We start from the raw sequence: 115,343 nt of genomic DNA, 5'->3' as shown, positions 1-115,343 counted from the left end.
CGATTACCAGAAGGACTCCGATAAGTTTTACCTGACTACCGAGAACGGGGTTATTTTGGAAATCACTGTGATTCGAAACAGTGTGCTCAGATTCCGCTACGCCACGCAACATACCTTTGAACCGGATTTCTCTTACGCTATTGACCCGGACGCTTCCCGCGGATTCAATGAGCTCCTCGAAGAGGAAACGACCACCGACTACCGCATTTTTACCAGTAAGCTGCAGATTCTGGTAGACAAGAAAACCCTCAGGGTCCAGATTTCTGACCTGGAAGGGAATATCCTCAATGAAGACGAACTCGGCTTCCATTGGGAGGAAAACTACGAGCACGGCGGGAATACCGTTAAGATGAGCAAGATTACCCAACCCTCAGAAAGTTTCTATGGGATGGGGGATAAGGCTACGCATACCAACCTCAAGGGCCGTCGGGTACACAATTGGGTAACGGATCAGTACGCCTACGGAAAGGATCAGGAGCCCCTCTACAAGGCAGTCCCTTTTTTTATTGGATTGCACGACAATCGCGCCTATGGTATTTTCTTTGACAATACCTTCCGAACGCACTTTGACTTTTCCCACGAACGCCGCAACATTACTAGTTTCTGGGCCGATGGGGGAGAAATGAATTACTATTTCTTTTATGGTCCTGCTATTTCAAGGGTAGTACAGGCGTATACCGACCTTACCGGAACCCCGGAACTTCCGCCTTTGTGGTCCCTGGGGTACCACCAGTCCAAATGGAGCTATTATCCCGAAAAGCGGGTCAAGGAAATTGCCCGGAAATTCCGCAAGCTCAAAATACCTTGTGACGCCCTCTATCTGGATATCGACTATATGGACGGCTTCCGCTGTTTTACTTGGGATAAGAAACATTTTCCCGATCCCAAACGCATGATCTCCGAATTAGAGGAGGAGGGCTTTAAGACAGTGGTAATGATTGATCCCGGGATCAAGGTAGACCGGGAATACAGCGTCTATCAAGAGGGGATGGAGAATGATTATTTCTGCAAGCGTGCCGACGGACCGGTAATGACCGGTAAGGTTTGGCCCGGCCCCTGTGCATTCCCCGATTACACCGACCCTAAAGTCCGGGAGTGGTGGGCTGGTCTCTACGAATCTTTTATCAAGGATTCCGGGCTGCACGCGGTATGGAATGACATGAATGAACCTGCGGTCATGGAGGTGCCTACGAAGACAGCTCCTCTGGATACGCGTCACAACTATGACGGTAACCCCTGTTCACATCGAAAGGCGCACAACATCTACGGAATGCAGATGGTGCGGGCTACATACGACGGCGTCAAGAAATATGTTTTCCCAAAACGCCCCTTTGTCATTACCCGGGCCGCTTACGCCGGTACGCAACGTTTTGCCTGTACCTGGACCGGGGATAATGTGGCTACCTGGGAGCACCTTTGGATCGCAAACGTGCAGGTGCAACGCATGTGTATGAGCGGATACAGTTTTGTGGGATCCGATATCGGTGGGTTTGCCGAACAGCCCAATGGGGAACTGTTTGCGCGCTGGGTACAGCTCGGGGTTTTCCACCCGTTTTGCCGTGTCCACTCCAGTGGGGATCACGGGGATCAGGAACCCTGGTCTTTCGATGCCGAAGTAACCGGAATCGTGCGGAAATTTATAGAGCTGAGGTACCAGTTGCTTCCTTATTTGTACACCATGTTCTGGCGCTATGCCAAGGAAGGGGTCCCCATGTTAAAGTCCCTTGTTTATTACGATCAGGAGGATACACAAACGCATTTCCGCACCGACGAATTTGTTTTCGGAGACCATTTCCTGGTCTGTCCGATTCAAGAGCCCAATGCCAAAGGACGACGCATGTATATTCCGCGTGGAAATTGGTATAATTTCTGGACAGGGGAACTGGTAACTGGCGGCAGTGAGCGCTGGGTGGCCTCTGACATCGATAAAATCCCATTATTCATCAAGGAGGGAGCGATTATCCCTAAATATCCTGTTCAACAGTACGTTGGAGAGAAGACTATTGAGCAACTCACCCTGAGTGTCTATTACAAGGAAGGCGATGAGCAATCCACCATCTATGAAGACGCCGGGGAAGGATATGATTACAAGAAAGGGGGATACAGCGTTAGAAACTTCAGATTACGCGGAAAGCCCAAAGAACTCATCATCCAGCAATTCAAAGACGGCACCTACATTACTCCATATAAGTCCTTCAAAATCAATCTGAATGGCTTGCCCTTCAAGATTTCGAAAGTTGAGGTAGACAACGAAAAAGTGCCTTTGGAATCGGTGCGATTGAATGGGGACAACAGTATAGAGGTGGATAAAAATTTCAATGTACTGCACCTGATAGGGCGTTGATTTTTTTGTAAATTCCCCTACACACTAATCCTTGAAATTAACATCATGAAAAAGTTTTCAATGGTGCTCTTGCTGCTGGTGGCAGTGGTGGCCTGTAAGGTCAACCCCTTTACCGGTAAGAAGACACTGAATTTCTACCCCAACAGCCAGATCTTCCCCATGGCTTTTGCCCAATACGACCAATTCCTCGAGCAGAATAATGTGGTCGAAGGTACTTCCGAGGCTCAGACCATAGAAAAGGTCGGGAAGCGTATCTCCAATGCGGCAGAACGCTGGCTTACCGCTAACGGGTATCCAGGATACTTAAAAGACTACCAGTGGGAATACAACCTGGTTAATGACGAGACCGTAAACGCCTGGTGTATGCCAGGAGGTAAGATCGTTTTCTATACTGGAATCCTCCCGATCTGCCAGGGTGAAACCGGAATAGCCGTGGTCATGGGTCACGAAGTAGCCCATGCCCTTGCCGATCATGGCGCACAGCGCATGAGTGCAGGAACCTTGCAACAAATCGGTGCCGTAGCCGGAAATGTTGCTATTCAGGACCCTGAAAAACGAAATATGTTTAATCAAGCCTATGGAATAGGGAGTGCCGTAGGTGTAATGCTCCCTTTCAGCCGTAGTCATGAAACAGAAGCGGATCGTATCGGGCTGCAAATCATGGCCATTGCCGGTTATAATCCCGACGAAGCTGCGGAGCTCTGGAAACGCATGAAGGCCAATAGTGGTAATGCCGCCCCGCCGGAATTCCTGAGTACACACCCATCCAACGATACGCGGATTAATAACCTTACGCAATGGGCGCCTTTGGCTAAAGAGGAAGCCCGAAAGTTTGGGGTAACTACCTTTAACTAGTCCGCTGAATGGCCCGGCTTCCCCTTGAGAAAGGCAGCAAAAAACTGCTAAATGCCTGGGCCTTTTATGATTGGGCCAATTCCGTATACAGTCTTACAGTCGTATCCGCTGTATTTCCGATTTTCCTCGGTGCGATTTTTCGGCAGGCCAATGTAGAGCAGGTAGCCGTTTTTGGGGGCGCAATTGCGCGCACCCCTTTGATTAGTTATGTTACCGCAGCTGCATTTGTGGTCATTGCCCTGATTACTCCGCTGATTTCCGGAATTGCCGATTACCTCGGGAATAAGAAGGTTTTTATGAAATTCTTCTGCTACCTGGGAGGATTATCGTGCATTGGTCTTTACTGGTTCGACCTGCAAAGCATCTATGTGGGCCTTGTCTTCTATTTTCTGGGGGTTATTGGCTTCTGGGTGAGCTTTGCAATGAGCAATTCCTATTTACCTGATATCGCCTTTCCTGAACAACAAGACCGGATCAGTGCCTGGGGATTCTCCCTCGGGTATATCGGTAGTGTCCTGTTACTCCTGATTAACCTGGCGATGGTTTTGGCGCCCGACGTATTCGGGATTACCGACAGCCCGGAATCGCCTGCTGCGATCACTGCCATGAAATACTCCTTCGTAAGTGTGGGGATATGGTGGATTGGTTTCAGCCAGTATTCCTTCTATTATCTCCCAAAGGGGTACCGGCGCGACGGGGAGCGCCACCGCATTATCCTCAATGGATTCCGGGAATTACGAGGGGTTTGGAAACAACTTACGGGCCTTCCCCGGCTCAAGCGCTATCTGGGCGCCTTCTTTGTATACAGTATGGCGGTGCAAACCGTAATGCTCATTGCTGCATACTTCGGGGAATCCGAAATTGACTGGGGATCTGATGATCAGCGTACCATGGGCCTTATCGGCAGCATCCTGATCATTCAATTGGTTGCGGTGCTGGGGGCTACGCTCACCGCGCGACTTTCGAACCGCATTGGCAATATCACCACCCTGGTTATTATCAACGCGATCTGGGTTGCGATATGCATTTATGCCTATTTCGTAAAAAGCCCCATGGAGTTTTACATTGCGGCCGGCTTTGTGGGCATGGTCATGGGCGGTATCCAGGCCCTGTCGCGTTCCACTTACTCCAAGTTTTTACCGGAAACAACAGATACCACTTCCTTCTTTTCTTTTTACGATGTTACTGAAAAGATTGGGATCATCATCGGGATGTCCATATTCGGATTGGTGTCCCAGTGGAATAACAGCATGCGTCCCGCCACATTAATACTGGGGACCTTCTTCCTAATTGGAATTTTGTTGCTCATGCGCGTTCCAAAAGAAAACCCCGAAGCGGCATAATGCTGCTCCGGGGTCGACTGTTCGCTGATTGTAATTTCTTTATTGCTTGGTCACGTCTCCCGATCCGGAAGTTTTGGTGTCTACCTTGGATGGATTACCGCGATAACGGATATCCCCAGAACCCGATACGCGGGCCATTAATTCTTCTTTGGCGGTAACGTTAATATCGGCCGAACCGGAGACCGTTGCTTCTACACGGTCGGCATCCAGATCAAATGCCTCGATATCACCCGAGCCTGAAACCCGAACCTCAAAATAACGGGCCGAGCCACTCAGTTTAATATCCCCGGAACCGGAAAGGGTAGCTTCCACATCATCGGCTTCTACTTCCAGGACCACATCCCCACTACCGGATACGGCGGTGCGGAAGTTGTCGCTTTTCAAAACGGTCTTCCCGACAATATCTCCGGATCCTGAGAGCGTAACTTCCTCAATTTCTTCCACCGGTACTGTAATGGTAATTCCGCCGGACTTCCAGGAGGATGGCTGCAATTGATAACCCTTTTCGGTTTTGATAACAAGCTTTCCTGCTTTTACCTCGGTCTTAATATGCTCCAGAAGGTTTTCATCTCCCTCCAGGGTAATGTTTCCTTCAGATCCGGATACCAGTTCCAGGTCGAACCATCCCGAGAGGGCTACCTGGTCATAATCGCCTACCTGGCGATCTTCGGTAACGATATTTCCGTTTCCTTTTACTTTTTTACCCCACTGGCCATTGAGGTTACAGGCCACAAGCAGGCACATGCTTACTAATACTCCTAATCTTTTCATGGTTGATAGCTCTATTTAGTGTTATGATTTTTTTACGCTAGCGGCCCGGCTGGACTGCTTATTGATTTTTTCGGGATCGCCCTTGTATCGGATGTTTCCCGCGCCGGAGGCCTGTGCATTCAGGCTTTTGGAGGCATTCACACGGACATCGGCAGCACCGGAAACCTGAGCTTCAACATGATCTGCAATTAGTCCATAGGCGTGGAAGTTGGAGGCACCGGAACTGCGGACATCCAGGCGTCCGGTACTGCCTTCCAAATCCATTTCTGAGGCTCCTGAGGTCTGAACCCGGATTTCGCTGGCCGAGACGTCCAGGTGCAATTCAGAGGCTCCTGATGATTCTGCACGCAATTTGTCAAAAGAGAATTTCCCTTCCGAATAAATATCTGCTGCGCCACTAACGGTGATCTCATCCAGATCGGTAACCGGCACCCGAACCCGGATTCCGTCGGAGCCTTTGCTGGCTTGTAATTGAACACCTTTTTCTACAGTGATCTTTAATCGTCCGCCGCTTACATCTGTAATTACGTAGGGGAGGAGGTTCTCTTCGCCCTCAATGGTCAGGCGCCCTTCGGCTCCCTTAACCAGGGTAACTTTAAAAATATGCGACACGCTCAGGCGTTCGTAGGTGCCTACTTCGCGGGTTTCCGTAGTCTCGTCACCGTTTCCTTTGACGCGCTTACCCCATTGGGCCTGACTTACGGAAGTGCCCAGGATTAGGATTGCGAGAATGAGTAGTTTCTTTTTCATGATCGGTTTCTTTTGATTGCTAGTTATTGTCGTTTAAAGCTGATTCCTCCGTATTCACTGGAGATTCGAACCATATTGCCACTTCCGGACTTGCCGTGGTAGCCTTTGTAATAGCGCTCGCTATCTTTTTCCTTGCTGATATTGATAGTGAAATCGTCCTTGCCATTTACTCCGGCATATTCGGTGCTGATTTCGAAATCGAAATTATATCCGGGGTCGTACCCGATCTTGATTCCGGTGTAGTCTGTGCTCAGGTCTACGTTACCCGCGTCGGCTGCCAGGCGATCGATACGAATGGTTCCATAATCTGCTGAGATATCCACATTGCCGTGGATGGTTCCCAGTTTAATATTTACATAGTCTCCGGAGCCATCGACATTTCCAGCCTCACCTACCTCGATACTTCCATAATCGGCGGAGTATTCCAGGTTTTCCATGGCTTCGACCTTTGAATTGGTGTAATCGGCATTGATCTTAAGGTTACCAGCTTTTTCAATGGTAAAGCCCGAGTAATCCGCATCGATAGATCCTGAATTCATAAAGGCAATACGGGAATTTGAAGTGTAGTCGAAAGACAACTGATTCCCACGCCCCCTGAGTTCTCCCAGTTCCAGCCGGCCATAGTCACAACTGATCTTGGCATGGCCGTCTACCCGGTCCAGGGTTATATTTCCGTAATCATTACTGAGGTGGACGGAGTTCTTAACAGGAAGGCTGATCGTGTAGTTGATCTGCATATTCACGTTGTTGTTCTTGCCCCACCAATTCCACGAATCTTTATCGCCGAATTTGGTCTTTGCAGATACCATGGAGGCACTTGCTTCAAAATTCACGTCAATTTCGTCGAGCTTACGCTGAACTTTTTCCTCGTTATTACCATTGGTGGTAATGTGAACAACGATCAGGACTTTATCCTGGTCCCAGGAGTTCAACACCAGGTTCCCGTAGGAGTTGTTGATTTTCAGTAAGGCATCCGAATTAACGTTGAATTCTTTGCGGATGGTTTTCTCCTTAGTGTGTTTGCCCTTGAAGTCATTTGCGTGGCCCAGGGCCATACTACCTATAAAAGCGAGTAGTAAAAAGACAGGTTTAAAGGATATTAGCTTCATTGGATTCATTTTTAAACTGTTTGATTTCGTCTACTTGAGACATCACATCTTCCAACAGGTCAATGCGGGTTTGAAAATTGGTAATCATGGCACTGAGGATGAGTTTGGTATTACCCCCGGCTACCAGATCCTGTTCTAATTGCCGGTAATCGGCTCCCAGTTTCTGGAGTTGTTCCAGGGTATCCTCAATGAGCATCTCGGTTTCAGGGCTGGACGCCTCGCGCAAGGCCCTGATTTCCTGCTCCACGACATTGGCGAAATAGTCGGTTGTCTCAGATACCTCCGGAGCAATCTCGGCTACTTGTTGTGCGAGACTGGGTTCCGGCTTAAAGACTACTGCCGCAGCCAGGATCAATAGTGCAACGGAGGCTGCAATGGAAAGGGGTCTTCTCCAGATTGGAATCCGCTTGCCGCCGCTGGCATGCAAGGACCGGATATCGCCATCTTCAGGATTTGAATTATCCGTTGCTGCCCCGATCTGGGCCAGACGCTCGGCAAATCGTTCCCGGTGGCCGGCCTCCGGCTGTGCGAGATCTAAATTTCCCTGAAGCTCTTCGAATAATCCTTCCAGTGTATTTTTCCGTTTCATAAGCTTGGTGTTATTGCTAATTTCTTACGCAGGCTTGCCTTGGCTCGAGAAATCGTCGTTCGGCAGTTTGCGTAACTCATATCCAGGATCTGACTTATTTCTTCGTAGTCGTATCCTTCGATCAAGTGTAAGGTCAAAGAAATTCTGTAACTGTCTTTGAGCTCTTTCATGGTTTCCAGTACTTTTTGAGCCATCAGTTCTGTACTTCCGTGATCCGCTCCAGCGCCATCCTTATCTTCGACCTTGTACAGTACACTTTCCAATCCCACTTCCTGCTTCTTTTGTTGTTGCCGGTAGTGGTAAATACTGTTGTTAATTACGATGCGCTTGAGCCATGCTCCGAAGGTCACCTCACCTTTAAAGCTCGTCAGCTTTGTAAAAGCGCTCAAAAAGGACTCCTGCATGATATCTTCGGCCGTTGCGGTGTCCTTTACGATTCGTACTGCCGTGTTATACATGGCGTGATAGTAGCGATCGTAAATCTTCATTTGAGCGAGCTGATCGCCTTTCAGGCAGGATTCCAGCAACACATCAGTATGTACAACAGGTTGGCTCAAAAAGTTTGTTGTTTGCCTTATAGATGGTATAAAATACAGATTGTTACAGTTGGATCTAAATTTTTGTAACCGGCAGGAGGAAGGTGCCAGGGCTTCTTGGCACAGGAATTGTCCCTGAGAAGGAGATAAGGGGAAGGTGTTTAGTAATAAACCACTTTAAATCAGTAGTTTAATAAAATATAAAACCCATATTACCTCTTGAGCTGCCTGTCCGAATGTGACAGAATGACTGAAAAAAGAAACATGGCTACATCAAAATTTATATCTGTTGACAAACTGTCGCTTCAGGATCTCGATGCGGATTCCGAGTTAATCCCCCTGCTTACCCCAGAGGATGAACAGGAGATGAACGACGAGAAGCTTCCTGAAACACTTCCTATCCTGCCACTCAGGAATACCGTACTCTTTCCAGGGGTTGTGGTTCCGATCACCGCCGGCAGGGATAGTTCTATTCACCTGATTCGCGATGCCAATAACGGTTCTAAGGTAATCGGGGTGGTCAGTCAGAAGGATGAGGAAGTGGAGAATCCGGGTGTTCAGGACATACATACCCTGGGGACGGTTGCCCGTATCCTGCGTGTGCTGCAAATGCCAGATGGGAACACTACAGTGATCATCCAGGGGAAAAAGCGATTTGAAGTTGCTGAGGTCCTCACCGAGAAACCTTATTTAACGGCTACGATCCGAGAAGCCAGGGAAGTCCGACCCGATATGGAGAGTGAGGAATTCACCACTATCATTGATTCGGTTAAGGACCTGGCCCTGCAGATCATCAAGGATAACCCTAATATTCCCAGTGAGGCTTCCTTTGCGATAAAGAATATCCAGAGTCATTCCTTTCTGATCAATTTTGTTTCCTCCAATCTCAACCTGGAAGTCGCGGAGAAGCAAAAACTCCTGGAAATCGGAGACTTGCAGCAACGTGCCCTGGCTGTACTCAAGCATTTGAATACGGAGCTGCAGCGTTTGGAGTTGCGCAATGAACTCCAGTCCAAGGTGCGCAGCGACATGGATCAGCAGCAACGGGAGTATTTCCTGCACCAGCAAATGAAGACCATCCAGGAGGAACTCGGCGGGATGTCTTACGATGAGGAAGTCGATGAGATGGAGGCCCGGGGTAAAGAAAAGAAATGGTCCGAAAAAGTCGGGGAGCATTTTGAGAAGGAGCTGGCGAAATTACAGCGCATGAATCCTCAGGTAGCCGAATATTCTATTCAGCGAAACTACCTGGACCTGATGTTGGAATTACCCTGGAATGAATTTTCCGAGGACCAATTCGACCTCAAAAGGGCCGAACGCATTCTCGATCGGGACCACTATGGCCTGGAGGATGTCAAAAAGCGAATTATCGAGTATCTGGCTGTCCTGAAGTTGAGGAAGGACATGAAGTCGCCTATCCTGTGTTTATTTGGTCCTCCCGGGGTGGGGAAGACCTCCTTGGGGAAATCAGTAGCGGAAGCCCTTGGCAGGGAGTATGTGCGGATGTCACTAGGAGGGCTGCGGGACGAAGCCGAAATTCGGGGTCACCGGAAGACCTATATTGGAGCCATGCCAGGTCGGATTATCCAGAACGTCCGCAAGGCTGGAACATCGAATCCGGTTTTTATCCTGGATGAGATAGACAAACTGTCCAGTAGTTACCAGGGAGACCCGTCCTCTGCCATGCTGGAGGTGCTCGATCCTGAGCAGAACAGTGATTTCTATGACAACTTCCTGGAAGTGGGCTTTGATCTGTCCAAGATCATGTTTATCGCTACGGCCAATAACCTTTCTAATATCCAGCCGGCGCTTCGGGATCGCATGGAAATTATTCATGTCACCGGATATACCATTGAAGAGAAGGTGGAAATCGCCAAAAGGCATCTCCTGCCCAAACAGCTCAAGGAGCATGGGCTAACCCAAAAAGACCTTCGGATTGGCAAGCGGGAGTTGGAGAAGATAGTTGAAGGCTACACCCGCGAGTCCGGAGTACGGGGCCTTGAGAAGCAAATCGCCAAAATGGTGCGTTATGCTGCGCGCAATGTGGCCACCGAAACGGAATACACCGTAAAGGTAACTCCCCAGATCGTCGAAGAGGTCCTCGGCCCACCGAGACTTGAGCGGGATAAATACGAAAACAACGATGTGGCCGGTGTGGTTACCGGTCTGGCATGGACCAGCGTTGGCGGGGATATACTCTTTATAGAGTCCATCCTCTCCCGGGGTAAGGGCGCTCTGAACATTACCGGGAACCTGGGGAAAGTAATGAAGGAATCCGCCACGATTGCCCTGGAGTATATCAAGGCGAATGCCGACTTATTCGGGATTGATCCCAGCGTGTTTGAAAATTACAATGTGCATATCCATGTTCCGGAAGGCGCCACACCGAAAGACGGTCCCAGTGCGGGAATTGCTATGCTTACTTCCCTGGTGAGTTTATTCAGCCAACGCAAAGTCAAGAAAAGCCTCGCAATGACCGGGGAAATAACGCTGCGTGGAAAGGTTTTACCCGTAGGGGGAATCAAGGAGAAAATCCTGGCGGCGAAACGGGCCAGAATCAAGGAAATTATTCTGTGTGAGGATAACCGCAAGGATATTGCGGAGATCAAACCGGAATACCTGAAAGGCCTGACATTCCACTATGTACGGGATATGCAACAGGTAATTGATATTGCGGTAACTTCCCGGAAGGTAGCCCGACCAAAAAACCTGGTGGGCACCACAGGTAAACCCTAAATCCATACCTTTGAGTATGCCGCCGATTTCCATAGCCATAGATGGTTACTCTTCCACGGGGAAGAGTACCCTGGCTCGTCGCCTGGCTCGGGATCTCGGCTACATCTACATCGATTCCGGTGCCATGTATCGCGCCGTTACCTACTATGCACTCTCCAACGGATTGCTGGATGAAGAATCCGCTCACAAACCCCTGCTCGACTCCCTGGATCACATTGATCTGGAATTCCGAAAAGCAGCCGATGGGCAACAAGCCCATATTTTTCTGAATTGCAGGGACGTGGAACGGGAAATCCGAACCCTGGAGGTAAGCCGGTATGTAAGCCCGGTAGCAGCACTGGGTCCGGTGCGTAAGAAATTGGTTGCCCTGCAACGAGGGATGGGGCAACGCGGCGGGGTGGTTATGGACGGCCGTGATATCGGTACGGTGGTACTCCCTGATGCGGAGTTAAAAATATTCATGACGGCCAGTCCTGAAATCCGGGCCGAAAGGCGCTATGACGAGCTTCGGGCACGGGGAGACCAGGTGAGCTACGCCGAGGTCTTGGAGAATGTCCGGCAACGGGACCACCTGGATTCCACCCGCGAAATTTCCCCATTGCAACAGGCCGAGGATGCCCTTGTCGTAGATAATAGCCAGATGACCCTGGAGGAGCAATACGGGTATGTAAGGGAGTTGGTAAACCAGGTAATGGCAGGCATAAAAAAAGGACGCCACTAGGACGTCCTATTCGTTTTCCCTTGAAAAGAAATGTTCTTTTAACCTTTGATTTTAAAGGTTGGGGATAACCAGGACCTGGTCAGGGTGAATCATATCAGGGTTATTCAGGATGTTGGTATTTGCCTGAAAGATTTCCTTGTATTTCATAGGGTCACCGTAGTAATGCTTTGCAATTTTACTCAGGGATTCCCCGCTTTTGACTACATGACGGTGGTACACCGATTCGTCCTCAACGGTGATGTTGGCCTTAATATCTGAGGGAGACTGACCGCCGATCTCCTTGATTTTGTCCCAAAGCAGGTTCTTTTCGTACTGCGTCCCGGCTACGCCCTTAATCTTTAGCACACCGCCGTCTTCGCTAACGTTTCCGTCCTTAATTCCCAGTTGTTCACCCAGGGTCAGGACCGGTTGGTATTTTGATTTCACGCTCATCTTTTATAGAATTTAATGGTTAAATATTTTGAGCAATCAAGATACAAATTCCAGGGCTTTTGCCCAGTGTACTTCAGTATTAAAAATAAAGCTTTGAAAAGCGGCAGATTCGTCGTACTTTTGCAGACCTTTTTAGCTAAGAATCAGGAGGAAAAGGGAAGAAAACAAAAACGAAAAAACCCTTCCGAGGAAATTGCGAACTCCTGAAGTACCCCGGAATACAAACAGTATTCAGCACATGTCTGAAGAAATTATCAAGCCAGAGGTTGCTAAGGCAGCAGAAGCGGCTACAGCAGATGCCCCGGCTAAACAAGTAGATCCCCAGGAATTTCTCGAAAACTTTGATTGGGAAAAGTACGAAGAGGGGATTGAGCGGGTCGACGATTCAAAACTCAAGGAATTCGAAGACCTGGTAACCGAAAATTTTGTTGATACTGCCGATAACGAGGTTGTTGAAGGAAAGATTACTCACCTGACCGACCGCGAGGCAATTATCGATATCAATGCGAAAAGTGAAGGGGTTATCTCCCTGAATGAGTTTCGCTACAATCCTGACCTGAAAGTTGGGGACAAAGTAGATGTCCTTATCGATATCCGCGAGGATAAAAATGGACAACTGGTATTGTCGCACCGCAAGGCCCGCACCATCAAGGCCTGGGAACGCATCAACAATGCCTTCGACAAAGAGGAAGTGGTAACCGGATTCGTAAAGTGCCGCACCAAAGGAGGAATGATTGTCGATGTCTTTGGAATCGAAGCCTTCCTTCCAGGATCTCAGATCGATGTTAAGCCTATCCGCGACTACGACGCCTATGTAGGGAAGACCATGGAATTCAAAGTGGTTAAGATCAACCAGGAATTCAAAAACGTAGTAGTCTCTCACAAAGCGCTTATCGAAGCCGATATCGAAGAGCAGAAAAAAGAAATCATCAGCCAGCTGGAGAAAGGCCAGGTACTGGAAGGTATTGTCAAGAACATCACTTCTTACGGAGTCTTTATCGACCTCGGAGGTGTAGATGGTCTGGTACACATCACCGACCTGAGCTGGAGCCGTATCAACCACCCAAGCGAAGTGGTGGAGCTGGATCAGAAGCTCAATGTTGTAATCCTGGATTTCGACGACAACAAGTCCCGTATCCAATTAGGTCTCAAGCAGCTTGAGAAGCACCCATGGGATGCCCTGGGCGATGAGATTAAAGTAGGAGACAAGGTAGAAGGTAAGGTTGTTGTTATCGCCGATTACGGTGCATTCCTCGAAGTAGCCGAAGGTGTGGAAGGATTGATTCACGTAAGTGAGATGTCCTGGTCTACCCACCTGCGTTCTGCACAGGATTTCGTCAATGTAGGCGACAAACTGGAAGCGGTAGTCCTGACCCTGGATCGCGAAGATCGCAAGATGTCTCTCGGACTCAAGCAACTCACTCCGGACCCATGGACCGATATCACTTCTAAGTATCCTGTAGGTTCCCGTCATAAGGGGATTGTTCGCAACTACACCAACTTCGGAGTATTTGTAGAACTGGAAGAAGGAATCGACGGCCTGATCTACATTTCAGACCTGTCCTGGACCAAAAAGATCAAGCACCCATCCGAATTCTGCAGCGTAGGGGATACCCTGGAAGTAGAAGTTCTGGAACTGGACGTTGACGGACGTAAACTGAGCCTTGGACACAAGCAAACTCAGGAGAACCCATGGGATAAATACGAAGGTGAATTTGCCGAAGGAACTACGCACACGGCTTCGATCAGTGAGATCGTAGACAAAGGAGCGCTGGTAGAATTCAACGCGGATATCACAGCTTTCATCCCACAACGCCACCTCGAAAAAGAGGATGGGAAGAAATTGGTACGCGGAGAAGAAGCGGAATTCAAGATTATTGAATTCAACAAGGATTATAAGCGCGTAGTAGCTAGTCACACAGCTATCTTCCGTGAAGCCGAGCAACGCAATGTACGCCAGCAGGCGCGCAAAGCGGCCTCTGCTGCGGATGAAGCCAAGCCTACTCTTGGAGATGCCAACGAGCAGCTTCAAGCGCTTAAGGATAAGATGGAAGCAGCTAAGAAGAAATAATGTTGCGAAATCTAAAACAATTAAACCCCGGAATTTCCGGGGTTTTTTTTGGCCTGTTCCCGGGTAAGTGGGCCAGGCGATTCTATAGAAATACCTATTTTTGTTCCCGAACCTTCAGGGCCGAGTCTTTATGACGAAAAAACTGCTGCTCTCCGCGAAAGAAATCGACATTATCCTGCATCGATTGGCGTGCCAACTCCTGGAAAGCCACCTGGATTTCAGCGATAGCGTGCTGATTGGACTGCAACCCCGGGGAACTTTTCTTGCCAATCGCCTGCTTGAATTACTGCGTAAGGAGTACAAAGTAAAAGACATTCCCTTCGGACTTCTCGACATTACATTCTACCGCGATGATTTTCGACGGGGCGATAAAACCCTGGCAGCCAGCAGTACGGATATCACTTTTCTGGTAGAGGGAAAACGCGTGGTGCTGATCGACGATGTTTTATACACCGGGCGCAGCATCCGGGCAGCCTTAACGGCGATCCAGTCGTTTGGCAGGCCCAGAGAAATAGAATTACTTACCCTGATCGATCGACGCTTTAGCCGACACCTTCCGATCCAACCCAATTACAGGGGCAGGCAGGTCGACGCGATAAACGAAGAAAAAGTGAAGGTGAGTTGGGTGGAGAACGATGGTGAGGATGCCGTATATTTGATCAGTCAATAACCCATGAGCGAGTTAAGCGTACGCCACTTACTGGGAATTAAGTATCTCAATCGACGGGATATAGAGCTCATTTTTGAGACAGCAGACCATTTTAAAGAAGTCCTTTCCCGACCCATTAAGAAAGTCCCTTCCCTCCGGGATATTACCATTGCCAATATTTTCTTTGAAAACAGCACCCGGACCAAACTCTCTTTTGAGCTGGCCGAAAAGCGGCTTTCTGCAGATGTGGTCAATTTCTCCGCGGCCCAATCCTCCGTACGAAAAGGGGAGACCCTGATCGACACGGTAAACAATATCCTGTCTATGAAGGTAGATATGGTTGTGATGCGCCATCCCAATCCCGGTGCCGGGATCTTTCTTTCGAAGCATGTTAAGGCTTCGATTATCAATGCCGGGGACGGGGCACACGAACATCCTACGCAAGCCTTGCTCGATTCCTATTCCATACGGGAAAAACTTGGAGATGTAGGGGGAAAGAAGGTCGTTATCGTTGGGGATATTTTGCACTCCCGGGTAGCCCTTTCCAATATATTTGCCCTGCAGCTGCTGGGAGCCGAAGTAAAGGTGTGCGGTCCGAAGACCCTGATGCCCAAGCATGTGGAATCCCTCGGGGTTACCGTGGAACCCAATCTGCGCAACGCCCTGGAGTGGTGTGATGTAGCCAATATGCTGCGCATCCAGAATGAGCGGATGGATATGAGTTATTTCCCGAGTACCCGGGAATACACGCGGCAATTTGGTATCAACCGCAAATTGCTGGAAAGTCTGAGTAAGGAAATTGTAATCATGCACCCTGGACCTATAAACCGAGGGGTGGAAATTACAAGTGATGTTGCGGATTCAGGACAAAGTATTATCTTGAATCAGGTGGAAAATGGGGTGGCCATACGAATGGCAGTGATCTATCTGCTGGCCTCCCAGATAAAACAATAAGCTCATGATATTCGACCGCGACGGGGATACTACCCTGGTGCATCAGGAAAGTCCTTCCGTGAGCACCTTTCTAAGCAAATTAGCCGAAGCCTATCCGGGCCTGAAGAACGATCACCTGATTATGAATTTATTTAGCCTGGAGGCGCTCACCGCTGACCGGGTCCTGGAGTTCCTGCCTTTATCCCGGGAACACAAGGAACTGGGAAAGTCTTTTGTACTGGTCAGCGACTCCCTGGGGTATGACGAGGTCCCTGAAGAAATCAGTTTGGTGCCAACCATTCAGGAAGCTCGCGACCTTATTGAGATGGAGGAAATCGAACGCGACCTGGAGCTCTGATGGCGGGAATGCGCCTGCAGATTATCGGTTGTCATTCGGCAACGCCACGATTACTGGCGCGACCCAGTGCGCAGGTGCTTGAAATTGGGAATTCACCGGTTCTTATAGACTGCGGGGAGGGAACCCAAATGGAATTGCGCCGGCTCCGTCTCAAATTCACCCGTATTGAACATATATTCATCTCCCATCTGCATGGGGACCATTTCTTTGGCCTGCCCGGATTGATATCCACTTTTCGCCTGTTAGGCAGGGAACGACCGCTTCATATCTATGGTCCCAAGGGTATCAAAGAGGCGATTACTCTGCTTTTAAAATTAGGGGAATCCTGGATCAATTATCCGCTTCATTTCCACGAACTTGAACAAGGTACCTCCGATACCTTACTGGAAGCCAAAGGATTCACCGTTAAGACATTTCCACTTAAACATCGCGTGCCCACTCAGGGCTTCCTATTCCGGGAACTTCCCGGTCTTCGTAAATTAAAGCCCGAAGTCGCCGAATCCCACGGAATATCGCGGGCCTATTATTTGAAGATTAAACAGGGTGCAGATGCAATAGCTGCAGATGGCAGGACCATACCCAATGCGGTACTCACGGAGCCACCCGCTGCCACGGGAAGCTATGCGTACTGTTCGGATACGGCATTTGATCCCGAGCTTCCAGGGCATATTCGCGGAGTCCATACGTTGTATCACGAAGCGACATTTCTGCATACGGAAGCAGCCCTGGCCGCCAAGACCGGCCATTCCACGGCACTGGAGGCAGGTAAAATTGCTCGTGCCGCTGAGGTTAATCGCTTGATCCTGGGACACTTTTCCTCCCGATACAATTCCCTGGATTCCTTCCGCAAGGAGGCACAACAGGAATTCCTGAATACCGAGCTGGCAGCGGATGGAAAGGTTTTTGACTGGGCCGAACTTTGATTATCTTTCCAATAGATTAGCTAACGTATAAAAGGTAGCTGAAAGCTCATGAATAAGGATCTTGGAAATCTGAGGAAATCATACGAGAAGGATAGTCTGAACGAGGTTAACGTCCCGTCCAATCCAATGGAATTGTTTCAATCCTGGTTCTCCGAAGCGGAGGAACATCCCGGGGTTGAAGAAGCGAATGCCATGAGTCTGGCAACGGTTGGTACTGATGGCTTCCCTAGGACACGAATTGTGTTACTCAAGCAATTCTCCTACGAAGGATTCCAGTTTTTTACGAATTACGAGAGCGATAAAGGGAAGGCCATTGCTGCAAATCCTGGAGTTTGCCTGTCGTTTTTCTGGCCGGCCCTGGAACGACAAATAATCATCAGCGGAGAGGCCCGGCCCATTTCCGGAGAGGAGTCGGATCGCTATTTCCATTCCAGACCGCGAGGGAGTCGGCTAGGGGCTATAGCCTCTGACCAAAGTTCGGTTATCCCCAACCGGGAATTCCTCGAAACTAAGATTACCGAATTGGAGCGCAATTATGAAGGCAAGGAAATTCCCCGTCCGAACCATTGGGGTGGCTATCAGGTAACCCCTAGGGAATTTGAATTCTGGCAAGGGCGAATGAATCGGTTACACGACAGGATCAGATACCGAACGGAACAGGAATCCAAATGGACTATAGAGCGGCTTTCGCCATAACTCTAAATGAAGGAACTACTAATCATAAGACATGCAAAATCCTCGTGGGAATACGAGGTAAGCGATCGGGATCGCCCATTGCAGGAGCGGGGTATTCGCGATGCTCATCGTATTGGGGCAGCGCTTAGCGCGGAACTCGCCCCTCCAGAGGCTGTATTTTCCAGTCCTGCGAATCGGGCACTTCATACCTGTATGATAATCATGCGGCAGCTTGAACTCCCCTTAAACCTCCTGGAAGTTACAGAATCCCTGTACGATTTTGGTGGAGTCGGGCTTCGCACCTTTGTAAAGGGGTTGGACAACAGTCTGGACCGGGTTATGCTTTTCGGGCACAATCACGCCATTACCGACACGGCCAATGCATGGGGGAATAGTTATTTTGACAATATTCCCACAGCCGGATTTGTCCACCTGAAATTTGAAACGAATACCTGGAGCAGCATTACCGAAGGTCTGACCGATCGGACCCTGTTTCCAAAAGCATTGCGATAATTATGGAGAAGTACCAATACATCAACCGGGAAATCAGCTGGTTGCGATTTAATGAAAGGGTGTTGCAGGAAAGTGAGGATCAACGGGTCCCCCTGATCGAGCGGCTGCGATTCCTGGGTATATTTTCCAATAACCTGGATGAATTCTTCAAGGTGCGATATGCGACTGTAAAGCGCATTGTGCAGGCCGGAAAATCCGGTAAGAGCGTGTTGGGGGGAGAAAAAGCCAAGGACCTCCTGGAGGAGATCACGAAGATCGTGATTGAGCAACAGGAAAAAAGTGTCCGTATCCTGGATCAGGTCCAGGACGAACTGGAGAAGGAAAATATCTTCATCATTACCGAAGACGAAATTCAGGAGCATCAGGAGGATTTCCTCAAGCGCTATTTCATGGAAAATGTCAGCCCACAGCTGATGACCATAATCCTGGATGATCATACCAAATTCCCGACACTAAAAGATACTGCGGCTTACCTGGCGGTCAAGATGGTACTCATCGATACCGGAAATGGCAAAGGCAACGGTCAGAAGCAATATGCCCTCATAGAAATCCCTAAAGACATCGACAGGTTTGTGGTCCTGCCGGCAGAGGGCGAAAAGAATTATATCATTATCCTGGACGACCTGATCCGGTACTCCTTGCGCAGCATCTTCAATATGTTTTCCTACGAGGCCATTAGCGCGCACATGATTAAGATTACCCGCGATGCCGAGTTGGATATCGACAACGATCTCAGTAAGAGCTTTATTGAAAAGATATCGGCCAGTGTAGATAACCGAAGAATCAGCGAGCCGGTTCGCTTTGTTTACGACCGCTCGATTGAAAGCGATACCCTGAAATTCCTCAAGGATAAAATGAATATTCAGGATACTGACAGCGTAATTCCGGGAGGGCGATACCATAACCGCCGGGACTACATGGGCTTCCCAAGCCTGGGGCGTTCGGACCTGATGTACGATAAAATCAAACCCCTGCCGGTAAAAGGCCTGAGCATGGAGGGGAGCCTGTTTGATTCTATTGCGGAACGGGATTATTTGCAATACGCACCTTATCACACTTTTAACTACATCATAAAGTTTCTTCGGGAAGCTGCTCTTGACCCAAAGGTCAGGAGTATTAAGATTACGGTTTACCGGCTCGCCGACAATTCCCAGGTTGCCGCATCCCTGATCAATGCCGTTAAGAACGGGAAACAGGTGACCGTGCAAATCGAATTGCAGGCGCGCTTCGATGAGCGAGCGAACATAGAATATGCCGAACAATTACAGGCCGAAGGGGTAAAACTTATTTTCGGTGTGCCTGGATTAAAGGTCCACAGCAAAATTTGTGTAATAGATCGGGAGGAAGGCGACGGGCTCAAGCGTTACGGATTTATCAGTACCGGAAACTTCAATGAATCCACGGCCCGCATTTACACGGATTATACGCTGTTTACCGCTCACGCACCCATCCTAAAAGAACTGAACAAGGTCTTTGACTTCTTTGAAACGACCTATAAGATCAAGAAATACAAGCACCTGATCGTTTCACCGCACTATACGCGTTCCCGATTTGCCAAGCTCATCAAACGTGAAATTCAAAACGCCAGGGAAGGGAAACCTGCCGCGATCCGGATTAAGATGAACAGTTTTACGTCTTACGATATGGCCGATCAGTTATATGAGGCCAGCAATGCGGGCGTCAAAATTGACCTGATTATCAGGGGGATTTGTTGCCTGGTTCCCGGGGTGAAAGGGATGAGTGAAAATATCCGGGCCATCAGTATCGTCGACAAGTTTCTGGAGCATCCACGGGTTTTTATCTTCGGTAATGACGGGGATCCTGAGGTGTATATTTCTTCCGCAGACTGGATGACCCGTAATTTGGATAATCGGGTAGAAGTAGGGTGCCCTATTTATCAGGAGGATATCAAACAGGAGTTGATCGACACTTTCGATATCAGCTGGAAGGACAATGTCAAGGCGCGTTTGTTCAACGAAAACCAGGATAATCAGTACCGTCCTACCAAAGGCGAACCCCTGAGATCCCAGTTTGAGATGTACGATTACTACCTGAGGAAATTAGGCCGATTGTAGTACCTAAAGCGAATGCTTATGGAATTACCCGTGGATGGTTTCGCTATTGCCGAGGTTTTTGATAATCTCCGCTTCGTAATCCAATAATTCCTGCCACTTGCGATCTACCACCTCGCGATCGCCATATTTCCGCGCAAATTTGAGGAATAAGGTGTAGTGACCAGCCTCGCTCACCATCAAACGGTGGTAAAACTCGGACAACTCCGGGTCTTCAAGGGCTTCCGAAAGCAGCCGGAATCGTTCACAGCTCCGCGCTTCGATCAGGGCCGCGTAAAGCAATCGGTGAACCAGCTGAATTTCGCGATCTCCTCCTTTGGGGAAGCACTTCATCAGGGCAATAACATAATCGTCCTTGCGATGGCGCCCCAGGGTCTGCCCTCGCTCGAGGATGCGATCGTGTACCATTTTAAAATGCCCCATCTCTTCCCTTGCCAGGGCTACCATTTCAGAAACCAATTCGGGATATTCGGGAAAGTTAACGATCAGGGAGATTGCGGTACTGGCTGCCTTTTGTTCGCAAAAGGCATGGTCGGTGAGGATGTCGTCGATATTTTTGGAGGCGATATCGACCCATCGGGGATCGGTTGGCAATTTCAGGCCCAGCATGTACTTTCAGCTTAAAAATTTCGTTCAGACAAAAGTAAGGAGTTTCAGGACTTTTCCCCAGGTCCGGGAGAATGGGATTACGGATTTTAATGGTTATTTTTGCTCCTGATTTTGGGATTCGCTTGCACTTTCCGGATTAAAAAGTACTATGACTGAAAAGCTTGATTTTATTGGGGGAATACTAAAGGAAAATGGCGATGGGGATAACTGGTCCTGGCTGGAACAACAGCTTGCCGCCCTCTCTGCTGATCCTGATACCCGAAAGCTTTACATGACATACACCCTGATAGGTCGTAAATTTTCAGCTTCCGCTGTTAATTGGGAGGCTGTTAAGCCTACGGATCCCGATGCCTTTTTACCCGGATATCTCCTGATGCATAGGCCCGGGATGCGGGAATTGGCCCGTATCTATCTTTTGGTTGGGGTGCTGGAATCCAATGAAGCCTTCTATTCCGATAAAGTGGCCAAAATTATTGAGCTTGCCGACACCTCCGAACTGGTGGCCTTTTTGCGGTTTTTGCCGGTATTGCCGGGTTGCGAAGCATTCTCATTTGCAGCCGTCGAGGCCTTGCGAACCAATATCGCCACCGTATTTGATGCCATTGCCCTGGACAATCCTTACCCGGCCTGCCATTTCAATGAACAGCAATGGAATCAGATGTACCTGAAAGCTGCCTTTATGCAGCGGAACTTGGGGCGAATAACGGACATATCACATCGCGCGAACGCCTCATTAGCCCGAATAATTTCGGATTATGCCCATGAACGTTGGGCGGCTTCCCGGGATGTTGATCCGATGTTCTGGCAACCTGTCGGACAATTTCTCAATGAAGACTTACTTGGGGATATGGAGCGGTTGCTTCAAAGTGAAAACCCTGCGAAACAGCGTGCTGGATACCTGAGCTGTCTGGCTTCTGATAATCCGCAAGCCAAAAAATTGATCGCCGGGCATCCCCTGGCAAAAACATACGAAAAAGAACCTTTTACCTGGACTACTTTAAATTCCTGAAACATGAGTGAATCACTTAAATTTATCGATCCCCATATTCATATGACCTCCCGCACCACGGACGACTATGAGGCAATGGCAGCTGCAGGAGTGGTCGCGATTATCGAACCTGCATTCTGGTTGGGACAACCCCGGACACAGGTTGGTTCCTTTCAGGATTATTTCAGTAGCCTGGTAGGCTGGGAACCGTTTCGTGCGAGCCAGTTTGGGATCAAACACTACTGCACCATTGGCTTGAATTCGAAGGAAGCGAACAACGTACCGCTGGCCGAAGAGGTGATGGAACTGCTTCCGCTTTACCTTCAGAAAGACAACGTGGTGGCGGTTGGAGAAATTGGCTATGACGATCAGACTCCCGCGGAAGATCGATTTTTCCGTGCACAGTTGGATCTGGCTAAGGAATTCGGAATGACGGTACAGGTGCATACCCCGCACCGGGATAAGAAAGCCGGTACTATCAAAAGTATGGAGGTCTGTTTAGAACACGGTCTGGATCCGGCCGATGTGATCATTGATCACAATAATGAAGAAACGGTTCAGGAGGTCCTGGACCGCGGATTCTGGGCAGCTTTTACCATCTACCCTAAGACCAAAATGGGAAACAGGCGTATGGTAGAAGTAATTCGCAAATACGGAAGTGAACGCATCATCGTAGATAGCTCAGCCGACTGGGGGGTTAGTGATCCGCTTGCCGTACCTAAAACGGCTTCTTTAATGCTAAGGGAAGGAATTGATCCTTCAGATGTTCACCGTAGTTGCTATGCCAATGCGCTGGAAGCCTTTAGCCGCAATAGCAATATGAAGGAGTCGGACTGGCAGGATGCAGGTGGAATAGACCAACGCCAGCTCTTTAACGAGAATAGCGTGTTGCGCGGGCAGGAACCTCGGGTAGACTCCGATCAGATCAGTTAACAAAATGTCGCGGACCGCTGCATATATCCGGCTTTTGCGGCTGCCGAATTTACCCACTGCGGCGGCAGATGTAATTGCGGGGGCGGCGATATGCGGTTTTTTGGCGGAGGCTTCACAACTCTGGGTTGCCGAGCAGCTACTACCCTTGGTAAAGCTCATGCTAGCTTCGGTCTGCCTCTATGCAGGTGGAGTGGTCCTCAATGATTTTTTCGATGCACGGCTCGATGCCGTAGAGCGACCAGAGCGTCCCATTCCCTCCGGGGAAGCTACCCGGCGTGGAGCAGCCCTTTTAGGATTTGGATTATTGGCTTTAGGGATCTGTTTTGCTTTCTGGCAAGGTTGGTGGAGCGGAGTAATCGCATCCTTCCTGGCGGGAACAATCGTTTTTTACGATGCAGTGGCTAAAAAGGTCGAGGTCCTGGGACCACTGGCTATGGGTATTTGCAGAGGATTGAATCTATGGCTTGGGATGAGTCTGATTCCCGGTTTTGACCCTTGGCGATTCCTGTGGATCCCCGTTGTCTACATTTTTGCAGTCACCCTGGTGAGTCGGGGAGAAGTTTGGGGAGGCAGGAAATCCAGCTTAATCTTCGCGCTTGTTTTATACGCTATCGTTATTTTTGGCGTTGGTATTCTGGCAGGTACAGATACGGGTCTTTGGGCAATTTGCCTTCCTTTTCTGGCCTTTTTTGGCATATTGGTAATCCGACCGTTAATAGCGGCCATAGGAAATCCGGAACCCCTGGCTATCCGTAAGGCCGTAAAATCCGGGGTGATAGGCATTGTAGCCCTGGATGCCACCTGGGCAGCTGCCTATGGCCACTGGGTTCTCGGACTGGCTGTCCTGGGACTGATGGCGTTATCGTTTTGGATTGCCCGCCAATTTGACGTGACCTGATCTTATTTATGGAGCAGCGCATTGTAAAAAAATTTCAAGTAAGTTACCAGCACCGGTTAATGTTCACCGAGAACATATTTGGGCCGGATAATTCTTTGTTGGCCGATACCCTGGCCGAGAATACCGCCAAGTTACCGGTCAAACTACTCTTTGTGGTAGATTCCGGGGTGGCTGCAGCCTGGGAAAATTTAGCTGAAGAAATACGTGTATACTGCGGGGCATTTCCGGACCAGATTACCCATACGGAAACCCTGATTGTTCCGGGCGGAGAAGCCAGCAAAAGGACCGATGCTCACGTGAATCAAGTTGTCGATGCCATCGAACGCAATGGGATATGCCGACATTCCACCGTGATCGCCCTTGGAGGTGGTGCGGTAATTGACATGACGGGATACGCTGCAGCCATAGCGCACCGTGGTGTTCGGGTGCTGCGATTGCCAACAACTGTCCTGGCGCAAAACGACGCAGCCGTTGGGGTAAAGAATGGTATAAACGCCTACGGGAAGAAGAATTTTTTAGGCACGTTTGCTGTTCCCCAGGCCATTATAAATGACTCCCGATTTTTGACCTCTTTGGAAACCCGGGATTGGGTAGCGGGAACTGCGGAAGCGGTAAAGGTTGCCCTGATCAAAGACAGGACTTTCTTTGAATGGCTTGAGGAAAATGCTTCCGCCCTGGCTAGTCGCAATATGGAAGCTATGAACCAGCTTATTTATCGCTGCGCTGAACTACATATGGATCATATTGCCGACGGGGGAGATCCTTTTGAAAGTGGTTCTTCACGTCCCCTGGATTTCGGGCATTGGGCGGCGCACAAATGGGAGCATCTCACCGATTATTCATTGCGTCATGGGGAAGCTGTTGCCGTTGGCATGGCCCTCGATGTTGTCTATAGCCAATTAAGCGGAAGGATTGGTATTGTGGAGCGGGACCGTATACTGGCTGTCCTTGAGGCGCTAGGGTTCAATTTAAACCCTCCTGAACTTCAGAAATTCCCTCCGGAAGAAGTACTGAACGGCCTGACCGAATTTCAGGAACACCTGGGAGGATTATTGACCATTACCCTCCTCAAAGGAATCGGAGAAAAAGAGGATGTCCATGAAATGGATCGGACGTTGATTCGCGAAGCCCTCGATTACTTAAGCGCACGCGTACCTACCCAAAGCCCCGGATAATGTTTCTCGGGGATCAATTTCATATTACCTATTGTACGAACATTCATCCCGGGGAATCCTGGGAGGACACCTATACTGCCCTGAAGTCGAATCTTCCGGCAATACGTCGGGATATTGCAGCAGGAAACCCTATGGGAGTAGGCCTGCGACTCTCGGATCGTGCCAGCAGAGAACTCGGAGAGGCCGATAAGCTGGAGGAATTCAAAGCTTGGCTAACCCGGGAACAATTATATGTTTTTACACTCAACGGTTTCCCTTTTGGATCATTCCATGGGACACGTGTTAAAGACAAGGTGCACCATCCGGATTGGACACAGCCCGAACGCCTCGAATACACCCTGAGATTATTCCGCCAGTTATCGCGCCTGTTACCCGACGGAGTTGATGGAGGTATTTCTACCTCCCCAATAAGTTATCGTCATTGGTTTGAGACCGCGGAGGAGGCAGACCAGGCTTTGACCCAGGGTGCCCGGGCCATGGCCCGTGTAGCGCTGCTGCTACATGAGCTTAACAGGGATCATGGCCAGGATCTCCATTTGGATATTGAGCCGGAGCCCGACGGCCTCCTGGAAAATACGGCGGAGGTCCTGCGCTTCTTTGCTGAATTCCTGTTGCCAGAAGGTATTCCTTTGTTACAGCAAGAGCTGGGGATAACCGCAAAGGAAGCTGCAGAAGTACTTAAAAAACATATTGCCGTTTGTTACGATGTCTGCCATTTTGCCCTGGCTTTTGAAAAGCCGGAATTCGTATTTCCCCGGCTTGAAGAGGCCGGAATACGAACAGGAAAAATCCAGGTGAGCGCTGCCCTAAAGATTCGATTTCCTTCAACTAAGCGACAACAGGTGCTTACATCCCTCGAATCCTTTGATGAGCCGGTATACCTGCATCAGGTAACCCATCGTACCGATACTGGGGTGGCTACCTTTAATGATCTGCCTGCATTTAAGTCGGCCTTAGCCCAGGCATCCGAAGCGGATGGGATTTGGAATAGCGAGTTTCGCGCGCATTTCCATGTACCGATTTTTGCATCGGGATACGAAACCCTTGAGGCTACGCAAAACGAGATTGTCGAGGTGCTGGAGTACCTGAAACATCATCCTGTAACGAACCATCTGGAGGTGGAAACCTACACCTGGGAAGTACTTCCTGCAGGACTCAAGGAGAACCTGCAGAAGAGTATCGTGAGGGAACTACACTGGTTAAAAGCGCAATTGCAATCTTAAACGATCCGGGAATCATGAATAAAACCGTTGTCATCAATGTGGTGGGCCTTACCAGGAGGCTGATTGGCGATGCCACACCCAGGATCAAAGCTTTTCTGGAGGCCGGTGACGCTGCGGATATAGCCCCCGTCCTTCCAGGTGTAACCTGCACCGCACAATCGACCTACCTAACGGGTAAATTACCGAAAGACCACGGAATTGTTGGAAACGGGTGGTACTTCAAAACCGAATGTGAGGTAAAATTCTGGAGACAGTCTAACCGTTTAGTCCAGGGCCGGAAAATTTGGGAAGTACTTAAAGAAAAAGACCCGGCATTTACCTGTGCCAACATGTTCTGGTGGTACAATATGTATTCCACAGTCGATTACAGCGTTACCCCAAGACCTAATTATCTGGCGGATGGACGCAAGATTCCGGATTCTTATAGCTTTCCTCCGGAGTTGCGCGATGAATTGCAGGATGCGCTGGGACAATTCCCCCTCTTTCATTTCTGGGGGCCTAAGACTACCATTCGTTCATCGCAGTGGATAGCCGACGCCAGTGTCGCCACCGATCGTAAGTACGATCCGACACTAACGTTGATCTACCTGCCGCACCTGGATTACAACTTGCAGCGGTACGGACTTGATTTTTCCAGGATTTCCAAGGACCTGTCCGAAATTGATCAGGTGGTAGGGGGACTTATCGATCATTATCAGCATGCAGGGGTACGAATTATTCTCTTATCTGAATATGGCATCACAGACGTAGATCGCCCGGTTCACCTGAACCGCGTTTTTCGAAAGCTGGGCTGGCTGGGAATACGCAGAGAACGCGGGCTGGAGTTACTCGATGCCGGGGCTAGCGAGGTGTTTGCCGTAGCCGACCACCAGATAGCCCATATTTACCTGAAAGATCCGTCTAAGACCGAGGAAGTTCGCAAAATTTTGGAAGAGGTTCCCGGAGTAGGGGAAGTCCTTTCTGGAGATGGAATCCGTGAGGCGGGCCTGGCGCATTCCCGTTGCGGGGATCTGGTGGCCGTAGCCGATGAGCGCTCCTGGTTTACCTATTACTATTGGGAAGACGATGCTGTAGCTCCGGATTTTGCGCGCACTGTGGATATCCATAAGAAACCGGGATATGACCCGGTTGAACTATTTACGGACCCTGCAGATCCGTTGGTTATTCCGAAAGTGGCCTTGAAATTACTGCGCAAAAAGATGGGGTTCAGGACGGTTATGGACCTTATTCCCCTGAAGGCAGAACTTGTCCGCGGTTCGCATGGCCGGATTCCCGAGGATTCTTTGGATTATCCTATCTTTATAACAAATCAGAAGCTTCCGGAACTAACAACCTTCCGGGCTCAGGATGTATACGATCTAATTCTGAAAACCGTATCCGAATCGGTTGATTAACCAATATTGAATAAACAAACGCCCCATGCAATCATTCTTTAAAATCCTTTCCTGGTTAATGGTCCTGTTATTCGCCTGGGCCGCTTACGTGCAGATAAACGATCCCGATAGTTTCATGTGGATACTGATTTATGGGATTGCAGCCCTGGGTTCCCTGCTCTTTGCCCTGGGAAAATTACCTTATTGGGTAAGCTTACTTCTGGGAATTGCTTTTTTGGTAGGGGCTTTTATGTTCTGGCCGGAGACCTACGAAGGAGTGGGTGTTGGCGACATGGAAATGAAAACGACCAATGTCGAAAGGGGACGGGAATCCCTTGGCCTGGGTATTGCTGCGCTTGTTTTCCTGATCTTTAGCTGGAGAATCCGCGTTACTACCAAGTAGCATTCCTGAGCTTAGAGCTCCAGATCAAAAGTCTTTCTGAGTAAATCAATTGCCGGATTCTTTTCCCGGAGTTTTTCGTATTTCTCCTGTGGGGTAAAGGCAAATTGCTTGGCAACCTCTTCGTTGACCGTAATTTTCAGGTTCAGCCCGTAGTGGTTCAATTTCTTGCGAAGGAAACGCATAAGGTCTTGTTGCTCGCGTTCAACCTCCTTCTTCATGGTAGAATTTGGGAGCTCGATCCAGATGACGTCATCTCCCTTGAGTTTAGGGGAATCGGCATTCAGGTTGGAGGCGAGGATCTTCCGGCCTTTTCGCTCCACTTTGGCGATATAGGCCTCCCAGTACTTTAAGAGCTCTTCTTCTTCCACTGGGTCCTTAGGCAGATCCACTTCTTCAGAAGTAACCTCCATTTTGCGCGCCTGATGGGCCTTGCGCTCCCGGAGCCCGGACAGGGAAAGGCCGGAGACTTGTTTACGGGTAGTAGGAACAACCGCAGGCTTCTCCCGGGCTACGTCGGCTTGCATTACTTCCGGCCTGGCCGCAATGGGTTCTGATGGTGTGCTATTGACGGCCGTCACTTCGGCTGATGCTGTGGGTTCCTCCGATGTTACAGCTGCTGATGCTGTGGGTTCCGCTGATGTCACCGCTGCTGTTGCTGTGTGAGCCACCGGCTGGGACTCAGCTTCCTGGACTTCGATTCCGGGATTTGCCAAATCCTGCACCGGGGGGCTGGTCGGAGCTACTTCAGTGGATGAAGGGGTAGACGGGGTAGAAGGGCTTGCTGGTTTGTGGGTAAAGCTGGAAGCGGGGAGGATCTCGATTTTTTCACTCAGGAAATGGTCTTCACCGGGCTTTTTTTTTTCGGCAGCGCTCAGGGACGCCAATTTCATCAGGCAGAGTTCTACCAGGAGGCGTTGGTTCTTACTGGACTTATAGTCCAGGCCACATTGATTGGCCAGGTCTGTGGCTCGAATAAGAAAGGAATCCGAGCACATTTTGGCTTGCTGCCGATAGTTGTCACGGGTTTGTTCGGTGACCTCCAGGATTTCTACCGTTTTATCGTGGCGGCAAACCATGAGATTTCTGAAGTGAGAGGCCAGACCGGCAATATAGTGTTGTCCCTCGAACCCCTGAGACAGGATTTCGTTGAAATAGACGAGTAAGCCGGGAATATCCTCCTGAAGGATGAGCTCGGTAGTTCTGAAGTACACTTCGATATCCAGGAGGTTGAGGTTTTCTGCCACAGCTTTCCGGGTAAGCTGCTTCCCGGCAAAACTAACCACGCGATCAAAGATCGATAGGGCGTCCCGCATGGCTCCGTCGGCTTTCTGGGCAATCATCATCAACGCTTCCTCCTCGGCTTCGATCCCTTGTTCCCTGGCGATATACTGCAAATATTCCGCAGCGTCACTAGCCGTTATTCTCCGAAAATCAAAGATTTGACAGCGGGAAAGGATAGTGGGGATTATCTTGTGCTTTTCTGTAGTAGCCAGGATAAAGATGGCGTGCTTGGGGGGCTCTTCCAGGGTCTTCAAAAAGGCATTGAAAGCATTCTGGGAAAGCATGTGTACCTCGTCGATGATGTACACCTTGTACTTCCCAACCTGCGGTGGTATGCGCACCTGATCAATCAGATTGCGAATATCATCGACCGAATTATTGGAAGCGGCATCCAATTCAAAGATGTTGAATGCAAAATCTTCGCCTTCCTGGTGTGTTCCGTCTTCGTTTATTTTCTTGGCCAGAATCCGGGCACAGGTAGTTTTTCCAACACCCCGTGGGCCGCAGAATAACAGTGCCTGAGCGAGGTGATCATTCTCGATGGCATTGTTGAGTGTCTGCGTAATAGCCTGCTGCCCCACAACATCTTTAAACTGTTGCGGGCGGTACTTTCGTGCAGAAACGATAAATGGCTCCATAGACTCCGGCGGATCACTGAGTTTGATCACTTACAAATATACATATCCAGGGTATTTTTCAGGCCTCTGCAGGCGGTGCTCAGCCGCTTTTTATCAACAATTCGGACTATCTTTGCCCCAGCAGGCCGGTCTGTCGCTCCGGAGTAATTCGGGGAGGAAAGTCCGGACACCACAGTGCAGTATAGCGGGTAACGCCCGTCCGTCGAAAGGCGAGGACCAGTGCAACAGAAAGTATGTACAGTTCGGCTGTAGTGAAATCGGTAAACTCTATGCGGTGAAACACCATGTAGGCCAGCGTTTAAGGGCTGCACGTCCAAGCTGGCGGGTAGGTGGATAGAACTTCGGAGCAATTCGAAGTCCAGATAAATGACAGGCACTCCGGGGCTTTGGTCCCGGGGCTACAGAATCCGGCTTACGGCCTGCTTTTTATAAATCAAAAAAACTGAATGCGCTTCCTCCGTATCGCCTTACTTCCCGGAAGCCATTAAGGTGTTCCAGGTTTACTTCCTTGGTGTGTTCTATGACTACCAGGCATTGCTCCCCGGCTGCCGCTACAAGTTCTTCCAGGGATTCGGGAGTAATATTATAAGGCGGATCGGCAAATACTAAATCGTAATGGGCCCGGGATCGTTGACGAAAGGATTCTGCCTTAGCCCGCAAGGCAACAATAGGCATATCCAGCGCGGAAGCCGTTTTCTTGATGAAAGCCACACAAGCAGGATGGGCGTCCACAGCAGTAATATCCGAACAACCCCTGCTGGCGAACTCATAGCTGATATTTCCGGTGCCTGCATAAAGATCGAGTACACGAATAGCCGAGAAGTCCAATTCGTTGGAAAGGATATTGAATAAGGCTTCTTTGGCGCGGTCGGTGGTCGGTCTTACCGGCAGGTTTTTCGGCGCTGCGATTCGCCTCCCTTTATGTATTCCTGAAATAATACGGATCAAAGCGAGCCGATTAAGGTAAAATCGATGGATTCGTCCGAGGTATTCAACGGGAATTGCTGCTCCGAAGGCAGGAAAACGGACAGGTGGTCAATATAGGAGGAGGCCAGCTCATAGATAGGGTCACCTTCTTCAGGTTCCCCCAAAAGCCGCAACTTCACTTCCTCCGTCGCAATATTGAGTTGCTCGAGGGCAAAGAGCAAGTAATACATGAAGTCTTCCGGAGTCTGGCAGAAGAAACTATTAAAGTAATGCAGTTTTTTATTCCGGAATATAGCCAGGTCTAACTGGGCCTCTGACAGATGTGCAAAGCAAACGGTACCCTGCGCACTGCTGGGTAACTTCTGGAGGGTTTCCAAAAGCACGGTTCCTGAATGCTTGAATTCGAATTCCCCGAATTCGTCAAAAAGGTAGTTGTTTACATTGGTAAAAGGAACGTAAACATTTGCCGCTTCAAGGCCTTCTACCCAATCGTATTCGAGGTGGTCCGTAGGATAGATCTTGGCATTGAATTTCAGGTAATGGCTCAGTTGATGCTCATCGAAAAAAGCCTGGGGCACCAGGCTAAACAATGAATTCCTGTGAATGGCAACGACTTCGGAATAAGAATACTCCAGGACCCCTTCCTCACGCATATGATCGCGCAGTTCCTTCTGCAGGTCGTACGGGCTAATTTCTTTTGGGAAGCGAACGCGAAAGCTATGGGATAACTCCTGGGCAATAGTGTCGAGCACACAAAAAGAAAGTCCATTCAGACCAACCTGAATGGACAATTTATGATAAGCGTTGTCCTCGTTTCCCGAGTCCTCCTTATTGATCTTCTTTTTTGTCATAGATCGGCGGCCAGTTACCGCTTGTACTTACTTTCGAAAGTGATCCCACCTTAATTTCTGATCCGTTTACCTCTTCCACGCTAACCTGGGCGTTTTCACGGGCAACCAAATCTTCCGGCTGATCAGACAGCAATACCTTCTTTTCGACCTTAGCTTCGAAAACAGGAGCGCGATAGCCACTTTGCTCCAGGAAATCTGCTTTCATGGTAAAGGTTTCTCCGTCGGCACCTGGCACGTCCATCAGGTTCTTATAACGATCGCTGTTTTTGAAGAGGGAGTCTTTGACAGATACGAAACCAAGGGTATCGATAATCTTTACTTCGCGCAGCAAATCGATTCCGTAGGTTTGATCGAATTCCATGTAAGAGGAATCCCGTTGTGTGGTAATAACGTATTGACCCGTATCGACAAATCGGATCAGGCTTTCAAAATTCCCGGCATAGCTGCCGTTTACGGATTTGTAAGCCTCCTGGGCGTTACGGATATCCTTCAGCTTGTCAATAACCTTGGAAAAACGCTCTTGCTTAACCTCGGCAAATTCAATAGGTCCGGTAACGGAACGATAAATAAGGTATCCGAGTACAATGCAAATAATCCATAAAAGTATCTGAAGTCCGGTTTTCATTTTCGCAGTCTTAGTTTTGAATAGTGGTTCTCACAAATCTACAATTTTTTTTGAATCGCGAAAGGTTTTGGCTCAAAAAGCTCAGTATCTTTGAAGCTTCATGAAACCCCTTAATTCCAGCGATTTTTACGGGTTATTGTGCGGGAAATTTCCGCATACACCAACTCCAAAACAGGATCGTGCCCTGCGGATGCTTTCGACCTTTCTGCTGCAGGGGGCAAACAATGAAGTATTTCTTTTAAAGGGATTTGCGGGTACCGGGAAGACCACTTTGCTGGGAACCCTCATCACCAACCTGTGGCATACAAAGAAGAAAGCAGTACTCCTCGCCCCAACGGGTCGGGCGGCGAAGGTAATGTCTAACTACACGGGCACACAGGCGCTGACCATCCACAAGCAGATTTACTTCCCCAAAAAGCAGCGGGGGGGAGGGGTAAAGTTCACCCTGTCGCCCAACCGGAATCGGAATACCGTATTTATTGTCGATGAGGCTTCAATGATCCCGGATAGCCCTGTGGGGAGTTCCGATCAGCAGACCGCCTTACTGGACGACCTGATGACCTACGTTTATTCGGGTTTTAAATGCCAGTTAATCCTCATCGGGGACACCGCCCAGCTTCCTCCCGTAAAGCTCAGCCTGAGTCCTGCCCTTCAGGCTTCCACCCTGGAACTCAACTACGGAAAATCTGTAGTGGAATGGGAACTCGACGAAGTGGTGCGTCAATCCGAGGATTCCGGGATCCTGATGAATGCAACCAGTCTCCGCGAGGCCCTCGATACTGATCCTCCCGGACCATTTCGCTTCCACCTGAACGACTTCCCGGATATCGTGCGCTTAACCGATGGTTATGAGATCCAGGATGCCATCAACGGGGCATTTGATCAGAGTGGAAAGGAGGAAACCGCCATTATTGTCCGCTCTAACAAGCGGGCGAACAAGTACAATGAAAATATCCGAAGTCGGTTGTTATTTCTGGAGCAGGAGATTGCTCCGGGAGACTACATGATGGTGGTCAAGAATAATTACTTCTGGATCAAAAGTAGCTCCGAGGCTGGTTTCATCGCAAACGGGGACATCCTGGAAGTTCTGGAAATTTTTGCCATCAAGGAACTTTACGGTTTTCGATTCGCAGAAGTAAAGGTCAGGATGGTCGATTATCCGCGGATGGCTCCTTTTGAAACGGTTTTGCTTTTGGATACAATAGCTTCAGAATCGGCTTCCCTGAGTTATGAGGAAGGGAATAAGCTCTACCAGGCCGTCATGGAAGACTATGAGCACGAAACCTCTTCCTATCGCAAGTTTATGGGAGTTAAAAACAATCCCTTTTTCAATGCGCTGCAGGTGAAATTCTCCTACGCCATCACCTGTCATAAAAGCCAGGGTGGGCAATGGGAAACGGTGTTTGTGGAGCAGCCATATCTGTCGGGCCCGCCAGATCGCGAGTACTATCGCTGGCTCTACACCGCAGTTACCCGGGCGCGAAAGACCCTGTACCTTATTGGATTCAAAACCGATTTTTTTCTGGAAGACGAATAGCTTAAATTAGGGGAAACGCACTACCATGACCTCCGAGACCATAATCAGTATTTTTCTGGGAATAGGACTTGCCGCCTCTGTAGGATTCCGGGTATTCCTGCCCTTATTTGCGCTCAGCCTGGCGGCCTATAATGGTCTTTGGGATTTAAACGAGAACTGGGAATGGATCGGTAGTATGGCAGCCGTGATAACCCTTGGGGTGGCCTCCCTGGTTGAACTTTTCGCCTATTTTATCCCCTGGGTAGATAATTTGCTGGATTCGGTGGCCGTACCCCTGGCCGCGCTAGCGGGAACGGCAGCCATGGTCTCTACCGTTGCCGGATTGGACCCGATGGTTACCTGGTCCCTGGCCATTATTGCCGGAGGTGGAACCGCAACAGCCATCAAAGGAGCATCGGCAGGCGGCCGATTGGCATCCTCCGTAACCACAGGCGGCCTGGCAAATCCTGCCATCGCCACGGTAGAAACCGGAACGGCTACCGTTTTGAGTCTGGCTTCGATACTGGCCCCTGCATTTGCCATAATCATGGTGATCCTGGTACTCGTCCTGGTGTTCCGGATTTACCGAAAATTGAGGCCCCGCCGTAAATAGGCAGAAAGTGTACCTTTGTCCCTGAAATGAAAGCTATCGCAATGATTCCGGCCCGCTATGCGGCCTCCAGATTTCCCGGCAAACTCCTGCAGGATCTCGGAGGGAAACCCGTAATTGTGCGCACTTTTGAGGCTACCCTGGCCACAGGTCTTTTCGATGAGGTTATTGTGGTTACAGACCATGAGGAAATTCAAAAAGCCATAACTGGTGTTGGAGGATCTGTTATTATGAGCAAGGGCCAACACGAGACCGGAAGTGATCGGATTGCGGAAGCCGTAGAAGACCTGGAGGTCGATGTTGTGGTCAATGTTCAGGGCGATGAGCCATTTACCGAAACCGAAAGCCTATCCAAATTGCTGGATGTATTTCGCAAAGACACTGAAGGGGAAGTAGACCTGGCCTCTTTGATGACTCCTATTACCGATCCGGAGGAAATCAAAAACCCCAATACCGTAAAGGTGATCACCGATCAACGTGGGTTCGCATTGTATTTTTCGCGAGCACCTATACCTTATCCCAGAGCCTCGGACATAGTCGCTAAATACTTTAAACACAAGGGAGTTTATGCATTTCGAAAATCGGCATTGATGGATTTTCGAAAGCTTCCCATAGGCCCCCTTGAGGCCGCTGAAAAAATTGAGGCAATTCGTTATCTGGAATACGGGAAACGCATTAGTATGGTAGAGACCCGGGTCACCGGGATTGAAATCGATACCCCGGAAGACCTGGAACGAGCAAAGGCAGCATGGCAATAGACTATTCCAATATCACCACCATAGGCTTCGATGCCGATGATACCCTCTGGGTAAACGAAACCTATTTTCGGGAAGCGGAGGAGGAGTTTGGCCGTTTGCTCGAGGATTACGAAACGAGAAATACGGTAGATCAGGAGTTGTTTAAAATGGAAATGCGCAACCTGAAGCTTTACGGCTACGGGATAAAGGGCTTTGTGCTTTCCATGATTGAATCTGCCCTGGAGCTGAGTGGCAACAAGGTGAGTACTCAGGTGCTCAATCGCATACTTGAAATTGGAAAAGAAATGATCGAGCACCCATTGGAATTGCTCGATGGGGTAGAGGAAGTGCTGCGGTCCCTTCATGGAAGATACCGACTTTTGGTTCTTACCAAAGGCGATCTGCTGGATCAGGAACGGAAATTAGAAAAATCAGGACTGCTCGATTATTTCCACCACGTGGAAGTGCTCAGTGACAAGAAGCCCGGGAATTACCTGAGGCTGTTGGAACACCTGGAAATTCCTCCTGCGGAGTTTTTAATGGTAGGGAATTCCCTGCGCTCGGATGTTCTACCTTTAGAAGAGATAGGGGCCAAGGCGGTGCATGTGCCGTTTCACACTACCTGGGCCCATGAAGAAGTAGACCCTGCGTCGCATTCCAATGGTCACCTTACCCTTGGGAAGCTCACAGAACTATTGAATTACGTTTAAGACCAGAATGAGTTTGAAAGAAAATCCAAGGCAGCTGAAATCCTCAGAGAATCGGGGTACCTACAGGAATTTCCCGATGGTCCCCAGGGTGGTTTATGGAGCAGGTAGCCTGGATCAACTGGGTGATATCCTCATGCCCCGAAGAAAACATGCTGAGGCTCCTGTAATATTTCTGGTAGACGACATTTTTGAGAATAGCCCCTTGATGCAACGTATTCCGGCTATTTTTGAGGATCAGATTATCTTCATTTCGGCCGACGAAGAGCCCAAAACAGTTCAGGTCGATGCCCTCAGGGATCGTATCCAGAACGATTTTGAATACAAGCCATCGGGGGTGGTAGGCATCGGCGGGGGAACACTACTCGATCTGGCCAAGGCCGTTGCACTCATGCTGAACAACCCGGGAACCTCGGCGCAATATCAGGGCTGGGATCTGATCCGCCAGCCGGGGATCTATCATGTAGGCATACCCACCTTAAGTGGGACGGGGGCCGAAGTTTCCCGGACCACAGTACTCTCAGGTCCGGAGCGTAAACTGGGAATTAACTCGGATTATACCCCATTTGATCAGGTTGTACTCGATCCTGAACTTACCCGTGGGGTTCCTAAGGACCAATGGTTTTACACGGGTATGGACTGTTATATTCACTGTATTGAGTCCTTAAACGGGACATACCTCAATGCGTTCAGCCAGAGTTATGGGGAAAAAGCACTTAGTCTTTGCCATGAAGTCTTTCTCGGAGATCTACCGGAAACCGAACAACAAGAGAAACTAATGATGGCTTCCTGGCATGGCGGGATGAGTATTGCTTATTCGCAGGTGGGAATCGCGCATGCGTTGAGTTATGGACTTTCCCACGTACTGGGAATACCTCATGGGCTTGGGAATTGCCTGGTGTTTCAACATCTTGAACCCTATTATAGCGCGGGAGTCGCCGACTTCATGCGGATGATGGAGCTTCATCAGGTTTGCCTCCCTAAAGGAATATGCGCCGGTATCAGCGAAGGAGAGATGGATACAATGATCCGGGTTGCTATGGACATGGCCCCGCTTTGGGAAAATGCGCTCGGCAAAGAATGGCGGTCTAAAATTGATGCGGAAACTCTGGAAGCTATATATCGTAAAATATAGTTCCAAAGCGATCCGGCAATGCGTAAATTCTCCTCATTTCTCTTTCATAAAGTATTCGGCTGGAAATTCGTAGGTCATTTTCCAGACTTAAAGAAATGCGTGGTTGCCGTGGTGCCGCACACCCACTGGATTGATTTCCCGCTGGGACTGGTTGTGCGTTCTATCCTGGGTATTGAGATTAATTACGTCGGAAAGAAAAGCCTTTTTGATTCTCCTTTTGGTTGGTTTTTCCGATGGACCGGAGGCGCACCCGTAGATCGCGGTAAGCGCAGTGATACCGTAAAGGCTGTTGCAGACATCTTTGCCTCCCGTAAGGTTTTCCGCCTGGCATTAGCTCCGGAAGGTACGCGCAAGAAAGTTGAGAAATGGCGGAGCGGATTCTACTATATCGCCCTTGAGGCAAAGGTGCCTATTGTCTTTGTTGCATTCGATTTTGGCAAGAAGCAAGTGAAATTTTCAGAACCCCAGCAACCTACCGGTGATTTCGACATAGACTACCCGGATTATCTCAAATTCTACGATGGTGTAGTGGGGTATATTGCGGAGCGATCTTGAAGTAAGACTTTTCTTCCACCTTTCGTAATATCTGTAAAATAAGGGCTTTTCAGACCATGTAAAAGAAATGGTTAAACGTTGGCCGGATTTTCAATCTTGTTTCATGGTGCCTTGTATTTCTTTAAACACCCATGTGTCGTTTATCGAGGATTTAGGATTTTTATCGATAAACGGTTGCAGCTTGTCGAATCTTCATACCATTAGTATTAGTTTAACATTTGAATATCGGAGCCCTGCTCTGGATTCCTTGTCAGACTCATGACAAGACAATTTTTTTCCCCCGTAATTATTTTGGAAGTCGCCCCACTCTTACTTCCGAACATAGCTTTGTATGCTGTGTGCACAATGAGCACTAAAGCGTATGGAGAAATTTTACTCGAAGAATCCTTCCGGTTTTTTCCGTTTGGCTTCTGCCTTCCGTCTACGGATTTCTGAAAAACAATTGGTTTTCATCAGGGATGTGATGCGTGGGTATGCTTTAGGTGTTCCAACCAAAAAATTGCATACAAACCCCACAAACCTCAACCCTAATGGAAGTATTAGTACGCCTATGTCAAGCATTCTATGACGTACGAACCCGGATTTCCGGACCAACCAAGCTTCAGACAATTCCAGTCGAAGATCATGTGAGAAACCCTAAGAAGGTTCCACCAAGAAGAATTCCAAAAACCTTGCTGACCCTTTTGGGCGCACTTTTCCTTTTTGGAGGAGGCGCTACCTTGGAGGCGCAAACGGGACCTGATTTCATTATCACCCCAGCAAATGCTACGGTAGATGTCAATGAGCAATTTTCTGTAACCGTTCAGATTGTTTCTAATGGGTTCTCTTACAATAGCGCCAATGCGAATATTTCTTTTGATGAAACCAAATTGCAGGTTCAAGGTGTAACAAAAGCTGGACCGTTAGATCTTAATGGACCTATTGCCGAGCAATTTGATAATACCGCTGGAAACGTAAGACATGGAGCGGGAATCCAGAATACATTTATCTCAACTCCAGTTGTGGATTTTCTGGTTATAGATTTCATTGCTACAGAGGCAGGGGTAGTGAACCTGGAATTTTTTGATTTCGACCAATTCTCAGCTACTCAGATTATTGGGTCGTCGTTCGCGAACATTCTTGACGCTGCGACTGGAGCAACCATTACCATTGGTAACCCTCCGGTAGCGGACTTTACCATAGTGCCGAATCCGGCAGAGGTTAACGAAGTGGTTCAATTTACAAGTACCTCGACCGATATTGACGGAACAATAGACAATTACGAATGGGACTTTGGCGATGGGAGTCCCGTGGTGAGTGGGATGTCGGAATCGGCACCAACCCACACTTATTCTGCGCCGAACACTTACACGGTAAGCCTAACCGTAACAGACAATGATGGCTTCACTTCCACAGAAATGAAAAATATAACTGTGGAAGAAGTCATGGTAACATTATTTGATATAACCGCTTCTTCAGGTCCCGGCGGGTCCATTAGTCCGGATGGTACTGTCCAGGTTATGGACGGTGGCAGTCAATTATTCACCTTTACACCAGACCCCGGCTTTGAGGTTGCCGAGGTTTTGGTAAATGGTAGCCCGGTTGCGATTGCCGGCTCTTATGAATTTACGAATGTTACTTCTGCTCAGAGCATTAGTGTTTCCTTTGAAGAGATACCACCGTTTCAGGTTTGTATTGCCTCAGGTAATGTGGACTTGGTCGCTTTTGGGCGTGATTTTATTGGGGATCTAAATAATGCACCTCCGACGGTCTCAGAATTTTCCCGAACCAATGGTAAAGCATTTAAGAATTATAGCGGTTCAATTGGAGGTACAGCTTCAGGATCTCCTGAAGAATTGCTATTTCAAAAGGAAATTTATGGCGGTGCCGGGGGCACCAATCCGGCCTTCACCTATGAAATTCCAGTAGAAAATGGAACTTATCAAGTCGATTTATACTTTGCTGAGGTATTTCATCCGAGTTCTGGGGGCCGTGTTTTTGACGTTTTCCTGGAAGACGAATTAAATCCAATTCTCGATGAATATGACTTAGTTGACCCAGTTAAGGATGGGCTCAATTCGAACCAAACCGCCATTATCAGAACTTACAACGTTACAGTTACTGACGGTTCGCTCACCCTTCAAATTGGTCCTGCTAGTGTAGATAATGGAAAGCTTTCTGGTATTTGCGTGACAGCAAGTCCAGGAGCAAACCTGCACCCAATAACCAACATCGGAGATTTGACTGTTGCCGTGGGTGAGCCCGCAATGGCACCGGTGAATGTGAGTGATCCGGAATCAGATCCGCTGACGGTAACCTTAAATGGGTTGCCTGCCAGCCTAAGTTATAATCCGGCTACCGGGCAAATCGAAGGAACCCCATTGATTGGGGATATCGGTACTTATACCGTAAACGCTATTATTAGTGATGGAACCAGCTCACCAGTAACTGAGCAATTTACCCTTACCGTAGATCCGCCTGAAGGCGATGATCCGCCAGCGATTGATTCAATAGACGACGTATTTGCCAATGAGGGTGAGTTAATAAGTATTCCAATTGTTGTTACCGACGATTTTAATCCTGCTGCGAGTATCGAAATATTTGATATCAGTAAAGGAGGAACAAATCCTTTTACCCCCACCGAACTCGAAGCCGTGGGAACTTTAAACGACAATGGGGGAGGGAGCTATACATTTGAGTGGACTCCGGCAGTAGGATCAGGTAGATCCTACTGGGCTGTAGTAACCGCCAATGATGGGGTTAATCTGCCACAGACTGAAAGCTTCAGGATCAATGTCTCGCAACCTTTGCCAGGAGTCATACTGGCCAGGACTTTCTTCAACCCGGATCCGTGGTACGGGGGTAATCCCGATGCCACTGCCGGCTTTACTGTAGCCATTGAGGCCACTGCAGCCCAAAACATTGGTTGGATAGACAGTGGTGAATTCGTAGACTATTGGATTAATGTTCCAACCGCAGGTGCATATGATGTAAGAGTCAAAGCTGCCAAAGGCTCAGCGGGAACAACCATAGTTGATTTCCAGGAAAACAATGGGGTATTCACGAGTATTGGAAATGTTTCAGTACCTCAAAGTCCAACACCTGATAGATGGCAAAATTACTTCAATCAGACTGGGTCTGTAGTCTTCACAAATGCAGGACCTCAAGTACTTCGATTGAGTTTCAATGGAGGAGCTAACATCGAAGAGATTGAATTCACTGCTTCTTTTGACCCCTTCTTCACTGCGGAGTTAGAAGATCAACAGAATTTGGAGGGCGAGACCCCGATGGGTCTTTCCGTAACAGCGACAGATCCAGATGGTGGAGTCGTTACCTATAGCGATAACGGAACCCTTCCTCCTGGTCTTTCGATTGACCCTACCACGGGTGCGATCAGTGGGACCATTGATGTTGGTGCCGCTGCCAATAGCCCGTATGCGGTAACGATCACGGTTACCGACGATGAGATGGACACGGGAACAACGACCTTTAACTGGACCATTCTGGAGGTAATCTCGACTCCTATTTGTGTAAATGTGGGGAACGAGGCCGATGTGACTGCTTTTGGCCGTTCTTTCGGAAACGACGATCCTTTTGTTACTGACTTCCAGGCCAACTTCAATACAACCAATCCTATTTCCGGTACGCTGCCGGGTAGTGGAGAAGAAATGATGTTTCAGAGCGAAAAGAATGCCTCCGCGGCTTCCGGAACGCTCAGTTTTGCTTTCCCAACCGGGAATGGTGAATTTACCGTGGAGCTCTATATGGCTGAAATCTATGTAGGAGCTCCAGGAGGCGGTTCTGGATTGGGAACCGGTGATCGGCTGTTCGATATCGACGTCGAAGGCACCACAGAAACAGGAGTAGACTTGTTCGATACCTACGGCACCCTACAAGGTGTTACCAAAACGTTTGCCGTAACGGTTTCCGATGGTATTCTGAATATTGATTTATCGGCACAGGTAGATCGCGCTAAACTCAGCGGTATTTGTATTACGCCAACAGCCGATTTTGTGCCCAATGCAGCGCCTACCCTGGAAATTGCAGAATGGACGCCTGTAATTGACTGTGAAGGGGATGGTGAGGATATCACCCTTATGGCCAGTGCCAGTGATACAGAACAAGGCGATCTCAGCTCTATTATCGTATGGAGAAACGGCTTGGGAGAGGTAGTCGAAACAGGAGCTACCTTAAACCTTACAGCTTTTACCGGTTCAGATACCTTTACCGCGGAAGTAGTAGATGCAACGCCTTCCATGGCTTCAGAATCTATTTTGATCGACGTGGATAATGCTGATCCTGTCCTGGCCGATGTCCTGGCCAATCCAGCAGGTGGTGTTGACGGTACCATAGTGACGCTCTCGGCAACTGCCTCAGACGAGGAAGATGGTGATATCACTGCTAATATCGTTTGGACTTCTGACCTGGACGGTTCGCTGGGTAGTGGAGGAAGTGTAATGGCGACCCTTTCGATTGGCGTACACACCATTACGGCCAGTATCACCGATGCCTGCGGGGTTGAAATTACAGAAGAAATAACTGTGGAAATCGTCGACGACTTAGCTCCGGTTGTAGTAATAACCGGACCTACCGATATTAATGTTTCTCGAGGCGTACCGATTGCGTTCTCCGGAACAGCAAATGACGATGTCGATGGGGATATCTCAGCGAATCTTTCCTGGTTTACCGATGATACCCAAGAAACGATTGCTCCTGGTGGTACCGGGGCTAATAAGGATATCACTTTTGTTCGTCCGGGATCAACTGAGGTTAACGCCGAGGTTACTGACTCCAATGGACAAACCGGCTCAGATACGTTTACCGTAAATGTAAGCGCCCCTGAGGTCACATTTATTGCGCCTGTTGAGAGTGAAGAATTAACAAGCCTCACCGTAAATGTAGAGGTTGATCCTACCGATGTACTCTTCGGTAATGCCGAGCATTTCCACTTTTACATCAATCCAGCCAATGTTGGAGCTCCTGATAGTAATACCCGTATTAGTTCTGCGTTAACAGGTGCTTTCAAGATTAGCGATACCCAATTCGTTTTCGATGAGAACAGTGGAGCGCTTGCGGCAAATGGAGCTGGGAATGGAATTGTTGAAGGATTTAACACGATAGTTGTAGTTGTTGCAGACCAATTCCACCAGGAATTTCCAAATGCAGAGGCAACCGCCCTGGTAACCTTTACTGTTGATTTACCTGATCTGACAGATCCTATGGCGATGTGTCAAGATATCCAAGTAGCGCTAGGTGCTGATGGATCGGTAACGATCTTGCCTTCGGAAATCGACGGTGGATCTACCGATGATGAAGGAATTGCCAGCCTGTCCCTGGATATTGATACATTCACTGGAGTAAATCTGGGAGAAAACGAAGTAACACTTACTGTTACTGATACCAGCGGAAATACGGATAGTTGTGTTGCAACGGTAACAGTTGTTGATAATACCAATCCGGTCGCCTCGTGTATCACGGATGAAATCAACATTAACCTTGGACCGGACGGCATGGCAACCCTTGATGCCGCGTCAGTAGATGGTGGTTCTTCGGATAACGATGGCATTGCTTCCATCAGTGTCTTCCCGAATACATTCGATTGCAGCTCTCTTGGGACCCAGACGGTTACTTTGACTGTTATGGATAATGCAGGGAATATGGATACCTGTACAACTACGGTGACCGTAAATGACGTCACCGCGCCAGTGGTAACCTGTGAAGCTGACATTAATCTAAGTAGTCCCTCCGGAGTCTCGCTGGGCGTGGATATTACTCCTCCATCTGTGATGGATGAATGTGATTCCAGCCCTACCCTGACTGGGGTTGCAACCAGACCGGATATGACCACGTTTAATTTGACGGATCAGCCTGCGAATTATGTATTCCCAACCGGAAGTACGAAGATCGTATGGACTTCGATGGATGCTTATGGAAATACAGGTACATGTACGCAATTTGTGAACATTGCCTTTACGCCATCTACGGCAAGCCAGATAACCGCGTTTAGTGTAAACGGGGTAGACGGAGATATCGTTGGAACTGATATTACAGTATTACTTCCTTTCGGTACCCCACTTACTGCTCTTGAGCCAAGTGTAACTATCTCAGAATTCGCCAGCGTAGTTCCAAATTCAGGAACCGCCGAAGACTTCTCTGCTGGTCCTGTTCCCTACACAGTTACTGCTCAAGACAATACAAGTCAAACCGTTTATTCAGTAACCATTAATGCACAACCCGATGCTGATGCTGGTCCTGACCAGATCGTAGTTGATCTCGACGGAAATGGTACGGAAGCGGTAACGCTCGATGGTTCTGCAAGTAGTGATGAAGGGAGTATTGTTAGCTATGTATGGACCATTGGCACCACGGAAATAGCAACGGGCGCTTCACCTGTATTCGCTTTTGCTCAGGGTGTGAATAATGTCACTTTAACCGTGACAGACAATCTTGGAGCAACAGCAACCGATACAGTAGTTATCACAGTTAATCCAGATAATGGTACGCCTACCATCGAATGTCCTGAATTGATAGCAGCTTTAGATGCAGATGCCAATTGTACTGCTCAATTGCCAGACTTTACCGGTTCGGTGACCGCTGGTGACGACCTGGATCCAAACCCAGTAGTAACGCAGTCTCCGGTAGCTGGTAGCCTGGTTGCAGATGGCGACTTGATTACCCTCACCGTTACAGATGCCACTGGAAATTCCGCCAGTTGTTCTTTCAATATTTCAGTTATCGACAACCTGGCACCGGTAGTTCAGAATCCACCAGCAATGACCCTGGATTTGAAGTGTGCCAGTGAGGTGCCGGCTGCGGCAATGCTCACAGCACTCGATAATTGCGATGGATCCCTGATGGAGATGCCTTCTGATGACCTGACTCCGGGCGCTACGGCCAATGAATTTACCATTGAGCGTACCTGGACGTTTACGGATACAGCTGGTAACAGCACATCCTTTGTGCAGACAATCAATGTTGACGATGATGTGGATCCTGAATTCCTCGTATGCCTTGGAGCCCAAACGGTTGTTGGGGATGAGGACGGATTTGCTACCCTTGCTAATTATGTTCCGCAGGTATCTGCTACGGACAATTGTGGCGGAGTTCCTGTGTTGGTTCAAAGCCCGGCACCTGGAACTATTATCAGCGGCGCCAATACGGTTACCATTACGGCAACCGATGAGGCTGGCAACAACATGACTTGTTCCTTCGATGTCAGCGTCGACGATCCGACTCCGGATCCCTTGGAGATTGTGGAATTCATACTGGTAGATGCCGATGACAATGTAGACCTGTTCACCATTACCGATGGTATGTTGATCGATGTGAACAGTCTGCCGACAGCAAATCTTAACATTCGCGCGGTTGAAGGACCAACCACAGAAAGTGTTGTGATGCAAATCAGTGGACCGCTCAATAAGTCGCAGACAGAAAGTTTTGCTCCTTATGCACTTTATGGCGATGCCGCAGGAAATTATAATGCCCAGGTATTCCCCCTTGGAACCTATAACCTCACAGGAACTGCGTATACAGGAAATGGCGGCACCGGAACTCCGGGCGCCCCAGGAAATGTAACCTTCACATTCACCGATGTGAATCCTGCATGTGTCGATTTCGATGCTGTCCTTGCGGACAGCGGAGATCCGACTTCATGTGGCGGTGACGAAGGTTTTGCGCAGATAAATGTGAGTGGATCGGATAGCGCAGTTTCCTACTCCTGGAGTCATGATAACTCCCTGAGTGGTTCTGTGGCCGAAGGACTGGAAGCTGGAAGTTATACGGTTACCGTTACCAATGAGGATGGATGTCTCGACATCGTTTCCTTTACCCTGAGCGATCCGGCAGGACCCACTGTTACACTGGCTCCTTTTGCCAATGTACTGGATACCGATGCCACTTTCGCCCTTAGCGGTGGAAGTCCGGCAGGGGGAACATACAGTGGTCCGGGTGTCTCCGGGGGTAACTTCAACCCGGCCATTGGAGCGGGTACTTACCCGATAACCTATACTTATGCAGATGGTAATGGTTGTTCCGGAAGTGCAACTCGGAATATTACGGTTACTTCGGAATTGGGGAATGCAGTTCTGATTGTACTGGATGCCACCACGGACACCGAGTTATTCGCCCTTACTGACGGCTTGGTGATTTATAAGTCCGACATTGGAAATACCCCATTGGGTGTTATCTACAATGCAGATCTGAATCCAGGTGGAGTAAACTTTAAGCTCACCGGCCCGATTAATGAGATGCGTTCCGAAGGACCTGCACCGCACTCGCTCTTTGGAGATATTGGAGTGGATATCCAGGGGAAAGTATTCCCTGTGGGTAACTATACCCTAATTGCCAATGCAGTTAGTCCGGCTGGAATTGACATTACTGTGAATTTCTCAATAGTGGATCAGGATCCACAGTGTATCGGATTTGATGCAGCCCTGGCCAGCAAAACCAATCCAACCACCTGCTCAGGAACGGATGGAAGCATTATGGTTTCGGTCAGCGGAGGTGCAACTCCCTACAGTTATTCCTGGAGTCATAATGCCGGCTTGGATAGCCCAACGGCCAGTGGACTGGCAGCGGGTAACTATAGCGTTACCGTTACAGATGCTAACGGATGTACCGATACAGTAACCACAAGTATCAGTAATCCTGCAGCGCCTGTAGTTACGCTTGCCAATTTCGCACCCGTGCTGGAATCAGACGCACCCTTTATGCTCACTGGTGGAAGCCCGGCAGGAGGAGTCTATTCCGGAACCGGAGTCTCCGGAGGCATGTTCAATCCCGGAGTGGGTCCAGGAACCTATACCATCACCTATTCCTATACCGATGGTACTACAGGTTGCTCGGCTTCAGCTTCCAAGAATATCACAGTGACTTCAGAATTGGGAGAAGCAGTCCTGATAGTGTTAGACGCCACTACGGATACGGAGTTATTTGCGCTTACCGACGGTATGGTGATCTTCAAGGACGACATTGGAAATACCCCACTGGGTGTTATTTACAATGCGAGTCTGAATCCAAATGGTGTATTCTTTAACCTCAGCGGGCCAATAAACGAGAATCGTTCAGAAGGACCAGCACCGCACTCCCTCTTCGGGGATATCGGAGTGGATATTCAGGGGAAACCATTCCCAATCGGGAATTATACCCTTACGGCTAATGCCATTAGCCCGTCCGCTCCGGATGTGACGGTAAACTTCTCCGTAGTAGCGGGAAGTGGCGCAGCCAGGGAGGCAGTATCCAAAATGCTTCCAATGACCGCCTCGCCAACGCCTGCCGATGTTGAGGTTAGTATTTCCTTTGATGTACCCACGCGTATTGAGACCTTCCAGATCTTCGATACTTCCGGGAAGCTGGTGAAAACCGTACGGGCTGCCCAGGGTACTAACCTGAGGACTTACGACCTAAGGGTGCTCGAATTGCCCTCCGGTATGTACTATGTACGCACCAAGGACGATGAAGGCAACTCCTATCAGGAAGCGATTCTAATAAGTAGATATTAAAATATAAAACCAACTCGCAAAGACTTCTTTTATGAATCTTTACACCCCACCCACAACGCGGAAGCGACGCTTCCCCAGCACTTTCTTTGTACTATTGGCAGGCCTGTTTTTTGGCCTGCTGGGGGGTATGCAAACCCTTGAAGCGCAAGCTTTTGGACAGAGCACCCTCAACTTTAATGGTAATGGAGGAGTCAATAATGCTACTTCCCTCATGTTCGGACCTGATGGAAGGCTGTATGTACTAAATCTGAATGGTACAATTGACATTTTTACTATTCAACAGGTTGGCGCGGACGACTATGAAGTAATCGCTTCTGAGGAACTCTCGTTTGTCAAGGATATCCCCAACCATAATGACGATGGAAGTTCCACCAGTGGAAATAACCGGGAGGCAACTGGTCTGACTATGGCCGGTACGCCAACAAATCCGATTATTTATGTAACCTCCAGTGATTCACGTGTTGGGGGCCCCAGTGGAGACAAGGATCTGGACACCAACAGTGGGGTAATTACCCGATTAACCTGGAATGGTGTGAGCTGGGATGTGGTTGATATTGTGCGGGGATTACCGCGATCTGAAGAGAACCACGCGACCAATGGTTTGGAATTTGCCACAATCGGAGGGGTAGACTTTTTGATTGTCTCCTCCGGAGGGCATGCCAATGCCGGGGCACCTTCCGATAACTTCGCCTGGACTACAGAATATGCGCTGTCCGCTGCGGTATTATCGGTAAACCTGACCATGCTGGAGGGAATGTCCATTTTGAATGATGGTGTTCGCGATTACATCTATGACATTCCAACCCTTGATGATCCTACGCGCCCGAATGTGAACGGGATTACGGATCCCGACGTTGCCGGTTATAACGGAATCGACGTTGGAGATCCCTGGGGAGGAAATGATGGGTTGAACCAGGCCATGATCGTCCTTGGAGGTCCGGTACAAATCTATTCACCCGGGTACCGCAACACTTACGATTTAGTAATCACCGAGGATGGAAAACTCTTTGTAACCGATAATGGAGCCAACGGAGGTTGGGGAGGTTTACCGGAGAACGAGGGCCTAAAAGATGGGATGGGGAATTCCCTGGTCACGAACAATTATTTGCCTGGGGAACCAGGTAGTAGTTCAGCCACAGGAGGCGAACAGGTCGACAATCAGGATCACCTGACCATGGCCACGGACAATATTCAAACCTATGTACCTGGTAGCTTTTACGGGGGGCATCCCACTCCTGTTCGTGCAAACCCAACGGGTGCCGGGCTTTTTACCAATCCCGAAGAGAACTCTTATAATCCGGCTACGGCTGTGTTCCGAACGCTGATTTACGACCCGGACGGCACCCGGGGCGGGGTCGCCGCAGGATACACCAATGATCCATCTATAGGACTTCCGGCCAACTGGCCTCCAGTACCCCCTTCGTTGGCAAATCCGGATGAAGGCGACTGGAGAGGACCTACGGTAAACAATCCAGATGGTCCCAACGATGTACTGGTAACCACCTGGCAGAACAACAGTAATGGGATTGACGAGTATACCTCGACCATATTTACGGGAACTGAAAGTATGCAAGGCGATCTGATCGCCGGAAGAAATGGTGGTGGAAATCTCCACCGCGTGCAGTTGAATCCCGATGGGAGTCTGCAAAACCTATCGCAAAATTTTATTTCCGGTTTAGGAGGGAACGCCCTCGGGATTACCTGTAACAGTGATTCAGATCCTTTCCCGGGAACCATTTGGGTAGCCACTTTCAATACCAACATTGTGATTCTGGAGCCCAAACCTTCTATTGTATGTATTGATCCTGCGGACCCCAGCTGGGATCCCAACGGAGATATCGATGGGGACGGGTATACTAACCAGGACGAAATCGACAATGGAACCGATCAATGTAATGGTGGATCTCAACCCAATGATTTTGACAAGGCTGCCGGTGGCAGTCCATTGGTTTCGGATTTGAACGACGAAGACGATGATAATGATGGTATCCTGGATGCCAATGACCCCTTGCAACTCGGGGATCCGTTGGATTCCGGATCCGATGCCTTTGATCTTCCGGTTTTAAACGACCTGCTTTCGGATAACCTGGATTTACAGGGATATCTGGGTCTTGGATTTACCGGGCTTATGAATAATGGTGCGGTAAACCCCAACTATCTCGAATGGCTCGATGTCATTGGCGGGGGTCCTAATCCAAACGATATTCTCGGGGGTGCCGTAGGGGCCATGACCATGCAAATGACTGAAGGTACTGCCTTGGGTGGAGCCAATACCCAGGAAAAAGCCTTCCAGTATGGCGTAAATGTTGACCAAAGCCTGAGCAGTTTTACCGTAGAAGGCCGGCTCTTCAACTTTACAGATCCCTTGCAGCTCTACGGAACCTCTGCTCCGGCTAATGGAGAGATAGGCTTATTCATCGGGGACGGAACCCAGAGCAACTATATCAAGTTTGTCCTGAACCAAAATGGCTTACAGGGCTTACAAGAGGTCGGGGATTCCCCTGGAACTCCGGTAGATTTGGCCATTTCCACAGGGAATAGGCCTACGAACGATATTGTTCTCTTTTTTGTTGTCACTCCTACGTCCGGCGAGGTAAGCCTGCAGTATAAGATAGACGGAGGAACCATGCAGACCCTGACAACTTTCACCGCGCAGGGAAGTATACTTGCAGCTATCCAGAATACCAATACCCCTTTAGCCGTAGGACTAATCGGTTCTTCGAATACACCCGGGACCGAAGTGGAAGGCACCTGGGATTACCTCTATGTTCAGGCGAGTCAGCCCACAGTTCAGCAGGCGATTCCGGATGTTTCTGTCTTAGTCGGCGCTTCCCCTACCAGCTTCAACCTGGATGAGTACTTTGCCGATGACGGAGGAGACGCCAATCTTACCTATACCGTCCAAAGCAACTCCAATCCTTCGATAGGGGCAACAGTTAATAATAATTCACTGGATCTGGTATTTCCAGGATCAGAGGCTTCCTCCACCATAGTGGTCCGGGCAACTGATGGATCTGGCTTGTTTATCGAACAAACCTTTGTGGTGACCGTATCCGACGAACCAATCCCAGTCGTGCGAATTCGGGCCAATGGTGCTACGATTTCAGCAACAGATGCCCCCAACCCGGATTGGGTGGGCGTTACGGCAACAGGCGCACAAAACGGCACCTCTAACGGATTTGCCTGGTCGGTAAATACCGGTAACCACTCTACCCACAACATCACCGGGCGGGATGCTTCTGTTCCGGCGTATGTGCCCCAGGCAATTTTCGCTAATGAACGCTGGGACCCCGGAGCCAATCCGGAAATGGAATGGTCCATTACCCTTCCCAATCAGGACTATATTGTTCGCCTTTATATGGGGAATGGGTTCGGCGGAACATCGGCTGCAGGCCAACGGGTTTTTGACATCAGCATCGAAGGGGCTTTGGTCCAGAACGACCTCGATTTGATCCCCACCTTCGGACATCAGACAGGAGGAATGTTGGAATACAATGTAACCCTGAGCGATGGTACATTGAATATCCTCTTTGAGCACGTGGTGGAGAATCCATTGGTTAATGGAATCGAAATCCTCACCGTTGGCGGGGCTACCGCGCCGCTGGCTGTAGATCCGATAGCCAATCAATCCAGTTTTGAGGGTGATCTGGTTAATGTGGATATTATCAATGCTTCCGGGGGAGATCCTGGTGAAAACTTTGGCTATGCACAAACCGGACTTCCTCCCGGATTAGTCCTGGAACCTACCACTGGAAACATCAATGGTACAATTTCTGCCGGTGCCGCTGCTTCCAGCCCTTACGCGGTTACCATCACGGTAACCAAACCGGGAAGTACCCCAGTTAACACCAACTTCACTTGGACGGTGTTGGATCCGAGTGTCTCAGGAACTGCCTTATATCGTGTGAATGCAGGAGGTGCTTCTACAGCAAGCACCGATGCCGATCCCACGCCCTGGGCGGCAGATCAGGCAGCGGGAACAGCAAATGGCACTGCAGTGCTTGGAACGCCGTCGCCTTATGTAAATACAGCTGCTGAAGACATCACCTTCGGGGTGGTGCAACCAGGTGCTTTTACGAATACAACGGGGTATCCCAATGATATTTTCCTGGTTGAGCGCTACAATACGCTGGCTGTACCCGATAACATGCAATGGGACTTCCCTGTGGCTAACGGATTCTATACAGTGAATCTCCTATTCGCTGAAGTATGGACCGGAGCTCAGGCTGCCGATATTCGGGAATTTGATGTGGTGATCGAAGGGGCTTTGGTCCTCGATAACCACGACCAGACCGAAGTCTATGGTTGGGCTACGGCTGCCGTTGAATCATTCCTGGTGGAAGTTACCGATGGGAACCTCGATATCGACTTTATCATGGAGATCCAGAATCCCGCCATCAAGGGGATCGAAATACTCCCTGCAGATCCGCCCGCTTCTCTGGAATGGACCGATCAGACCGATGACGAGAATTACACTGCCCGGCATGAATGCTCCTTCGTTCAGGCAGGGGATAAGTTTTATCTCTTCGGTGGGCGGGAAAATTCGCAAACCCTCGATGTTTATGACTATCAAACTAAAACCTGGACTCAGGGGCTGGCGAATGCTCCCGCAGCATTTAACCACTTCCAGGCCGTTGAATATGGAGGACTTATCTGGATTATAGGTGCCTTTAAGGACAATGGTTTCCCAAATGAAACCCCTGCCGATTTTGTCTGGGCTTACAACCCGGCCACGGACACCTGGATTCAGGGACCTGCGGTTCCTGCCGGTCGCAAACGCGGTTCAGCCGGATTGGTGGTCTATGACGACAAATTCTATGTTGTCGGCGGAAATACTATTGGCCACAATGGTGGTTATATCGAATGGTTCGACCAGTTCGATCCCGCAACGGGAGTCTGGACCCAACTTCCGGACGCTCCCAGGGCTCGGGACCACTTCCATGCCGGTGTAATTGGAGACAAGCTCTATGTTGCCGGAGGAAGACTTTCCGGTGGTGACGGAGGGGTTTTTGAGCCATTGATTGCCGAGGTAGATGTTTTTGACTTTACCTCAGGCACCTGGTCTACCTTACCCGCAGGGCAGAATCTGCCAACACCGCGGGCTGCTGCCTCGGTTGGCGTCTTCCAAAATGAATTGTACGTTATTGGGGGTGAGATTGCTTCTGATTTGAGTGGTACTCCGGTTAACGATGCGGTCAAGACCACGGAGTCCTTTAATCCTAGCTCAGGAATCTGGACCCCACGTGCCGATCTGATTACCGAAAGACACGGAACCCAGGCCATTGTCTCCGGAAACGGAATCCATGTCGCCGCTGGTTCCAGCTCCCAGGGAGGAGGAGGAACCATGAAGAATATGGAGTTCTACGGAACAGACAATCCTTCGGGTACAGCCCTGACTGCAGGTCAGCTAAGCGCGGGGAATTCCTTGAATGTACCTCTGGGAGGGACTGCGACTATACCAATAAACCATACCGGTGGAAATACCGGGGTCATTCTCTCCGATATCCAATTCTCCGGGACCAATTCCGGAAGTTTTGTGGTGGCTAGCAGTGGTTTCCACTTTATACCCGTAGGCGGAAGTTTTGATCTGGAAATTGAGCACGTTGGGGCGGCGGTAGACGAATCTGCCACCATGACCCTGGTGTATGGAGATGGTAGCTTCCTTCAGGTTGGCTTACTGTCCGGGGCCGTGGAGCCCACAATCCTGTATCGCGTTAATGCCGGAGGTCCGGCTATAGCCGCTGCAGATGCCTCTACACCGGATTGGAGTGCCGATACCGGTGTCTTCGGAGCTGCTGGTAACTCACAATATCTGGTAGGGGGTACCCCTAGCAATGGGACCTATACTGGCGATGCCGGAAGTGCCCATGCCGGACCCATTATCATGACCGATCCATCGCTGGCTTCGATTCCAGGAGCCCCATCCGCTGTATTCAATACGGAAAGATGGGATCCCGCCGATACCCCAACACAGTCAGAAATGACCTGGGCGTTCCCGGTTGCAGCTGGGACCGAGGTCGAGGTTACGCTGTTGTTTGCTGAATTGTTTGGCGGAATCACGGCTGCGGGAGAACGCGTCTTTGACGTGTCGGTAGACGGGGTTATTCCTCCTGTATTCGATGATATCGATCCGTACGGGACTACCGGGCCAAAAGGCGCTTTTGCCTTAAGCTACAGCTTTATTTCAGATGGAACAGTAGATCTGGTTTTCCTCCACGTAACGGAGAATCCTGCCCTTAAGGGAATTCAAATTGCTACTGTAGGCGGAGGCTCTGGGAATTTTGCGCCACTGGTAACCAATCCAGGCGCCCAACAGGGTGTAGATGGCGATCTCGTTAACCTGCAGATTCTCGCTTCAGATGACGAAGACTGTGGGGAGCTTTTGTATGAAGCAACTGGTCTGCCGCCTTCGCTGAGCATTGATCCGGCCACCGGATTGATTAGCGGTACCTTGGATGCCGGAACGGGATCAGGAACACCAGGAGCATTTATCGAAGACAATGGCCTGGTGGTTATAGAGATGGAAAATAACGGGGCTATAGGCGGAAACTGGAAAAACGCTTCGAATACCACAGCTCCTGATATTAATAGTCCGGGTACAGCAGCCGGGGATGACTTTATCGTTTGGGAAGGTGGCCAATTCCTGGGTAGTCCGGGTAATGGGCTGCTTACTTATCCGGTACAAATTACCACACCCGGGGTGTATCGTTTCCAATGGCACAACCAGGTTGGTCTTGGGAATTCCGGAACGGAACACAATGATACCTGGTTAAAGATCGAAGGCGATGCTTTCTACGGTCAGAAAACCGGCAGTACGGTTTGTCCAAAAGGATTTAACTCCGCGGAAAACGACTGTACCGGGTCAGCGCCCAATGGTGCGGGCTCTGGCGGCTGGTTCAAGATTTATGCGAGCCAGGGGGTTAACTGGGGCTGGTCTACATTTACCAGTGACAATGACGGACATCCCATATTTGTTCGCTTCGATGAGGCCGGAACCTATAATATTCTGGTTTCTGCCCGATCCAGCAATCACGTGATCGATAGGATGGTATTGACCCTGGAATCGCAGTACAATGCCAACTTTGGCAAAAACCTGAATTTGGCCGAATCTGCCCAGAATCCAATCGGGGCACCGGGTGCTTCTGCAGACAGTCCTTACGATATCACGGTCACCGTTACGGATAACTGTGATCCTGCCTTGAGCAGCGAAGTGAGTTTCGTCTGGAATGTTACCCAGGTACCGGTAGGAAACCCAGAGGCTTTTGTCCAGGTTACCGCCGGGGCAGGTCTGGGATCATCTACTTTTGGGAATAACTCCTTCCTGATCCAGAATACCGGGGATGATCGCATAACCCAGGTTACGATAAATACCCTCACAGGGTATATGATGGATGTTGTCTTTGATCCGGTGGGAACCGCTGGAGATAACGGCGCGAAATGCCTGACCGAAGGTTCTAATTCCGTTGGAGATGTGGGTATTACGGTACCTGCCGATGGCGGATCGGACTTCGATGATTGTGAGAGCGTATTTGATGTTCCACATAACGGGGTCGACAACGACGAAGGATACGATCAGATGACCCTGGAGTTCACCAACTTTGATCCGGGCGAAGCATTTGCCTTTGGGGTGGATATGGATCCAACCAGTATTAAGGGCGATCTGAGCACCGGGGATGCCGGTTCGATCTCCGGATTTGAACTTATCGGGGCTACAGTTACCATAACTTTTGCCAGTGGGGTTACCTATACTTCGAGCTTATACGACGAGGGTTCTGTTGGAGGTTCCGACGTCCTGATCAATCAGGCTTCACAAATGCTGGCTGTACCTGCGATACAGATCGACGGTTCTACTGCCAACCGTTTGGTAACTGACGCAAACCAACTGGTTACTGTAACCGGTAACCCAGGAGAGACTGTGAGTCTGCTCCGCGTGGACGGTCGTTTGTACATTGATCCGGGGAATCCTACCGTAGGTTATGATTTAGACCTCTTTGAGGCCAATGAGGCCATGACCAAGCAGTTATATACTGCGGTTCTGGACGGTACGGGGACCGCACAAGTACCTGTGGTGCTCACTCAGACGCCTGGGGCTCCTGGTACTCCTGATGGAGGCCTGAACCATTTCATTGCGGTAACTACTGAACCTGGCGGAGGAAATAGCCTGGCTTCAAATGTAATTGTCTTGGAATACGATCCGGATGCCGTTGTTGCACCTGCCGCTATTGTAGAAATCACACCCGATGGAGACTTGGGCGCCAGCACGTATAGCAACAATAGTTTCCAGATTACCAATACGGCCACCGGCGGACTGCAAATCACTAATGTAACCATTGACCTGAGTACTGGAATCCTTCCGGATATGGTCTTTGACCCGGTAGGGGCAGGGGGAGATGCAACTGCAAGCTGTCTGACAGCAAATCTTGGTTCTGTCGCTACAGGATTTACCGTTCCTACGGATCCTTGCGTTGATCCGTTCAGCCAACCCAGAAACGGAGGTTTCGATATCATAAGTCTGGACTTTACCGAATTTGACCCGGGAGAAGAATTCCAGTTTACGGTCGATGTCGATCCGAATAGTATCCAGGGGGTTGCCGGTGCAGGCGCTGCTGGTGCAGTATCGGGTTATGAATTGATCGGTGCAACCATTACCATAACCTACAGTGATAGTTCTGTTCTGGTTGGTAAAATCTATGAGGACGGTAGTCTTGGAGGCGGACAAATGATTGCAGAGGCTGCGGCGCCAGCTACCCCAAGCATTTCGATGGTAGGGGTTGGTGTTGGCCCGGCCATAGTCAACGATCTGAATCAGGTAGTTCAGGTTACAGGATCGCCCGGAGACTTCGTTTCCCTGTTGCAAATGGATTCCAGATTGTATATCGCTTCTGGGGATCCACCGTTTAACGTTCCTGACGAGACGTATTATGCCAATGAGGCAATGTCCGGTAAAACCCTTTACGCAGGTCAAATCCCTGCTGGAGGAACCCTGGATATTCCGATAACTATGTTGGTAACTCCGGGAGGCGGGGCTACGCCTGATGGTGGACTCAACCATTTTGTAGCCGTGACTTCGGAGATTGCCTATTTGCCGGATTGGCCAACCAGCCAGACGTCGAACATTGTAACGGTGCTCTACGATCCGAATTTTGTGGACACTTCGTTAAATGTCAGCGCTACCTTGCAATCCCGTACCGATCATAGTGGGGATTATACGGTGAAGCTCTATCAGAATGGTGCCCTCATCTATGATTTGGTAGGTACGGCAGATGCTTCCGGTAATATGAGTATTCCGGGAATTGCACCTGGCACCTACGAGGTAGCCGTGAAGTATCCGAATTCACTCCAGGCTGTTGAAACGGTAGTCGTGGATGCCACTGGAGGTACTGCTGCCATGGGTGAATTACCCATGGGTGATGCCAATGGTGACAACCTGGTAACGTTTATAGACTTTTCTATATTGGCGAGTACATTCAATCTCACCAGTGCAGATACTGGGTACATCGCCGGTGCAGATTTTAATGGATCGGGCAGTGTTACCTTTGTAGACTTTTCGATACTAACTGCAAACTTCAATACGGCAGGGGAGGAGCCAACCCCTGCGCCGTAGCGCAATGCTTGTACTAGCTGAACAAAAAAGCCCCTGCGATCGCAGGGGCTTTTTTTATGTTTTCATTATTCAAGCGGTATCGCTGACTTAAGACAGGATTATTCCTCCATATTGTGAAAAACATTCTGGACATCGTCGTCCTCTTCGATGAGTTCCAATAATTTTTCAACATCAGCAGCCTCTTCCTCCCCCAGGGCTTTACTTACCTGCGGGATACGATCAAAACCAGAGGAGCGGATTTCAATTTCCCGGGATTCCAATTCTTTCTGGATAGCACCGAAAGACTCGAAAGGTGCATAGATATGCAAGCCATCTTCGTCTTCGAAGACTTCCTCGGCCCCAAAGTCTATGAATTCAAGTTCCAATTCCTCCGGGTCAATTCCTTCCGGATTCACGCAGAAATTACAGGTGTGATCGAACATAAATTCAACAGAACCTGAGGTTCCCAGACTTCCGTCGCATTTATTGAAATAAGATCGGATGTTAGCAACGGTCCGCGTATTATTGTCCGTAGCCGTTTCTATCAGTATGGCAATACCGTGAGGGGCATACCCCTCAAAAAGCACTTCCTTAAAATCTCCCTGGGATTTGTCAGAAGCCCGTTTAATCGCCCGTTCAATGTTGTCCTTGGGCATATTCAAGGACTTGGCATTCTGTATTACGGCGCGCAGGCGGGAGTTGTGGTCCGGATCCGGCCCTCCTTCCTTTACAGCCATTACAATGTCTTTACCTACTCGGGTGAAGGCTTTGGACATGGCCGCCCACCGTTTCATTTTCCGAGCCTTGCGGAATTCAAATGCTCTTCCCATGTTTTAATTTTTGAGGATGCACAAAAATAGAAAATCCACTAAGACGTATGGATCAGGGCCTCTATGGTTGCGGCAAGTTTAAAGTCTTTCTCCGTAACGCCACCCGCGTCGTGGGTATTGAGGCGGATTTCCAATTGATTATAAACGTTAGTCCAGTTCGGATGGTGGTTCTGTGCTTCACATTCAAACGCTATACGCGTCATCAGGGTAAAAGCTTCCCGAAAATCCTGGAATTCCAGGGTTGTGGTCAGGGCATTGTCCTGAAATTCCCAACCCGAAAGATCTTTGAGTTTATCTGTGATCTCATTAATTGTAAGAGCTTCCATACGATATCTCCTTTTGGACGAAAATACAAATCAAACATGAGTTTAAAGGTATCATACTTGCTATGGAAAAGATATTTTTTCGCGGGGGCTAACTTCCACTTCGGTACTCCGGATTCTCAAAAGCCCATCGATTGCCATTTTCCCATTCCTCCCGTGAGTTACCCTTATTTGGATACCCTCCTGAACCCTTTAAAATATTAGCCAGATGCAATAGGTTGTAGGTCATGAAGGTGGTATTGCGATTGGTAAATTCATTATCCTTAGCCTTAGATTCAGGATCCAGGTAACTCGGCCCCGGTCCTATTTCGCCTAACCAACCGCTATCGGCTTGTGGAGGAATGCTATAGCCAATGTGTTGCAGGGCATACAAAATTCCCATCGCGCAGTGTTTTACCCCATCCTCATTACCCGTTATAATCGTTCCCCCAACTTTACCGTAAAACAAGTATTGTCCTTTTTCATTGACTTTACCAGACATGGCATACAGGCGTTCAATGACACGGGTACATATAGAAGAGCGTTCGCCGAGCCAGATAGGCGATCCCAGGATAAGAATGTCAGCTGCCATTACCCGCTCAAAGAGTTCTGGCCAGGCGTCTTCAGTAGCGCCATGAGCTGTCATATCAGGGTAGACCCCCGGAGCGATCACATGATCTACAGCACGGAAAGAATCAATTTCAACCCCTTCGGACCTCATGATATATTTACTAACCTCCATTAAGCCCTCGGTATGGCTCTGTTGTGGAGAAGGCTTCAAGGTGCAATTGATATACAGCGCTTTCAAGTCTTTAAAGTCAGACATGTCTTTTTCTTTAAATGTACGAGATTGAAAGCAGTAAAATGTGCGCTATCGCTATTTCCTGGGAATCATCAGGTCAATAACATCCTGACAAACGAACTGCAGGTTTTTCGGAAGTAACCGGTGCTTTGGCAAAACAGCCAGATAGCGCTCTTCGTTCGTAGTATATACCCGTTTTAGTAAAGGTAAGGTAGTGCCTAATTGATGGCAAACCTCCTTAATAAAATCTTCGTGGTGGACCAGGTCGCGTGAGCCCAGGTGGTAAATGCCACTCAGGCTGCGATTGATCATATAATGAATTTGCTGACTGAGCTTGTCGTCGCAAGTAACATTCATAACCAGGTTCGGAAATACTTCAATGGCCTCGCGGTTTTGCAAAGCCTGTTCTATTTCTTTGACCCGGGGGGAAGTGTTTCCGAATACCATCGGGAGCCGTACCAGCAACATGCGGGACTGTGGTAGTCTAAGGAGCATGTTTTCAATGCGGATTTTAAGGCGCCCATAGATACTCTCCGACAGGGTTTTGTCGTATTCGTATGAGGGATATTTACTGTAGGCGTCAAAGACATTGGCAGAAGAAAGAAAAATCAGCTGTCCCGGGTGTCGGCCCAGGTATTCTACCATATGGGTGTGTGCCTGGATCTGTGCCCCAAAGTCTCCGCGAAGCGCCGAAATAATTACATGCGGTTTAATTTCCTCCAGGAGGGCATAACTGTCGTCTTCCAGCATGTCGTAATGGACGAATTGTCCATTTCCTTCAAAGGCCCTGCGCGCATTGCAATAGGTGGCGTAGGTGTCAAAATAGGGTCCTAGTTCCTTATAGAGTGCCTGACCCAGAAATCCAGTGCCACCAAAAATAAGTATGCGTTTTTTCTCCAAGGATTACCCTTTATAAAAAGGTGGTTTGACAACTACAGCGCGTAGCAGGTTTTTTCTAATTTGTACAAAGATCTCGGTCCCTGGTTCCGAAAAGGCTACCGGAACATATCCCATGCCGATTCCTTTGCCCAGGCTGGGTGCCATGGTTCCGGAGGTTACCTGCCCGATGCCAAGCCCCTCTTCATCGGCAATGATATAGTCCTTTCTTGGAATTCCCCGCTCCAGCAGTTCAAATCCTACCAATTTGCGGCTAATCCCCATCTCCTTCTGTGTTTCGAGCCAGGTTTTACCGGTGAAGTCTTTGGTAAATTTGGTGATCCACCCCAGTCCTGCTTCTAAGGGACTGGTAGTGTCGTCAATATCGTTGCCGTAGAGGCAGTATCCCATTTCCAATCGGAGCGTATCCCGGGCTGCCAGCCCTATTGGTTGAATATCGTATGTTGCTCCTGCTTCCATAACCTTGTTCCAAATCTGCTCCACCTCGGAATTCTTGCAGTATATTTCAAATCCTCCCGATCCGGTATATCCCGTTGCAGAAATAATCACGTAAGGGATATCCGCAAAGTCAGCGACCTCAAAACTGTAAAAGGGGATAGCCGTTAAATCAACTGAAGTTAGCGACTGCATGGCTTCTGCAGCCTTAGGTCCCTGAATGGCCAGTAGGGAGTAATCATCAGAAATATTCCGAAGCTCCGCCCCAACGTGTTCATTGATTTCAGAGATATGATCCCAGTCTTTCTGAATATTGGCCGCATTGACTACGAGCATATAGGTATCCTCTTTTACCCGATAGACAATCAGGTCGTCGACAATTCCGCCTCCGGCATTAGGCATGCAACTATACTGCGCTTTCCCGATAACCAGTTTAGAGGCATCATTGGAACAAGCTTTCTGAACCAGGTCAAGTGCATTGGGACCCTCTACCAGGAATTCCCCCATATGGCTTACGTCAAAGACCCCAACACCCTTGCGAACACACTCGTGTTCGGCATTTACCCCGGCGTAGGAAACCGGCATTAAATAGCCGGCAAAGGGAACCATTTTTGCGCCAAGTGACTGATGTACAGCGGTTAAGGCAGTTTCTTTCATGGACCAAAATTTTATCGTCCAAAGGTATTGAAAATACTTCGTTTCGGGAAGGCGAAATGGGGTAATGGAATCAGGAGGAAGTCAGCAAGAATTCCCGTAATTGCCCATAGGTATCGATACTGTCAAATTCTTTCTTTCCCTTCATTACTGCACTGATCTGCGGAGGGATTTCAAGGTTGATTCCGAGGGTTTTTTCGACCTCAGGTCTGAATTTAATGGGATGGGCCGTTTCCAGGAAAATACCCGGAGTGCTTGCAGTTAAAGTAATTTCTTTGGCCTTTAGGGCAGCCTGTAACCCAAGGAACCCGACTGCCCCGTGTGGGTCACAGATATAGCCGCTTGCCTTGGCAACCTCCTGCATGGCCTGGCGTGTCTGCGCATCGGTAAACCGGAAGGCCGATATTTTTTCCCGAACCGCTTCCAAATCTCCATGGAATAATTCGTTAATCCGAACCCAATTACTCGGGTCGCTGACGTCCATGGCATTCGAAATAGTCGGTTGGGTTTTATGCGGGACATATTTCCCGGTAGCCAGATAGCGGGGAACCGTATCGTTGCTGTTCGTTGCGGCGACAAAATGTGCTGCCGGAAGTCCCATTTTATGGGCGAGGATTCCTGCGCAAATGTTTCCGAAGTTTCCGCTGGGCACAGAAAATACTGGCTCAGGCAGCTCATTACGGGAGTTCGCCTGGCTCTTATTATACATTTTGAGATAGGAGCGATAGGCAAGTACATAATACAAGAGCTGTGGCATCCAACGGGCCACATTGATACTGTTGGCCGAGGTCAGTGTAAGAGCAGAAAGCTCAGGATCCAGAAAGACTTCTTTTACCATATGCTGGCAGGCATCAAAATCCCCTTCGACCCGTAGCGCCTTGATATTTTTCCCAAGGGTGGTTAATTGGCGTTCCTGGATGTCACTCACCTTATCCCTGGGATAAAGGATCACTACTTCCACACCTTCCACACCCAAAAATCCACGGGCCACCGCACCTCCGGTATCGCCGCTGGTCGCTACCAAAACGGTGGTTTTCTTTTGCGCTCCCCGATTGAATTCCTCCAGACATCCCGCCATAAATCGGGCCCCTACATCTTTGAATGCCATAGTGGGACCGTGAAATAGTTCCAGGGAATAGCAATGTTCCCCAACAGCCACCAGGGGGAAATCAAAGCTGAGTGTATCGTTTAGAATTTGCTGTAATGCCGAATTCTCCAGCGATCCGGCCACCAGGGGTGCCATGAGTTCCAGGCCTATTTCGACAGGGCTTAATCCTGGTAATGCCTTCCAGAAATCCGCACTGATTTTAGGTATTTCAGTCGGAAAATACAGGCTCTTGTCCGGCGCAAGACCCCGAAGGACCGCAGTGCGGAAATCGGTTTGCGGAGATTGTCCGCTCAGGCTTCTGTATTCGATCGAAGACATATCTGTCAAATGGCTTGTTAAGCGTCTGCTTAGCTTACTTTGTTATTCGTTAGAAACTATTTGAACTCCCTGAGAATTAACCGGTCCCTGATAGGTATTAAAGGAGAGACCAATACCCTCGAAAGCTTCTGAGATGGCAGCTCCGGCGCGCTGGCAATTATCAGCCCCCTGGCAAAGAGCAAAAACAGAGGGCCCGGAGCCGGATATGCCGAAGCCAAGGGCACCTGATTTCAGGGCAGCCTCTTTCATTTCCGAAAATCCGGGAATTAGCAGGGAGCGAACCGGTTCAATAATCACATCTTCCAGCGAACGGCTTATGAGCCCGTAATCTTCCAGGAAAAACCCGGCCACCAGGCCACCGACATTTCCCCATTGACGAATCCCGTCCTGAAGGCTGATCCTGGTTTTCAGGACCTTGCGCGAATCTGAAGTTTTAAGTTCGATTTCCGGGTGCAATACATAGGCATATAAGGCATCAGGGCAAGGAATGGCAACGACATCCAGCGGATTTGAACTGCGTACCAGGGTGATCCCGCCGAAGAGGGCAGGGGCCACGTTGTCTGCATGGGCAGCACCACTGGCCAGGCGTTCCCCTTCCATTGCGAATTGAGTGAGTTCGGCGGGCGTGAATAGTTCACCCAATAAACGATTTACAGCCCAGACGGCACCGGCCGAGCTCGCTGCGCTACTTCCGATCCCGCTACCGGGTGCGATTCCTTTGCTGATTTGAAGTTTTACGCCCCCCGTGTAATCCGGGATGGCTTCCAGCAGTGCCTTCAGGGCTACCCCGGCAACGTTCTTATCTGTTTCCCTGGGGAGGTCCGCCCCTTCAATTTTGGAAATTTCTATCCCCGGATTTGTAGTTAGGCTTACCGTCAGCGTATCGCCCACACCGGAAAGCGCCAGTCCAAGTACATCGAAGCCACAGCTCAGGTTGGCAATAGTGGCCGGGGAAAGCACGGTCAGCGGTTGGTTATAGGGCAGGGATGTAGGGAGCGTCTTCTTCATGGTTGAGGCTTCATTTATTTCCCACGCGTATTATGTCTGCAAAAAGTCCGGATGCGGTTACATCCGCACCTGCCCCTGCACCCTTGATCACCAGAGGTTGTTCCGGATATCTGTCCGTGTAAAAAAGGACGATGTTATCGCTGCCCGAGAGATTGTAAAAATCGTGACCTTCCGGGATGGCTTCAAGCCCTACACTTGCTTTTCCGGAATCGAATACCGCCACGTATTTTAAGCGGGCGCCTGATTCGTTTGCTTGTTCATAGCGCTTGGCAAAATGGTCTTCCTCTGCCTCGAGGGCCTGCAGGAAGTCAGCAATGCTCTCGGCAGCCTGCGCCTTGGCCGGGAGGAAACTTTCGTTGGATATTTCATCGATATCCAGGGAATAGCCGCTTTCGCGGGCCAGGATCAGGATCTTCCGCATAACGTCCGATCCACTCAGATCAATGCGGGGGTCAGGTTCCGTGTATCCTTCCGCCATGGCCTGGCCGACTACCTCGGCGAATGGTTTTTCCCCGTTATAGGTATTAAAAACAAAGTTCAGGCTCCCTGAGAGTACTGCCCGAATTTTACGCACCTTATCTCCCGATAGGACCAGGTTTTTCAGTGTATCAATAACCGGCAGGCCAGCGCCGACATTGGTTTCGAAGAGGAAGGAGGCACCATATTGCCGTGAGAGCGATTTCAATTGGGAGTAATTTTCGTAGGCCGAAGAGCAGGCCAGCTTATTACAGGTTACCACGGAAATACTCCTTTTCAGGTATTTGGCATAGGTGCTGGATACCGTCTCACTGGCCGTGTTGTCTATCAGGATCGGGTTCCTCAAATTCAATGCGCTCACGCGCTGAAAGAATGACTCTAGATCGGCCTCTTCACCCTCCCCGAGGTATTCCTCCCAGGATTCCAGGTCTATTCCGGAGGTTTTGAAATTCATTTTGCGCGAATTCGACAATCCCACAACCCGCAATTGCAACTGCATTTCTTTCTTAAGCAGCTTCTGTTGTCGGCGAATCTGATCCAACAGCCGGGCCCCGACATTTCCAACTCCGACAATAAACAGGTTTAACTGTTTAACCTGTTCCTCGAAAAAGGCCTCGTGCAGCGTGTTCAACGCTTTCTTGACATCGGCCTGATCGATCACGGCGGAAATATTTCGCTCCGATGCTCCCTGGGCTATCGCGCGGATATTGACATTGTTTCGCCCCAGGGCACTGAACATCTTTCCGCTGAGCCCCTGGTGTTCCTTCATTTGATCCCCAACCAGGGCAATGATCGCCAATCCGGTTTCACTGACGACAGGATGGATATTACCACGTTCGATTTCATAGGCGAAAGCCGCATTGACTGCCTTTTCGGCCTGTTTGGATTGGCTTTGTGAAATCCCAACACAGATGGAATGCTCAGAAGAGGCCTGGGTGATAAAAACGATGTTGATCCCGGCTTCGGACAGCGTTTGGAAAAAACGCATACTGATCCCGGGAACCCCTACCATCCCGGGTCCTTCAAGGGAGAGTAAGCCTATGTCAGGCACATGGCTGATTCCCCTTACCGTACGCCCTTCAGGATTGCCATCAGCGTGTATTAAGGTCCCTGCAGACTCAGGCGCAAAGGTATTTTTAATGGCAATGGGAATAGCGCGTTCCAATACCGGTTGGATGGTTGGAGGGTACAGGACCTTTGCTCCAAAATGGGAAAGTTCCATAGCTTCCTCGTAGGAAATCAAGGGGATGGGTCGCGCTTGTTTCACCGTCCTGGGGTTGGCAGTGTACATGCCACTGACATCGGTCCAGATTTCCAGAATTTCCGCTTCGGCCCCTGCTGCCAAAAGTGCCGCGGTAAAATCAGATCCCCCGCGTCCCAGTGTAGTGGTATTTCCCGAAGCTGAAGCGGCAATAAAACCTGGAAAAACAAGTATTCCTTCTGTAGCTGCTTTCAGCTCAGCAATAGCTTTGAATGTGGCGCTCTGCTGTACCCGGGCGCTCCCGTAATGCTCATCGGTCAGGATAATTTCACGGCTATCCTTTACACCGGCTTCCATTCCTTCACTTCGGTAATAAGCAGCGACCAGAAAGGAGGAAAGCAGTTCGCCGTAGCTTACGATGCCGTCCTGAAGTTTCGGGGTAATTTCTCCAATGAGGGAGGCACCCTCCAGCAAGGATTCCAACTGGTTGATCTGTCCTTTAATTTCACCTACCACAGCTGCCTGATTTCCAGGAGGAATCAGGGCTTTTACGGTTTCCAGGTGCCGAACTTCAATTTCCTTGAGTAATTCCTGGTATTTGGCGTCTTTCCTGGAGGCAGCCAGAGAGGCTTCCAACAGCAAATCCGTGATTCCCCCTAAGGCGGATACCACTACCCATACAGATTGCTCGCAACTGGCTACTATTTTCTGGGTGGCGCGAATGGCATCGGCATGTGCCACCGAAGAACCACCAAATTTCAGGACTTTCATTATAATACGGGCCTATCCGGCCAAAATTAGGCTATTTGGGAAGGGCGGACAAACCCCCTCAAATTTTTGCGGACTCCACAAGCTTCCACGCTTTTTGTTAAAAATTCGACTTATTTTGAGGAAGAAATGGGGCTAACGCAAGAAGAATGTTTAAAAGAAGATGAAGATACTAAGCAGGCAACAGATTTATAAGGCTGATAAAGAGACTACCAGAATCCAGCAAATCAGCAGTCTGGAGCTCATGGAGCGCGCGGCTACCCGGGCCTTTGAATGGATCCACCAACGCTTGCAGGGTTCTCCGGTTCCTATTTACCTGCTCTGTGGGATTGGCAATAATGGGGGAGACGGGCTGGTTATCGCCCGACATTTAGCGGAGCATGGCTATCATATCGAGGTGTTTATCGTAGACTACCATCCAAAGCGGTCGCCTGATTTCCTGGAAAACCTCCAGGCACTTAAACAGCGCAAAGTATGGCCAACGACCCTGGAATCCGGACAGGCCTTACCCGCTATGGATCCCCAGGGCATTCTGGTCGACGCCATCTTTGGCATTGGGCTGAGTCGTGTCCCCGATCCCTGGATGAAATCTGTTATCGATCAAATCAATAGTAGCGGATTGTTTGTTCTGGCCATTGATCTGCCATCAGGGATGCCAGCGGATTTCAGTGATTTTGATCCGGCGCAAAATGGGTTATCCATGGTACATGCTCAACATACATTGACCTTTGGAGCCCCAAAGCTCACTTTTTTTCTTCCGGAAACCGGATCAGCGGTAGGCCAGTGGACGGTACTGGATATCGGGTTGGCCCGGGAATATACGGACGCAGTACAAACGGAGTTTTCTGGCTATGGCGCCGGGCTGATCCGCTCCCTTTACAGGCCACGTCAGAAGTTTACGCACAAAGGTAGTTTTGGTCATCTGTGGGTGGTTGGCGGTTCCTATGGGACTATGGGAGCCTTACAACTCGCGGCGCGCGGAGGGCTTCGCAGCGGTGCGGGAAAAGTTACCGCCTGGACCCCGCAATGTGGGGTGGATATCCTGCAAGGCAATTTGCCCGAAGTAATGGTCCGAACCGGCAAGGGCAAAAAGCAACTGACGGATTTTCCTCAAGCCGGGAAATTTACCCTGGTGGCCGGGATGGGTTTAGGTACCGCTAAGGTAACTGCGGATGCATTTGTTCCGTGGCTAAAACAATGGAAGCAACCCGTGGTGCTGGATGCAGACGCCCTGAACATCCTTTCCCAAAACCCGGAGGGATTTAATAGCGTGCCAGCGGGCAGTATTTTAACCCCGCATCCCGGTGAATTTGCCCGGATGGTAGGAAATTGGACCAGCGACGCGGATAAGTTGGAAAAGGCCCGGAATTTTGTGAAACAGTACAGCTGTATTTTAGTCCTGAAAGGAGCCCATACCCTGGTCCTGGACCAACATCACGGCTTTTTCAATACCAGCGGGAATCCGGGTATGGCAACCGCTGGGAGCGGGGATGTGCTGGCTGGGATGATAGGCGGCTTGCTCGCACAGGGATACGAGCCTGTTCAGGCCGCATTGGCAGGGGTTTACCTGCATGGACTATCTGCAGATATTGGGGTACAAAAATTGGGCTATGAGGCCCTCACGGCCGGGGATATAATTTCAGGAATAGGTCCCGCCTTTGTTTCGCTTTTCCAAACGGCCGAATCGGGTCCGCCACAGGAAGAAGCGGCCAAAGAAGAATAAAGGATAACTACTGTTTTACCCTCCGCTTGACCCAGGCAATGGCATTCTTGGAATCGATAAAGAACTTCATGGCTTTCTTGTAAAACATCTTCTCGATGTTGAAGTTATGCATATCCACATCTTTGGTAGATACAATAGCAAAAGCCTTTAAATTCTCCAGTTCCCTTAAATAGGTATAGATGATCGGTTCTACTGCGATAGAATTTCGCCTGAGATTTATAATTCCGTAGTTTTTTCCTCTGAAGTGGATCTCGGAAATTCCGATAAGTTGATAGGCCCTTTCCAGGGTAAGTGTCGCGCCTTCGTCGAAAAGCGCCACCATGTAATCTTCGAATACCTGAATCTTACCTACGTCCAGGATGTATTCTTTGACGATCACGGTTTTGCGTGTCGGTCCCAATTTCATTCCCAATAGTTTAGTGTCTCTAAGGCGAATGTATCTGTAAGGCAGGGGGAAAGGAAAAATTTTAGATAATCGACCTAAATATCGCATAATCGGCAGGCCACTGACGGACTTGTCCCGGTTTTCCTACGCAGGGGGAGAAGAGCGCATAAAAAAAGGAGTCGTAACCTACGACTCCTTTTAAAGTTTTATCCTACATCGATTCCGTGAATCGAACCCAAATCAATGGATTACACGGGATCAGGAAGCCTCTTTAGAGGATTTATCCTGAGAGGACTCCTTTGGCTTTTTAATAGTAATGGTGAGCCTGTCTTCGTCCTTGTGCAGGTCCATGGAGATCTGGTCCCCATCCTGAAGCTTGGAGTTGACAATTTCCTCTGCCAGGGCATCTTCGATGTATTTCTGGATCGCCCGTTTCAAAGGACGTGCTCCATACTGCTTGTCAAAGCCTTTTTCGGCGATGTAATCCTTAGCCTTATTGGAAAGCTTGAGATCATATCCGATATCCTTGATGCGTGCAAAGAGCTTACGCAGTTCGATATCTATAATTTTATGAATGTCCTCACGCTCCAATGGATTAAAGACGATAACATCGTCGATCCGGTTCAGGAATTCAGGAGCAAAAGCCTTCTTCAGCGCATTTTCAATGACACTCTTCTGGTGACTTTCTGCCTGGGACTTTTTGGCCGAGGTACCAAAACCAACACCCTGTCCAAAATCCTTCAGCTGACGTGCCCCGATATTCGAGGTCATGATTATGATCGTATTGCGGAAATCCACCTTACGTCCCAAACTATCTGTCAGGAAACCATCGTCCAGCACCTGTAACAGCATATTGAACACATCCGGGTGCGCCTTTTCCACCTCGTCCAGGAGGATTACGGAATAGGGCTTGCGGCGAACTTTTTCAGTAAGCTGCCCGCCTTCTTCGTATCCTACATATCCGGGAGGTGCCCCTACCAAACGGGAAATGGCAAATTTCTCCATGTATTCACTCATGTCGATACGAATCAACGCATCTTCTGAATCGAATAATTCTTTAGCTAACACCTTGGCCAGCTGAGTTTTACCCACACCGGTCTGTCCGAGAAATATAAAACTTCCAATGGGTTTGTTCGGATCCTTGAGCCCGGCGCGATTTCGCTGGATGGCCTTGGCAACTTTGGCTACTGCCTCGTCCTGGCCAATAACGTTCCCTTTGATCAGCTCGGGTAGTTCCGCGAGCTTATTGCTTTCGGTCTGCGCAATCCGGTTAACAGGGATGCCACTCATCATGGAGACCACATCTGCCACATTGTCCTCATCTACCGTTTCCCGGTGCATTTTACTGTCCTCCTCCCATTTTTCCTGGGCAGCGGCCAAGTCCTTTTCGAGGCGTTTTTCGTCGTCCCGCAGTTTAGCCGCTTCTTCGTAGCGCTGTTTCTTGACTACGCTATTCTTGAGTTCCCGCACTTCATCCAGTTGTTTCTCCAACTCCAGGATTTGTTTGGGGACATCCATATTTACTATGTGTACCCGGGAACCTGCCTCGTCCATGGCATCAATGGCCTTGTCCGGGAGGAAGCGATCCGTCATATAACGGTTGGTAAGCTTTACACAGGCAACCAGCGCCTCATCGGTATAGTTTACGTTGTGGTGGTCTTCGTACTTCCCACGGATATTTTTGAGGATCTCAATGGTCTCTTCTACCGTAGTAGGTTCTACCATGACCTTCTGGAAACGTCGCTCCAGGGCCCCGTCCTTCTCGATATACTGCCGATACTCATCCAGGGTAGTGGCACCGATACATTGGATTTCCCCACGCGCCAAGGCTGGTTTGAACATATTGGAAGCATCCAGGCTTCCGGTAGCCCCACCAGCCCCAACTATGGTATGGATCTCATCGATAAAGAGAATAACGTCGTCGTTCTTCTCCAGTTCGTTCATAACGGCTTTCATCCGCTCTTCGAACTGTCCGCGGTATTTGGTACCTGCAACCAGGGAAGCAAGATCCAGGGTAACCACACGCTTGTTGTAGAGGATGCGGCTAACCTTTTTATTGATGATGCGCAGCGCCAGACCTTCTGCGATGGCGCTTTTTCCCACTCCGGGTTCTCCGATGAGCAGGGGGTTATTCTTTTTACGACGGCTCAGGATTTGGCTTACGCGCTCAATCTCTTTTTCCCGCCCGACTACAGGATCTAATTTATTTTCTTCGGCCAGGCGCGTCAGGTCCCGACCGAAATTATCCAGGACAGGGGTCTTGGATTTTTTATTGCCTTTCTGGGTGCCTGCACCGCTAAAGGATCCTTCCTTGGATTCTCCGCCTTCGTCAGAGTCGCTGGGGAAAGATTCCGCGGTAGGACTATCGGTGTAGTCGTCGTCGCTGGTGATCATACTTTTAAATTGCTCTTTAACCCCGTCGTAATCCACTTTGAGCTTGTGGAGTAACTTGGTGGTTGGGTCGTTCTCGTTACGGAGGATACACAGCAGCAAATGCGCCGTGTTGATCGAAGAACTCTGAAACAATTTGGCCTCCAGAAAAGTAGTTTTCAAAGCCCTTTCTGCCTGACGGGTCAGGTGCAGGTTCTTCTTATCTTTAGGATGACCCCCGGCATTCGGGTTTGCCGGACTCAATATTTCCACCTTCCGGCGCAAATGATCCAGGTCTACCTCCAATGCATCAAGGATGCTGATCGCTTTGCCATTTCCATCGCGCAACAAACCCAACATAAGATGTTCGGTGCCGATAAAATCATGGCCTAAGCGAAGCGCTTCCTCTTTGCTGTAAGCAATTACGTCCTTTACTCTTGGTGAAAAATTGTCATCCATACGACTCCTCCAGATTCTGTTTTAAAATTAGTAAAAGTATCTGTTAGAACGTCAAATACCATACCTATATTCGATAAAGCCCTCCTAAATGACGAAAAAACCCATGCTTTACCAAAAAATTAACAACGAATTTATTAACCCTGACCCCCTGTTTTGATGTTGATAAATTATTTAATAAATGCCTTGGGACCTTCAGCAAAGGCTTCGATTTTCCGTATATTGGCATGATATTTTAACCTCAAAAACGGAATAGATTTAAGAGATGGCGGAAGGAGAAAAATTGATCCCCATTAACATAGAGGATGAGATGAAATCGGCCTACATCGATTACTCGATGTCGGTCATAGTGTCACGTGCCCTGCCAGATGTGCGGGATGGGCTAAAACCAGTTCACCGAAGAGTGCTCTATGGAATGCACGAATTGGGAGTGCGTGCCAATAGTTCCCACAAGAAATCTGCGCGTATTGTCGGGGAGGTTTTGGGTAAGTATCACCCGCACGGGGACTCCTCGGTTTACGATACAATGGTGCGTATGGCCCAGGAATGGAGCCTGCGCTACATGCTGGTCGATGGACAGGGGAATTTCGGTTCTATTGACGGGGACAGCCCGGCAGCTATGCGATATACGGAGGCCCGTATGCAAAAGATTGCCGAGGAGATGCTCTCCGATATCGACAAGGAAACCGTAGACCACCAATTGAACTTCGACGACTCCCTGGAGGAGCCCGTAGTACTGCCAACGCGTATTCCAAACCTCCTTGTGAACGGTACCAGCGGTATCGCCGTGGGTATGGCTACCAATATGCCGCCGCACAACCTTTCAGAAGTGGTCGATGGTACGATCGCCTACATAGACAATCGGGATATTGAGGTGGAAGGCCTCATGGAACACGTGAAAGCCCCCGATTTTCCCACAGGGGGAATAATCTACGGTTATGAAGGGGTTAAGGAAGCCTTTATGACAGGACGGGGACGTGTTGTCATGCGCGCCAAGGCCGAATTCGAAGAAGTTCAGGGTCGGGAATGCATCATCGTTACTGAGATCCCATATCAGGTAAATAAGGCCGACATGATCAAAAAGACGGTCGACCTGATCAATGACAAAAAGATCGAGGGGATCAGCAATATCCGCGATGAATCCAACCGAAAGGGGATGCGGATTGTCTACATCCTTAAAAGGGATGCCATCCCCAATATCGTTCTGAACACCTTATATAAATACACCGCGCTTCAATCCTCCTTCAGTGTTAATAATATTGCCCTGGTAGAAGGCCGGCCGCAATTGCTAAACCTAAAGGAGCTCATCGGGCATTTCGTAGATCACCGTCACGATGTAGTTGTGCGACGAACGCGGTATGAACTTAAAAAGGCCGAAGACCGGGCGCACATCTTAGAAGGGCTGATCATCGCCTCCGATAATATTGACGAGGTAATTGCGATTATCCGGGGCTCATCCAACGCAGAGGAGGCCCGCGAGAATCTGATGAAGCGCTTTGAACTGACAGAAGTTCAGGCGCGTGCCATTGTCGAGATGCGTTTGCGACAGCTTACGGGTCTGGAACAGGATAAATTGCGCACTGAGTACGACGAAACCATTGCGCGAATAGCGGATTTGAAGGATATCCTGGAGCGTGAGGAACGCCGTATGGATATTATCAAGGAGGAATTGCTAGAGGTTAAGGAAAAGTACGGGGATACCCGTCGCTCTGAAATCAATTACGCCGGAGGAGACCTCAGTATCGAGGATATGATCCCCGACGAGCAAGTGGTTATTACCATCTCCCACGCCGGGTATATCAAGCGTACGCCACTTACGGAATACAAAACTCAGAATCGTGGGGGTGTAGGGCAAAAGGCCTCTGCCACCCGAAACGAGGATTTCCTTGAGCATCTCTTTGTGAGTACGAACCACCAGTACATGCTCTTCTTTACCCAGAAGGGGCAATGTTACTGGCTGCGGGTATTCGAAATCCCAGAAGGTTCCCGAACTTCTAAAGGTCGTGCCATCCAGAACCTGATCAATATTGCACAGGACGACAAGGTTAAGGCATTCATTTGCACAAGGGACCTGAAAGACGAGGAGTACGTCAATTCGCATTATGTTATTATGGCTACCAAGAAAGGGGTGGTTAAGAAGACTTCGCTGGAGCAGTACAGCCGTCCGCGACAGAACGGGATCATCGCCATTAACATACGAGAGGAAGATGAGTTGCTCGAAGCAAAACTCACGACCGGTTCCAGCCAGATTTTCCTGGGTCTGAAGTCCGGGAAAGCCATCCGTTTTGAGGAAAGCAAAACGCGTCCAATGGGAAGAAATGCTTCCGGTGTACGCGGTATAACCCTTGCCTCCGACGACGACGAAGTCATCGGCATGGTGAGTGTCCACAACTTCGATGAGGACATCCTGGTTGTTTCCGAGAACGGATATGGAAAGCGATCGAGCATTGAAGACTACCGCATCACCAACCGGGGTGGAAAAGGGGTAAAAACCATTTCGATTTCGGATAAAACCGGAGGTTTGGTCGCCATTAAAAACGTGAGCGACTCCGACGATTTGATGATCATCAACAAATCAGGGATCGCCATCCGAATGAGTGTTGAAGACCTGCGCACCATGGGGCGTGCAACCCAGGGGGTTCGCCTGATCAACCTGAAAGGGGATGATTCGATTGCCGCGGTTGCCAAGGTCATGAAAGACGAAGACGAACTGGACGAAACAGAGCTCCATAACATCGAGGTACAGACCGAAGATGGCACGGCTCTTGATAATACTGCCACGGAGTCTGAAGATTCCGGAGAGGAATCCGGAGAAGATTAATCACGCAATTCCTTCATCTGGAATGCCTTATATTTGTAAATCCTAAATTTTTAATACAAACGCTAACTTCATGAGAAATACATTGATGTTGCTTTTTGCACTGTTAATATCTACAGTGGGAATGGCACAAAAAGACGAAATCAAAGCAGCTGAGAAATCGCTCAAAGACGGTAGATCGGCTGAGGCTGTTGCTGCCCTCGAGGGCGCTTCAGGTACTATTGCAAGTGCAGATCCCAAAATGCAGGCGCAATACTATGTCGTTATGGGTAAAGCCAAAGCGGACCTTGGAAAGAAGGGAGATACCGAAGCTTTCGCAGGAGCTGTAGAAGCTTTGAAAAAAGTGGTTGAGATTGAGGAGGCCAGTGGTAAAGCCAAATACAGTGGTGAAGCACAACAGGTAATGCAATCCCTGTCTGCCGAGCTGGTTAACGCTGCCGTTGCTGATAACGGCAACAATAATTTCGAAGCTGCGGCCGAGAAACTTTACACGGCCTATTCCATTAATCCCGCCGACACTATCTACCTGTATTATGCAGCCAGTAGTGCGGTTCAGGGTGGAACCTACGAACGCGCCCTGGATTTTTACAAGGAGCTGAAAGAAATTGGATACGATGGTAGTTCTGTAGTATACAAAGCGGTTAATGTAGAAACCGGAGAAGCGGAGGAAATGAGTAAGCAACAGCGCGACCTCATGGTTAAATCCGGTACTTATACCAATCCTACTGAGGAAAAGCAACCCTCTAAGAAATCTGAAATTGTCAAGAACATTGCGCTTATTTACAATCAGTTAGGAAAGAATGACGAAGCGCTTGCCGCCTATGCGGAGGCCCGCGCCGATAATCCTGACGATGTAAACCTCGTCCTGAACCAGGCCAATCTCTATTACCAAATGGGAGATAAGGACAAGTTCAAGGAGTTAATGACTGAGGCAGCTCAAATGGAGCCAGACAATGCCGATCTGCACTACAATATTGGTGTAATCAATATGGAGCAGGGCAATATGGAAGAAGCACGGGCTTCTTTTAAAAAGGCCATTGAGATTAACCCCGGGTACACCAATGCCCAGCTGAACCTTTCTACCACTTATGTGAATGAAGGGAACTCCCTTATCGATGCAATGAATGAACTCGGAACATCCCGTGACGACATTGCTAAATACGATGAGCTAAAGGCGAAAAAAGACGCGCTGTTTCAGGAAGGTGCTACCATCCTGGAAGAGGCCCTGAAGAACAATCCTGAAAACCAGGGAATTCTTACCCAGCTTAAGAATATCTATGGTGCATTAGGAGATAACGAAAACTTCATGAGGATGAAAAAACTCCTCGGAGAATAAGGTTTATCCGCTAATCCAAGCAATTAGAAACCCTGGGAAACTACCTGGGGTTTTCTTTTTACAGCAATTTTTTGATTACCCGCAAAGGGTGGGTATACCTGCGGAGCTGCGTATTGAAGATGCCGCTATGGTCAATGCGATCGATACGCACCTGCCCGTGAACGTGAATGATGTAATTGTTTTTCATGATAATGCCCACATGATCTATCGCTCCGTCCGGGCCATCGAAAAACGCCAAATCCCCGGGCTCACTTTCCTCGATAAAACTCAGGGCATCGCCTTGCAGGGCCTGTTGCTGAGGGTTTCGATCCAGGGCATAACCACAACACTTATAAACCAGTTGGGTAAATCCCCCAGCGTCTATTCCCAAAGGAGAACGGCCCCCTGGCATTTCAGGGCTATTCAGCAGTAATAAAGCCTGAGAGATAAGGTGCTCCCGGTCCTTTGCCGGGATGGAGGAATCTCCTTCGAACCGATGATCCATTAGCGATGCACGTACTGCATTGGCGCCAATAGCAACCGGGAAGAGGATGCCTTCTTCATTGATAATATGGCTGAAAAGATCCTGCGTACAAGCGCCCATAGAAGACTTGAGCGTTTCTTCCCATACAGCTTCTTCTAATTCCGCTGCCTGATCCTTGCGTATCCAACCCTCTGTCTTATCGAGTTGGACCCGGATGCGATAATGGTTTTTGCGACTGTCCAGAATCTTAAACAGCTCCCCGTATAAGAGTTGGGTGAGCATTTTTCCCTGTTCCCGTTCTTCGAATACGGGTACTAAACTCAAGGGACAGATTCCGTAGCGCATCCTGCTAGCTTCGCTCGATTATAAGCGTTCGATCACCAGAGCCGAAGCTCCTCCACCTCCATTGCAAATAGCAGCTGCCCCGTATCGGGCCTCTCGCTGGTTTAAGATATGTGCGAGGGTTACGGTAATTCTCGCCCCCGAACAACCCAGGGGGTGTCCCAATGAAACGGCTCCCCCATTTACATTGACATTGGAGTCGTCCAGAGAGAGTAGTTTGATATTGGCCAATCCTACCACGCTGAAGGCTTCATTGAATTCGAAGTAATCGATATCCTCAATGCTTACACCAGCACGGTCCAAAGCCAGCGGCAGGGCTTTAGCGGGCGCCGTAGTGAACCACTTGGGCTCCTGTGCAGCGTCTGCAAAGCCGCGAATTGCGGCAATTGGCTTAATCCCCATTGCCTCAGCCTTTTCTGCACTCATCAGGACCAGTGCAGCTGCCCCATCATTAATGGTAGAGGCGTTAGCGGCCGTAACTGTTCCCTCTTTGGTAAAGGCAGGTCGCAGCTTCGGGATTTTATCCATGAATACATTTTTGTACTCTTCATCTTCCGAAAAAAGTACCGGATCTCCCTTGCGTTGGGGAACAGGTACCGGGACCACTTCTTCCGCAAAATGCCCGGATTTCCAGGCTTCGGCGGAACGGGTATACGACTGAATGGCATAGGCATCCTGATCCTCCCGGCTAAATTCGTATTTATCCGCGCACGCATCGGCGCAAACTCCCATGGCCTGTTGGTCATAAACATCTACCAAACCGTCTTTCTGCATCCCATCTTCCATTTTGGCAGGACCGAATTTGGTACTGGTCCTCAGATGCATATAATGGGGGATAAGGCTCATATTTTCCATTCCCCCTGCAACGATAACAGAGGCATGCCCCAGGGCAATACTCTGAGCGGCCTGCATAATAGCCTTCATTCCTGAAGCGCAAACCTTGTTTACAGTGGTACATGGGACGGTATCAGGAATCCCGGCATAAATCGCGGCCTGACGGGCAGGGGCTTGACCGGCACCAGCTTGTACAACATGACCCATCAGGACCTCTTCTACTGCTGAAGGATCCAGACCAGCTTTGTCCAGTGCACCTTTTATGGCAATGGCACCTAGTTTAGGCGCGGGAATGGTAGAAAGACTACCCATGAAACTCCCGATTGGAGTTCGTACGGCAGATACAATGACAACCTCTTTCATCTCTTGGGATTTTATGGGGCGAAAATACTAAATATCCTCCGGTTGTAGCTATCCGCGACGCGGGCAAGCCAGGGGATTTTCCTATTTTTGGATTAATAAGCGCGAACATGGCCCGAAGCCTGGATTCTTTTTACCGTTCCCAATCCCTGATATATAAGTATGTGCTCCATTTGGTTACGGTGGCAGCCATTGTTTTTTTCTTTCCCCGCGGAGGACAGTTCAAGTACGAATTTCAAAAGGGAAAACCCTGGCAATACGAAAACCTGTATGCTCCTTTTGACTTTTCCATCAATAAAAGCGCAGAGGAACTAGAGCGTGAGCGGGAAGAAATCCGCGCACAGCAAATTCCTTACTACCGTTTCGATACCCAAATAGAACAGCAGGTCTATCAGGAATTTGACCGTAGTTTCTCGGAATATTTCAACCCGCAGGAATTTGATACCCGCAGTTGGAACCAATTGCGACAACGCGGATTGGCCTTGCTAGACAGCTTGTATGTAAACGGGATATGGGATGGCAATGCACCCCCAAACACAGATCGTATTTACCTGGTTCGCGATAATGAGGCCAGTGGGATGGACGCAGACCGGCTCTTGCGAATGGGGGACATAAATTCCTGGTTACGTCAGGAATTACGAGCGGGATATGCTTCGTTTACCAATCGCTATCAGGACTTGTTTTTTCGTGTAGTCCAGCCCAATGTTAGCCGCGACGAAGCGTTAACCGCCAGGGAGTTAGAAGAAGAGCTATCCCGAATCTCCTTAACACGGGGTAATGTAGATGAGGGCGCACTGGTAATCGCCCGCGGAGAGGTTGTGGAAGCCGAGAATTTCAATATTCTCCAATCCTTAAGTGGGGAGTATGAGTCGGAACTATGGTCAGAAAACAATCAGTACCTGATCCTGGGCGGATACACCATATTGGTGGCTCTGGTATTGTTGATGCTCCTGTTATTCTTAAAGAAATACCGGCCACAGGTCTACCAGAATAACGTCAAGCTCACCTTTATTTTTGTCAATATCCTGATCATGGTCTTTTTGACCAACCTGGTGATCAAATACGACGATGCTTACGTCTTTGTAGTTCCGCTATGCGTGCTGCCTTTAATTCTAAAGACGTTTTTCGATGCCCGGTTGGGACTATTTGTTCATGTACTTACGGTGCTGATCCTTGGATTTGTAGTGCCGAATAGCTTTGAGTATATCTTCCTGCAAATAATGGCAGGTATCGTTACTATCCTGACTGTTTCCGAATTGTACAAGCGGGCCAACCTCTTTATTTCAGTTGGGCAGATTACCCTTATTTACATCCTGGGCTATTTTGCCTTTCACATTATCCACGAGGGAAATATTCAGAATGTCGTTTGGGTAAACTTTGGATTCTTCCTGCTCAATGGGATGCTCACCCTTTTTGTGCAACCCCTGATCTATATATATGAGAAGATCTTTGGGATGGTATCCGATGTGAGCCTGCTGGAGCTGTCCGATACCAATTCCAAATTGCTGAAAGAACTCTCCACCAAAGCCCCTGGTACGTTCAACCATTCCCTCCAGGTGGCTAACCTTGCAGAGGCGGCAGCAAATGAAATAGGCGCGAACGCCATGCTTACCCGAGTAGGGGCCCTGTATCACGATGTGGGGAAAATGAACAATCCCACATATTTCACGGAGAACCAGATTACCAACATAAACCCGCACGACGAACTGGATCCCCAGGAGAGTGCACGGATAATCCTCTCCCATGTTATCGAGGGAATAGAACTCGCACGCAAGTATAAAATTCCTGACCGTGTAATCGATTTTATCCGGACGCACCACGGAACTACCATGGTTTACTATTTCTACAAGAAGGCAAAGGAAATGCAGGGAGAGGAAGTGGAAGAGAAGAAGTTCCGCTATCCCGGACCTATTCCGTTCTCCCGCGAAACCGCTATTCTGATGATGGCCGATTCTGTGGAAGCAGCCTCGAAAAGCCTCGTAAATCCTAGCTATACCATCATTGAGGAATTCGTAGACAAGATTGTTGGCGGGCAGGTTCAGGCCGGACAATTCATCAATGCCGACATTACTTTCCGGGAAATTGAGACGGTCAAAAAAGTCCTCAAACAACGCCTGACGAACATCTATCATTTACGGGTGGAATATCCGGAGTAGCCCTCTTAAACTTTTCCTAATTGCCATCCGATTCTCACGTTTGGATACTATCTTTTAACAAAACTGATAGCTATGCAAAAAAGGATCTTTACCCTGCTTTTTGCCCTGTGTGGCGCTAACTTATTTTTAACCGCACAATATTCAGAACCTGAGGAACAGGCATCCTGGATCGGAGCTGCTGAAACGCTTTTGCAATCCCAGGAAGTCATCGATTCCCTGATCAATTGGGAGGAACGTATTTACCTGCACACCGACCGGCTCGAGGCCCAGGCTGGGGATTATATCTTTTTTAAAGCATATGCGATGACTGGCCCCAGGAAATTACGGGTAAGCCAGAGTAAAGTGCTGCGTGTTGATCTGTTGGATACTAATGAAGAACTCCTGAATTCCTACTATTATCCCCTGGAAGCGGGTACAGCAGGGGGAAGCATACCGATTCCCGACGATCTGGACCCGGAAACCTACACCATTAAGGCCTATACCCGCTGGATGCAGAATTACGGCAAAGACCAGTATTTCAGCCGGCAGATACGAATTACCGATGGGGAGGAAGTTAGCAGCTCATCCCAAAACCTCGCCCAGGCTGCTGGAATTACATTTTACCCGGAAGGGGGCCAACTCATTGCTGGAGTCAATAATAAACTCGTGATTCGAGCATCCGATGCCAACGGCAATCCGGTAAGTTGGAACGGGACAGTACGTGACGATCAGGGAAAAACCATTTCCCGATTGGAGAACTATGCAGCAGGTTTAGGGATGATAACCTACACCCCTCAATCTGGTGCCAATTATGAGCTCGTTCTGGAAAATGGGGCTGTTTATGCCCTGCCCAATGCTTCTGACCAAGGGGTTAGCTTACGAGTCAATAGTCTGGAGTCCGATGGTGTTCGTTTACGAATCCACAGAGTTGGCAATCAGGAGCGGCTCTACCTAGTAGGAAAAAGGGGAGATCGGCAGCTATTTGAACAGGAAATTGAATTTCAGCGCAATGGTCAGGCCGATCTCGAAATTCCTAAAAATGCACTCCCAGTTGGTCTGCTGACTTTTGAAGTTCGGAATGAGGAGGAAGCGGTTAAAGCTTCCCGGCCAGTACACATCGAGGTGTCTAAAGCCTTAAACCTTGAATTAGTACCTACCCGACAAAATCTGAATCAAGGGGGCGAGAACGAATACACAGTCAAATTGACGGATGCCGACGGAAATCCGGTGCAAACCGAGATTTCCCTGGCCATAACCCGAAATGAGCAAGCGAGTCAGCCCAACCTGGTCGATATGTTGCGGCCCGTCCCGGCCAGCGCCGATGTCGGGGTTGTCCGTAAATCGCTGTTTCTGGAAGATTTACGGTTATTGGCTTCCAGCGATCAGGATCAAATATCCACATATCCTGAAGCCATTGAATTCCCGGTACAAACCGGGCTGGAATTAATAGGATATGTTTATGACCTGAATAATGAACTCCTCCGTAATACAGAAGTCCAGGTTATGTCTTCTACCGATGAAGATCTGTTTATTTCTGTAGTAGAAACAGATGGCTCCGGTATTCTTAAATTGGATGAAATAGATTTTGCAGGTGAAGTTCCCTTGATATTCAGGACAAAGGGAGAAGATACCAAAAGTAGCCTGGTTCGCTTCGAACAGTTGCACGACGAGATTTTCAAGAAGAAAATTGCGCCATTGACACGGAAGAAAAACGAAGTAATAGAAACGACGCCCTGGGCTGTGATCGATACAACAGGCCTGATCCAACTTGCAGAAACGACGGTTACGGCCAAGAAAAAGGAGGTAGTCAATGAAACTCCTTCTACCTATGGAATTAAGCTCAGGAAGGTTGTCCGACAAGATCCCAATAAACCTGCCATATCATTTGGAGATCTCTTGCAACGCGTGCCCGGGATTTATGTTTCGGGAGATATTTTCACATCCCCAAATATCAATGTCATAGGTGCTCCCCCAGGACCTATAAGATGGGTTGTGGACGGTTTGTTGTTAGTCGCTAATCAGGATCCTTACGATTTGGTGCCAATTACAGATGTAGAGCGCATAGAGGTATTGTCAAATTCCGATGCCTCCATTTATGGAAGTAGAGGTACAGGTGCAATTCTTGCGGTTTATACCCGAAGTGGTTCAGGAGGAGAGTATATACGAAGGAAGGACGCGATGATCACTTTTAAAGGATTTGAATCCAGCCTTACCTACCAGGATTATTTGGAATACCGCCAGGACAACCGCAAACTCCGCAAGCAACAACCAGCAACCCTTTACTGGAACCCAAACATCCAGACCGATGCAAACGGAGAGGCGGTGGTCCGGTTTACCAGCCCCGGGGATTATGAGGCGGTTCGCATTGAAGCCCAGGCCCTGACTCAGGATGGGCAACCGGGAGCCTTAAATGTGGAGTTAAACAACAGCTTGGATTAAAACTAGTGCTATGAGGAAGTATTTGGTTTATTTATTAGCAGTTACATTTTCAGCTCAGGTATTCGGCCAACCCGATGTTCGGGAATTTCGAGCCGAGGCGGATATCGATCTTACCATTGAGGATCAAAATACCGAAGCGATTGATTCGCTTTACCAATGGAAAGAGCATTTGGTGCTGCAACTCGATCGCACAGCATATCGAGCCGGGGACCCGTTATTTTTCAAGGGCGTACTGCAAAGCGGCCCCAATAACAGATTAGGCGGACTGAGCCGCGTGCTACACCTGGATATTCGGAATTCTGCAGGGGAAACCATAGAATCTGAACGTTTTCCGATTCGATCCGGGAAGGTACAGGGAGGTACGGCATTGCCAAAAAACCTGGATGCCGGCACCTATGAGCTGCGTTTTTACACGCAATGGATGGGGAATTATGGACCAGCCGCTCCGGAAATTTTCAGGATAAAGATTAGCGAAGCCCGGAATAACAAGGCATCACAGGACAGTGCTGTGCCAAACGAAGTCAATTCTTCCCTGGAGCCACCCAGGTACTTTCCGGAAGGAGGGGAGCTAATAGCGGGTATCAAGAAGCGCATTGTTTTTACCTATTCAACTTCTGAATTGCCTGCAGGGAAGGCCGTAGGATATATCCGGTCATTACAATCAGATCAGCGAATTCCTATTATTGCTTACGATCAGGGATTGGCGATGGCCTACCTGGAACCTGACGCGAATTCCGAATATGTTTTTACTATAAGCGGAAGCCAGGAACTTCCCTTAGCGGATGTTCGGGACAGCGGATATTCTATTGCCGTTAACTCTTTGAATAAAAAGAACTACAAATTCGCTATTACCCAAAGTGGGATACAAGAGCCCACAGATGTCTTTATCACTGGCAGCAACGGTGGTTTTGAATTGTTTCGAGAAAGTCTTCGATTAAGTCAGGGAGAGGAGCGTTTCCTGGAAGTTCCCAAAGCGAATTTACCGGCAGGAAAAACCCAAGTGGTGGTTAGCGATCAAGTCGGAAATGAACTTTCGAGCACCTACATAGACGTGCTTAAGGATCAAAACGATGGCTATTCTATTGCATTAAAGGAAAGCCAGGTATTATCGGATGGAAGCATACAAGTAACGCTGACGGCTCTGGATTCTAATGGGAAACCGGTCGCATCCGAGTTTGCCGTTTCTGCCATTCAGGGTACTGAAGATTCCTCCGGAGGATTCGAATCGAACCTTATTCAAAGGAATTATCGCGATCGTCAGTTTATCAATGACCTTCGTGCCATTGCAACGGAGAACTTTACTAGCATTGAGCTTCCATTAACTGAGATTATCTATCCCTATCAATCGGGTTTGGAATTCCGGGGCCGGGCGTATAATCTCTATGATAAACTGCTACAGAATACGCGTATTCAAGTGGCCGCCACTACTGATGACGGTGTTGTTATCCGGGAGGTTCAAACCAATTCAGGAGGATATTTTACGCTGGACAATCTCGATTTGGAAGGGGAAGTGCAATTGGTATTTCGCACCGAGGCCGAGTCTGAAATGGGAAGGCTAGTCAAGGTCAAGCAGCTTGCTTCGGACTTTGATGGTTCCGATTTATTTGATGTGGTTGAAACAAAAGGTAAAAGTCTGGCAAGAGGACAGACTCCAAAAAGTGATCGGATTGCTTCGGGCAAACCTCAGAAATACCGTCGGGAACCTGCAAACCGGGACGGAGATTTTTCCGAGATCCGATACGATACCAAACGCTTGATCGCCTTGGAGGAGGCTACAGTGGAAGCGCGTAAGAAGCGCCCGCAAATTACTCCCTTAGGCGCCTATGGTGTGATTCCTTTGGAGAGCGATATCGTTTTTCAGGACCCGGAAAACCCTAAACCCACCTTTAGTTTAGTGCGGCAATTACCCGGTTTGGTTATTTTGGGTGAAGGTACGACCTCACCTCAGGTAATCAGTTTACGAGGGCGAAGGAGCCAACCGGTTTGGGTATTAGACGGCAGACGCATGAGCATTAGTCCTTTGGAATTTGCTCCCGAGTCCAATCCAGAACCCCGGGCAGATTGGGACACCCCTTTCTTTTTGGTCCCGGCAACGGATATTGAACGCATTGAATATACGCACGACCGTGCCCAGACTTCAAGGTTCGGACCTCAGGCCGAAGCTGCCGGGGTGTTGATGATCTATACCATTAGCGGCGGTAAAACCCGATTCCTGAATCGGAAAGACGGGTCTATTACTTATCAGGGGTATAAGAAGCCTGTAGATTTCGATGAAACCATGAGTTCCGCCGGGAATCGCAGTAAAAAACACGAAGGCGAACAAACCGTCTATTGGAATCCGGAGCTCAAAACCGACGAGAACGGGGAGGTAACATTTAGTTTTTCCCCAACTGATACTGCCGGTGAGGTCAGGATAAAAGCCCTGGCAATTAACGCTGAGGGCAGGGTGGTCCGGGTAGATTCGGTTCTAGACCTTCCTTAAGTAAGCAGATCTTCAAGCTTATCTCCAAGCAGATATAGGAGCAACTAAAAACCGCCCGGTGCAATTTTCAGCATCCGGGCGGTCTCGTAACCAACCTAACAACTTTCTACAACTTAGACTCTTATGAGTTCGTAAAGTTGCGTTGGGCTTACAATTTTAACTGGGATTTAACCCTTGGTCGGATTTCTTAAGAAAGCTGTATGCAGCGCTATAGCGAAGAAATTAAGAGGAAACTGCGCCCAGGGTATATAGCTGTTCCAGGGTAGGGGATTCACTTCCCCCTGCAGGTTCCAGGGTTATCCCAAAAGCTTCAGAATCATTCGGGTTAGCCAGGGCAAAAATTTTATCGGTATCGGCGGCAAAGTCCTCCAATAACCCCAGACTGGTTGGGGTTAGCGGATCGAGCTTTAAGGACCAAACCTGATATACCATGCCTGGAGGAGGCTCTGGTAATCCATTGGCATCGATATAAACACGATTAGCTTCTGTATTCCAAAAGGCCCGGGCATATGCTTCCGGGGCAACTTGTTGTCCGGTAAGCGGAACGAGCTGAATTCCTTTTTCGCCCAAAGCCTTTAAGGTGGCATTGGCGTTTTCCAGTCCCTCGCGGGCCTGCGATATCTGGGTTTCCAGTTGGGTATTTTCCTCCTGCAATCCATCTAATTCACCAGCCATTCGATTGCGCTCTTGTAAAAGGTAGAGGGAAGCGGCACCTATGATCAGGGCAGCTGCCCAACCGCTGTACGCCCAAAGACGGAAACGTCGGGGTTCCGGCTCGCCTGGCTTCAACTGTTTAACGGAAGGGGATGTCAGTTGGGATTCCAAGGCTGCAAAATCCGGTGCTGCGCCGGATGCGTAAGATGCAGCCAATTCACGAATAGAGGCTTCAATGGCTTCAACCTCTGCGAGGATCTCCGGATATTCCTGGGCCAGGGCCGCTACTTCCTGATTTTCTTGTTCAGAAAGCGCACCGGCAACATAGAGTTCCAGAATCCCGGAGGCTATGTATTTACTGACGTCCATCTCGTTCATTTAAATTTTTTCGCAGTCGCCCAATACAATCTCTATTGCGCGTCTTAACCGTCCCAAGAGGTATTTTCAACTCCTCGGCGACGGCTTTCTGTGTATATCCCCTGAAATAGAGATATGCTATGATTTCCCGGCATTTCTGGGTTAATCCTTCAATAAGCTGTTTCAAATTATGTTCTTGAGGATGTACCACTTCATCTTCAAAGGCACCATCTTCTGCAATACCTACGAGTAAATCCGCACTTAGGTTTTGTTTTTCCTGTTTAAATGTGGAAGAACGCACATGGTCGATGGCCCGATTGCGGGCAATGTTCAGGAGCCAGGTAAAAAACCGGCCTTTCGATGGATTGTATTGCGCTGATTTTTGCCAGACGGTAAGAAAAACGTCCTGACAAATTTCTTCCGATTTGTTTGTATCAGAAACTATCAGGTTAATAGCACCACAAATATTTATTGCGTACATATCGTATAGCTTGCGAAAGGCTGCTTTGTCTCCTTGCTGCATTTGGCTTACGCAATCTGAAATTTGAGCGCTGGTCATCTAAGTGGAAGATACAAATTTTACTTACCTTTTAGGTGGGTTTAAAAATTGCTAATTCAAAAACTACCTAACCACTGAAAAAGTCTTACCGATTTACGGCTGCGATAATTTGCATGGTGCTTGTTATGAGTCTGCTCCCCACTATGGGCTTTGCTCAGGAAAGCAAAACTGATCAGGAAGCAAGCGACCTGCTTACTATTATCAAAAAGTTGGAAGCAGAAAAGGGCGTTACTTTTTTCTATCTGGATACCTGGCTTGAGGGTATTGAAGTCGCTGATATTTCGGCTAGCGACGACATTCGCGATATTCTTACTGATCTGCTGGCAGATACTGAATTAAACTTTTTTGTGGACCGGGAACAGAAAAGGGTATATCTGCTCAGAAACACCTTGGTTTATGACCAGTTACCGGAAGGATTTTTTGATGCCGAGGCAGATAGTCTGCAGGCAACACCGGAAGCCCGCCAAATTGCCCAGCTTCCACCCCCGGTGTTTTTAAACGATGGCGCAAGGCAAAGGACGCGTAATTTGGGAATTGCGCGAATTGGCAAGGCCAGTGCCGATGATTTAGCTGCTTCTTATACCTTAACCGGAAGGGCCCTGAGATCCGACACTGGGGAGCCCATTCCGGATCTCGCACTACGCGTTAGGAATCTGGGAATTGGTACGGTTACCGATGCCCAGGGGAATTATCAATTGCAATTACCCCGGGGATATCACGTCTTGTCGGCTACCGCCATGGGTGTTGCCAGCATGGAACGTCAGGTGGTTATCTATGGCGATGGTACGCTTGATCTGGAATTGGAGGAAGGAATTGAACTTCTCGATGAGGTAGTGGTTGAGGCAGATGCGGCGGCGAACGTGGAGGAAGCTACGAGTGGAACGGAAACTATTGAATCCGAAGCCTCCAAGAATATTCCCCTGGTGCTGGGGGAGCGAGACATCCTGCAGGTAGCCCGAAACTTACCGGGAATTTCCTCCGCCGGGGAGGGTTCCTCAGGCTTTAATGTTCGCGGGGGTAGAACAGATCAAAACCTGATCCTTCTTGACGACGGGGTAATTTATAACCCGACGCATTTTTTCGGGATTTTTCAGGCGCTGAATCCCTTTACCACAGACCGACTGGATATTTATAAGGCAGCACCCCCAGTAGAATATGGCGGCCGCCTAAGTTCCATCTTTGATATACGCAGCACCAATGGCAACACCGAAAAAATTAGTGGGGAAGGCTCAATTGGGCCGGTTACCGCAAACCTGGCACTGGAAGTCCCCTTAAAGCAGGAACGCTCTTCCCTGATTGCCGGAGCACGCGGGGCCTATGCCGACTGGATTTTGCGTTCCCTGGATGAGGAGTCCTTACAGAACAGCCAGGCTTCCTTTTTTGACGGTATTGTGCGGGTACATTCTTTGGTTGGGGAGGATGGAGCCATAGGAGCAACCGGGTATTTTTCCCGGGATGCCTTCAGCATTACCCAGGATTCCCTCTATCAATATTCCAACGCTTTGCTTTCGCTGCGATGGGACCATAAAATAAGCGAAAACACCCGTGGGACTTTGGTTGCCGGGAATAGCGATTATCGTTTTGGGATTGATTTTGACGGGGAATCAAATACCGATTTTGAATTGGATTATGGCATTAACCAAACCCAGTTAAAATACTTTTTACAAAGGCCTTTAGGGGATAAGCACCGCTTAACCTATGGGGTCGCGGCTAACTTCTATTCCGTGAATCCGGGTAGCCGGGAGGCTCAGGGAGCCAACAATGCGCTCCCGGATATTTTGATACCCCGGGAACAGGCTCTTGAAGGCGCACTATTTATAGGAGATACCTGGACCCCTTCTGAGAAGTGGCAGTGGGAACTGGGCTTGCGTTTTCCATTTTACACGGCCCTGGGTGAAGCTACACAGCGGGAATACAATGAAGGGGAGCCTCGAAGTGATGCCAGTGTAAGTGGAACTACGGAATACGGATCCCTCGAACCCATTCGTTGGTACGGAGGACCCGAAGCACGCCTGGCGGGCCGTTATTTTCTCGATGAGACCTCTTCGGTAAAATTCAGTCTGCACAATGCCTACCAGTTTATCCATACCCTTTCGAACAATACGACCATATCTCCAATCGATACCTGGAAACTCAGTGATTTTAATATAGCCCCTCAGCAAGCCTATCAGGGCAGCCTGGGGTATTTCCGAAATTTTCAGGATAACACCTATGAATTCAGCGTCGAGGGCTATTATAAATGGATGGTCGATGTGCTCGATTTTAAAACGGGCTCTGAATTATTCCTGAATCAAAACGTCGAGACTGAAGTACTGCAAGGCGATGGGCAAGCTTATGGGGTTGAGGTCCTCCTTAAAAAGAACAAAGGCAAGTTAAACGGGTGGCTGGGTTATACCTACTCCCGTTCCCTGTATCGTTTTGACGGGGAGTTCGAAGAAGAACGCATCAATGATGGGGAATTCTTCCCGTCAAACTTTGATAAGCCGCACGATTTTAGCCTGATCGCTAATTATCGGTTTACCCGCCGCTACAGCGTATCCATGAATTTTGTTTACCAGACGGGCAGGCCCATTACCTATCCCGTTGGAACCTTCCGCCTGAATAATACAGATTACGTGTTCTACAGTGAGCGCAATGCTTTTCGCATACCTGATTTTTATCGCCTGGATTTGGGTATCAATATCGAGGGGAATCATCGCAAGAATAAACTGGCCCACAGTTTTTGGACGATTTCGGTCTACAATGTTCTCGGACGAAATAACCCTTATTCGGTATTCTTTGTTTCTGAAGGGGGAGAGGTTAAAGCTTTACAAAGCTCAATTTTTGCGATTCCCGTGCCTTCGATAACCTATAATTTTAAGTTTTGATGGAGGATAAAGAGATACTGTATATGGATCATCAGGACCAAACACAGGCCATTATAGGACGCATCGTTCGGCAACTATTCCGTCTGTTTACTCCTTCTCTGCTCCTGATGCTATTGCTGGGCTGTGTTGAAGAATTACCGCTGGAAGAATTACCGGATAATGACGGGGCCGGGCTGTTGGTTGTGGAAGCCGTTTTGACGGATCAGCTCAAAACTCAGGAGGTATTACTCAGTCGAAGTTCCTCCCGGGTAGACCTGGAAACTGACACTACTTTTGTCCCGTTACTCCCCACACTGCGTGGCGAACGGGATTCCGTAGACTGGGAGCAGGGGGCACTCATCGTATTGCGAGGAGGAGATGGAAGCCAATATGATTTTACCGAAGCCCTGCCTGGCCAATACCTGTCTAACTCCCAATTTGCCCTGAGCCAGGGTGTGGATTACGAGCTGGAAATTGCAACCGGCGGACAGAATTATCGCTCGGATCCATTGCGTATAGAAGGTGTAGCCACGGTAGCCAATGTACGCGCCGAGCGCATTACAAACGACTTCGGGGTAGAGGGAATTCAGATATACGCCGATGCCATACCGGGTTCGGGAGCTACTTCGCGTTTGCGCTATACCTATGAAGAGACCTATAAAATCATCGCCCCCCGTTGGAACGAACTGGAATTCGAACTCACCAATTACGATCCCTGTGCGTTACCCGTAATCACCTATGACCTGGAATTAATCCGAAGAGAAGTGGAACGGCAGGTGTGCTATAATACACGTCCTTCGGACCGGATTATTCAACCTCAGGCAACCTCGGGTACAACTGGTTCCCTTACTCGGCAACCGATTCGTTTTATTCCCAGGGATGATTTTATAATCACCCACCGCTACAGCATTCTGGTGCGGCAGTTGGTACAGTCCGCAGATGCTTATGGCTACTATGAAACCCTGAATAACTTTAGCGAATCCCAGAATTTGTTTTCACAGATACAACCGGGTGCCCTGACTGCCAATGTCTCGCGAACCGATGGCTCAGACGAAATTGTTCTGGGTTATGTGGAAGCCGCCAATGCTTCTGAACAACGGATATTTTTTGACTATGCAGACTTTTTTCCGGGTGAAGCTCCGCCGCCTTTTCCCTTCTTTTGCGAGGATCGCTCGGCACCGGATGCCCATCGCTCGCGTTGTGCTTCCGGAATGTTCGGTGGGGGATGTCCACTTTCTTTAGTGGAGAATATCGATTTGGACTTGATTACGTTTACAGGCATAAATGGAGAGGGCATCGGAACATGCCCTGGAACATATACGTTTGTCCCTAAGGTTTGCGGGGACTGCCGTACCCTTGGTGATAATGTGGTGCCTGATTTTTGGGAAGAATAATGAAATTGGTTTGAAGCGAATAAAACAACATATAACCTTACTTAGTATCCTGCTTATTGCGGGCTGCGGTGCCCTGCAAAGCCAGTACAAAATCAAGGATGGCAGCGATTTACTTACGCTGCAGCAGGTCCCTATGGAAAAAGCCTACCTGCATCTGTCTACGGCGACTATTTTTTCAGGGGAGTACCTCTATTATAAATTTTACAACCTCAATGCTGCAACGGGTCGGTTAAGTGGGATCAGCCGTGTCGCTTACGTGAGTTTGATCGATCCGGAGGGTAAGGAAGTCTTTACCCAAAAGCTTCGCTTGAACAAGGGAATGGCTTATGGCGACTTCTTTGTCAATACCGACTTACTCTCAGGGGAATACACCCTGGTCGGTTATACCCGGTGGATGCAAAATGGGGGCATTGACCAGACCTTCCACCAAACGGTAAAAATCATCAATCCCTATAATACGAAACGGGCTGGAATACTTCCAGATGCAAGCGATAGCCTAAAAACACGGGTGAGCTTTACACTAGCACGGGAAAATTGGCCCCCTTTCGCACCCACGGAAGGCGGACTGATCGAAATGGCAATGGATACCGCCGTGTATGGCCCGCGTTCTCCTTTTAACCTGCAACTTCGGAATTTCAAAGGCCGTTTGGGACATGGATCGTATTCACTTACCATCAAAAAGGTGGAAGAACTGGAGGGCCCAGCGGTGATGAGTGCCTTGCAATATGCAGTCGCCTCTGCCGGACTTGTTCCAAAATTACCGAAGCGGGTAGGGGATTCTGTGGCCCTACCGGAACAGCGGGGCGAATTAATCTATGGGCAGGTACTACAGCAAGGCCAACCGGTTTCCGGACAGGAGGTCTTTTTGTCGGTTCCCGGGCAGCAATATGTCTTAAAGGCACTGGATACCGATGATGCAGGTAATTTCTACGGGTATCTGAGAGAGTCTTATTCCAACGGACAATTAATCATACAGGCACCCTCCAACGAATCCCTTGAGATTGTTTACAAATCCGCACCTAAACTGGATTTTAGCGACCTGACTAATGAGCAGATTGCACTGAAAGCGGGAGACCGGGAGGCTATTGTGGCTCGCAGTGTTCAGAATCAACTGGAAAATGCATTTTTCAGTGTTAAACCAGATTCGGTTCCGGCCCCTGAACTTGAAGACCCATTCTTGGGAGCGCTTCCGGAGATAACCAATCTCGATGAGTATACCCGATTCCGGACTCTGGAGGAAACCCTTGTGGAAATCCTGAACCTGGTGGGTTACCGCAAAACCCCAACAGGTAGATCATATATTCGTGTAGCCCAGGATTTTGAAACCTTTGATGAGGAATTCAATACGGACCCGGCTCTGGTATTGATCGACGGGGTTTATATTCCCGACGTAGATTTGATACGGAATTTTGATGCCCGCCTGATCAAGCGAATCAAAGTATTACGTGACCCGCTGGTTTTGGGAGGTTTGCCCTACCAGGGAGTTGTGTATTTCGAGACTTTCGAGGGCGACTTTGCTGAGAACTATCAGGCGCCTAATGCCCTGAACACAACCCTGGACCTGCCCCAGCCCCAGAAACTCTATTTCAGACAACAGCACGGCGTTGAAGGTTCTGAATACGAAAGTGTTCCGGATTTTCGAAATATCCTGCTCTGGGAACCCGAGCTTACTATCGATGGCCCGGAACTCTTCTTGAAAGGCTTCACCAGCGATTTGACCGGAACGTTTGAGGTAGTTCTGGAAGGCTTTACCACCTATGGAAAGCCGATTTCGGTACGCACGCGATTTATGGTAAAATGAAAACCCCCCGACACCGAGTGGTGCCGAGAGGTCATCCGCAGGTAATTATGTTTTAAGCAAAACTACCTGTCATTTATCACAGAATATTCACGGTGGAAAATTCTTTATTCAAAACCAATTTCACCAATGGCCTCCTTGCTTATTTTAATGGCTTCCAGAGGCTGCAAGCCATCAAAGGTCATATCCTGCTCCACGAAGTAATACTCCATCCCTGAGCGGTCCTTTTGGTCCAGGATACGCCCAAAGTCTATAGTGCCTTCTCCTACGGGAGCGAACCGGCCCTGGTCGTCCATATCCTTTACGTGCCAAGCCTTGAATCGGCCGGGATGTGCTTCAAAATAGGCGAGGGGGTCTGCTCCGGCGGCAGTCATCCAGTACAAATCCATTTGAAAGTTGACCAGTTCGGGATCGAGGTTTTCCAGTAAGTAGTCCAGTACAACCACCCCGTCTTCGTTCTCGATCAGCTCAAAGTCGTGGTTGTGATAGAGTAATTCCAGACCAGCGTCCTTGCACTTCTGGCCCAGGGTCTCCAGGATTTGAGCCAGTTCTTCCGCGGTTCCTTCCATGGATAGCGTACGGGTAGCCGGATCAAATTTGAACATGCCCATGGGTGGGACGGGAACCACAAAATATTTAAAACCAGCAGCCTTAACGTCGGCAATCATGGCGTCGGCGTTATCCAGGGTTACACTGCCCTGATGGGTGCTCACCGGATTTAGCCCAACGGAATCCAGAAAGCTCTTGAAAGCTGCGGGTGCCATCCCGTAGAAGGTACCGTTATCGTATCCTGCAGCTTCTATATTGGCATACCCAAGGGCGGCTACTTCCATCAAAGTTCCTTTGGGATCTTCTCCCATTGCATCGCGGACGGTATATAGTGCCAGACCTCCTGAAGGTTCATCGGATACTTCCTCCTGCATTACTGTTTCTTCCTCATTTTCGGCCTTTTTGGCTTCGCCCTTGCAGGAAAGGGAAAGACTTAGGAATGCAACGGCCAGGAAACCAGTTTGAAAGGCGGGTAAATATTTGTTAGTTTTCATAAATATTGAAATGATGTTGTTTATGGAAGCTTATTAAGAAGCAAGCTCAAGATAGCTATTTCAAGACTGTAACCCTAAACCGGATTCAAGCCGATGAAAACACGAGGATTAATTACTGCCGTACTATTCACGGCTTTTTGTACTAAATGCTTGGCCCAACAGGACAGCTTACTGAAAGCACACACCATTTTCGCCAATGATTTTGAGGAACCTGTAATTGCCGATTATCTCAAGGATAAGATTTCAAGCAGTCAATTTATCCTACTCGGGGAAACCCATGGGATAGTAGAGGTTGGTGAAATCACCAATTCCTTATACGATATGTCGCAACCGTTCGGCTACAATACGCTGGTGATCGAAACCGATCCTTTAGCAGCGGAAATGCTCACTGAGTTTTTGGATTCCGATGACCCCCTTGGGCAGGCCACAAAGTTTGAAAATAAATATCCATGGAGTATTGCCTTTTACAACAACCGGGAAGATTACAACTTGCTCACGAATGTCGGAAAGCAAGGGGGAAAGCTTTGGGGTATTGATCAGACATTGATGGCTGGCTTTAGAATGGCGTTTTGGACGCTAGTCGAAAATTCCGATAATCCAACTTTGATTGAGCTGGCTAAAGAAGAGCTGGAACGCGCTGATAGTGGTTACAAGGAAGCCGTAACAAGCAAAAACTTCATGGCGGCGTATATCTTCCAATACTCTAAAGAAATACATGATTCCCTACTTCTTGCGGCCACTGAAGATTGGGAGCGGGGCTTGATAGCGGACCTCTGGAAAACCAAGGAAATTTATGGCTATCAGTTTAAAGGGGAATACTACTGGAACAATGAAATTCGTGGGCAACTTATGAAACACAATTTCATGGAGTATTACAAAGAGGCCCAGACTACCGAAACCCTTCCTAAAGCCGTATTTAAACTTGGATATAATCACGCTGGGCGGGGACTCACATTTACCAGAATTTATGACATTGGGAATATGGCCTCGGAATTGGCCAATGCCAATGGGATGCGCTCCCTGAATATACTGGCTGCCGGAATCACCGGATTTCAGAATCGATCCAACCCGGTAGAGACAGATAAAGACAGTATCGCGATTGAGCGAAGCAAATATATCCCCGATGAAATACTTAATCTGGCCGAAGGAAGTGCTAAGAAGTATGTGGTAATTAAGACCGAGGAGCTACGATCACAGGCGAGTAAGTTCAGCGACCAGGTTCAGAACTTCCTATTTAAATTCGACCTTATTGTCTTGATTAAAGACGCTACACCTTTGACGAAGCTATGAGACTTACCTATGTCCACAAGAGCATCCTTAAAATAGTAATCCTGTTGTTCTGCTTTACTGCTTCGGCCCAGGTAAGCTTTACTGAGAAGTATCAGTCTACCCAGCTATCCTCCGTTGAGAAGTTCACCATTGACTTCCGCGATAGTCTGGATAACGAGATAAGCCTGCCGGTTGTAATTATCAGGGGAAAGGAAGCGGGACCGACCCTCACGGTTTTAGCCGGGGTACATGGTTACGAATACCCGCCGATCATTGCGGTTCAGGAAATTCTTAAGGAAATTGTACCGGAGCAGCTGTCGGGTACGCTTATTTTATCGCCAGTTACTAATACCGGGGCTTTCTATGGTCGCGCCTTATTCATTAATCCGGCAGACGGGGTAAACCTGAATCGTAGTTTCCCCGGAGATTCTCAGGGGACTGTGACCCAGCAAATCGCCCACTATATAACCACAAACATTATCCCGGTTTCAGATGTTTTTCTGGATATTCATGGGGGTGATGCCAGTGAGGATCTGGTTCCTTTTGTTTGCTATTACAATCACGAAGGGAAATCAGCCCAAACCGCTTTAGCTGCTGTGTTGTCGGAACGAAGTGGATTTCCCAATGTGGTGTCCTACCCGTACACTTTGAAGGATTCCGAACCGGCTAAGTACGTTTTTAAGCAAGCCGTTCAGGACGGAAAGGTGGGATTGAGTTTTGAGGCCGGGCTCCTGGGGAATGTTCAGGAAGGGGCAGTAGCGCTTAATAAGAATGGCATCTACAACGTCATGCGCGAGCTCGGGATGTACGAGACAGACCTGGTTTTACCCACAGTTTTAAATCGATACAATGATCAGGTATATGTCCGGGTGCCACAGCAAGGGATATTCTACAGCAATTTACGGGCGGGTGATAGGGTCGATAAGGATCAGGAAATCGGATATATTACCGACGAATTTGGGGAAAAGCTCGAAAAAATTAAGGCCCCTGCCAGTGGTTTGATTCTCTACAAAATCGGAACGCCACCGGTAAAAACTGGCGAAACGCTCATGTGTATTGGGATTCCGGAGGAATAAAAAGACGGGATTACTCGCTTCGCTCGTGATCCTGAGTATGGAGGAGACTAAAAGAAACCCTGACTTCTGCCTGGCGGCAGAAATCGGGTTTTTTCATTCCGTTCGGATTTTCGAAGCCAGCTTCGAATCCTCCCGAAATAAAAAAACCCCGACGACTTTGTCGTCAGGGTTTCTTTTGTCGGGGTGGCAGGATTCGAACCTGCGACCTCCTGCTCCCAAAGCAGGCGCGATAACCGGGCTACGCTACACCCCGAGGATTTTGCGGAGAGACTGGGACTCGAACCCAGGCGACGGTTACCCGTCGACAGATTAGCAATCTGCTCCGTTACCACTCCGGCACCTCTCCTGATTCCAGCCAAGTCAGACACAAAAGAGCGCTAGGCCAAAATGCGGATGCAAATGTACTTTTTCATCTGCTCAGTCGCAACTTTTTGAAAAGCTTTTTTCTTCTATCGCGACTCGCCAAGCCACCATCGCGATTTTGGCTGCTTTCGGACCAGTCCAAACCGGGCTACAGCATTCACTTTTAGATGCTGAACCATATCCTCCACGGAATCTGTTACGAACAGCAAATCCTTGTCCTCAGGCGAGATGGTTCCTTCCTGGACCATGACATCCACGTGGTCCAGGATTTCGGCGTGGTAGTCCTTACTAACGACCACAATTGGGAAGTCTTTAATCTTGCCGGTTTGCATGAGGGTAACCGATTCAAAGAGTTCGTCCAGTGTTCCCATTCCTCCTGGTAACACCACAAAGGCATACGAGTATTTTAGGAGCAGGAATTTGCGAACGAAGAAGTAGGGGATATTGATCCATTTATGCAGATAAGGATTTTCGTGCTGCTCCTTAGGCAGGACTATGTTGCATCCAATTGAGTATCCTCCTGCTTCAAAAGCCCCTTTATTGGCGGCTTCCATAATCCCCGGACCTCCTCCTGTCATTACGGTAAAACCCATATCCGAAAGGGCTTTACCCACGGCTACACCTTGCTGGTAATAGGGATTCTCCGGTTTAAACCGGGCCGAACCAAAAACGGTTACGCAGGGCCCCACAAAGTGTAACTTTCGGAATCCACGGATAAAATGGTAACCTACCTTTAAGGTAAACCACAATTCTTTAAAACGGTCCTGAGGTCCCTCCAGGAAGGTATCAGGACGCGTCAGGGGATAGGGATTTTTATTGGACATACGGGAGATCGGAAGGAGTTAGGGATTACAAGCTGAAATATAGGAAGAATTTGAGGGGAAGGCTAAAGGAATCCTCAGGACTTCCTTAATTTAGACATCCATTTTCTTAAAGCTGAATCCATGAAAATTGTGACCTGGAATGTGAATGGAATTCGCGCCATTCTAAAAAAGGAATTTGAAGCAAAAATAGCTGAGCTGGCCCCGGATATTCTCTGTCTGCAGGAAACCAAGGCGGAGGCCGCCATGACGGAAGACTTGTTACAATCCCTCGGCGATTATACGATTCACGCCCGGGAGGCAGAGCGGAAAGGCTATTCCGGAACGGCTATTGCCAGTAAGGCTGCCCCTGAGCAAATCACCCATCCTGAGCAAGGGGAACTCTCGAAAGAGGGGCGTATTCAATGTGCAGATTTTGGAGACTTCTACCTAGTTAACGTCTATGTGCCCAATTCCGGGAATGGTTTAAAGCGTTTGGATTACCGGGAAGAATGGGACGCAGATTTCCTCGAATACCTTAAGGGATTACAAGAGGAAAAACCCCTGATCCTTTGCGGAGACCTCAATGTAGCGCATCAGGCAATCGATTTGAAAAACGATAAATCCAATTATAACAAGACTGCCGGCTTTACTCAGGTCGAGATTGATGGTATGGATCGGCTGCAACAGGCCGGACTGGTAGATGTTTTTCGCAAACTTAATCCGGAAACTGAGGCCTATACCTATTGGAGCTACCGATTTAATGCCCGTCAAAAGAATATCGGCTGGCGTATCGACTATTTTTTGGTCAGCGAGGAATTGCTTCCCCGGGTTAAGGGGATTTCTATCCACAAGGAATTGGAGGGATCGGATCACTGTCCTGTAGTTTTGGAGTTGGATTAGTATTTCCTGATGGGGACCAGTTAGGCTTCCAATTTTGTACCTTAGGACCATGTCTGCTAATTCAAAAGCGTATTGGCGCGCTAATATTCGTCTTGTACTCCTTCTCCTGAGCATCTGGTTCACGGTTTCCTATGGTTTTGGTATTCTGTTGCGGGATTGGATGGACCAGTTTCAAGTAGGCGGCTTTCGCCTGGGCTTCTGGTTTGCGCAGCAAGGCTCCATCTATGTTTTCGTCCTTTTGATTTTCGTCTACGTCTATCGCATGAACCGCCTGGATGCCAAGTATGGCTTTGGTGAAGGCGATTAGCCGGGATTACGGGCCGCACAGGGTTTTTCTTACAAGACAAACATCAGAATAAGGGCTATTCACCCAAAAAAGTAGGAAAAACACAACATTTTCTCTAAATCAGGGCTTTCATTGTCTTATTTCGGTATTCCAACAATAAGACAAAGACTATGTACAAGCAGATTTACCTGGTAGACGATGAGGAATTGGTAAACACTCTCAATACCATCCACTTCCGCAAACTTGGATTAGAAGACAAGATTAAAAGCTTCACGAATCCTGAACTAGCCTTAGACGATTTGCGCTTCCGCGAAGATCAATTTCAAAGGACGCTGATTATCCTGGACATCAATATGCCGGAAATGACGGGCTTCGAATTTTTGGAGTTCATGGAGCTCGAAGAATTTCCTACCAACAATGAAGTACTGATTGTAACTTCTTCTCAAGCAGAACAAGACAAGGATCAGGCCGCTACCTACGCCCAATACGTAAAGGGATTTATCAGTAAACCCTTGAGACTGCAGGATATTGAAGATTTCCTGGCCGTACACAACATGGTTTCCCGCCAAGCTATCTAATAGCATAACGGTCCTTTTACCAAGGGACCGCAAAACTTGGTTATGAAAAAAGGAACCAAGGTCGAGAAGTATCTCCGGCCTATCCGAAATATGGTTCAGTCTCAGCTGGTGAGCATGTTTGTTGTTTGCCTGGGTGTACTCTTCGCTCTACTGCATTTTGTAAGCACCATCGAAGATGACGCACGCTTCATCAATGAAGCCGGTAGACTTCGGACCTATGTTCCCCTGGTCACTAAATCCATATATCACGAACAGCTATATGGAAACTCATCCAGCGGACACCTTGCATTCCACCTGGACAATTGGCTGGCAACGCATAAGATGCTGCAAGAGGGAAATTCCTTTGAGGAAAGCAACTTATTCAATAGCCGGCAACTCGATAGTATTTACGATAGGATTACTACCTACCAGGCCAAATTAATAGCGGTCACCGCCCAAGAGAATATTTCCCCGAAAATCCTTCAGGATTCCATTCCTTTATGGGAATCAGAATACCTGACAGGAATGGACTTTATTGTGGATTCCTACCAGGAACAATACGAGGCCGACCTTACCAACTTCCGTGTATTTACAGTAAGTGGCATGGTTTTGCTGTTGGTTGTTGGACTCTTGTGCTATCAATATTTGCTGGCTCCGATCTACCAGAATTTCCGAAAGATATTTTCAAAGCTTGAGCGAAGCGAAAACCAATTACTCGAAGCCCAGGAAATCAGTAAAATGGGCAATTGGCATTGGGACATGGTTTTCGATAAAATTACCTGGTCCGATCAATTGTACGGTGTATTCGGACAAAAGAAAGGGGAATACGAGGCCAACTACGGGAACCTCATGGAGTTGATCCACCCCGATGACCGGGAGGCGTTTAATTTTGACGTGGAACGGGCAATCGAAGAAAAGATCGACCACGATATTGTCCATAGAATCATTATCAACGGGGGTGAAATCCGCTATGTACACCAAAAAGGGCGAGCATTCTACGACGAAAATGGCAAACCGGTGAGGATGGCCGGAACCACCATAGATGTCACCGAACAAATGGTTACACAGCAAAAAATTGTCAATCAGAATAAGGAATTACAAAACTTCATCCACGTAATTTCACATAACCTGCGGCGTCCCGTTGCCAATATCCTTGGATTACACGAAATCTATGAACCGGGCAACCACGTTCAGAACGATGAGGTTATTGAGCACATTCGCGTTTCTTGTGAAACCCTGGACACGACCATTCGCGACCTGAACCATTCGCTTTCGCTGCGTCAACTCAAATCGGAAGAATTCGAGGACGTTGATCTGGAAGAAGTTATTCAGGACGTATTTACCTTACTGGTTGTTGATATTGCGGAAGCCAGGGCCCAATTAGATGTGCAGTTGCAGGTAAAGCGTTTGCCTGGGGTCAAGAGTTATTACGTAAATATTCTATACAACCTGGTACTTAACGCCATCAAATACAGTAAGCCAGGTGTTCCTCCCGAAATCCTGATTTGTACTAAGGAGCATTTTGGGGGATATGCTCTTGAGGTTCATGATAATGGAAAGGGAATGCGGATGACCCCGGAGTCTCGCAAGAAAATATTTGATATGTATGGACGCCTCAGTGGGGATACCGAGGGTAAGGGCCTTGGACTATACCTTGTCAAGACTCAAATAGAAGCCATGCAGGGTCAGATTCAGGTAGCCAGCACAATGGGGGAGGGGACGCAATTCCAAATCCGTATACCAAAAAATACAATTGAGATGCGGGACTTTGAGTCCATGAAACCCACGTTTGTAGCCCCGCAACAGCCTGCCTAGACTTTATTGGCAGGTGATTCGGATCAGGTAGTTTTGTTCTGCCCACAAGTTTCTCTACTTTAGTCAGGGAGTAACCAACCCAGTTCTGCCTTGACCGTTCAAATCTGGACTTATGTCCTGGTCGCCCTGACCTTCGCGCTCTATATCGGTATAGCAATATGGTCCCGAGCCGGTTCCACCGGTGAGTTCTATGTAGCTGGTGGCGGGGTTTCTCCACTGGCCAACGGGATGGCTACTGCAGCAGATTGGATGTCGGCCGCTTCCTTTATTTCGATGGCCGGAATCATTGCTTTTGATGGCTATGATGGCTCGGTATACCTGATGGGATGGACGGGAGGATATGTTTTACTGGCACTATTGCTGGCACCTTACCTGCGCAAATTTGGCAAGTTTACTGTGCCCGATTTTATCGGTGAGCGCTATTATTCGCAGACGGCGCGGATCGTAGCGGTGCTCTGTGCTATTCTGGTATCCTTTACCTATGTCGCCGGACAGATGCGCGGGGTAGGGGTGGTGTTTTCGCGATTCCTCGAAGTGGATGTTACCACAGGTGTGATTATCGGGATGGTAATCGTTTTATTTTATGCGGTATTAGGGGGAATGAAGGGGATTACCTATACCCAGGTGGCTCAGTACTGTGTCCTGATTTTTGCCTTTATGGTTCCCGCTATCTTTATCTCCATTCAAATGACGGGAAATCCCATTCCCCAATTGGGTATGGGGGATACCCTGGCCGATGGATCCGGGACCTACTTATTGGATAAGCTCGATGGATTATCCCAGGAATTGGGATTCTCGGCTTATACGGAAGGTTCAAAATCCCGCATCGATATCTTCGCCATAACCCTTGCGCTGATGGTTGGTACGGCAGGGTTGCCTCATGTTATTGTCCGATTTTTTACCGTGCGACGCGTTAGGGACGCCAGAAAGTCGGCCGGCCTGGCCTTGTTGCTTATCGCGCTGTTGTATACCACCGCCCCTGCTGTGGCTGTCTTTGCCAAAACCAATCTCATACGTACGGCCAGTGGGGCCCGTTACGACGAGGTGCCTGCCTGGTTCAGTAAATGGGAGAAAACCGGATTGCTGACTTTTGAGGATCGCAACGGGGATGGTATTATCCAATATGTTGCGGATCCTGCGGTTAACGAACTTGTTGTAGATAAAGACATTATGGTTTTGGCTAACCCGGAGATAGCCAATTTACCTGCCTGGGTGATTGCGCTGGTGGCCGCCGGAGGGCTGGCAGCTGCATTATCTACCGCGGCCGGACTACTTCTTGTGATTTCCTCTTCCATCTCCCACGACTTAATCAAAAAGGTATTCCGTCCGGACATCAGTGAAAAACAAGAACTATGGGCGGCCCGCCTGGCCGCAACGGCTGCCGTAGTGGTCGCCGGGTACTTCGGGATAGATCCACCAGGCTTTGTCGCTGCAGTGGTGGCCCTTGCTTTTGGATTGGCTGCAGCCTCTTTTTTTCCGGCCATCCTACTGGGGATATTTTATAAGAAAATGAATAGTAAAGGAGCAGTAAGCGGCATGGTCGTCGGGATTTCCCTGATGTTGTTTTATATGCTCAAATTTAAATTCGGCCTTTTTGACGGGGGGAAGGAAGCCGTCGAAGGACTAAAGGAAAGCTGGTGGTTTGGCATTTCCCCCGAAGGTTTCGGTTCTGTAGCTATGTTGGTGAATTTTGCTGTCGCCCTTACGGTCAATTACTTTACTCCTGCTCCTCCGGAGCGGGTCCAACAGCTTGTCGAAAACATCCGTGTTCCTTCAGGAGCCCCTCCACCCGGAGATCATTAAGTCGGGATGGACCGCTTATGATTTTGCTATAATCCTTACCTTTAAAAGCTATGAGCAACTACCATATCAAGCATCTGGAAGAGTATTTTCAGGTCTACCGTAAATCGGTACGCGACCCGGAGAGTTTTTGGGAGGAAATAGCCGAGGAGCACTTCCTCTGGCGCAAAAAATGGGACAAAGTCCTCGAATGGGATTTTACCAAACCCGAAGTGCGTTGGTTTGGAGGTGCCCAACTGAATATTACCGAAAACTGCCTGGACAGGCACTTAACCACTCGGGGTAATAAAACAGCTATTCTTTTTGAGCCCAATGACCCAAGCGAACCTGCACAGCACATCAGCTATAGCGAGCTTCATGAGCGGGTGGGCCGCATGGCCAATGTCCTGAAATCCAAGGGTATTGGTAAAGGAGATCGCGTCTGTATTTACCTTCCTATGATCCCGGAACTGGCTGTTTCTGTACTGGCCTGCGCCCGGATCGGTGCCATTCACTCTGTAGTGTTTGCCGGATTCTCTGCTACTGCCCTGGCTACCCGGATCAACGATTGCGATTGTAAAATGCTCATTACCTCCGACGGATCGTATCGCGGGGCCAAAACCATAGACCTGAAAGGAATTGTGGATAAGGCGCTGGAAGAATGCCCGAACCTTGAAACCGTATTGGTAGCCAAACGGATCGAAAGCGACATCCATATGGAGCCCGGAAGGGATCACTGGTTGCAACCCTTACTCGACAGTGCCCCGACAGACTGCCCGGCTGAGGTCATGGAAGCCGAGGACCCGCTTTTTATCCTTTACACTTCCGGATCAACAGGAAAACCTAAGGGAATGGTCCACAGCTGCGCGGGTTATATGATCTACGCGGCATACACCTTTAAAAACATATTCCAGTACCGGGAGAAGGATGTCTACTGGTGTACCGCCGATATCGGCTGGATAACCGGCCATTCCTACATTGTTTATGGCCCATTGGCCAATGGGGCTACCACGCTGATGTTCGAGGGGGTGCCTTCCTTTCCGGATTTTGGTCGTTTCTGGGAAGTTGTCGAAAAACATAAAGTAAATCAGTTTTACACGGCACCCACGGCTATTCGTGCCCTGGCCAAGGAAAACCTTGAGTACGTTGAGAAATACGATCTGAGTTCCCTGAAAGTTCTTGGAACGGTTGGAGAGCCCATCAACGAAGAGGCCTGGCACTGGTATAACAACAATGTGGGGCATAAACAGAGTCCGATCGTGGACACCTGGTGGCAAACGGAAACAGGAGGAATTATGATCAGCCCGATTCCTTACGTAACCCCCACAACACCAACTTACGCCACCTTGCCCTTTATTGGGATCCAGCCGGCTCTGATGGATGAAAATGGGGTTGAGATCAAAGGAAACCAGGTAAGTGGACGGTTGTGCATAAAGTTCCCGTGGCCTTCCATGGCACGTACCATTTGGGGGAACCATGCCCGCTACCGGGACACGTATTTCTCGGCCTACGAGAACAAATATTTTACCGGAGATGGCGCCATGCGTGACGCCGTGGGCTACTACCGGATTACGGGTCGTGTAGACGACGTAATAATTGTAAGCGGGCACAACCTGGGTACCGCACCAATTGAAGATTCGATTAATGAGCACCCTGCAGTGGCCGAGTCGGCCATTGTTGGCTTTCCACATGACGTGAAGGGGAATGCACTCTATGGCTTCGTTATTTTAAAGGAGACCGGGGAGACCCGAAACCGCGAAAACCTCTACAAGGAGATCAACCAGCAAATCACCGAACAGATCGGACCCATTGCCAAACTGGATAGGATCTTATTTGTCTCTGGTTTGCCCAAGACGCGAAGTGGGAAGATCATGCGAAGGATCCTAAGGAAAATAGCCTCAGGAGAAACCGGTAATTTGGGGGATATCAGCACCTTACTCAATCCGGAAGTGGTCCAGGAAATTATCGAAAAAGCCGGTTAATTCATCGGATAATCGGCAGACCAGGCGTTGTTTGCCTATAAAAATTCCCCATTGGGCGAGCATTGGCTTGCAAATTGGGCTTTCCCCCTGAATTTTAATTACTTGCAGCCGGTCGTTACCTGGGTATCGTCTCATTTTCTATTGCGTTTTGGCTAAACCCTTTTTGAATTATATCCATACGTTTCGCGCTTTTGCGATAGTTATTATCGTAATGGGGCACGTATTTACCGTCCTGGAAATCCCGACCCAAGGATTTTTGGAACGGTTTATGGCCAATCTCTTCCTCGGCGGAACCACCCTGTTTGTATTTATTTCCGGATATCTTTTCAATCACATCTTTGTCCCCCGCTATGATTTTAAAACCTTTTACAAGGGCAAAGTATATCGCTTATTACTCCCATTTTTAATACTGGGGACCGTTCCTATCCTGTTTCGGATTGTTACAGGAAGCCAACCGGGGGGGACGGAGTATTTCTCAACCCATGAAACCCTTGTTCTGGGAGAAGAGGTTACCGCAACACTAAAGTATTTGGGGACCGGTAAATTTGCGCTGGCCTATTGGTACATCCCTTTCGCGATGTGTCTCTATATTTTTGCGCCGCTGCATTTTCGCTTTACACGTCTCAAGTGGCCCCTGCAAGTGGTGGTATTGAGCGGTTTAATCCTCCTAGCCTTGTTCCTCCAGCGTCCGAAGTATTATCCCGATTCGCTGCTGGTTCAGAATTTACAATCGGTGCTGTTTTTTACCCCGGTGTACTTGTTTGGGATAATGTGTTCCATCCATTGGGAAGGCATTCGGAAAAATCTGGAACCGAGAATTCCGATACTCTTTATGCTTTTGGTATTCTTTAATGGTATGCAGGTTTATGGCAATGGAATAGGAACCTATGCCAAACCTCCACTGGAATACAATGGCGTGGATTTTATGCTGTTGCACAAATTGGTCATGTGCGTTCTGTTACTTATCCTGTTCCAGCGAATGGGCAGCAAGCAAAACAAATTGGTTTCGGCCATTGCTAATATGAGTTTTGCCATCTATTTTCTCCACGGTTTGCTGTTTACCTTCCTCATGTATTTGAATAGCCGCGGGATCATTGAACTTGCAAAGGCAGCCAATTGGGGCAATTTCTTATTGCTCACTGCAGGGACCCTGGCGCTCTGTATGCTTATTGCCAAAGCCTTCAAAATGCTGTTCCCGAGAAAAAGCCGTTACATTATCGGGTACTGATTGGCAGCTCTTATGCCCGACTTTGGGTATTAAAAGCGCGAAGAACTACTTTTTATATATTTAAGGGATAGTCTTCGAACCCATGAAGCTCCCAGGGCCATTTCTTATTCTGCTTGTATTTCTGATGCTTGGAAATGCTCATGGGCAACGATTCCAATATCGTTGTTACCAGGGAGATGCGTTTCCTTTTGAGCGCGTAAATCAGACTGTACAGGATTCTGAAGGCTATGTTTGGTCGGCTACCGATAATGGGTTGTTCCGATTCGACGGGAAAAGCTATGAAGACTTCAACCTATCCTTGCGCAGCAAAACAATACGCAGTTTTGAAAGGTGGAACGATTCCACGCTTTTATTTACCAATGACACCGGGATTTATAAACTGGAGCCCGGTGAATCTGGCCCAGAAATATCCGCCTTCGCCAATACCCTTGAACGGGAGTATCCCACAACACTCTTTAAAGATTCTCAAGCCCGCTTATGGTCGGGCCGCATGGACGGAAGCATAGTTTTATATACCCCGGGACAGGAAGCGAAACGCAGGTACCACCCCGTAAAACAAACTAAAACAAAAGGGCCTTTTTTTGGTGAGGACGGGAAGGGCACTATTTGGGCATTATATCCGCAAATTGGACTCTTTTTTGCCGAAAAAGGAGCTGCTGAGTTCGAAGAGCTCGCAGGTTACGACGATGCCAATCACTTTTACGTGGAAGACTCCCGCATATGGATTGTAGGTAAGGGGATTACAGAGATTTCACTTTCCGGTGAAACTCCTGTTGAAATTAAATCTTCTGCTTCCCAGCAGGAGTTATACTATATCACTCGTGATAACAGCGGCGTCCATTATACAGCAAGCCATTCTGCCCTTTACACTTTTGACAGTCAAAGCAGCAGTTATGCGCTGTCCAAAGTTTTTGGATCCAATGACCCCCATCGTGTTGAGGAACTGCCGTTACAGGGAGTAAGCGACATACAGTTTACCGTAAATGCCGGTAGCCAGAAACCTCAAATTTGGGTAAGCTCAGAAAAAGGGTTGTGCCTTTTGTGGACGGGTTTCTTCCAGAATATCTCCGGCCTGGGATACGATAATGTCACGGGGCTTTACACAACGGAAGACGATCAAATACTGTTATCGCAGGGTCCGGTTCATCGCATTTTAAATACGGGTGGTGAAATTACCTATAACCGGGTAGCAGCGGTAAATGGGATAACCGGCATGGCGTCCAAGGGACCAGACACCTGGTATGGCTCCACAGGAGGCGTGATTTATCATTACCGGAACGATATCCTGGTCAACAGGTATGATCTCTCGGACCGGGGCAGCGGCATATTTTTTATGTCCAGGGATCACCAGGATGCTATTTGGTTTTGTCAGGCAACCTCGGATAAGCCGCTGTTGGGGGTAGCTAAACTGGATGCCGGGGGCAAGGTATCCATGTACGGCAGGGAGAAAGGGTTCGAGAGCCGCATTTTAGTAATTCGCGAAGGTGGAAGAGAAGAACTGTATGCTGCCGGGATAGGGGAGGATTCGTACTTGTATAAATATAATTGGGAGGCAGATGTTTTTGAGAATAAGAGCCTGCCTTTTTCATTTGAGGTGAGCAGTAATTTCGAGGTGCACGATATCGCTGTAGACGATTCGGGTATCGTATGGATGGCGTCCACCGATGGCCTACTCAAATACGACACCGAAACGGTCCGCCAGGTAAACCTGGGACCATATACGCCTAATGAAGTACGGGCGGTTACTGCCATGCCCAATGGACAGATTTGGATAGCGACCGACACCAACGGATTAATTCACCTTTCTCCAACGGGCGATTTTGTGGTATTTGACGAGGAAAGTGGCACCCCCTCTAAAGTGGCTTCCTACCGCTGCTTGGCTCTGGATAATCAGGAACAGTTATGGGTAGGTACAGCCGAGGGATTGGTGTATTCTGCCGGGACCCTTCCAGCACCACTACCTACACAGGTACCGAAAGTTCGGGCGGCTACCCTGGACAACGCTCAAATCTTCAGCGACACCCAGTTTGAGATTCGGGAAGGGCAGCAGCTTCAGCTCGAAATGACCACACTAACCTTTCCAAGCAGTGGTGTAAGCTATCAGTACAAAGTCTTTTTGCAGGATACTCCCGTTGGTGAGGTAGGTGATTTTGCCTGGATTATGGCCGAGGAGGCGCGCATACTTCCTCAAAACCTGCTTCCGGGAGCCTATGAGATATGGATTCGGGCGCAGCAACCCGGGGGTTATTCCTGGAGTGAACCCAGCAAAGTACAGGTAGCAGTAAGCGGAAAATGGTATACCAGCTGGTGGGGCATGCTCTTTCTCGGCCTTATCGGATTCCTCTTCTTTTGGTTTATTCTCCGCCGGTGGTTTTTGACACGAATCAGCGGTCTGGAAGAATCCCTGGATCAAAAGCAGTCGGAGATTGTAAAAAAGGAAGCAGAGCTAAAGAGCACCGGGACTAATGTGTATATGCTGGAACGCCTGATCCGGCAGATGCCTAAAAATGGTTCCTGGGAAGATTTTTGGCCCACCCTGACAAAACTGATCGAATTGCCCACAGGGATCGATGCCTTTGAAATCGCTGCAAAAAAGAAGAATGAGGTGGTGTACCATTTATTCGAACGCGCGAAACCGGAGAAAACAAAGAGGCTGGTGGAATTTAATGAAAAGGACGATCTGGCGAGCTATGTGATGGTAAACGGTAAGCCGTTATTGCTATCCGACTACGACACGGAAGCCTCCCGTTACATCGGCGGTAAAAGCGATCGTGGCTTTGCCTCAAGGGTATTGGTACCCTTCCACCAGAAAAAAGGAAGTCCGGCCGTATTGTGCGTTTACCGACACGAACCTGAGGCATTCTCTCCGCTGGACTATACCCTGATACAGATCCTGGGTTCCTATCTGGGAGCAGCGGTTAACGACGAATTGCAATAAATGATTAGAAACTACCACATAGTATTGTTGCTGCTGACCTTAGGGCTTATTCCTGCCACCTTAGGGGCGCAGCAGGCAGATACCCTGCGCATTGGAGTTTTCGAAAATCCACCCTTTGTAATTCGCGACGCCGAGGGATTTTCCGGTATCTCCATTGATCTCTGGGAACACATTGCCCGGGAAACGAACAGGCCGTTTACTTACCAGGCGTTTAGTGATGGCGTAGGCGTAGTTCGTGCCCTGGATTACCAGGAACTCGATCTGAGTATTAACCCTATGGCGGTTACCGCCCAGCGACTCGACCGATTTGAGGTTAGCCAGCCATTCTTTATATCGGGAATAGGGGTGGTCACTACAGCCAGCAATCAGAATAAATTTGAAATATTCATCAACAACTTCTTCTCCCGGGATTTCCTGAATGTTGTCCTGCTCCTGATCCTGATACTCCTGGTATTTGGAACCCTGCTGTGGTTTGTGGAACGAAGGAAGAACAAGTATCAGTTTCGCCCGGGGATTATGGGCTTGTTCGATGGACTCTGGTGGGCTGCCGTGACCATGACTACCGTAGGCTATGGGGATAAAGCACCCAAAACCCACCTGGGGAAGACCATTGGTATCATTTGGATGTTTACCGCGATTATAATCATCTCCAGTTTTACGGCTACCATTGCCTCGACCCTGACGGTAAATACACTGGAATCCCAGATCGATGGGCTTGAAGACCTGCAGACCATTGAACGTGTTGGCGTAGTCGGGGCCTCCGACGGCGAGCTATTTGTTAGGGAGCAGGGAGTTGTTCCCTATCGCATCTACCGCAACCCCACCCAGGCGCTGCGTGCCTTAACCCGAAAGGAAATAGATGTTCTGGTCCACGATAAAACCGCAATGGATTATCTGATATTGACCAATCAGTTGGAGGAGAAAGTAAAGAAACTTCCCTTTACTTTCAATAAGCAGTACCGCAGCTTTTTGCTGCCTGAATCACAGCCTCATTTCGATGAGATCAACAGGGAGCTGGTAGACTATTTGCAATCCGAAGGATGGAGTGATTTGTTGAAAAAATATAATCTTCGGGAGGAATAGCTCCATGCTTGCCCCATCTCAGAGACATTAGTATCTTTGGGGCCTTCTAACCGGTCGCGTAGCTCAGCTGGATAGAGCATCTGCCTTCTAAGCAGACGGTCGCAGGTTCGAATCCTGCCGCGATCACATCAAGCACAAACCCCGCAACGCAAGTTGCGGGGTTTTTTGTTCCGGAGACCTGTCAAAAGCTTACTTTTGTAAAGGGCGATGGAACAAAAACCAGCAAGGCATTTTATGCCTTGCGAGGTTTGTATTTGCAGAAGTGAGTACAAAGGATCACGCGAGGCACGAGCGTAATCCTGCGAATGCTCGGCCGTATTTGCAGGAGCGATTGCAAAGGATCACGCGAGGCACGAGCGTAATCCTGCGAATGCTCGACCGTATTTGCAGGAGCGATTGCCAAGGATCACGAGCGCCCGCGAGTAATCCTGCAGGCACCAGCGAGTAATCCTGCTGCCGCCAGCGCGAATTCCTTCCATTATTTCATACCTTCATCAACCGAACCAACTTCCGCTTCCATGTTCCGAAACGCCTTACGTGTCTTCCTTGTTTTAGTGCTATTATCCTGCGGTATAGCTGCCTGCAAATCGGCAAAAAGCGATGCTCCGAAAGCGCCTACCGGCTATCAGGGCCAGGGTCCCAACCCCGTCGTATCTACGCTCACCAAGCCGGTTCAGCGACAATGGAAAGGGATCTGGACTTTCCAGGACAGTACCGTTTATTTTACCAATGATTTTGAAGGCGGACGTCTTAACGGAGTGGCACATAGCGGAGGAAATGCCTATACCCTTTGGATTACCGCAGAGAATACCCCGATCAATCCCAGTCCCTGGTACGCTTTCAAAGTTTGGAGTTCGCAGCCACAGGAAATCAAACTTCAGTTTACCTATGATGGCAGCCGTAGTCGATACTATCCGAAATTAAGCCGGGATGGTGTCCATTTTAAAACCCTGGACAGCACAAACTTCCGGCTCATCAACCCCGGGGAAGGGGAATTTGGGATAAAGGCGGCGCCCGAAGCCATAGAAATAACGGTAGCAGTAGATTCAGAACCTACCTGGATTAGTGCGCAGGAACTCTATACCTCAAGCGTGGTAAAATCATGGATCGACTCCCTTTCCCAAAAACCATTTATTTCCACCTACGAAATTGGTAAAAGCAGGGAAGGACGAGCCATGAATCTGATGGAGGTCAACGGAGCTAATGCAAAACGCGCTCTTATGATTATATCCCGTCAACACCCCCCGGAAGTCACAGGCTTTTTAGCCATGAAATCTTTTATGGAAACCCTTGCAGGGGATAGTGAGCTGGCCCGCAAGTTTCGCCAGGAGTATACGATTTTTAATGCGCCCTTAATGAATCCCGATGGGGTGGATAATGGTCACTGGCGCCATAACTCAGGAGGAATTGACCTGAACCGCGACTGGCAGGAGTTCAACCAGCCGGAAACCCGAGCGGTCCGCGATTTTCTCAAAGGGAAGAGCGATGCCGGTTATCAATTTGTTTTCGGAGCCGATTTCCATTCAACTTGGGACGATATCTATTACCCGCTGGACACCTTAATTACAGGAGATAAGGGGCAGATCGTCTACGATTGGATAAACGCGATCAGCGAAAGACTCCCCCAGAAGAAAACCAATATCAGCGCTTCGAAAAAATTGGAACCAACCATGGTTTCCAGAAACCACTTCTATGCAGCACATGGGATGCCCGCCATTGTTTTTGAACTGGGCGATAACACCCCTAGGGATTTCCTTCGGGAAAAGGGTAGGGTAGCCGCCGAGGAAATAATGAGGCTCTTACTCGAGTAATCCTTAAGTATATCTGGGCAGTAAGCCAAATACGCGGGATTCCACGCAATTTGTACTATATTTTCCTTGCGTTTGTAAGTCTTATCGTAAAAATTGTACCGGACAACATTTAAAATGTCAGATTCCGGGGATACCTTTTACCTTTAAGTGCTAGTGGACTTCCAAATCACGTTTGCCACAACCTAACCCAAGTTTGAAGAATACCTATATCCTCTTATTCTTAAGCTGTTGCTTCTTCCCGGGAGGTCTGCAGATGCAGGCCCAGGATGTCCATATCCAGAAGAAATCTGAAAATATAGTGATTAAGGAGGATGGTTCCTTTGTTCGGAACATCCGGGTCCAGGTTAAGGCCAGCGAGAATCCTGCGGTATATCCTATTTTCTACGATCATGAACTGGAGCGAATCGAAGAAATCGAAGTGTTTGAACGCAAAGGGCGCCGATTAAAGCAAATAGAAGAACCCATTATAGCAACCCGGGATGTGGAGTTGGATGTAATCGCCAGTAAGCGCATCAAATCCATCATTGTACCTCCAGGAGATGGAGCGGTTATAAACTATGCAGTCCACTGCGACGAATTGATGTACCTCTCCAGTTTGCCCTTATTCAGTTACCGGGATGTGGACACCCTGGACTATACCCTGAATGTCCCATCCTCCCGAACCCTGGTCCGGGATATTATCCATAGCGATGCGCTCAGGAACTTTTCGATGGATTCGGTAGTTACCAAAACGGGCACCCGGTGGAAGATTCGGCTTACCCCAGACGAAATTGAATCCAATCCCTTGTCCCTCTTTGGGATTTATCGCAATTCAAGGGACCCCCTAATGCGCATGATATTCCCCCCGGCAGCTTACGGCAGGGATGGGAAACGCTACCTCAATGACTGGTATCTGGAAAAAGTCAATACACGAAGGGGAATCAATAAAACGGTTGCCACCCAGGTCGACGCGCTTACTGAAGGGATATCCGATCCCCGGGAGCAAATGGAAATCATTTACCAGTACATCCAGCAAAACTTTAAATATGTAGCCCTGGAAATAGGCATGGGGGCCTTTATCCCCAGGCATGCCAATCAGGTATTTGCCAACAAGGAAGGCGATTGTAAGGATCTTTCCAATTTGCTTTCACAGGCCCTGAATTACAAGGGGATTAAGAGCGATATTGCCCTTGCGGCAACCTATAATCACATCACAGATTGCGATTTCCCATCCCTGAGTTCGGCCGACCATGTGGTATGCCTGGCTTATGTAGATGGCGAGCGCTTTATTCTGGACCCTACGGATCCCATCCATATCGCCGCAACGCCGGTCCAAAGTATTCAAAACCGAACCCTGCTATTAGTCAATGAAGCCGGGGGAGAATGGATTGAGGCCGACGGGGCAAGCCCTGAGGAAAACAGCATAGAATATCAGGTCTCTCTTGAAGGAAATGCATCCAACCTCGAACTTCAAGGGAGTTTTGAAGTTGTTTATGGGGGAATTTCCGGGAACTTCCTCAAGCGCTCCTATGCAACCATGGCCCCCAGGGAATTTACAGCATCGGGTACCGTCCATTATGAATCCGTTTTTGGCAATCAAAGTGTTTCTGAACTACAGGCGGTCAACAATAAAAATGACTTTTCTATTTCCGGGAAATTAGCGGTCAATGGAAAACGCTTTGACGATGCAAACAGCGAGTTTCTTTTCCTGGACTTTGTACCCCGCCTTTTTGAGACAATAGAGCGAAACCAAATCCTCGAGGGCACCCATTTTGGCAGCACTTTTCGCAAGCGGGTTGTGATCCGGGTTCAAATGGAAACCCCATTCGCCGCTTTTGAACCACGGGAGAAAAACTACAGCGCCGAGGGAATAGACTTGCAAGTTCGTATGAGCAGTCCATCCGAGCGGGTCGTAGAGTATAGCTATGAATTTTCGGTAGACTATCAGCGAGCCGATAAGGAAAATCTTGAACGTATCAATAAGGGCCTGGAATTTTTTAAAAAAACCGTTGATGAACCCATTGTTCTTGAGAAGAAAGTATAGGTATTTCCTTGTACTGCTTGTTTTCTGCAGCAGTTCTGCAATCCTGGCCCAGGAAACCCCTGTGGACAGTGAATTTCAGCGCCAGTGCGAAACTGCAGACGCCTATTTACTCCACTCCTTTACCGATGTAACTTACACTCCGGGCTGGGGTCGTTACCGGCGGTATGTGAGTATTAGTAACAAACTGGTGGTGCAAACCAGTACGGGGGTTGATCAGTATGCCTACCTGAGCCTTAGTGCAGATCAGGCGAATCAGCTTAAAGAGGTTGAAGTAACCACCTATAAGGCCGATGGGCGGGTCCTGGAATTAGATTCAGCAAAGGCTTTTGCGCGCAAGAATACCCGAAACCGTTTTGATGATATCAATTACCCTATCCCCGGGGTGGAGCCTGGGGATACCATTGAATCCAGATACACTTACGTCGAGTACCCAGATTCGGACGACCTCTACGACTTTGTTTACCTCCAGGCCAACGTTCCTATCCTGAAATCAGAGTATTCCGTGAAGACCGGAACAAAGAATTCCATTCGGTTCAAAGGGTATAACGAGATGGCCGAGCCCCAGGTAGTTACCAATGACACCCTCATCTACATGGTATTTGCCATGGACACGGTCGGCGCCATTTCCGAAAACCAAAATACCTGTATCCCGTGTCAGTTACCCTATGCCTACTATTCGGTGGAAGATAAAGACGAGGAGCCACCTTCCTGGAAAAAGATCTACAACAAGGGTTTCAATATCGTAACCCAGCCCTTCTCCTTCGATCGGGAAAACTTTAATTACTACAATCGCTGGAAACGAAATGCCCTGGGAGATGCTAAGCAATTAGATCGGTTCAGGCAATTTGAGATTCTGCATGAGGAAATTCTCACCACCATGACCATGGAACCGGCCCAGCGCGACGAAATCCTTAAATCCAGTGGGTATTTCTTAAAAGAAGGCCGGCTCAACCCAATTAGCGTACGCCGATTATACCGCAGAATGCTCGAAGAACTTGAAATCGAATATTGGGCGGTGTTTGCCCGAAGTAAACGCACAGGAGCCATAGACCCTTATTTTATACGCAGTGGGGAATTTGACCACATTTTCTTTGCCTACAAGGATTCCGATGGGAATTTTAACCTGGTCTACCCGCACGATGAGGTGGCCATGTATCGCATAAATGAGATTCCTACGGAACTCTATAACACAGAGGCTGTGATCGCCAAACCTTTCGGTGAAATTGAACGCTCCCGAAAGGATAAATTCATTGGAATTGATATGGAGATGGCTGTGGTAGATTCGGTTGAGGTACAGGTTATTCGATTGCCCGATGCCCAGGCTAGTCAGAATTTTGCCAAGCAGACCTATTACGTAGATCTCGGAGAAGAGAAAGAAAGTTTTCCCACCCAATATCGCATGTCCGTTTCAGGGGGAATATATACGGATGTTAAAGGGTTTCTGGGCTTGATGGAACAGGACGAGGAGGTCAGTGAATATTACAATGCGCTGGAGGAATACGAAGGAGAGGAGGAAATTTTTGAACTGGACACCATTACTTCCACCCGCCTGAAGGATACCCAGCCATTTGCTTATACCATGTCGGGGACCGGTCGCATTATCGGCGGGGTCTCCTATCTGAACGACAATATGGTAAGTATTTCCCTGGAAAACCTGCTCGATCACAACGAACTGGAAAGCGATGAAAGCGAAGGGGCCATGAATTTCTATCTGGATTACCAGTATACGGACGATATTTTGCTCATCCTCAAATTTCCCAAGGCCATCGAAGTCCTGAACCAGGAGACCTACAACGTGAATTTTGCGAACGAATTGGGTACCTATGTCTTTGATCTGAAATTGGTTAACGGGAATGAATTAACCCTGAAATCGCGCTATCGCATTAGCCAGGATGTCATTCGCAATAATGAACAGCCGAAGCTTTCGGCCCTGAATGCGGCCATGAAAAATATTCGTAACAATCGTATCCTCGTCCGGTTAAAAGGGGACTAAACCCGAAGAGGTTTGCTCCTGATCGAGTTCTCACCAAAATTCCAGAAATCTGTGAACCTTTTGTGATCTGATACCCGTCTCTTTGTAATGAACAAGGTGAAACACCTACTATTTACAAGCGATGATCACAAGATTTCTTTTATGCCTAACGCTGCTGGCTGCCCCGATTTTCGCCAGCGCCCAGGCTCCCGCCTCCTTTTTTGAGAAGGCCGATGCCTTTTTTTCGAACCATGTACGCGATGGCCGTGTAGATTACGCTGCAGTGAAAGCGAACCCAGCAGCCCTGAATCTTCTGTTGGAAAAGGCGGCCGCAATTACCGTTTCTAGCGAAGACCCCGCCAACTATCAGGCCTTTTGGATCAATGCCTATAACCTCGCGGTAATTAGGGGGATTGTGGATCATTATCCCGTTAAATCCCCCCTGGATATCCCCGGATTTTTTGATAAGACTCGTTACGAACTGGGTGGTGGAAAGTACACCCTGAACGCCATTGAAAACGAATTGCTGCGACCGGTTTATCCGCAGGAGGCTCGTTTTCACTTTGTTTTGGTTTGTGCCGGTTTGGGCTGTCCACCCATAATCCCCTCCGCCTACAAGCCCGATATGCTGGAGATGCAGTTGCAGCAACAAACGGAACTGGCATTGAATAATCCCGGTTTTATCCAGGCCAAAGGAAAACGCATACTCCTCTCTCAAATTTTCGAATGGTATGGGGAGGATTTTACGCGCGGGGGAAAATCCTTTATTGAATTCATCAATCAATATCGCGAATCCCCTTTGCCCGAAAAATCTAAAACAGGCTTCTATGCCTACGACTGGACATTGAACGATGTTCAATAGATCTCAGATAATTCAATCATAAAATACCTCTAACCCGCACTTAAACCAGAAAGTGCCCAGGCCCCTTTTTGAAATCGCATAACGATAACCTCATGAAACATTACGTAAACAAGTCTTTAGTAGTAGCCATTTGGGTGCTTTCCTCCAGTATAGCCTGGTCCCAGCAGACACCCGATGATACCTCCCAGGAGAACGCGCCAGCTCAAAGTAATATTCAGCAGTATACCCCCTCGAAACTCATCGGAAAAGGACAATGGGACCTGAAGTGGTTCAATAACCTGTACACCGAAACCGAGAGCACCTTCGCCGATGGCAAGCAGCCCCGGCAGACTTTTTTTACGTCCACCCTGGAATTCTATACGGGAGTCGGTCAAAA

Annotated in this window: 80 protein-coding genes, 3 tRNA genes and 1 other RNA gene (2 of these 84 running past the window's edge); 55 read left to right on the top strand and 29 right to left on the bottom strand. The window is 48.8% G+C overall.

The window, feature by feature from the left end; genetic code table 11:
• The 3 genes in view from BM318_RS11025 to BM318_RS11015 are tightly spaced (at most 45 nt apart) and all read left to right on the top strand, a layout consistent with a single transcriptional unit that may run on beyond the window.
• Positions 1 to 2,344: the 3' portion of a glycoside hydrolase family 31 protein gene (locus BM318_RS11025; protein WP_092982657.1), read on the top strand. It extends 56 nt beyond the left edge of the window; 2,344 of the gene's 2,400 nt are visible here — the last part of the coding sequence; the start codon falls outside the window, past its left edge; it ends in the stop codon at positions 2,342 to 2,344.
• 45 nt (positions 2,345 to 2,389) lie between these two features.
• Positions 2,390 to 3,199, top strand: coding sequence for a M48 family metallopeptidase (locus BM318_RS11020; protein WP_092982656.1), 810 nt, complete (start codon positions 2,390 to 2,392; stop codon positions 3,197 to 3,199).
• Between the two features lie 8 nt (positions 3,200 to 3,207).
• Positions 3,208 to 4,542: an MFS transporter gene (locus tag BM318_RS11015; RefSeq protein ID WP_092982655.1), complete on the top strand. Its 1,335-nt coding sequence runs from the start codon at positions 3,208 to 3,210 to the stop codon at positions 4,540 to 4,542.
• Between the two features lie 39 nt (positions 4,543 to 4,581).
• On the opposite strand, the gene BM318_RS11010 is transcribed toward BM318_RS11015, so the two are convergent.
• The 5 genes from BM318_RS11010 to BM318_RS10990 are packed head-to-tail and all read right to left on the bottom strand — an operon-like array spanning position 4,582 to position 8,318.
• Positions 4,582 to 5,313: a head GIN domain-containing protein gene (locus BM318_RS11010; RefSeq protein ID WP_092982654.1), complete on the bottom strand. Its 732-nt coding sequence runs from the start codon at positions 5,311 to 5,313 to the stop codon at positions 4,582 to 4,584.
• Between the two features lie 21 nt (positions 5,314 to 5,334).
• Entirely contained in the window at positions 5,335 to 6,063 is a 729-nt protein-coding gene (locus BM318_RS11005) for a head GIN domain-containing protein (RefSeq protein WP_092982653.1), read from the bottom strand.
• Between the two features lie 23 nt (positions 6,064 to 6,086).
• Complete coding sequence (locus BM318_RS11000; RefSeq protein ID WP_092982652.1) at positions 6,087 to 7,172, bottom strand: DUF4097 family beta strand repeat-containing protein; 1,086 nt, start codon at positions 7,170 to 7,172, stop codon at positions 6,087 to 6,089.
• Positions 7,153 to 7,761 carry a hypothetical protein gene (locus tag BM318_RS10995; RefSeq protein WP_092982651.1) on the bottom strand — a complete coding sequence of 203 codons (609 nt, stop codon included), beginning with the start codon at positions 7,759 to 7,761 and terminating at the stop codon, positions 7,153 to 7,155. Before BM318_RS10995 ends, BM318_RS11000 begins: the two co-directional genes overlap by 20 nt.
• Positions 7,758 to 8,318, bottom strand: coding sequence for an RNA polymerase sigma factor (locus tag BM318_RS10990; RefSeq protein WP_092982650.1), 561 nt, complete (start codon positions 8,316 to 8,318; stop codon positions 7,758 to 7,760). Before BM318_RS10990 ends, BM318_RS10995 begins: the two co-directional genes overlap by 4 nt.
• Positions 8,319 to 8,561: 243 nt before the next feature.
• Between BM318_RS10990 and lon the strand changes: the two genes are divergently transcribed.
• Positions 8,562 to 11,033 carry an endopeptidase La gene (gene lon / locus BM318_RS10985; RefSeq protein WP_092983506.1) on the top strand — a complete coding sequence of 824 codons (2,472 nt, stop codon included), beginning with the start codon at positions 8,562 to 8,564 and terminating at the stop codon, positions 11,031 to 11,033.
• 16 nt (positions 11,034 to 11,049) lie between these two features.
• Positions 11,050 to 11,754, top strand: a complete 705-nt coding sequence (cmk, locus tag BM318_RS10980; RefSeq protein ID WP_092982649.1) for a (d)CMP kinase — start codon at positions 11,050 to 11,052, stop codon at positions 11,752 to 11,754.
• A gap of 51 nt (positions 11,755 to 11,805) precedes the next feature.
• On the opposite strand, the gene BM318_RS10975 is transcribed toward cmk, so the two are convergent.
• A complete protein-coding gene (locus BM318_RS10975) occupies positions 11,806 to 12,186 on the bottom strand; it encodes a LysM peptidoglycan-binding domain-containing protein (protein ID WP_092982648.1) in 381 nt (126 codons plus the stop codon).
• Positions 12,187 to 12,424: 238 nt separating this feature from the next.
• On the opposite strand from BM318_RS10975, the gene rpsA reads away from it, so the two are divergent.
• The 8 genes from rpsA to ppk1 all read left to right on the top strand — a co-directional run bounded on the left by rpsA (position 12,425) and on the right by ppk1 (position 20,383).
• On the top strand, positions 12,425 to 14,257 hold the full coding sequence (gene rpsA / locus BM318_RS10965; RefSeq protein WP_092982646.1) for a 30S ribosomal protein S1: 1,833 nt from the start codon (positions 12,425 to 12,427) through the stop codon (positions 14,255 to 14,257).
• Between the two features lie 130 nt (positions 14,258 to 14,387).
• Positions 14,388 to 14,927, top strand: a complete 540-nt coding sequence (gene pyrR / locus BM318_RS10960; protein ID WP_092982645.1) for a bifunctional pyr operon transcriptional regulator/uracil phosphoribosyltransferase PyrR — start codon at positions 14,388 to 14,390, stop codon at positions 14,925 to 14,927.
• Positions 14,928 to 14,930: 3 nt separating this feature from the next.
• Positions 14,931 to 15,860, top strand: a complete 930-nt coding sequence (locus tag BM318_RS10955) for an aspartate carbamoyltransferase catalytic subunit (protein ID WP_092982644.1) — start codon at positions 14,931 to 14,933, stop codon at positions 15,858 to 15,860.
• Between the two features lie 4 nt (positions 15,861 to 15,864).
• Positions 15,865 to 16,197, top strand: coding sequence for a ribonuclease Z (locus BM318_RS10950; protein ID WP_092982643.1), 333 nt, complete (start codon positions 15,865 to 15,867; stop codon positions 16,195 to 16,197).
• Positions 16,197 to 17,120 (top strand): ribonuclease Z, encoded by a 924-nt coding sequence (locus BM318_RS10945; protein WP_317040363.1) that lies wholly within the window; start codon positions 16,197 to 16,199, stop codon positions 17,118 to 17,120. The genes BM318_RS10950 and BM318_RS10945 overlap by 1 nt, the downstream gene beginning before the upstream one ends.
• A gap of 48 nt (positions 17,121 to 17,168) precedes the next feature.
• On the top strand, positions 17,169 to 17,816 hold the full coding sequence (pdxH, locus tag BM318_RS10940) for a pyridoxamine 5'-phosphate oxidase (RefSeq protein ID WP_092982642.1): 648 nt from the start codon (positions 17,169 to 17,171) through the stop codon (positions 17,814 to 17,816).
• A gap of 6 nt (positions 17,817 to 17,822) precedes the next feature.
• Positions 17,823 to 18,308, top strand: a complete 486-nt coding sequence (locus BM318_RS10935; RefSeq protein ID WP_092982641.1) for a SixA phosphatase family protein — start codon at positions 17,823 to 17,825, stop codon at positions 18,306 to 18,308.
• Positions 18,309 to 18,310: 2 nt separating this feature from the next.
• Positions 18,311 to 20,383 carry a polyphosphate kinase 1 gene (gene ppk1 / locus BM318_RS10930; protein WP_092982640.1) on the top strand — a complete coding sequence of 691 codons (2,073 nt, stop codon included), beginning with the start codon at positions 18,311 to 18,313 and terminating at the stop codon, positions 20,381 to 20,383.
• 24 nt (positions 20,384 to 20,407) lie between these two features.
• On the opposite strand, the gene miaE is transcribed toward ppk1, so the two are convergent.
• On the bottom strand, positions 20,408 to 20,989 hold the full coding sequence (gene miaE / locus BM318_RS10925; RefSeq protein WP_092982639.1) for a MiaE family protein: 582 nt from the start codon (positions 20,987 to 20,989) through the stop codon (positions 20,408 to 20,410).
• Positions 20,990 to 21,137: 148 nt separating this feature from the next.
• Between miaE and BM318_RS10920 the strand changes: the two genes are divergently transcribed.
• Genes BM318_RS10920 through BM318_RS10890 form a run of 7 tightly spaced genes read left to right on the top strand, consistent with a single transcriptional unit; the run spans position 21,138 to position 27,982 of the window.
• Positions 21,138 to 21,998 carry an EboA domain-containing protein gene (locus tag BM318_RS10920; protein ID WP_092982638.1) on the top strand — a complete coding sequence of 287 codons (861 nt, stop codon included), beginning with the start codon at positions 21,138 to 21,140 and terminating at the stop codon, positions 21,996 to 21,998.
• A gap of 3 nt (positions 21,999 to 22,001) precedes the next feature.
• Positions 22,002 to 22,910 carry a TatD family hydrolase gene (locus tag BM318_RS10915; protein WP_092982637.1) on the top strand — a complete coding sequence of 303 codons (909 nt, stop codon included), beginning with the start codon at positions 22,002 to 22,004 and terminating at the stop codon, positions 22,908 to 22,910.
• A 4-nt stretch (positions 22,911 to 22,914) separates the two neighbouring features.
• Complete coding sequence (gene eboC / locus BM318_RS10910) at positions 22,915 to 23,808, top strand: UbiA-like protein EboC (protein WP_092982636.1); 894 nt, start codon at positions 22,915 to 22,917, stop codon at positions 23,806 to 23,808.
• A gap of 8 nt (positions 23,809 to 23,816) precedes the next feature.
• A complete protein-coding gene (locus BM318_RS10905) occupies positions 23,817 to 24,983 on the top strand; it encodes a 3-dehydroquinate synthase (RefSeq protein WP_092982635.1) in 1,167 nt (388 codons plus the stop codon).
• Positions 24,983 to 26,206, top strand: a complete 1,224-nt coding sequence (eboE, locus tag BM318_RS10900) for a metabolite traffic protein EboE (protein ID WP_092982634.1) — start codon at positions 24,983 to 24,985, stop codon at positions 26,204 to 26,206. The genes BM318_RS10905 and eboE overlap by 1 nt, the downstream gene beginning before the upstream one ends.
• A 14-nt stretch (positions 26,207 to 26,220) precedes the next feature.
• Positions 26,221 to 27,600: an alkaline phosphatase family protein gene (locus tag BM318_RS10895; protein ID WP_092982633.1), complete on the top strand. Its 1,380-nt coding sequence runs from the start codon at positions 26,221 to 26,223 to the stop codon at positions 27,598 to 27,600.
• 25 nt (positions 27,601 to 27,625) lie between these two features.
• A complete protein-coding gene (locus tag BM318_RS10890) occupies positions 27,626 to 27,982 on the top strand; it encodes a transmembrane 220 family protein (protein ID WP_245759812.1) in 357 nt (118 codons plus the stop codon).
• 11 nt (positions 27,983 to 27,993) lie between these two features.
• On the opposite strand, the gene BM318_RS10885 is transcribed toward BM318_RS10890, so the two are convergent.
• Positions 27,994 to 29,901 carry a DNA polymerase III subunit gamma/tau gene (locus tag BM318_RS10885; RefSeq protein ID WP_092982632.1) on the bottom strand — a complete coding sequence of 636 codons (1,908 nt, stop codon included), beginning with the start codon at positions 29,899 to 29,901 and terminating at the stop codon, positions 27,994 to 27,996.
• Between the two features lie 117 nt (positions 29,902 to 30,018).
• On the opposite strand from BM318_RS10885, the gene rnpB reads away from it, so the two are divergent.
• Positions 30,019 to 30,331, top strand: an RNA gene (gene rnpB, locus BM318_RS10880) — RNase P RNA component class A.
• On the opposite strand, the gene BM318_RS10875 is transcribed toward rnpB, so the two are convergent.
• From BM318_RS10875 to BM318_RS10865, 3 genes are read right to left on the bottom strand one after another with little or no spacing between them, the layout of a single operon-like run.
• Positions 30,328 to 30,846, bottom strand: coding sequence for an RsmD family RNA methyltransferase (locus BM318_RS10875; RefSeq protein WP_092983503.1), 519 nt, complete (start codon positions 30,844 to 30,846; stop codon positions 30,328 to 30,330). The two genes, rnpB and BM318_RS10875, sit on opposite strands and share 4 nt — an antisense overlap.
• On the bottom strand, positions 30,846 to 31,679 hold the full coding sequence (locus tag BM318_RS10870; protein ID WP_092982631.1) for a DUF3822 family protein: 834 nt from the start codon (positions 31,677 to 31,679) through the stop codon (positions 30,846 to 30,848). Before BM318_RS10870 ends, BM318_RS10875 begins: the two co-directional genes overlap by 1 nt.
• Entirely contained in the window at positions 31,657 to 32,304 is a 648-nt protein-coding gene (locus BM318_RS10865) for a hypothetical protein (RefSeq protein WP_092982630.1), read from the bottom strand. The genes BM318_RS10870 and BM318_RS10865 overlap by 23 nt, the downstream gene beginning before the upstream one ends.
• Before the next feature lie 100 nt (positions 32,305 to 32,404).
• Here BM318_RS10865 and BM318_RS10860 point away from each other — a divergent pair, with 100 nt between their 5' ends.
• From BM318_RS10860 to BM318_RS10825, 8 genes are all read left to right on the top strand, one after another.
• On the top strand, positions 32,405 to 33,841 hold the full coding sequence (locus BM318_RS10860; RefSeq protein WP_092982629.1) for an ATP-dependent DNA helicase: 1,437 nt from the start codon (positions 32,405 to 32,407) through the stop codon (positions 33,839 to 33,841).
• 25 nt (positions 33,842 to 33,866) lie between these two features.
• A complete protein-coding gene (locus tag BM318_RS10855; RefSeq protein WP_092982628.1) occupies positions 33,867 to 34,433 on the top strand; it encodes a DUF4126 domain-containing protein in 567 nt (188 codons plus the stop codon).
• Positions 34,434 to 34,459: 26 nt separating this feature from the next.
• The gene (kdsB, locus tag BM318_RS10850) at positions 34,460 to 35,188 is read left to right on the top strand and encodes a 3-deoxy-manno-octulosonate cytidylyltransferase (protein WP_262501552.1); all 729 of its coding nucleotides are present in this window, start codon (positions 34,460 to 34,462) and stop codon (positions 35,186 to 35,188) included.
• On the top strand, positions 35,179 to 35,877 hold the full coding sequence (locus BM318_RS10845) for an HAD family hydrolase (RefSeq protein ID WP_092982626.1): 699 nt from the start codon (positions 35,179 to 35,181) through the stop codon (positions 35,875 to 35,877). The genes kdsB and BM318_RS10845 overlap by 10 nt, the downstream gene beginning before the upstream one ends.
• 7 nt (positions 35,878 to 35,884) lie before the next feature.
• Positions 35,885 to 37,009, top strand: coding sequence for an iron-containing alcohol dehydrogenase family protein (locus BM318_RS10840; RefSeq protein WP_092982625.1), 1,125 nt, complete (start codon positions 35,885 to 35,887; stop codon positions 37,007 to 37,009).
• Between the two features lie 18 nt (positions 37,010 to 37,027).
• Positions 37,028 to 37,564 carry a 1-acyl-sn-glycerol-3-phosphate acyltransferase gene (locus BM318_RS10835; RefSeq protein ID WP_092982624.1) on the top strand — a complete coding sequence of 179 codons (537 nt, stop codon included), beginning with the start codon at positions 37,028 to 37,030 and terminating at the stop codon, positions 37,562 to 37,564.
• 530 nt (positions 37,565 to 38,094) lie between these two features.
• Positions 38,095 to 47,043 carry a malectin domain-containing carbohydrate-binding protein gene (locus BM318_RS10830; RefSeq protein ID WP_092982623.1) on the top strand — a complete coding sequence of 2,983 codons (8,949 nt, stop codon included), beginning with the start codon at positions 38,095 to 38,097 and terminating at the stop codon, positions 47,041 to 47,043.
• A gap of 31 nt (positions 47,044 to 47,074) precedes the next feature.
• On the top strand, positions 47,075 to 56,647 hold the full coding sequence (locus BM318_RS10825) for a malectin domain-containing carbohydrate-binding protein (protein WP_245759811.1): 9,573 nt from the start codon (positions 47,075 to 47,077) through the stop codon (positions 56,645 to 56,647).
• A 98-nt stretch (positions 56,648 to 56,745) separates the two neighbouring features.
• On the opposite strand, the gene BM318_RS10820 is transcribed toward BM318_RS10825, so the two are convergent.
• The 8 genes from BM318_RS10820 to thrA form a co-directional block, all read right to left on the bottom strand.
• Complete coding sequence (locus BM318_RS10820; protein ID WP_092982622.1) at positions 56,746 to 57,456, bottom strand: YebC/PmpR family DNA-binding transcriptional regulator; 711 nt, start codon at positions 57,454 to 57,456, stop codon at positions 56,746 to 56,748.
• A 38-nt stretch (positions 57,457 to 57,494) separates the two neighbouring features.
• A complete protein-coding gene (locus tag BM318_RS10815; protein ID WP_092982621.1) occupies positions 57,495 to 57,782 on the bottom strand; it encodes a 4a-hydroxytetrahydrobiopterin dehydratase in 288 nt (95 codons plus the stop codon).
• Between the two features lie 88 nt (positions 57,783 to 57,870).
• Entirely contained in the window at positions 57,871 to 58,584 is a 714-nt protein-coding gene (locus tag BM318_RS10810) for a flavodoxin family protein (RefSeq protein ID WP_092982620.1), read from the bottom strand.
• 51 nt (positions 58,585 to 58,635) lie between these two features.
• Positions 58,636 to 59,460: a sugar nucleotide-binding protein gene (locus BM318_RS10805; RefSeq protein ID WP_092982619.1), complete on the bottom strand. Its 825-nt coding sequence runs from the start codon at positions 59,458 to 59,460 to the stop codon at positions 58,636 to 58,638.
• A gap of 3 nt (positions 59,461 to 59,463) precedes the next feature.
• A complete protein-coding gene (gene gcvT, locus BM318_RS10800) occupies positions 59,464 to 60,549 on the bottom strand; it encodes a glycine cleavage system aminomethyltransferase GcvT (protein WP_092982618.1) in 1,086 nt (361 codons plus the stop codon).
• A gap of 70 nt (positions 60,550 to 60,619) precedes the next feature.
• Positions 60,620 to 61,963 carry a threonine synthase gene (thrC, locus tag BM318_RS10795; RefSeq protein ID WP_092983501.1) on the bottom strand — a complete coding sequence of 448 codons (1,344 nt, stop codon included), beginning with the start codon at positions 61,961 to 61,963 and terminating at the stop codon, positions 60,620 to 60,622.
• 51 nt (positions 61,964 to 62,014) lie between these two features.
• Entirely contained in the window at positions 62,015 to 62,980 is a 966-nt protein-coding gene (locus tag BM318_RS10790) for a homoserine kinase (protein WP_092982617.1), read from the bottom strand.
• A gap of 10 nt (positions 62,981 to 62,990) precedes the next feature.
• On the bottom strand, positions 62,991 to 65,429 hold the full coding sequence (gene thrA, locus BM318_RS10785; protein ID WP_092982616.1) for a bifunctional aspartate kinase/homoserine dehydrogenase I: 2,439 nt from the start codon (positions 65,427 to 65,429) through the stop codon (positions 62,991 to 62,993).
• Positions 65,430 to 65,589: 160 nt separating this feature from the next.
• Here thrA and BM318_RS10780 point away from each other — a divergent pair, with 160 nt between their 5' ends.
• Positions 65,590 to 67,149: an NAD(P)H-hydrate dehydratase gene (locus BM318_RS10780; RefSeq protein WP_092982615.1), complete on the top strand. Its 1,560-nt coding sequence runs from the start codon at positions 65,590 to 65,592 to the stop codon at positions 67,147 to 67,149.
• Positions 67,150 to 67,156: 7 nt separating this feature from the next.
• Here the strand turns inward: BM318_RS10780 and BM318_RS10775 are convergent, their stop codons facing one another.
• The gene (locus tag BM318_RS10775) at positions 67,157 to 67,555 is read right to left on the bottom strand and encodes an STAS/SEC14 domain-containing protein (protein WP_092982614.1); all 399 of its coding nucleotides are present in this window, start codon (positions 67,553 to 67,555) and stop codon (positions 67,157 to 67,159) included.
• A gap of 237 nt (positions 67,556 to 67,792) precedes the next feature.
• Positions 67,793 to 70,363 (bottom strand): ATP-dependent Clp protease ATP-binding subunit, encoded by a 2,571-nt coding sequence (locus tag BM318_RS10770; protein ID WP_092982613.1) that lies wholly within the window; start codon positions 70,361 to 70,363, stop codon positions 67,793 to 67,795.
• A gap of 262 nt (positions 70,364 to 70,625) precedes the next feature.
• Between BM318_RS10770 and gyrA the strand changes: the two genes are divergently transcribed.
• Both gyrA and BM318_RS10760 read left to right on the top strand, forming a co-directional pair.
• Positions 70,626 to 73,181, top strand: a complete 2,556-nt coding sequence (gene gyrA / locus BM318_RS10765; protein ID WP_092982612.1) for a DNA gyrase subunit A — start codon at positions 70,626 to 70,628, stop codon at positions 73,179 to 73,181.
• A 70-nt stretch (positions 73,182 to 73,251) separates the two neighbouring features.
• Entirely contained in the window at positions 73,252 to 74,514 is a 1,263-nt protein-coding gene (locus BM318_RS10760; protein ID WP_092982611.1) for a tetratricopeptide repeat protein, read from the top strand.
• A gap of 58 nt (positions 74,515 to 74,572) precedes the next feature.
• On the opposite strand, the gene BM318_RS10755 is transcribed toward BM318_RS10760, so the two are convergent.
• Together BM318_RS10755 and BM318_RS10750 are read right to left on the bottom strand one after the other, a co-directional pair.
• Positions 74,573 to 75,322: a C40 family peptidase gene (locus tag BM318_RS10755; protein WP_092982610.1), complete on the bottom strand. Its 750-nt coding sequence runs from the start codon at positions 75,320 to 75,322 to the stop codon at positions 74,573 to 74,575.
• 18 nt (positions 75,323 to 75,340) lie between these two features.
• The gene (locus BM318_RS10750) at positions 75,341 to 76,516 is read right to left on the bottom strand and encodes an acetyl-CoA C-acyltransferase (protein WP_092982609.1); all 1,176 of its coding nucleotides are present in this window, start codon (positions 76,514 to 76,516) and stop codon (positions 75,341 to 75,343) included.
• A 107-nt stretch (positions 76,517 to 76,623) separates the two neighbouring features.
• Between BM318_RS10750 and BM318_RS10745 the strand changes: the two genes are divergently transcribed.
• From BM318_RS10745 to BM318_RS10735, 3 genes are all read left to right on the top strand, one after another.
• Entirely contained in the window at positions 76,624 to 78,669 is a 2,046-nt protein-coding gene (locus BM318_RS10745) for an HD family phosphohydrolase (protein WP_092982608.1), read from the top strand.
• Positions 78,670 to 78,741: 72 nt separating this feature from the next.
• Positions 78,742 to 81,087: a Plug domain-containing protein gene (locus tag BM318_RS10740; RefSeq protein WP_092982607.1), complete on the top strand. Its 2,346-nt coding sequence runs from the start codon at positions 78,742 to 78,744 to the stop codon at positions 81,085 to 81,087.
• 10 nt (positions 81,088 to 81,097) lie between these two features.
• The gene (locus BM318_RS10735; RefSeq protein WP_092982606.1) at positions 81,098 to 83,569 is read left to right on the top strand and encodes a hypothetical protein; all 2,472 of its coding nucleotides are present in this window, start codon (positions 81,098 to 81,100) and stop codon (positions 83,567 to 83,569) included.
• 222 nt (positions 83,570 to 83,791) lie between these two features.
• Here the strand turns inward: BM318_RS10735 and BM318_RS10730 are convergent, their stop codons facing one another.
• Positions 83,792 to 84,592 carry an anti-sigma factor gene (locus BM318_RS10730; RefSeq protein ID WP_092983500.1) on the bottom strand — a complete coding sequence of 267 codons (801 nt, stop codon included), beginning with the start codon at positions 84,590 to 84,592 and terminating at the stop codon, positions 83,792 to 83,794.
• Positions 84,579 to 85,139: an RNA polymerase sigma factor gene (locus tag BM318_RS10725; RefSeq protein WP_092982605.1), complete on the bottom strand. Its 561-nt coding sequence runs from the start codon at positions 85,137 to 85,139 to the stop codon at positions 84,579 to 84,581. Before BM318_RS10725 ends, BM318_RS10730 begins: the two co-directional genes overlap by 14 nt.
• A gap of 125 nt (positions 85,140 to 85,264) precedes the next feature.
• Between BM318_RS10725 and BM318_RS10720 the strand changes: the two genes are divergently transcribed.
• From BM318_RS10720 to BM318_RS10710, 3 genes are read left to right on the top strand one after another with little or no spacing between them, the layout of a single operon-like run.
• On the top strand, positions 85,265 to 88,006 hold the full coding sequence (locus BM318_RS10720; protein WP_245759810.1) for a TonB-dependent receptor: 2,742 nt from the start codon (positions 85,265 to 85,267) through the stop codon (positions 88,004 to 88,006).
• Complete coding sequence (locus BM318_RS10715) at positions 88,006 to 89,379, top strand: DUF4249 domain-containing protein (RefSeq protein ID WP_245759809.1); 1,374 nt, start codon at positions 88,006 to 88,008, stop codon at positions 89,377 to 89,379. The genes BM318_RS10720 and BM318_RS10715 overlap by 1 nt, the downstream gene beginning before the upstream one ends.
• A 10-nt stretch (positions 89,380 to 89,389) precedes the next feature.
• Positions 89,390 to 91,180, top strand: coding sequence for a hypothetical protein (locus tag BM318_RS10710; RefSeq protein ID WP_143099966.1), 1,791 nt, complete (start codon positions 89,390 to 89,392; stop codon positions 91,178 to 91,180).
• A gap of 104 nt (positions 91,181 to 91,284) precedes the next feature.
• On the opposite strand, the gene BM318_RS10705 is transcribed toward BM318_RS10710, so the two are convergent.
• Complete coding sequence (locus BM318_RS10705; protein ID WP_394333338.1) at positions 91,285 to 92,220, bottom strand: sugar phosphate isomerase/epimerase family protein; 936 nt, start codon at positions 92,218 to 92,220, stop codon at positions 91,285 to 91,287.
• Between the two features lie 93 nt (positions 92,221 to 92,313).
• On the opposite strand from BM318_RS10705, the gene BM318_RS10700 reads away from it, so the two are divergent.
• Both BM318_RS10700 and BM318_RS10695 read left to right on the top strand, forming a co-directional pair.
• Positions 92,314 to 93,510, top strand: coding sequence for a TraB/GumN family protein (locus BM318_RS10700; RefSeq protein WP_143099965.1), 1,197 nt, complete (start codon positions 92,314 to 92,316; stop codon positions 93,508 to 93,510).
• Complete coding sequence (locus tag BM318_RS10695) at positions 93,507 to 94,565, top strand: succinylglutamate desuccinylase/aspartoacylase family protein (protein WP_092982601.1); 1,059 nt, start codon at positions 93,507 to 93,509, stop codon at positions 94,563 to 94,565. Before BM318_RS10700 ends, BM318_RS10695 begins: the two co-directional genes overlap by 4 nt.
• Positions 94,566 to 94,743: 178 nt before the next feature.
• Here the strand turns inward: BM318_RS10695 and BM318_RS10690 are convergent.
• The 3 genes from BM318_RS10690 to BM318_RS10680 form a co-directional block, all read right to left on the bottom strand.
• A tRNA-Pro gene (locus tag BM318_RS10690) sits at positions 94,744 to 94,818 on the bottom strand.
• Positions 94,819 to 94,827: 9 nt separating this feature from the next.
• Positions 94,828 to 94,911: transfer RNA gene (locus BM318_RS10685), tRNA-Ser, on the bottom strand.
• 103 nt (positions 94,912 to 95,014) lie between these two features.
• Positions 95,015 to 95,752, bottom strand: coding sequence for an LOG family protein (locus BM318_RS10680; RefSeq protein ID WP_092982600.1), 738 nt, complete (start codon positions 95,750 to 95,752; stop codon positions 95,015 to 95,017).
• A 120-nt stretch (positions 95,753 to 95,872) separates the two neighbouring features.
• On the opposite strand from BM318_RS10680, the gene BM318_RS10675 reads away from it, so the two are divergent.
• From BM318_RS10675 to BM318_RS10605, 15 genes are all read left to right on the top strand, one after another.
• Positions 95,873 to 96,631: an exodeoxyribonuclease III gene (locus BM318_RS10675; RefSeq protein ID WP_092982599.1), complete on the top strand. Its 759-nt coding sequence runs from the start codon at positions 95,873 to 95,875 to the stop codon at positions 96,629 to 96,631.
• 49 nt (positions 96,632 to 96,680) lie between these two features.
• Positions 96,681 to 96,938 carry a DUF4212 domain-containing protein gene (locus tag BM318_RS10670; RefSeq protein ID WP_092982598.1) on the top strand — a complete coding sequence of 86 codons (258 nt, stop codon included), beginning with the start codon at positions 96,681 to 96,683 and terminating at the stop codon, positions 96,936 to 96,938.
• Between the two features lie 149 nt (positions 96,939 to 97,087).
• On the top strand, positions 97,088 to 97,495 hold the full coding sequence (locus BM318_RS10665) for a response regulator (protein ID WP_092982597.1): 408 nt from the start codon (positions 97,088 to 97,090) through the stop codon (positions 97,493 to 97,495).
• Between the two features lie 42 nt (positions 97,496 to 97,537).
• Positions 97,538 to 99,289 (top strand): sensor histidine kinase, encoded by a 1,752-nt coding sequence (locus BM318_RS10660; RefSeq protein WP_092982596.1) that lies wholly within the window; start codon positions 97,538 to 97,540, stop codon positions 99,287 to 99,289.
• Between the two features lie 90 nt (positions 99,290 to 99,379).
• Positions 99,380 to 101,092 carry a sodium:solute symporter family protein gene (locus tag BM318_RS10655; protein WP_092982595.1) on the top strand — a complete coding sequence of 571 codons (1,713 nt, stop codon included), beginning with the start codon at positions 99,380 to 99,382 and terminating at the stop codon, positions 101,090 to 101,092.
• A 50-nt stretch (positions 101,093 to 101,142) separates the two neighbouring features.
• Positions 101,143 to 103,050 (top strand): acetate--CoA ligase, encoded by a 1,908-nt coding sequence (gene acs, locus BM318_RS10650; protein WP_092982594.1) that lies wholly within the window; start codon positions 101,143 to 101,145, stop codon positions 103,048 to 103,050.
• A 163-nt stretch (positions 103,051 to 103,213) separates the two neighbouring features.
• The gene (locus tag BM318_RS10645) at positions 103,214 to 104,278 is read left to right on the top strand and encodes an acyltransferase family protein (protein WP_177218304.1); all 1,065 of its coding nucleotides are present in this window, start codon (positions 103,214 to 103,216) and stop codon (positions 104,276 to 104,278) included.
• Positions 104,279 to 104,402: 124 nt separating this feature from the next.
• Complete coding sequence (locus tag BM318_RS10640) at positions 104,403 to 107,216, top strand: GAF domain-containing protein (protein ID WP_218154998.1); 2,814 nt, start codon at positions 104,403 to 104,405, stop codon at positions 107,214 to 107,216.
• On the top strand, positions 107,217 to 108,299 hold the full coding sequence (locus BM318_RS10635; protein WP_092982591.1) for an ion channel: 1,083 nt from the start codon (positions 107,217 to 107,219) through the stop codon (positions 108,297 to 108,299).
• Positions 108,300 to 108,351: 52 nt separating this feature from the next.
• Positions 108,352 to 108,425: transfer RNA gene (locus BM318_RS10630), tRNA-Arg, on the top strand.
• Positions 108,426 to 108,817: 392 nt separating this feature from the next.
• Positions 108,818 to 110,110: a M14 family metallopeptidase gene (locus BM318_RS10625; protein WP_092982590.1), complete on the top strand. Its 1,293-nt coding sequence runs from the start codon at positions 108,818 to 108,820 to the stop codon at positions 110,108 to 110,110.
• 193 nt (positions 110,111 to 110,303) lie between these two features.
• A complete protein-coding gene (locus BM318_RS10620) occupies positions 110,304 to 112,133 on the top strand; it encodes a transglutaminase-like domain-containing protein (RefSeq protein WP_143099964.1) in 1,830 nt (609 codons plus the stop codon).
• Positions 112,117 to 114,126, top strand: a complete 2,010-nt coding sequence (locus BM318_RS10615) for a DUF3857 domain-containing protein (protein ID WP_177218303.1) — start codon at positions 112,117 to 112,119, stop codon at positions 114,124 to 114,126. The genes BM318_RS10620 and BM318_RS10615 overlap by 17 nt, the downstream gene beginning before the upstream one ends.
• A 121-nt stretch (positions 114,127 to 114,247) precedes the next feature.
• A complete protein-coding gene (locus BM318_RS10610) occupies positions 114,248 to 114,967 on the top strand; it encodes a DUF547 domain-containing protein (RefSeq protein ID WP_092982587.1) in 720 nt (239 codons plus the stop codon).
• 92 nt (positions 114,968 to 115,059) lie between these two features.
• A protein-coding gene (locus BM318_RS10605) for a hypothetical protein (protein ID WP_092982586.1) crosses the window boundary here: on the top strand, positions 115,060 to 115,343 show its 5' portion. 619 nt of this gene lie beyond the right edge of the window; 284 of the gene's 903 nt are visible here — the first part of the coding sequence; it begins with the start codon at positions 115,060 to 115,062; the stop codon falls past the right edge of the window.

The organism is Robiginitalea myxolifaciens (genome assembly GCF_900115205.1).
In the GTDB taxonomy this organism is placed as follows: domain Bacteria; phylum Bacteroidota; class Bacteroidia; order Flavobacteriales; family Flavobacteriaceae; genus Robiginitalea; species Robiginitalea myxolifaciens.
The sequence above is the reverse complement of the archived record's forward strand: the minus strand, read 5'-3'. Positions and strand labels throughout refer to the sequence as shown.

Excerpts from the sequence above, each read along its gene's own strand:
- BM318_RS11015 (WP_092982655.1), top strand. The coding sequence starts at position 3,208 with ATGGCCCGGCTTCCCCTTGAGAAAGGCAGCAAAAAACTGCTAAATGCC.
- BM318_RS10745 (WP_092982608.1), top strand. The coding sequence starts at position 76,624 with ATGGCCCGAAGCCTGGATTCTTTTTACCGTTCCCAATCCCTGATATAT.
- BM318_RS10815 (WP_092982621.1), bottom strand. The coding sequence starts at position 57,782 with ATGGAAGCTCTTACAATTAATGAGATCACAGATAAACTCAAAGATCTT.
- BM318_RS10695 (WP_092982601.1), top strand. The coding sequence starts at position 93,507 with ATGAGACTTACCTATGTCCACAAGAGCATCCTTAAAATAGTAATCCTG.
- BM318_RS10770 (WP_092982613.1), bottom strand. The coding sequence starts at position 70,363 with ATGGATGACAATTTTTCACCAAGAGTAAAGGACGTAATTGCTTACAGC.
- BM318_RS10740 (WP_092982607.1), top strand. The coding sequence starts at position 78,742 with ATGCAAAAAAGGATCTTTACCCTGCTTTTTGCCCTGTGTGGCGCTAAC.
- BM318_RS10835 (WP_092982624.1), top strand. The coding sequence starts at position 37,028 with ATGCGTAAATTCTCCTCATTTCTCTTTCATAAAGTATTCGGCTGGAAA.
- pdxH (WP_092982642.1), top strand. The coding sequence starts at position 17,169 with ATGAATAAGGATCTTGGAAATCTGAGGAAATCATACGAGAAGGATAGT.
- BM318_RS10715 (WP_245759809.1), top strand. The coding sequence starts at position 88,006 with ATGGAGGATAAAGAGATACTGTATATGGATCATCAGGACCAAACACAG.
- BM318_RS10865 (WP_092982630.1), bottom strand. The coding sequence starts at position 32,304 with ATGAAAACCGGACTTCAGATACTTTTATGGATTATTTGCATTGTACTC.
- BM318_RS10840 (WP_092982625.1), top strand. The coding sequence starts at position 35,885 with ATGAGTTTGAAAGAAAATCCAAGGCAGCTGAAATCCTCAGAGAATCGG.
- BM318_RS10725 (WP_092982605.1), bottom strand. The coding sequence starts at position 85,139 with ATGACCAGCGCTCAAATTTCAGATTGCGTAAGCCAAATGCAGCAAGGA.
- BM318_RS10890 (WP_245759812.1), top strand. The coding sequence starts at position 27,626 with ATGCAATCATTCTTTAAAATCCTTTCCTGGTTAATGGTCCTGTTATTC.
- BM318_RS10820 (WP_092982622.1), bottom strand. The coding sequence starts at position 57,456 with ATGGGAAGAGCATTTGAATTCCGCAAGGCTCGGAAAATGAAACGGTGG.
- BM318_RS10945 (WP_317040363.1), top strand. The coding sequence starts at position 16,197 with ATGGCGGGAATGCGCCTGCAGATTATCGGTTGTCATTCGGCAACGCCA.
- BM318_RS10790 (WP_092982617.1), bottom strand. The coding sequence starts at position 62,980 with ATGAAGAAGACGCTCCCTACATCCCTGCCCTATAACCAACCGCTGACC.
- acs (WP_092982594.1), top strand. The coding sequence starts at position 101,143 with ATGAGCAACTACCATATCAAGCATCTGGAAGAGTATTTTCAGGTCTAC.
- ppk1 (WP_092982640.1), top strand. The coding sequence starts at position 18,311 with ATGGAGAAGTACCAATACATCAACCGGGAAATCAGCTGGTTGCGATTT.
- eboE (WP_092982634.1), top strand. The coding sequence starts at position 24,983 with ATGTTTCTCGGGGATCAATTTCATATTACCTATTGTACGAACATTCAT.
- BM318_RS10700 (WP_143099965.1), top strand. The coding sequence starts at position 92,314 with ATGAAAACACGAGGATTAATTACTGCCGTACTATTCACGGCTTTTTGT.
- BM318_RS10635 (WP_092982591.1), top strand. The coding sequence starts at position 107,217 with ATGATTAGAAACTACCACATAGTATTGTTGCTGCTGACCTTAGGGCTT.
- BM318_RS10950 (WP_092982643.1), top strand. The coding sequence starts at position 15,865 with ATGATATTCGACCGCGACGGGGATACTACCCTGGTGCATCAGGAAAGT.
- BM318_RS10845 (WP_092982626.1), top strand. The coding sequence starts at position 35,179 with ATGGCAATAGACTATTCCAATATCACCACCATAGGCTTCGATGCCGAT.
- BM318_RS10735 (WP_092982606.1), top strand. The coding sequence starts at position 81,098 with ATGAGGAAGTATTTGGTTTATTTATTAGCAGTTACATTTTCAGCTCAG.
- BM318_RS11000 (WP_092982652.1), bottom strand. The coding sequence starts at position 7,172 with ATGAAGCTAATATCCTTTAAACCTGTCTTTTTACTACTCGCTTTTATA.
- BM318_RS10825 (WP_245759811.1), top strand. The coding sequence starts at position 47,075 with ATGAATCTTTACACCCCACCCACAACGCGGAAGCGACGCTTCCCCAGC.
- BM318_RS10955 (WP_092982644.1), top strand. The coding sequence starts at position 14,931 with ATGAGCGAGTTAAGCGTACGCCACTTACTGGGAATTAAGTATCTCAAT.
- BM318_RS10810 (WP_092982620.1), bottom strand. The coding sequence starts at position 58,584 with ATGTCTGACTTTAAAGACTTGAAAGCGCTGTATATCAATTGCACCTTG.
- BM318_RS10895 (WP_092982633.1), top strand. The coding sequence starts at position 26,221 with ATGAATAAAACCGTTGTCATCAATGTGGTGGGCCTTACCAGGAGGCTG.
- miaE (WP_092982639.1), bottom strand. The coding sequence starts at position 20,989 with ATGCTGGGCCTGAAATTGCCAACCGATCCCCGATGGGTCGATATCGCC.
- BM318_RS10885 (WP_092982632.1), bottom strand. The coding sequence starts at position 29,901 with ATGGAGCCATTTATCGTTTCTGCACGAAAGTACCGCCCGCAACAGTTT.
- eboC (WP_092982636.1), top strand. The coding sequence starts at position 22,915 with ATGTCGCGGACCGCTGCATATATCCGGCTTTTGCGGCTGCCGAATTTA.
- BM318_RS10660 (WP_092982596.1), top strand. The coding sequence starts at position 97,538 with ATGAAAAAAGGAACCAAGGTCGAGAAGTATCTCCGGCCTATCCGAAAT.
- kdsB (WP_262501552.1), top strand. The coding sequence starts at position 34,460 with ATGAAAGCTATCGCAATGATTCCGGCCCGCTATGCGGCCTCCAGATTT.
- cmk (WP_092982649.1), top strand. The coding sequence starts at position 11,050 with ATGCCGCCGATTTCCATAGCCATAGATGGTTACTCTTCCACGGGGAAG.
- thrA (WP_092982616.1), bottom strand. The coding sequence starts at position 65,429 with ATGAAAGTCCTGAAATTTGGTGGTTCTTCGGTGGCACATGCCGATGCC.
- BM318_RS10915 (WP_092982637.1), top strand. The coding sequence starts at position 22,002 with ATGAGTGAATCACTTAAATTTATCGATCCCCATATTCATATGACCTCC.
- BM318_RS10675 (WP_092982599.1), top strand. The coding sequence starts at position 95,873 with ATGAAAATTGTGACCTGGAATGTGAATGGAATTCGCGCCATTCTAAAA.
- BM318_RS10920 (WP_092982638.1), top strand. The coding sequence starts at position 21,138 with ATGACTGAAAAGCTTGATTTTATTGGGGGAATACTAAAGGAAAATGGC.
- BM318_RS11005 (WP_092982653.1), bottom strand. The coding sequence starts at position 6,063 with ATGAAAAAGAAACTACTCATTCTCGCAATCCTAATCCTGGGCACTTCC.
- BM318_RS10775 (WP_092982614.1), bottom strand. The coding sequence starts at position 67,555 with ATGAAATTGGGACCGACACGCAAAACCGTGATCGTCAAAGAATACATC.
- gyrA (WP_092982612.1), top strand. The coding sequence starts at position 70,626 with ATGGCGGAAGGAGAAAAATTGATCCCCATTAACATAGAGGATGAGATG.
- BM318_RS11020 (WP_092982656.1), top strand. The coding sequence starts at position 2,390 with ATGAAAAAGTTTTCAATGGTGCTCTTGCTGCTGGTGGCAGTGGTGGCC.
- lon (WP_092983506.1), top strand. The coding sequence starts at position 8,562 with ATGGCTACATCAAAATTTATATCTGTTGACAAACTGTCGCTTCAGGAT.
- BM318_RS10610 (WP_092982587.1), top strand. The coding sequence starts at position 114,248 with ATGATCACAAGATTTCTTTTATGCCTAACGCTGCTGGCTGCCCCGATT.
- BM318_RS10625 (WP_092982590.1), top strand. The coding sequence starts at position 108,818 with ATGTTCCGAAACGCCTTACGTGTCTTCCTTGTTTTAGTGCTATTATCC.
- BM318_RS10720 (WP_245759810.1), top strand. The coding sequence starts at position 85,265 with ATGAGTCTGCTCCCCACTATGGGCTTTGCTCAGGAAAGCAAAACTGAT.
- BM318_RS10640 (WP_218154998.1), top strand. The coding sequence starts at position 104,403 with ATGCTTGGAAATGCTCATGGGCAACGATTCCAATATCGTTGTTACCAG.
- pyrR (WP_092982645.1), top strand. The coding sequence starts at position 14,388 with ATGACGAAAAAACTGCTGCTCTCCGCGAAAGAAATCGACATTATCCTG.
- BM318_RS10995 (WP_092982651.1), bottom strand. The coding sequence starts at position 7,761 with ATGAAACGGAAAAATACACTGGAAGGATTATTCGAAGAGCTTCAGGGA.
- BM318_RS10855 (WP_092982628.1), top strand. The coding sequence starts at position 33,867 with ATGACCTCCGAGACCATAATCAGTATTTTTCTGGGAATAGGACTTGCC.
- BM318_RS10730 (WP_092983500.1), bottom strand. The coding sequence starts at position 84,592 with ATGGACGTCAGTAAATACATAGCCTCCGGGATTCTGGAACTCTATGTT.
- BM318_RS10760 (WP_092982611.1), top strand. The coding sequence starts at position 73,252 with ATGAGAAATACATTGATGTTGCTTTTTGCACTGTTAATATCTACAGTG.
- BM318_RS10755 (WP_092982610.1), bottom strand. The coding sequence starts at position 75,322 with ATGCGCTACGGAATCTGTCCCTTGAGTTTAGTACCCGTATTCGAAGAA.
- BM318_RS10830 (WP_092982623.1), top strand. The coding sequence starts at position 38,095 with ATGGAAGTATTAGTACGCCTATGTCAAGCATTCTATGACGTACGAACC.
- BM318_RS11010 (WP_092982654.1), bottom strand. The coding sequence starts at position 5,313 with ATGAAAAGATTAGGAGTATTAGTAAGCATGTGCCTGCTTGTGGCCTGT.
- gcvT (WP_092982618.1), bottom strand. The coding sequence starts at position 60,549 with ATGAAAGAAACTGCCTTAACCGCTGTACATCAGTCACTTGGCGCAAAA.
- BM318_RS10860 (WP_092982629.1), top strand. The coding sequence starts at position 32,405 with ATGAAACCCCTTAATTCCAGCGATTTTTACGGGTTATTGTGCGGGAAA.
- BM318_RS10935 (WP_092982641.1), top strand. The coding sequence starts at position 17,823 with ATGAAGGAACTACTAATCATAAGACATGCAAAATCCTCGTGGGAATAC.
- BM318_RS10705 (WP_394333338.1), bottom strand. The coding sequence starts at position 92,220 with ATGAAAACTAACAAATATTTACCCGCCTTTCAAACTGGTTTCCTGGCC.
- BM318_RS10870 (WP_092982631.1), bottom strand. The coding sequence starts at position 31,679 with ATGACAAAAAAGAAGATCAATAAGGAGGACTCGGGAAACGAGGACAAC.
- BM318_RS10905 (WP_092982635.1), top strand. The coding sequence starts at position 23,817 with ATGGAGCAGCGCATTGTAAAAAAATTTCAAGTAAGTTACCAGCACCGG.
- BM318_RS10670 (WP_092982598.1), top strand. The coding sequence starts at position 96,681 with ATGTCTGCTAATTCAAAAGCGTATTGGCGCGCTAATATTCGTCTTGTA.
- BM318_RS10975 (WP_092982648.1), bottom strand. The coding sequence starts at position 12,186 with ATGAGCGTGAAATCAAAATACCAACCGGTCCTGACCCTGGGTGAACAA.
- BM318_RS10665 (WP_092982597.1), top strand. The coding sequence starts at position 97,088 with ATGTACAAGCAGATTTACCTGGTAGACGATGAGGAATTGGTAAACACT.
- rpsA (WP_092982646.1), top strand. The coding sequence starts at position 12,425 with ATGTCTGAAGAAATTATCAAGCCAGAGGTTGCTAAGGCAGCAGAAGCG.
- BM318_RS10780 (WP_092982615.1), top strand. The coding sequence starts at position 65,590 with ATGAAGATACTAAGCAGGCAACAGATTTATAAGGCTGATAAAGAGACT.
- BM318_RS10750 (WP_092982609.1), bottom strand. The coding sequence starts at position 76,516 with ATGAAAGAGGTTGTCATTGTATCTGCCGTACGAACTCCAATCGGGAGT.
- BM318_RS10680 (WP_092982600.1), bottom strand. The coding sequence starts at position 95,752 with ATGTCCAATAAAAATCCCTATCCCCTGACGCGTCCTGATACCTTCCTG.